Source organism: Nocardia shimofusensis NBRC 100134 (assembly GCF_001613125.1).
GTDB classification, from domain to species: Bacteria; Actinomycetota; Actinomycetes; order Mycobacteriales; family Mycobacteriaceae; genus Nocardia; species Nocardia shimofusensis.
Genome location: NZ_BDBT01000019.1, coordinates 1 through 115,343, shown reverse-complemented (window position 1 = coordinate 115,343; position 115,343 = coordinate 1). Strand labels below are relative to the sequence as shown.

Below are 115,343 nucleotides of genomic sequence, written 5' to 3'. Positions count from 1 at the left end.
GGTGCAGGAGGCCGCCGAACAGTTCAACGCGGCCACCGACGCCCTCGCTGAGGTGGATCGTCGGATCGCCGCACTGGAAGCCGAGGGCGCGGGCGCTGACAGGCCGCCGAGCGCTGAGGTCGCGAGCGAACTGGACCGGCTCGGCCGGGAACGCGCGGCCGAGGTGTTGCGGCAGAAGCCGTGGCGGGTGATGCGCGACGACATCGCCGCTCGGTTGGGTATCGACCCGAGCCGGTTGGGGCCCGACGAGTTGGCGGCCACGCTCGACGAGGTGGCGAATCGCCGGGTCCCCGCCGACGAGGTCGAGTTGCGTGCGCGGAATCTGGAACTGCTCGCCGAGGCCGCGGAGCGGTTCAATCGGGCGGAGAACGAGATCGGTCGTCTGCAGGATCGGATGGCGGAGCTGGCGGGGGCGAATCGGGATGTGTTCGCCGAGGTCGGCGCGCGGCGGATCACCGACCGGGTGGGGCTTGTCACCGGTGAGAATCCGCGGATTGTGGTGGTGGGTCCGCGGGGGCGGTGGGATGCGCCGTTCGCTGATCATGATGCGGCGTTGGCGGAGGCGTTGCGGGGTAGTGGTGCGTTGGCGCAGGCGATGGTGCGGCCGGAGACGACGATCGAGTACCGCCAGATCGTCTCCGACCGGGAAGGGCGTTGGGAGTCCGTCGATCTGCGCGCGCCGGTGCGGGAATTCGTGAACTCCCCGCCGATCGCGGGCAGGCCGGGGATTCACCTCACTCGGTGGCGTGATGGAGAGGGGCAGTGGCACAACGTCGATCCGTCGCGGCCGGAGTGGGATACCGGTCGTGACGAGAGTGGGGTGCCGAAGAAGTTCAGTCCGCGTGATCTGCCGGAGGGGGTGAGTGGCTGGGCGGTGAATCCGTTCCAGGCGGCGGTGGTCGATCCGTTCGTCGATCCTTCGGGGGGTACGCCGCCGGGTGCGATCAACGAGGGATTCCTGCCCGCGATTCCGGGTGGGATGCCGCCGTCGGATATTCCGAGCTACTCGTTGCCGTTCGCGGATGCGTTCTATCACGCGATGCGGATCATTTTGGAGTCGGCGAAGTTGTCCGGGTTCACCTGGTTCGCCGACAGTGCGCATCCGGGTCGGATTCGTCCTGGTTTCAAGGGGCATCCGTGGTTCCGCGCGCCGCGGGCTGATGTGCAGCCGATGGTTCGGGAGTGGAATGCCGCGGACCGGATCCCCGACGACGGGAATCTGACTCCGGAATTCCGTGCTCGTCAGGAGGTGGCGCGGGCGGAGTGGGCGCGGGTGCAGGAGTGGGCCGACGGGGAGTACGAACGGTTCCGCAACGACACCGCGGGCAACGACATCGTGAGCATCTTCGACAACCTCACCGAGGTGGCTCGGACCGAGCGCGATGCGCGGGCGCGGGAACTGATCGACCGACTGCGGGTGCTCGCGGCGCAAGACGCCCCCGACACCGAGGCGACCATCTCGGAGTTGACCGGCACGCTGCCCGACGAACAGCCCGGCGACGCGGCGCGGCTGGTCGCCGACCTGATGGAGGTCGTCGGCAGGCCGCTGGACGCCGGAGCCTACGAGCAATTGGTCGACGTGGTCGCCGAGCAGTTGGGCACCGGCCGACCGGAGTTCACCTGGGAGGAACTCCAGCAGATCAAGAACCATCTCATGCACGCCGAGCACCTGATCCGTGATCCGGAGGACGGCGCCCTGGTGCGGCGGCGCCTGGACGCACTCGCGGACGTGGCCGAAGCGTGGAACCGGCTCGTGAACGGCGACCACCTGCCGCAAGATCTGCTGCTGCTGCGCGATGCCCTCGCCGAGTCGAACTTCCTGCGTGACAACCCGATCGCCACCTGGCGCGACGCCAACCAGCACGCCATCAGACTCGGTTACGACTGGAACGCCGCCCGTCCCCCGCTCACCGACTGGCGCGCGGGCATCCCCTACGCCCCGCGACCCGTCGGCCCCCAAGCTCCACCGACACCCGCGCTACCGCCCCAGGATCGCTCTCAGCACCTGCCGGCCGGCGAACCCGCGGGCACCACGCGTCCGAACAGCGGCACGGATGCGGACACCCAGCCGCTCCCGGACGGCACGGCGACTCGTGCCGACCTCGACCGAACTCGGCCGGATACGGATGCGACGCTCTCCGACAGCCCGCGCACCCGTGCGGATGTGACCCGGGTCGAGCAGACGCGGCCGGATGTGACGGAGGCTGAGCGGACCCGGCCGGATGAGCCCACGGCGAACGATGATCCCGACGATGGATCAGCTTCCGCCGCACCGCCGTCCGGTCCGCCGTCGAAGCCGCCGGCCGCACCGTCCGCCGCGGGCGACCCGGGCGACCCGGGACTGCCGGAGCAGCCGGGCAACACCGGCGACATCGCGACGGCCGAGGCGCCGGAACCGCCCGGTGCGGCGTCCAGGCCCGACCGCCCGGCGAACCCGGAGTCGCAGTTCCGCGAAGCCGTCATGAACCGCATCGCGGCCGATATCGAGGCCGCGGCACGGGAGCGGGACGCCGCCCGCGCCGCCGGGGACGAGCGCGCCGCGGCCGATGCGGCGGAGCGGATGGCTCAGCTCGAAGACGCTCTGCTGCTCGCGAACGCGCGCCACGCGCTGCTCGAAGCCGGAGCTCAGCTCATCGGTCCCCGGGTGGGCGTGCTCGCCGGTGAACCTCCCCGGTACCTGGTCGCGGGATGGGGCGGCGCCGACACCGGCCGCGCCGTGACCGAAGCCCTCGCCGCCGAACCCGCGCTGGCAGAGCTGCTGCGTCAGCCGGGAGCGCAGATCCGCGAACTCCGCCTCACCATCGACGAGAACGGCACCATCACCGCCCACTTGGTGGATCCGCCCACAAGTGCTGTCCCCGGCCTCGCCGAGCCTGGCCTCGCCGAGCCTGCGCTCGTTGAGCCGGGCCCCGCCGACGTCCCGGCCGTGCGCGCCGACTCCGGCGAGCCGACTGCCCCCACACCCGAGGCGCTCTCGCCGCCGCCCGACACCGACCGGCCGCGCACGGACGATTCCGCCGAGGAGCCCCGTCCTGTCGGCGGAACTCGCGACAGCGTGGAGTCCGGGCCCGCCGAGCGGCGTTCAGCGGGCGAGGAGCCTCGTCCCACCGATGAGCGCCGCGATGCCGGCGACGACGCCCCGCCGGAGAGTCCGGACGATGTCGACGACTCGTCCGAGCAGGAGCACTCCCGCGATTCCGCGCGCGAGGACGCGCTGCGCGCGCACGCCGAGGCCGTGGCCCGGCGTGATGCGCTGACGGAGCGGATTCGCGCCCTCGGGGAGCGGCTGCGGATCAGGGAGCCGGACGCGCTGGATCTGCACAGGATCCAGGCCACTGTCCGCGAGATGGCGGAATGGCGACTCGCCGGCGACCAAGCCGACGCGTTCGCGGAGCTGGTGGACCTGCTGCCGAGCTACCTCGAGGCGAACGCCGATGTGGCCGACCTCGCCGCCCGCGTCGGTCTGCTCGAGGAATACGACCGTCTGCTTGCCGAGCACAAGGAACTGGTGCGCGAGCGCGAATTCGTCCGCCGCAAGGCCGACGAGCGCGCGACGGAACTGCTGGGCGCCGACGACCCGCCGTGGACCGACCGGGACGCCGAGAGCCGCGACGACGCCATCCGCGCCTTCTACGCCGAAGCCGGCACCGACCTGGTCGACCTGCCGGCCGCTCTCGACGAGGCCGGCCGCCAGGAACGCAGACTGGCCGACGACGACGATGTGCGCAGGCGCCTGGCGGACCTGGAGAAGCTCATCACGACGACCGGCGAGTTCGACGAGCTCGCCGACAAGGTGCGGCAGCGGGAACAGCTTCTCGCCGAACTGGAGAACGCGGGCATCGCCGCGCATCGCCCGCCGACGGCCGAGGTCGCCGAGCGGCTCGACGAGCTGGCGCGCGAGCGGGCGGCCGAACTGCGCAATATCAAACCGCGCCGGACGATGCGCGACGATCTCGCGGTGCGCTTGGGGGTGGTCGACGAGTCCGGTGTCCCCGACGAGACGGCGCTCACCCGCGACCTCGACCGCACCCTCGACGATCTCGGGGACCGGGTCGCCGACGACTTGCGTTCCGGCGCACTGCCGGTGGACGAGCTGCCGGCGCGGCTGCGGGCCGTCGACGCACTGGCCGACGCGGCCTCCGACGTGGCCGCGGCGCACAACCGGATCGGCCGCCTGCAGGACGAGATGGCGGGTCTGGCCGGCGCGTGGCGCACGCAGATCGAGGCCGAGGGCGGACGGATGGTCACCGAGCGGGTCGGCATCATCGAGGGGGAGCGTCCCCGCATCGTCGTGTTCGGTCCGCGGCCGGACCCGGACGCGCCGCGCGCGGACCATGATCGGGCGTTCGACGAGGCGGTGCACACCGACGCGTCGGTCGCGCAGGCGATCGTCCGGCCGGAGACCACCGTCGAGTACCGGCGTCTGCTCGCCGACCGGCAGGGCGTCGTGCGCAGCGAACCGATGCCCCCGCCGCAGGTGGAACGGATGTCCACGGGCGGCTTCGGCGGGCGCCGCCTGGACATGACGCGCTGGCGCGACGCCGAGGGCGTCTGGCATCCCGTCGACCCGACTCGCCCGGATTGGACCACCGGTCGCGACAGCGGCGAGCTGCCGAAGAAGTTCACGCCGAAGGATCCGCCGGACGGCGTCAGCGGCTGGGCGATGGAGGACGTCGTCAACGACATGACGCTGCCGACCGACGACGTGCCGCCCGGGCAGTTGCCGGAGAGCCTGCTGCCGGTCAACGCGCCGCAGGCGCCCACGCAGTACAACACCTCCGGCGTTCCGGACGGCGTGACGGTGTTCGGCCAGCACTGGGGCGCGGACTCCTACAACGTGGTGCGCCTGATCCTGATGGCCGCGCAGGTGCCGAAGCATCCGGCGGTGAAAGCGTGGATCCAGCGGCACCCGGAGATCGGTCGCTGGGTGCAGGCCAGGCCGTGGTTGCGGCACCTGCCGCCGTTCGGCACCGTGTTCCGCGACTACCAGTGGTTCGCGCCGCCGGAACGCAATGTGCAGCCGATGTTCCGCAGCTGGGACCCGGCCGACCATGCCCCGCCCGCCGAACGGGTGGACATCCCGCTGGGGCTGGGGGAGGAGTGGGAGCGCGAGATCGCCGAGTGGCAACGGGTGCAGGACTGGGCCGATGCGGAGTACGAGCGTTTCCTGGCCGACGATTCCGACGTCGATGCTGTCCTCGAGGGGCTCGACGCGCATCGTCGAGCGCAGCAGGAGGCCGCGGCCCGCGACATGGTCGAGGCCGTGCGGGCGCAGTTGGTCGACCGGCATCGCGGCATCGATCCGGCCGGCGACGTGGATGCCCAGCTCGCCCGGGTGGGGGCCGACATCGACAGGGTCGCCGACGGGTTGGCGGACCGGTTCGCCACCGACGATCCGGAGGCGGTGCGCGACACCGTGGCCGACATCCGGGAACTGCTGTTGAACCCCGACCAGGCCGGCGGATTCGCGACCGCGCTGCGGCCGGGCGAGTCGATCGAGGACGGCCTCGCCCGCCTGCTCGCCGAGTACATGCGCGACGACGTGCCGGTCTTCACCCGCGAGCAGATCCAGCAGATCAAGGATCACCTGATGCGCGACGAGCATCGGGTGCGCGACCACACCGACCCGCACGGCGGGTATGTGCGCAGGCCGATGGACCGCCTCGCCGACGTCGCCGAGGCGTGGAACCGGCTCATGGCGGGCGAGCCGCTGCGGCAGGACTTCGTGCTCCTGCGCGACGCCCTCGCCGAATCCGATTACCTGCGCAGGCATCCCAACGCCGGCTGGCGGAACGCGAACACCCACGCCATCGGCCTCGGCCACCACTGGGACGCCGACCGTCCGCCGCTCACCGGCTGGCGCGCCGGAATCCCCTACGCGCCCGCGCCGCTGCCCGTCGACCCAGGATGGACGCCGCCGCGTCGGCCGGGGAACGACCTCCCCGGCCCCGACGGTCCCGATCACGGTCCCGAGGACGGGGCGACCGGCGGGCGCCCCGTCCTGCCCCCGCCCTCGCAACCGCCCGCGGCGCCACCCGCGTCGGCGACCCCGCCGACCGGCGAAGCGGCGCAACCGGAAACCGCCGGGGACCGGAGACCGCCGCGGGACCGCCGGGTCTGGCCGCCGGAGCAGACGGCGGGCGATCGACCGGTTCCGCCGGACCGCCGCGTGTGGCCGCCGGAAGACCCCGCCGAACATCAGGCTCCGGCCGCCCGGCCCGACACGGACAGCCTCCCGGAGTCGGGAACGCCGGAAGGCCGGGTGGGCGAGACAGGTTCGCGTGCGCGCCCCGAGGAACCGAGCCGGGCCGGGGCCGACGACCGGGCATCCCGCGACGCCGACTCGCCGGACACTCGCACGCCGCGGGCGGCCGACGGCCGGGTGACGCAACCCGCGCCACCAAGTGGGGATGCCGAAGCCGGTGAGCGGCCGGCACTTCGATCCGAGCCGCTCGAACCAGGCCGTGACGGCGACGATTCCGCTGACCCGCCGGGCACCCCAGCACGGCGTGACTCGCGGGAGGAACCGGAGTCGGCCGACGGGACGGTGCCGCGTGCGGGCGGCGCCGACGAGGCGAAGGCGTCCGTCCCGCGTCGTCGGGCCGATGGCGAGGCTGAACCGCCCGAGAGCAGCCGCCAGGAAGCCGGCGAACCCGTTGATTCGCGCGGGCAGCGGTCGCAGCCCCGGGCCGGTGCCGAACCGGAGCCCGAGCAGGGCGCTCACCGGCACCCGGATGGCGAGCCCGGCGAGGCGACATCGAGCAACGAGGCGACATCGAGCAACGAGGCGACATCGAGCAACGAGGCGACATCGAGCAACGAGGCGACATCGAGCAACGAGGGGGAATCGAGGAACGGGCGGGCGCGGGCACGGTCGCGTCACGGTGACGACGACGGGCACGAGCCGCCCCGCGCCGGTGACGATTCCGACGCGCCGAGGCCGCCCACATTGCCCGGATCGTCGTTGCGGTCGCATATCCCGCATCCGCCCAAGGACTACGACTTCGAGTTGCCCGCGACGAAGGTCGTTCCGCCTCTGGAAGCGGCGCCCTGGCCGATGCCGGAGCGGTCGACGGAGCCCGGGCCGCCGGACACGCCGCCCGATACTCCGCCGGGCGGTTCGGACTGCCCGCCGCAACAGCCTCCCCCGCCGGGGGGATCGACGCCGCCGCCGGCTCCCTCGTGCCCGCCGGAGGGCACCGAGCCTCCTGGTCAGCAGTTACCGCCGGGAACGTGCCCGCCCGAGGGCTCCCCACCGCCGGGGCACCAGTACCCGCCCGGCAGCGCCTGGCCCCCGGGCGGCCGGCCCGGGCCGGTGCCGCCGGGGGCATGGCCGCCCGGGGCGCCGGGCACCTGGCCGCCGGGTGGCCGGCCAGGTCAGGTGCCGCCCGGTGGTCGGGCACCGGGAGCACCCGTGCCGCCCGCGGGTGCATATCCGCCCGGTTCGTGGTCACCGCCGGATTCGTGGCTGCCGCCGGGAACGCCGCAACCGCCGAACGGCGCGCCGAGCCCCGGCACGCCGAATGGCGGGGGCTACGGAACCGGGTCGCCCGGTGGGCGGCCGCTGGGCTCCTTGCCGCCGGGTGTTCCGCCGGGCGGGTGGACGCCGGCTCCGGATTCGCCGCCATCGGGTGGCCGCCACGCCGATCGGCTGCCTCCGCCCGGCGAACCGAATCCGTCCGTGCCGCCGTCGAGTTCGACGTCGATGATGCCGCCGGGTGTTCCGGGCATGCCGGGTGCCGGCGGGGCACCGCCGACCCGGGCGGGCGGGCGCCGGGCGAACGGGAACGGGCATCGGCCCTCCGAGGAGAGCGCACCGACCACCCTGTTGGTTCGTCCGCACTCCGGATTCGGTGTGTCGGCCGAGTTCGACCCGGCGACCGGTGCGCTGCAGGCGACCTCGATCCGTTCCGGCGTCGAGTCGGGTGTGTACGGCGATCTGGCCGGTGTGCCGGTCGTGTTCTTCCGGCACGATTCCCGGCTCGCGGTGCGGATCGGCGGGCAACTGATCGAGCTGGACGAGCCGGTGACGGTCGATCGGCTGGTGGGTCCGCAACGCCTGACCACCCTCACCATCAGCGCCGGGCCTACCGTGCTGTGCAGCTTGACCTACCGCACGTTGCCCGCCGAACTGGACATCGGCCTGTTCCTCCGGGATGTCTGCGCCGATCCCGGCCGCCGCGCGCGGGTGTTCGCCTGATGCGGGCGAGCCGACCGTGCGATCCGATCGCGGCCGCTGTGCCAGGATGGGGCGCGAGCACGGCCGCGGCCCCGGAACGCACCTTGCCTCGGAGTGCAGAGATGCCTCGGGGTAGCCGGTATGACTCGGCGGCACAATGCCTTCCGCGCGCAGCGGCGGTGCGGCACGAAGACGAGGAGAGGGCTGCGACGTGACCACCCCTGACGATCGGAACCCCGACGACACCGCGCCGCGGGACGACCGGCCGGACCCGGCGGCCGCCGCGTCGCACCCGGCCGGTCTGCCGGACGTTCCCGACACTCGGCCCGACGCCATCGAGACCGCCACCGCCGCTCACGCCGATTCCGGCGACCCCGCCGACACGCAGGACGCCGACGACGACCCCGATATCGGGTTCACCCTGTCCGAGGACCCGGGGGAGCTGGCCGAGCGTGCGAAACAGCTGTGCCACCGCATCGCGCGCGGCCTCGCGGCGCAGGGCCCGAAGGGCTGGGCGCGGCTGGACGCGATGTTCACGCTGACCACCAGCACCGAGATGGTGCAGGTGTTCTTCTCGGACGAGGAGGACCGCGCCCTGCGGGTGCAGCCGAGCCAGGAAGTGCTGGCCTGGGTCCGCGACCACCGGCACCTGTCCGCCGAACTCGGCGACGGCCCGTGGTGGCGGATGCTGCTGATCCTGCGCAACAACGGCGCGATCGAGGTCGATTTCGACTACGGCGACGAACCGTTCCCGGACGACCAGCTGTTCCCGCCGGAGGTTTACGCCGCCGATCTCGAGACCTATCCGCGGGCGACGCTGCCGGTCTGGCTGGCCGCCTACATCCGGCACGGCGGCCGTCAGTCGCGCCCGGCGCAGCTCGCGGCCGTGCAGGCCCGTGCCGACCGGGCGCAGGGTGTGCGAGCGGTGCGCAGCGACACCGACTTTCCGGCGCTCCCGGTGATGTGGGGCCGCTGGGCGGTGATGGCGGCGGCGTTCGTCGCCGCCGGATCGCAGTGGGGCCCACGGATTCTGCCGGCGCTGGGCTTCTTCGAGGGCGCGCGGCGCAGCGGCGCGACGCTGTACATGCTGCCGGGCGGGCGCGCCGTCCTGTCGGGCGGCGTCTGGAACGCACCCGAACTCGACGGCGCCTACAACCGGGGCGCGGACACGCCCAGGGTGTACGCGGGCGCGCCGGAATGGGTCGCCAACCCCGTGCTGAACCCGCGCGCGGGCAACGGCCTGCTGTCGTTCTGCTACTGGTGGGAAGGGGGCAGCTGGCATCGCGGGGAATCCCCGGGCGCCGAGGCGCTCGCCGACGCGGTACCCGGCATCTGGACCACCGACACGGTGACCGAGGTCGTCTGCGGACTGCTCGCCGCCGATCCCTCCGAGCAGCAGCGCGCGGCGGTGGACACGCTCGTCTCGGCCGCCGAGATCGGGGTGGTCACCAGGGAAACCCTCGTCGCCGCTTTCGGCGACAACGGTGATTTCGATGTGGACAGCGCCTTCTATCAGCTGACGATGGCGGGCGTCGCGGTCACCGTGCCCGAGCCGATGCCACAGGAGGACGCTGTCGCGAAGGTGCGCCGTTTCGTCATCGATCGTGGCATGGACGCGGCGGGCTACCCGGTCGACGAACTGCGCGCCGACCGGATCAGCGTCGGCTGGATGGTCTACGCGCCGACCCGCCCCGGCGAGATGGCGGTGGGCCGCGCGATCTTCTACATCGCCGACGACGGTGTGCTGGAACAGTCCTCGTCGTCGGTGGCGCCCTCGGTGTTCGTCACCGAATTCGAGCGCCGCTTCCAGCAGCGGCACGGAGCGGTGGGGACGTGATTTCGCAGCCTCCCCGTGATATGCGCAAAGTGTCCTGGCAGAGCATGATTCACGATTCGGCTACTGACCGCTCACGCGATCCGTGGGATGATCGGCGGGAGTGACCTGCCGGTCGCAGGCAAGGATCACCAGGGGCTCGGGAAAACAAGTGGCACGATGGCCGCGCTGATCGAGGCAGGAGTTGACGGATGGGCCAACCACCCGAGACGGGGCCGTGGAAGGGAATCGCCGACCAGGCGGCGGGCGGGAAGGCGCTGCAAGTCGACCACGGTGTGGCCGCGGAACTGTCCAACGCCGCCACCGATCTGCTCCTCACCGTCGAGATGGTCGATGGTTACGCGTACTTGGTCGCCGGAGGCGGAGGCTACACACCCGACATGTTCGGCGGTCTGCCCTCCGGCAGCGCTCTCGGCTCCAAGTTCTTCAAGGCGGGGGACTCGCTGGTGAGCACACTGCGAGATCACAAAGCGATCCTCAGGGAGGTGATCAACACCTTCATCACGGCGGACAAGAAATACAAGGCGAACGAGGAGTCGACCGAGGCCGCGTTCGACCGCCTCAAGCGGGAGAACACCGCCAACGATCGGCGCCAGATCGCCGGGGTGCCGCGCGACGGTGCGACGCCGGCCCCTGCCTGGGCGGGCGGGGCGAATGCGATGCCGCTTGTGGCAACCGGACCTCCCGACCTGCCCAAGAGACTGCAATCGCTGGCCGATGCCGAGGAAGGTCGCGACACCTCGCCGGTCGAGCCCGAGCCGGCCACCGAGCTGAGCCCCGTGCAGTACTACAATTTGCGTACCAACGTCGGCTCGAACCACAGCAAGGTCGCGGACCTCGGCGGGCTGTGGAAGTGGATGGCAGATCAACTGCGGGCCGATTCGGTCGTCTTCGCCAATCTCGTGACCGCCAAGGTCAACGGCGGGATGTGGAGTTCCGACGCCGCCAGGACCGCCAACGGCGCGATTCGCGCCTACGCGGGCAATTTCGGAAACCTCGCGGAGAGCATGTCCCTGCTCGGCGAAAACCTCATCCAGTTCTCCGGCGCTATGAAGGGTTTGGCGAGCTCGCTGCCCGCCGAATCGCCGTATGTCATGACCCTCGAATACCAGCGGGATTCGATGCTGCCGCGCGCGATCGCGGCCTACAACGCTTGGTATAAGCCCGGTGTGTCACAGGCGAGTTCGGCGGTGCCGCTCCTGCCGCCGGCGATCCCCCCGGTGAACACTCGGACCGACCCCCGCACGACGCCGACCAGCGGAGGGCCCTCGGCAGGAGGACCGGGTGGCGGCGCCAAGCCGCCGAACGCCAACGGACTGACCGGTGCGCAATTGCAGCAGCAGAAAGACCTGCAGCAGCAGATGGATCGGGCGGCGCGAGAGCAGGAGCAACGCCTGAAGGAGCTCGCCGCCCAGCAAGCCGCCGAACAACGAGCGGCCGAGCAGCGGGCGGCTCAGCAAGCCGCCCAGCAGGCGGCGCAACAGGCCGCCCAGCAAGCTCAGCAAGCGTTGCAGCAGGGATTGCAGCAGGGATTGCAGGGCGCGCAGCAGGCGGTAGAGCAGGCTCTGCAAGGCGCGCAGCAGAATCTGACGCCCGCGGGGATGGCCGGTGTGCCCGGCTCGCTGTCGGACCTGCAGAAGGAACTGCAGAAGAAGGCCGGGGGCGGCGGTGGTGGCGCCGGTAAGGGCGCGGGCGGCGGTGGCGCGGGCGGCGGACTCGGCGGCGGCTCTCTCAAAGACCTGGCCGCGACATCCAAGCTGTTCCCCCGCGCCTCGATTGCCGAAACCGGCATCGTCGCGGGCCGGACCGGGGTGACGGCGGCAAGCCAGGGAACGCCGGGCGCGCCGGGCGCGACGGGTGCGGCGGGCCAGGGTGCCGGACAAGGCCAGAACAGGGAGCACAAGCGGGCCGATTACCTCGACTCGGTCGAACACCTCGAGGAGGCGCTCGGTGAGGCGCCTATCGTCGCGAAACCCATTGTCGAGAAATGACACCGACCTGGACGTTCACCGATTTCGAGTTCTTCGTCATGTGCCGGGCGCAAGAACACGAGCATGTTCCGCCGCCGTTCGTCTTCCGGAGCGGGATCGCCACGAGTACGGAATTCGACGAGGTGGCGCGGAAGACGCTGGATGAACTGCGTACGCGCTGGGACCCGCAGTGGGACGGAATGGTCGACACGCTCGTCCACCACGACATCCGGCTGATCATCGATGCGTGGGACGAGGGCGACGCCGATCGTCAGGAAGGCATCGTGCGCGTTCTGGCGACCCGCCGCGGTGATCGCGGGTATGTGATCCGCCAGCGGCCGGGAAGAACGTTCTGGCACGGTGGTGGTTTCACTGTTGCCGAATGCCCCGCACTCGAGCTGGCTTCGGCGGCAGTCGACCTGATGCCCGAGGTGAAGCCGGGCAGTCGGCGCGAGGTGGTCCTGTCGACCGACAAGGGCGACGACGGGCTGGACTATTCCTATGGCAGGTCGGCCGTGCGTGATTCGTTCGCCGACTCGATGGACCAGAGCAGCGAGGAATTCCTGAAGACGCCGACCGAGCGTGTCGGCAGTATCTCGGTGATCCAAGGGCGTTCTCTGTTCGGTCCGCGTGGCATCACCAAGCACAGATTGGGTTGGCGGGATCTGGTCGACGACGGGCGTTATGTGATCGACGATCGCACGCCGCCGGTCGCGATGCCCGCGAGCAGTCGCCGGCTCACGGAGATGATCAATACCCGGATCGCCGCGGTGGTGCGTGCGATCAAGGACGAGCGGGTGTGAGAGGGGCGCCATGAGTGAGCAACAGCAGGGCCCGGCCGAGTGGAGCGCCTCCTCGCGTGACGGCGCGATCACGGTGCGTACCACCGACCAAGGTCTGCCGCGCGGCATCTCGATCGAGGCGGCGGAATTGCGCCGCGATCCGGGGGAGTTGGCGGCGGAGGTCTTCAGGTTGTGCAGGCAGGCGGCCAACCGGGCGGGGATGGCACGCCGGGAGCAGCTTTCGGAGGCGGGAATGCCCGCCGAGATGCTGGCGTTGCTCGGATTGCCGACCCAGGAAGAGGTGGCTGGTCAAGAGCTGGCCGAGGAGGAAGAATACGAGATGGAGCAGCGCAGCTGGCTGCGGGAGGTGTAGCGGTCGGGCGCGCGCTGCAACGGCGGGAGAGGGGATTTCGTGTACGAGACGATGGACGAGCTCGAGGCGAGCGTGCGTAAACGGCTGTACCGAATGCGCGATCTCGTCGACGAGATGTCGGACGTGCGGGCCACCGCGACGTCGGAGGACGGCGCGATCACCGTCGAGGTGGACGGCAACGGAGCGTTGCTGAATCTTTCTTTTCAGCAGGCGATTTCGACACTTTCGCCAGACGATTTCGAACAGTGCCTCGTGTCGACCGCGACCGCGGCGGCGGCCGCGGCCTTCGCGCGGCGGGCCGAACTGGTCACCGCATTCAACGAGGAAGTCGTCGGGTAGACATCTGTCGTTCACGGATCTAGGTCAGAGTCTTCCGAGGACACGGAAGTTCGAGAAGATCGGACACGCCCGAAAAGGCTTCCGGGAGCGGAAGCGTCGCTGGTATGTTCGACTGGGGAAGTGTTCAATTCCGTTATGGGAGCGGGGAATACGATGAGCGAGCTCGTAGCTGAAGCCGATGCCCTCCGCGGATACGCGGCGGCCGCCGCCGCGATGGCGTCCGGCGTCGCGACCGCGGGCACGGTCGACCAAGCCGCCACGATGGCGGCGGTGGCTCCGGTGTTCGGCCTGATCGGCCAGGATTTCCTGTTCGCGTTCGCCCATGCGCAGGCGAATCATCTGTCCGGGGTGATGGAGCTGGCAGCCGTCCACGCCGCGACGGCGGTCACCGCCCAGCAGAGTGCGCTCGCCTACGAGGCATCCGAGGCGACCTCGCGGGCCGGATTCGATTCGGTCACGCACGATCTCGCATGAATCCGCCGGTGGATCCCACGGTCCTGGACCTGATGCGGGGCAGCGCGCTCGCCCCGTTCATCGACCGGCCCGTGAACGACATCCTGCGGGACATGGGCCTGCCTCCGCTGCCGGACCCGTCCGCGCTTCCGCCGCTGCCCGAGCTGCCTCCGCTGCCGGTGATCGACATCGCCGCGCTGGCGCGTCCGCTCACGGATATGGCGAGTAGTTTCGGCACCGGCGCGCTGGATGCAGCGGCGGGCTCCGGCCCGAATCCGACGCAGATGCTCACCGGGATCGGCACCGCGTTGCAGACCGCGACGACATTGGGCACCACGGCATTGCAGGCCGTGATGGCGGTATGGCAGGGCATGGGCGCCACGGCCGCCGCCGCGAAGGCGGGCCAGGCGCAGCAGGACGGAGCCGAACTCGCCACTCAGAGTGCCCAGGAGAAGGTGGTGCTCACCGGCGCCGCGACCTCGGTCGCGGTGGGGGCCGGGCTCATGTCGGCGGTCATCGCCAAATACGTAGCGTCGATGGTGGCGGCCGCGCCGCTGCTGGGCTCGCCCGGCGGACAGTTGTTCATGGTCGCCGCGACCACCGAGGCCGTCACCGAGGCATTGGCGGTGGTGGCGAAGACGAGGACCGAACTCACCGCCGAGTCCGCGAGCATGACCGCCGCGGGCCAGAAGGTGCCGATCACCAACGCGCCGAAGGGCGTCGACTCGATGCAGCAGGCGATGCAGATGCTGCAGATGCTGACGCCGCTGATGACGATGGCGGGCCAGGGTGCGCAGAGCCTGACCCAATTGGCGGCGGCGAACACCGGACTGCTCGCCCCGAAGACGACCGCGGACGCCGCGTCCCTGGACGGTGAGAAACTCGACGAGGCGAAGTCGCTCGGCGGTGCGGGCGGCAGTGGCGGAGGATTCGGCGGCGGTCTCGGCGGCATCGCACCCGCCGCGACGCCGTTGAGTCCCTACACCGGGACCAAGGCCGCCGGTCTGCCCTCGGGTGGGGCCGGTTTCGGCGCCGAACCCGCTTCGACAGGTTCCGCGTCGCCCGCGCGCTCGTCGGTGCCCGTCTCCGGCGGCAGTCCTGGCGGCATGATGCCGATGGGTGGTGCCGGGGCCGCCGCGGGCGCACGGGGCGCCGGGGACGGCGGTGACGTCCCGGGATTCCTGGTGAACGCCCAGCACGGCGACGATGTCGTCGGCGACATCGAGGGGGTCTCGCTGCCGGTGGTCGGCGCGGCCGAGCAGACGTCGGCGGAGGCACCGCCCGACATAGATCTCACGCTCTGATCAGGAGGTTCGGCATGGTGAGCGGCGGAGTTGATTTCGCGGGAGTGCAGTTCGACCCGGTGGCCGCGCAGGAGGCGGCGAACAGGCTGGACGGCCTGGCCGATCGGCTCGAACGCGGGCTGCGCGACAACGAGCCCGCCCTGGCCGTCGAGCCCGCCGGTCTCGACGCGGTGTCGCAACGTGCGGCGCAGACGATGAACGAAGTCGCCGCGAACTACGCGGACAACGCCGCCGCCGGCGTGCTCGAACTGCGCAGGCTGGCCGCGGTATTGCGCGGTCAGGTCCAGGGATTCGGCCGCGTGGAAGGCGACAACGCGGCGGGCTTCGGCGGTGCCGGCTGAGTTCCGCGCGGACCAGGTACGGAGTACGACGATGATCGAACCACCGCAGCCCGGATTCACCGGCGTCGTCTGGGAGGCTGTCGAGCCGGACCGGATGGCGCGCGAACTCACCACCGGACCGGGTGCGGTTCCGCTGGCGGAGGCGGGCGCGGCATGGGGGAGGCTCGCCGAGAGCTTCGGCACCGCGGTGGTCGAATACGAGCTGATCGTGGCGAGCCTGCGCGGGGCGTGGCAGTCCACCACCAGCCGGGACGTTCTCGACCGGGTGAGCAGACTGCGGGACTGGCTGATGGAGGCCGCGGGCGCGGCCGCCGACCACGCCGTCAAGGCGCAGACCCAGGCGGCGGCGTACGAGGTGGCGCGGCTGGCGATGCCGGACGGCGGTGAACTCGCCGCGCTGGCGGAGGCCGAACGACTGCTCGAGGCGATGACCGCGGGGCTCGGCGCGCCCATCCAGGCGGTCGCGGCGCGCACCGACGCCGACGCCGACGTCGCCAAGGCGGCGGCTTCCCGGGTGATGCGCGCCTATGAGGCGGCGACCGAACCGCTGGCGATGCCCTGGGAACAGCGGGAACCGCCCGCGCTCGTCTCACCGGTCGCGCTCGAGGCCGAACAGGCCGGGCAATCCGCGGCCGCCGCCGTCGCCGGTGCGGCCGCGCCCGGCACGGTGGGGATGATCCGGCCCGCCGGGTTCGGCCTGGGTGCGATCCCGCGGGCGAAGACCGCGTACCAGGCGCCGGTTCTCGCCCAGTCGCCGGTGGCCGAGGCGGTCACGCAGGCCACGCCCGCGGCCCAGCCGGTGCCCGCCACCGGCGGTTCCTCGGTGCCCTTGCTGCCGGGTGCGGTGGGCGCCGCCGGGGCCGCGCAGGAGCAGGAATACGAGGCGCAGACCGGGGCGGCAGCGGTCGGCGACGCGCTCGGGGCCGACCTGGGCATCGTCGCCGCGCCCGCCGTCCTCGGAGCCCCCGAAGCCGGTGCGGCACCGTCGGATCGAGGTACCGGGACGGGCGGTGCCGCATGACGACGCTGACCAACGACGGCGTCCTCGCCCTTGCCGAGCGGCTCGGCATCCAGACCATGCCGCTGGTACTGGCGATCGCCCCGCAGCAGCAGACCTACCAGGAGTGGGCGGACGCCCAGCGCGAGGTCGTCACCGAGCTGACCGGCTCCGGCCTGATCGACGGGTACGGGGAGGTCGAACCGGATCTGGCGCAGGCCATGCACACCCTCGCCCAGCCGGATCGTGAGCTGGTCGCCAGGATCTACCGCGAGGACGGCGTACCGATCCGGCTCTGTCTGGCCCGCCGCGCCGACCAGCACGCGCTGGCCGAGCGGATCGGCGATCGCATCGAGGTCGGTACGGTCTGGTCCGACGAATCCGGCTCGGCACTGACCACGCGGTTGCTGCGCGCGCTCGGTCCCGGTGAGCCCGCGGACGTGGCCGCGTTCAGCGCGCCCGCCGCCGACCTGGCCGACCGGCTGTCGGCAGCGCGCACCTCCGCGGATTTCGCCGACGCCGTCTACGCCCTCGGCGTCGCCGAACGCGACGCCACCCGCTACGGGCTCGCTTTCGAGTCCTGCCGTGCCTACGCCGAGATCGTCGCCTACGCGCACGTCGACGGTGTGACCACGCGACCGCCCTGCGCGGCCGTGGTGTACGAGACGGGGCGCGGCCGCATCGTGGTCGCGCCTGGCGCTGCCCCGGACCTCCAGGTCTGGTCCACCGTCACACCGGGCACCGATCACCGTGTCGCACAGGCGATCTCCGGATTGATCGAAATTCTGCCCGGGGGGAGGTGGCTACCGCAGTAATCATCTCCGACCGGGTGATGGAGTACACCATCACCCTCCAGCACACCAGATATTCGGAAGGAAACAATCATGGCTCTCTTGGAAGCCAACAACGACCTCGCCAAGCAGGCGCAGCAGGAGATGGTCGATGCGGTCGACGGGGTTCAGCGGGCCCTTGCCGCGATCGACTCGGCAGTCGATGCCGCGAAGGCGGGCTGGAAGGGTGAAGCCGCCGGCGGGTTCCAGACCGCCGCGGCCGAGTGGAACAAGAAGAACGACGACCTCAACCGCGTCCTGACCGCCATCGAGCAGCAGGTCGGTGTCGGTACCGCGCAATTCACGGCGATGGACACCAGCAACAACGACGACTTCGGCGGCCTTCGCCTCGCCTGACACATTCGCCCGCATTCACCACAGATAGCGAAGGACACAGCACATGTCGGACGGCATGCTTTACGACGAGGCGGCGATCACCGCCCTGTACAACGACTTGCACGACAACTACAACAAACTGACGCAAGAGGCCGAGAACATGAGCCAGGCCGCCAAGAAGATGAACGAGGCATGGCAGGGCTCCGGTCTCGAAGGCTTCAACAGAGAAGTCGGCAAGTGGGAGCCCGAGTACCAGGATGCGCTCGCGCTGCTGAACAAGATCGCCGCGGCGGTCGACAGCGCGATGCAGAACGCGTTCCACACCGACAAGACGATCGGCGACGGCTTCGGCGCGTGACGATCCGCTGAGACGGCCGGTCGGAGTTCGACTTCGACCGGCCGTTTCGCGCGCTCGGTGTCGGTGGGGGAGCGACCGGAGCGGGTGTGCTTCGTAGCGGCGCGAATCAGCGGGCGGCGACGAGCGATTCGCCGATGTATCGCATCTCGTCCGGGGTGGTGACCATGGTGACCGTGGTGCTCGCGGTCGAGGTCCGCACCGTGATCGAATTGGGAGCGACCGGATCCTGGATCAGGACGACATCGGCGTCCAGTTCGTCGGCGGGGGTTCCGGGCGCCCGCACGTGCACGATCGTCGCGCCACCCGTCTGCGCCATCGGCGCGATGCCGTCGAAGACGATCACGGTGGTCGTGGCGAAAGGGCCGGGCGTCGCGACCGGGGGAGCGGGCTGCTGACCGGTGCCCGCGAGCCGGGATGCCAGCGAGAGTGCGTGCGGATCACCGACATTGACAACCATGGTGTGCCAGGCGTCGGGCCGGTCGGTGTGCACGACCGCGCGCGCGCCGAGTGCGATCGCGCGCAGGATCACCTGCTGGGCCAGGTCGAGTTTCCCGATCACCTCGAGGTGGCGGGTGCCCTCACCGATCAACGGCACGGCGATGCCCTGCCCGAGTCCGTCGGCGCCGATCAGCTGCCCACAGCCCGCGGTGGGCAGCGCGATGCCTGTCAGTGCGTCGAGCGGGCCCTGATAGTCACCGACAGCGTCATGGGCGCTCAGCTGGGCGGGCAGGCAGTCGAGCAGCGCACGGAACTGATGTCCCGGTAATGGTCGCAGCCCCTCGACGGGCGGCTGTTCGGGCTCGGCGGCGGTGTCGAAGCGCACCAGGGCGCCCAAGGTGATCGGCGGTGATTCTACGGTTCGCTCGTCGACTCGGTGCGTCCCGGGCCGCAGCCGGACGGTGACCGTGGTGGTGAGGCTCGGTGTCGCCCAGATGTCGGCGAAGCCACGAGAGCCGATCAGGTCCGGGCCGATCTCGTAGCTGGTCGAGTAGACGCCGTCGTGCACGAGCGAGTGCTGGGTCTCGACGAAGTCCTCCAACGCGACGTTGCGGGTGAGCATGCGCATCGCCGCGTTCATCTCGCCCGCGGCGAGCACCGACGTGGAGATGTCAAGCGCGGCCAGCCGATTGGCTACCCGGCGGGTCGCGATGATGGCGGTGCGCAGTGTGCCCTCGGCGCCGCCGCCGCGGTTGTCGACTGCTCGGGCGTTGGCCAGCGGGTCCAATCGCAGCACCAGCCAGACGGTGCGGTGCGCGATGGCCGGCAGCGGACCGATGATGCTGTCGTAGAGTCGCGCGACGACACCATTGCTCGCGGTGCGTGCGCCGGTGCTGATGACGTCGATCGAGGCCAGCTTGATGTCGAACTGGCTCAGGCACTTACCGATCTCGGTCAGCGGTAGTACCTGCGCGGTGCTCAGCGAGCCGCGGCGCAACAGGGTCAGCGCGTCCGGTGGCGGGTCGATCCGCATCATGGTGATCAGCAGGCCGCGGTCCCAGCGCATCCCGTAGCTGCCGCCCTCGGTCAGCGGGACGTCGACGGCCTCGCCGCCGGACGGCAGGCGGTCGGGACGGATCCGTCGCCTGCGGTAGGCGATGGTGCGCGCGATCATTCCGACGACGTTGCGAGGGTGGCGGCGGCGGACCGGCGCCGCGCCGGCCAGCAGTACGACCGCGACCACGATCGCGATCACATAGGCCGGCGCCCCGAACGCCGTCGCCAGCCACGCCGCCGCCGCGGCGAACAATGCCAGCGGCACTGTGTAATGCAGCGGAATATGCCGAAACAACCAGAATTCCGGATCGTGTAATGCGGTGTTCACCGAGTTTCGCGTTTCCGTTCGCTCGGCACCGCCCCGCGCGGATTCGGATTCGTTCACTGCCTCGTCCACGATGATCGGCCTCGTTCACGATGATCGGACCCGGTCACGCCGGTCGATACGTTCAGGGTCACCTGCTCCGGCGGTCTCTTTCACGCTCACCTTACCGTGCGGATTTCGGCCGCGCCCGGGAGCAGCGGCATCCCTTCGCACGGGCCGGACGCGATGTGTGAATTGACACCGGCAGGGGGGCCGATACTGTAAACAACTGCCGGACAACCGCCCTCGCCGAGCATTCGATGGAGACCACGTGCCTGCCCAGCTGACTACCAAGGCTCAGGTCAACGGATACCGTTTCCTCTTGCGCAGGCTCGACCACGCGCTCGTGCGTCGTGACGTGCGAATGCTGCACGATCCGATGCGCTCGCAGGCCCGCTCACTGATGGTCGGCGCGGTCCTGGGGCTGCTGGTGGTCGCGGGCGCGGCGATCATGGCCTTCCTGCGACCGCAGGGCGCCATCGGCGACTCGCTGATCGTGATGGGCAAGGACAGCGGCGCGCTCTATGTCGTGGTGCAGAGCGACTCCGGCGAGCGTCGGCTCCACCCGGTGCTCAATCTCGCCTCGGCCCGCTTGATCTCGGGCAGCAGCGAATCGCCGCACTCGGTCAAGGACAGCAAGCTCGCCGGCGAGGCGCGCGGACCGCTGCTCGGCATTCCCGGCGCGCCGTCCGCGCTGCCCGGCTCGGCGCAGGGGGATCGCTCCGACTGGAGCATCTGCGACACGGTCGAACTGTCGATCACCGGCAGCGCCGCCTCGGCCTCCGGCGTGGCGACCACGGTGATCGCGGGCAGGCCGCAGGTGAGTGAGCGTATCCGGGAACTGGATGAGGACGAGGCGGTGCTGGTGCGGCGCGGCACCCAGACCTACCTGCTCTACGACGGCAAACGCGCCGCCCTCGACCCGGCCGATTCGATTCTGGCCAGGGCGCTGGACCTGTCCGGTCACCGTTCGCGCCCGGTCGGCGCCGGGCTGCTGGACGCGGCCGCCGCCGTTCCGCCGTTGGCCGCACCGGAGATCCCGGAGTCGGGCAAGCCGGGGCCCGGCCGATTGTCGGAGGTGCCGGTCGGCGGTGTCATCTCGGTCGGCGGCGCCGGCGCGGGAGCGGGCGACCTGTATGTGGTGCTCGCGCAGGGGGTGCAGCGGGTCAGTGCCTTCACCGCCGAGGTGATCCGCACCGCGAATTCGCAGGGCATGAGTCAGATCAAGACCATGCCGCCGGACGTGCTCTCCGGCGTCCCCCAGGTGACCGTGCTGCCCGTGGACCATTTCCCGGCGACCGCGCCGCGACTGGTGTCCGCCGAGGACGCGCCGGTGACCTGCCTGGCCTGGGGCAAGACCGATCCCACCGAGGACTCCACCGCCGAAGGCAGCGCGGACCGTGCCACCGTGACGCTGCTGGCCGGCACGAGGACGCCGGTACCGGAGTCGGCGGGGCCGGTGACGCTGGCCACCTCCGACGGGACCGGAGACCGGGTGGACACCGCCTACCTGCGGCCCTCCTCCGGCGAATTCGTCCAGATGACCGGCATGGCCCCTGGTACCCCTCGGCGCGGCAGCCTGTTCTACATCGCCGACAACGGCATCCGCTACGGCATCCCGGACATGGACACCGCGGCGGTGCTCGGTCTCGACGCCGAGCCGCGCCTTGCGCCGTGGGCGATCGTCGGCCAACTGGTCCCCGGGCCGACGCTGTCCGTCGCGGACGCGCTGGTCCAGCACGACGTGCTGCCCACCGCCCGCTGATCTGATCCCGCGGGGATCAGACCAGCGGGAGATCGGGTCAGGACGGGTTGGTCACACCCAGGGAGGCCAGCACGCCGGTGAGTGCGGCGTGCATGTCGGCGGCTTCGATGCGCATCAGCACCGCCTCGTCGACCGTGCTCAGATCGAGCGAATCATCGTTGGCCAACCGGAATTCACGCTCCTCCTCGGCCGCCTCGATGACGTTGCGCACGAAGCGGCCGTTGCCGGCCAGGTCGATGCCCCGCCGTGGCTGACCGCTCTGGTCGACGCGCTCGGAGTTGTAGAGACCCTCACAGGCCTTCTCCAGCAACTCCAGGGCCTCGTCGGACAGCTCCGAATCCCGAGATCCGGCAATGAGTTTGCCTATCTTCCCGAGTTCGGAGGGCGTGTAGGAAGGGAACTGCAGGCGCTTGGCGAAACGGGAGGCCAAACCGTCGTTGGCGGCCAGCAGCCGGTCGATCTCGCCGTCGTAACCGGCGATGATGACCACCAGGCGGTCGCGGTCGTTCTCCATCCGCGCCAGCAGTGTGTCCACGGCTTCACGGCCGAAGGCGTCACCGCCGGACAGGCCGGTCTGGATCAGTGTGTACGCCTCGTCGATGAACAGCACGCCGTCCATCGCGGTGTCGATCAGCTTGTCGGTCTTGATCGCGGTGCTGCCCAGATGCTGGCCGACCAGGTCCATGCGCTTGGCCTCGACGACCTTGTCGGTCTTGAGCAGGCCGACACCGCAGTAGATCTTGGCGACGACACGGGCGATGGTCGTCTTGCCGGTGCCGGGCGGTCCGGTGAACGCGAGGTGATTACCGCGCGGCACGCTGGCCATGCCCTTCTCGGCACGGATCTTCGCCAACTGCGCGGTGGCCTGCAGTTTGGCCACCTGCGTTTTCACCGAGTCCAAACCGATCTGGCGGTCGAGTTCGGCGCGTGCCTCGGCCAGGATCCGCTTCGCGCGATCCTCGGCGTCGGCGCTCTGCATCTGTTCCGCCGACGGCGCGGACGCCGGGTCCCAACGATCGGTCCTGGCGTCGATGGACTCCTTCGTGGTGACCGTGAGGCGGTAGGTGCGGTCGCGCATCGCGGCGGTGTTGGCCGCGAAATCCGGTGCCTGCGAATAGACCTTCTCGAACAGGGACTGTGCCTTGTCCTCCTCGCCGGTCTCGCGCAGGCACAGGCCGCGGCAGAACATGGCGGTGGTGCGTGCGGCGGGAATCGGGCCCGCTTCGGCTTGCTCCATTCGGCGGATCGCCTCACCGAACAGGCCGAGCTGAGCGCACGCGGTGCCCACCATCACGTGCGCGCCCGAAGCCAGGTACGGATCGTCCCACTCGGCCGATCCCGCGAGCACGCTCATCACATCGGGCCAGCGCTGGGTGTTGAAGTGCAGTACACCGCGGATGTAGGCGCTGATCCTGTCGTCGGCCACCCGATCGGTGTCGGAGGTGAGCTTGCGGCGATGTACGGCGAGGTCGTCGAGCACCTTCTCGGCCTCGCCGTACTCCTTTTCGCCGATCAGGTGCGCCGCCTTGGCCAGGCAGATCTCGGTGTAACTGGACAGCGGGTAGTCGATGTACAAGCCGGACAGGAATCGGCCCGACAGCGCGCGCGGCGCAAGGCCGAGGCGGCGCTGTTCGCGGTACAGCGTTGTCGTGCTGGTCTTGTAGAGGTTGTGCAAGACCTCGGCGGTCACCTCGCCGGCGGCGGCGCGCCCCAACCAGGCGTCGCACATCGACGGATCCCATTCGGTCGCACGCTGAAACGCCAGTTTCGCGTACTCCAGGTCACGGGCCGATTCCTGGCCGTCGATGGTGAGCCCGAGTGAGAGCACCCCCGCGTCGAAGGCGCGTTGTGCCTGTCTGTTGCCGCTCATCGAAGCCGGTCCCTCTGGTATTCACCAGTGATACTGCCTGCGTTCATTTTTCAGCCAGCCTACCGATCGCGTGCGTTGAGTCTGTCCGATACATTAGGTTTCACTGCCGGTCCGCCGCAACGGACGCACCGTGTGGTGCCTGAACGGTGCCGCGCGATAGAGCGCGCGGGTTCGTCGCCGACGGTGCGGGTGGGTCGGGAATGTTCATTGTCGGGAAAGTTCAGTAGGGAACTGGGGTCGTTCAGCAATTGACCGAATCGCTGAGCAGTGGCGCGGTAGCCGCTGAACCCGAACTGTGCCGGGTCTCCGTGATCGGCGGCAATACACAGGTGGACGTCGGTCTGCCCGCGACCGTGCCGATCGCCTCGTTCATGCGGGATCTCGTGACGCTGATCGAATCCCGCAATCCGGATCCGGTGGACAGCGAGGACGGTGGCGCGCCGCTCGAGCCTGCGCACTGGACGCTGGCCAGGCTCGGCCGCGAGGCCATTCCGCCGAGCCGTAGCCTCACAGAAGCCGAGGTATACGACGGCGAACTGCTGGTGCTGCGGGCGGTGACGGCCAAGGAATCACCCGCGCTGTTCGATGACGTCATCGACGCGGTCTCGCGTCTGACGGCCGAGGATCATCACAGTTGGTCGCCAGGATCGGCGCGCTGGACCGGCCTGGCCGCGGGGGTGGCGACGGTGCTGCTGGCGCTGACGCTGTTCGCGATCGGCCGATCGCACGGCGGCGGACCGGCCGCGCCCTTCCTCGCGACCGGCGGTGGGCTCGCCGCCACGGCCGGCGCCGTCATCGCGGCGCGCAAGTACCTCGCCCAGTTGACCGCGCTGTGGTTGTCGCTGACCGCGCTGCTGCTGTTCTTCGGTGGCGCGGCGCTTTTCGTACCCGGTGAGCTCGGCAGTCCGCATCTGATGCTGGGCTGCGCCGTCACCCTGGTGATCGCCGTCGGGCTGTATCGCCTGACCGGGGTTGGCGCGACATTGTGTGCGGCGACGGTGACGCTCACGCTGTTCGGCGGCGTGGCCGCGCTCGTGCGGATGGTATGGGAGCCCTCGCTGCCCAAGATCGCCGTCGGCATGCTGGTCGGCGCGATCATCATGATCTCCATGATCCCCCGCCTCGCCGCCGTCGCGGCCAGGCTGCCGGTGCCGCCGGTGCCGACGGCGGGCGCGGCCATCGATCCGGCCGATCATGAACAACGCCCGACCATCGAGGGCATCGGTGCGATCGGTGCGACGGCGCTGCCGTCGGCGGCCGGACTGGGACAGCGAGCCCGGGCGGCCAACCAGTACCAGACGGGCATGGTCATCGGCAGCGCGGTCGCCGCGACCGTCGGCGCGCTCGGCACCGCCGACACCCTGGGCCAGGTGCGCTGGCAGGGCTTGACGCTGGCGGTGATCACCGCGATCATCCTCTGCCTGCGCGGACGCGCGTTCGCCGATCTCGTGCAGGCGGGCACGCTGATCGTCGCGGGAGCGTCGGTGATCGCCGGGCTGCTGACCGGACTGGCCTTCGGCGACTCCGGACGGCTGCTGCTCTCAGGCGGCTTGCTGCTGGCGCTGGCCGCTGCTGTCGTGGCCTTCGGCGTCATCGGTCCGCACCTCGAGATCACGCCGGTCACCAGGCGAATCGGCGAAATCTTCGAATACCTGCTGATCTGCGCCATCATCCCGCTGGCGCTGTGGCTGCTCGGTATCTACTCGATGGCGAGGAACCTGAACCTATGACCGGGCGGCTGGGGCTGCGCCGCGGTACCGGAATCATCAGCGCCGCCGTGGTTCTCGGTGCGGCGGTGTTCGGCTGGCCTGCCCCGGCGGCGGCGATCGGCCCGCCCGCGGTCGATGACGCGGCGCTGGGCCCGGCGTTGGCGATCAGCGGCAGACCCGCGCCGCTCGAGCCGACCGAACAGCGCTCGGTGTGCGCCGAACCGATGCTCACCGGCGCCCCGCCCGCGGAACCGCCGGTGGCCCAAGCGGTTCTGGACCTTCCGACGGCGTGGCAGTTCAGCCGCGGGGCGGGGCAGAAGGTGGCCGTCATCGATACCGGCGTGAACAGGCACCCGCGCCTGCCCGCGCTGCAGCCGGGCGGCGACTACGTCTCCGACACCGACGGCACGGTGGACTGCGACGGCCACGGCACTCTCGTCGCGGGCATCATCGCCGCCGTGCCGAGTCCCGACGACGCGTTCGCCGGTGTGGCTCCCGACGCCGAGATCCTCGCCATCCGCCAGCTCAGCCTGGCATACGAGCCCGAGAACCGCCGGTCCGGCGAGGAGTCCGGCGCCATCACCACCTCCGGCTACGGCAACGTGCTCACCTTGGCGGGGGCGGTCGTGCGCGCTGTCGACATGGGTGCCACCGTCATCAACATCTCCGAGGTGGCGTGTTCGAGCGCGGGCGGGTCGCCGCAGGACGGCGCCCTGGGCGCGGCGGTGAAATACGCCTTCGACCGCAACGTCGTCGTGGTCGCCGCCGCGGGCAACTTGCAGTCCGAGGGCGCCTGCAAGACGCAGAACGAACAACCCGGCTGGTCCGCCGTGCAGACGGTGGCCAGCCCCGCCTGGTTCGATCCGTACGTGCTCTCGGTCGCCTCCATCGACCCCAACGGCATGGTCTCCGAACTCTCGCTGCACGGGCCGTGGGTACGCGCGGCCGCCATCGGGCGCAGGATCGTCTCGCTCGACAGCAAGCCCGGCGGCACCGGCCTGGTCGACGGCGTGCAGACCAGCGAGGGCATCAGCCCGATCGAGGGCACCAGTTTCGCGGCGCCGTACGTGTCCGGCCTGGTCGCCCTGGTGCGGGCACGGTTCCCGGAACTGAGCGCCGCACAGGTCATCGACCGCGTCATCCACACTGCTCACGCGCCGGGCACCGGCCGCGACGACGAACTCGGCCACGGCCTGATAGACCCGGTCGCCGCACTGACCGCCGACCTGCCGGATCAGCCTGTCTACGCCGGGGCCGATACGCCGCGGGCATTGCCCGCGCCGTTCCATCCGCCAGGGCCTGACCAGTTGCCGCGCCGGGTGGCTGCCATCGGCTCCATCACCGCCCTGGCCGCTCTCGGTATCGGTGCCGCGCTGTCGATTCCGTTTCGCAATCGGCGCGAACTCGATCTCGACCATCTCGACCAGGAAAGCACTGAGGGGTAGCGAATGGTCACCGAAGGTTTCGTGCGCCGACCGCGCATCGCGCCGCCGCGCGCGCCGGGCGGCGAGGTGGCGTTGAACGCGCCGCCGGAGATTCCCCGGCCGCTGCCCGCGCCACTGCTGATGAAACTGATGCCGGTCGTGATGGTCGTCGCGGTCGTCGGCATGATCGCGATGATGGCCATGATGGGTCGCAACCTGCTGGCCAATCCGATGATGATGATGTTCCCGATGATGATGATCATGTCGATGGTCGGCATGATGATGGGCTACCGGGGCGGTACCTCGAAGTCGGCCGCCGAGCTCAACGAGGAACGCAAGGACTACTTCCGCTACCTGGATCAGATGCGCAAAGATGTGCGCCGCACCGGGAAGAAGCAGCTGGACTCGCTGCTGTGGAGTCATCCCGAACCGCGGGACCTGATCTCGGTGGTCGGCACCAGGCGGATGTGGGAGCGCAGGCCCAACGACCCGGATTTCGGACATGTCCGGGTGGGCGTGGGCAGCCATCGGCTCGCGACCAAACTCGCCCGTCCCGAGACCGGGCCGCTCGAGGATCTGGAGCCCGTGTCCACGGTGGCGTTGCGCCGGTTCGTGCGCACTCACTCGGTGGTGCATCGACTGCCGACCGCCGTGTCGTTGCGCGCGTTCCCGGCCATCAACGTCGGCGGCGACGCCGAGCAGGCGCGCACCCTGGTGCGTTCGATGTTGATGGAACTCACCGCCTTTCACGGACCCGACCACGTCGCGGTCGCGGTCGTCTGCGCGGACCCCGACGCGCCCACCTGGTCGTGGCTGAAATGGCTGCCGCACCTGCAGCATCCGACTGTCCGTGACGGAATCGGCTCGGCCCGCATGATGTACGGCTCGCTCGGCGAACTGGAAACCGCCCTCAACGAGGAGCTGCTCGAGCGTGGCCGTTTCATGCGCAATCCACAGCCGACACAGGGACGGCTGCACCTGGTGGTCGTCATCGACGACGGCTACGTCAACGGCAGCGAGCGCTTGATCAGCGAGTCCGGCCTGGACGCGGTGACCGTGCTCGACCTGAACGCGCCGGAGAACGGCCTCGCCGCGCGGCGAGGCCTGCAACTGGTCGTCGCCGACGGCGATGTGAGCGCCAAGAGCGCGGCGGGAGTGGAGAAATTCGCTGTCGCCGACGAGACCAGCGTCGCGGAGTCCGAGGCGTTCGGTCGTAGTGTGGCGCGATACCGGATCGCCACTGCCGCCCAGATCGTCAGCCTCGGCGACGAGACCCGCGCCGATCCCGGCCTGATGGCGCTGCTGAAGATCTCCGACGCCGCCCAGATCGAGCCCGCGCGGGTGTGGCGGCCGCGCACAGCGCGCGAGCGGCTGCGGGTGCCCATCGGCGTCACCCCGGACGGCACACCGGTCGAGATCGACATCAAGGAATCCGCCGAGAACGGCATGGGCCCGCACGGCCTCTGCATCGGCGCCACCGGGTCGGGCAAGTCGGAGTTCCTGCGCACCTTGGTGCTGTCGCTGGTCACCACGCATTCCCCGGACTATCTGAACCTGGTGCTGGTGGACTTCAAGGGCGGCGCCACCTTCCTCGGACTGGAGCCGCTGCCGCACGTCGCGGCCGTGATCACCAACCTCGAGGAAGAACTCTCGATGGTCGATCGCATGAAAGACGCTCTGGCAGGCGAGATGAATCGCCGCCAGGAGCTGCTGCGCTCGGCGGGAAATTTCGCCAACGTCACCGACTACGAGAAGGCTCGGGCCGCGGGCGCACCGCTCGACCCGCTGCCCGCGTTGTTCGTCGTGGTGGACGAGTTCTCCGAGCTCCTCTCGCAGAAACCGGATTTCGCGGACCTGTTCGTGATGATCGGCCGGCTCGGCCGCTCGTTGCACGTGCATCTCCTGCTCGCCTCGCAGCGACTGGAGGAGAACAAGCTGCGTGGCCTGGACTCACACCTGTCCTATCGCATCGGCCTGCGCACGTTCTCCGCCAATGAATCCCGCGCCGTCCTCGGCATCACCGATGCCTACCATCTGCCTGGTGTGCCGGGCTCCGGATACCTCAAGAGCGACGCCGACGACCCGTTGCGGTTCAACGCCACCTACGTGTCCGGATCGTACGTCTCGCCGAGTGGCGGCAACGAGGTGGACGGTCAGGTCGTCGGCGGTCAGAGCCCGACGGTGTTCACCGCCGCACCCGTCGAAATCACCGCCACGGAGCTGCCGGTCGCCGCCGAACGACCGGGACTGCCGGAACTGCCACCGCCGCCGCCCACGACACCGATGCGGGAAGAAGGCCTTCCGGACACGCTGCTCGAGGTGGTCGTCAAACGGCTCACCGGGCACGGCCGTCCGGCGCACGAGGTGTGGTTGCCGCCGCTGGACGAGTCGCCCAGCGTGGACATGCTGCTGCCGGAGCCGGATTGGCGTTCGCCGGTGAACCGACACGGTCAGCTGTGGATGCCGATCGGCATCATCGACAAGCCCTACGAACAGCGTCGCGACGTGCTCACCGTGCAACTGGCGGGGGCGGCGGGCAACGTGGCGATCGTCGGCGGCCCGCAGTCGGGCAAGTCGACGACGGTACGCACCATCGTCATGGCGGCCGCCGCCACGCACACCCCCGAGCAGGTGCAGTTCTACTGCCTGGACTTCGGCGGCGGCAGTCTGTCCGGCCTGTCCGGCATTCCGCACGTCGGCTCGGTGGCCGGTCGTCTGGACAGTGACCGGGTGCGCCGCACGGTCGCCGAGCTGACCACCCTGCTGCGCCAGCGCGAGGAGCGTTTCGCCGAACTCGGCATCGAGTCGATGACCGAGTTCCGGCGCCGCAAGTTCGCCTCGGTGGAGGCCAGGATGATCAACGGCACGCCTGCCGATCAGGCGCGGGATCCGCTGGCCGCCGACCAGTTCGGCGACGTCTTCCTGGTGATCGACGGCTGGGCCGCGATGCGCGAGGAGTTCGACGTGCTCGAATCGCAGGTCAACGCGATCGCGGCGCAGGGCCTGTCCTACGGCATCCACCTGATCTTGACCGCCTCGCGTTGGGGCGAGATTCGCCCGGCGATCAAGGATCAGATAGCCACCCGGCTCGAGCTTCGCCTCGGCGACCCGAGCGACTCCGAGATGGGCAGGCGCACCGCGGCATTGGTGCCGATGGGCAGGCCGGGCCGCGGCCTCACCCCCGAACAGCTGCACATGCTGATCGCGCTGCCGCGTCTGGACTCCGATTCGGACGCGACCACCATCGCAGACGGTGTCACGCAGGCCAAGCAGGAGCTGGTCCAGATGTACGGCAACCGCCGCGCACCCGAGGTGCGCATGCTGCCGCTGGAGATCAGCCGCGCAGACGTGCTGGCGATCGCGGCCGACCATGATGTGAAACCCGGTCCGACCAAGGTTGTGATCGGGCTCGGCGAGAACGAACTGGAACCGTGGGTCATGGACTTCGGGTCCGAGCCGCACTTCATGGCATTCGCCGATGTGGAAAGCGGCAAGACGACCCTGCTGCGCAATGTCGTCATGGGTGTGCTGGAGAACTCCACACCCGAGCAGGCCAAGATCATCCTCATCGACTACCGGCGCACCATGCTCGGTGTGGTGCCCGAGGAGTACCTGGCCGGATACTCCACGTCGTCGCAGACCTCGGGCAAGATGCTCACCGGGCTGGCCAAATACATGTCCCAGCGCATCCCCGGTTCCGACATCACCCCGCAGCAGTTGCGCGAACGCAGCTGGTGGACGGGGCCGGAAATCTACCTCGTCGTCGACGATTACGACATGGTCGCCACCGGCATGAACCCGCTGGTGCCGCTCGTGGAGTACCTGCCGCAAGCGCGGGACATCGGCCTGCACCTGATCGTGACGCGGCGTATCGGCGGTGCTTCGCGGGCGTTGTTCGACAACGTGCTCGGCACGATGAAGAACATGTCGGTGGACACGCTGATCATGAGCGGACCGCGCGACGAGGGCAAGCTCATCGGCGATGTACGGCCCAGCAAGCTGCCGCCCGGGCGCGGTGTGCTCGTCTCGCGCTCACGCGGTCAGGAGATGGTGCAGATCGCTCACCTGCCACCGCTGTGACGACGGGCGGACGAGATAACGAACTGCTTACGGCGAGCCGCCGCTGGGCTCGAAAACGCTTGACAGCACGGCACTGCGGTTTAGTGTGATGGCGTCCTGATCCGGTGTTGTGCGGCGATGAACGGCGAGGCAACGTGGCAGGTTCGAATTCATCTACGGTCGTAATGGCTCTTCCCGGCGCACCCTGGTGCGCCGACTCGGCGGACGGCGCCACGGAATCGGGGGCGCTACCCACCTCCGATCTGCTGGTCCGCGCGTGCCGCGGGCATCGAGTGGTCGGCGGGCCGGTGCTCTGGTTCGCCCGTGATCTCGCGGTACTCCACGAGAAGCGGCTGGTGGGACGTGGCGGTGCGACGGACACCGAGCCCGTCGCGCTGCTCGAGATCGAGCGGCGCAGAAGCGAACTGGTCATGGCGATCGACGACTGGGTCGCTCGGAATGTGCTGCAGCACCGCCTCGGCGCGACCCTGCACACCGAGACCGTCGGCGCGGTGATCGACCGCATCGCCGAGTCTTCGGTCCGTGCGCACCACGCGCTGATGACTCTCGCGGCGAACGACGATCTGCTGCACGGTGCGTGGCATCGGCTGGCCGAAATCGCCGACGCCTACGACGATCTGATCCGCGATGTGCTCGCGGGCCGCCGTCGACTGCCCGAGTGGTGAGCCGATCCTCGGTGCGGTTCGGTGCGGTTCGGTGCGGTGCGGTGCGGTGCGGTGCGGTGCGGTGCGGTGCGGTCTCGCCGTCAGTGATGGAATCGCCGGTGGTCGGCGCCGAAACCGTCGGCCACCGTCGCGGCCAGCTCCACGTAGGCGCGTTTGGCCTGCTTGCTCAGCCGGTGCAGGTCGATCTCGGCGCCCTCGGACAGATGCGCGTCGTAGGGAATGATGTGCACGGCGCGGCAGCGGGCGAGGAAGTACTCGCGCAACTGCTGGACGCCCACATTCGGTGATCCCTCGCGCGGCAGGTTGATCACCACGACGGCATTGCGGACCAGGTGGTCGTGGCCGTGCAGGGACAACCAGTCCAGAGTGGCCGCGGCACTGCGCGCGCCGTCGATGGCCGCCGAGGAGACCAGCACCAGCGAATGGGCCAGGTCGAGCACGCCGGTCATCGCCGAGTGCATCAGGCCGGTGCCGCAGTCGGTCAGGATGATGTTGTAGAAGCGCTGCAGGATGCGCGCGACCGCCCGGTATTCCTCGTCGTTGAACGACTCCGAGGCAGCTGGATCTCGTTCGCTGGCAAGCACTTCCAATCGGCTGGTGGCCTGCGAGGTGTGCCTGCGGACGTCGGAATAGCGTTCGATCGAGGGATCGAGCAGCAGATCGCGCACGGTCGATCGGGTCTGCAACGACACCCGTTGCGACAGGGTGCCGAAGTCGGGGTTGGCGTCCACCGCGATCACCCTGTCACCGCGCACCGAGGCGAAGATCGACCCGAGGCCCATCGTGGTGGTGGTCTTGCCGACCCCGCCCTTCAACGACAGCACGGCGATCCGGTAGTCGCCGCGGACCGGCTGACGGATCCGCGCGACCAGCTCCTGCAGCCGTCGTTCCTCTGCCGACATGCCCGGATTGATCGCGCCGCCGGACATGTGGTGCACGGCTTTCCGCCAGCCGCTGCCCGGCGACTTCTTCGCCCGCCGCAGCGGCACGTCGTCCAGGGACGGATGCGGTCCCGGCGCGGGCTGATGACCGTGCGGGGGCGCACCCCAGGAGCCGCCTGCCGCGGGCGGCGCACCCTGTACCTGGTGTCCCTGCGGACCCGTATTCCACGGTGCGGGGATGCCTTCCGGCCGGCCGGGCAGCTGCTGGGGTGGATACGGCGACGGCGCGGGCGGTTGCTCCGGCTGCGCGAAAACCTGGGGATCACGGCGTTCACCCGGCATCCGGGGGTCGCCGCCCGGCGCCTGGGACGGGGGCTGGGTGAAGGTGTGCGGGTCGCGGTATCCGACGGGACCGGACGACTCGCTCACCGGCGCGCGATGCGAAGACTGTTGCGGCGCACCGTGCTGCCAGGGCTGCTCGTCCGCCCCCGGACCCCTACCCGGCGCGGGAGCGCCGTTGTGGCCCGGACCTTCGGGCCCCGGCCACCCGCCGCGCGGACCCGGTGAACCATAGGGCTGCTCGCCCGTCGCCGGAGATTCCAGCCCGTACACCGGATTCGAGCCGGGACCGTAGGCGGGCTGACCGTCCATCGTCCCGTAGCCGGTGTAGGGCGTCTCGGCTGCCGGTACGTACGCGGAGGGTCCGCTCTCGGCCGGTGCGTGGGTACCCGGCGCCGCCGGACCGGCCGGATTCGTGGCGTACGGCGAGCGTTCGTCGCGAGGTGGTTCGGACCTGCCCGCGGCCGAGTCGTCGGCCGGCGACGCCGAGGCAGCCGGCGGCATCGGGGGTACCGGACTGTCGCCGACGGGCGCGTCACCGGCGGGGCCGCCGAGCCAGGCGGGCGCCTCGGTATCCCGGCTCGCGGGTGAACCACTCGGCTGCCCCGGCGTCGGCGGACCGGATGGCCCGTGCGCATCGCCGTCGGCGATCGGGTGATCGCCGGTCGCCATGCGATGACGCCCGGAATTCGGTCCCCCGGCTTCGGATTCCGCCGCAGGCGGATGCGGCGCGATCGGTGGTGTGGTGGGCGCTGCGGGCGGACCGGGGATCGACGGTGCGCCGGGCACAGGTGCGCTCGGAGCCGGTGACCGGTCGGCGTTCCGCGATCCCGGCGGCGGCACGGAAGCGTCGGCGTCGGCGGACGAGCGATGATCCGGTGACCGGTCGCCGACCTGGCCTGGCGTAGGCGGATCAGGCAGCGGCGGACGTGCGGAGGTGGCCGCTGCCGACGTCGCCCCGCCGGGCGCCCCGGACGACGGCGAGCGCAGGCTCTCCGAGGGGAGAGGCGCATCGGACTCGTGTGGCGGCGTCGGCGTCGGTGCGCCGATCGACGGGTTCGGCAGCGACGGGCGCAGAGCCTCGGGCGATGCGGGTACTTCGCCGGTGCCGCCCGGGATTGTCGGGGTCGGCGTGCCGATCGAGGGATTCGGGCCCGCCGGACGCAGAGCCTCCGACGGTGCGGGAACCTCGCCTGCGCCAGGCGGAGGCGTCGGGGTGGGCGTGCCGATCGAAGGATGGGGCGGTACCGGCCCCTGGGCCTGCGGTGCGGGCATGTCACCGGATGCACGCGCAGGGAAAGGAGGCGTCGGCGCGGACGTTCCGATCGAGGGATTCGGGACCGGCGGGCGGCGCAGCGCCTCCGACGGCGCGGGCATTTCGCCGGAGCCGCGTGGCGGTGTCGGCGTGGGGGTGCCGATCGAGGGGTTCGGCAACGGCGGCCGCGGCGCCTCGGACGCCGGGCGCGGATCGCCGGATACCTGCGCCGGGGACGTGGGGGTGGGCGTACCGATGGAGGGCGCGGGCAGTGTGGGTCGCTGTGCATGGGGCGGGACCGGCAGCTCGCCCGAGGGGGGCGGAGGCAGCGGCGGTACGCCGGCCGGGGGGTTCGGCAGGGGCGGCCGCTGGACATCCGGCGTCGGTGTGAATCCCGACGTGGCAGGCGCGGATCCCGGCGGCGGTGGCGAAGCCGGCGCGAAGGGCACGGACGCCGGGGGAGCCGACTCGGGGGCGCCGAGGGGGCGGAAGGCTGCCGACGGGGTGGTGGGCTGTCGGGTGGGCAGCCGGGCGCCGGTGTCTTGTTCGGGCGCGCGGAGCGGCAGCTGATTCTCCGGCGCGGAAGTCCAGGGCGGACGATGCTCGGCCGGGGACTGCGTGGGCGCGGCCGGCGGGGAAGCCACGGCCTCGGGGGCGGGCCGGGGTGTGGCCAACGGCTCGGGTGCCAGCGGAGTCTGCTCGGCGGGGGCGGGCGGCGTCGGCCAGGCCTCGCGGGGGCCGGGACCGGTTGGCCTACCGTCGGCGACATCGTCGGCACCGGGTGCGGCGGTGTCGGGGGCGCGATCGTCCTTGTCGCGGCCGCCGAAGAAACGGCGCTTCTTGCGCTTGGGGGCGGGCTCGTCGTCGATGAGTTCGTCGTGCGGGAGGTTCTGGACGGGCGGGGCGTCGTAGCTGTCGCCGACATCGCTCTCCGACAGCCACGGCGGCAGCATGGGCAGGCCATCGTCGACACGACTCACGACCGCGCTCCGCTCTGCATCGCACGGCCGTCGTCCACGCCGAGGACCCCCGCCATCGGTGTCGGTCGTGTCGTTCGAAACCGCCGGTGCCCGCCGAGCGTCGCGCGCTCCCTGCGCTGCCTCACGACGTCCCCCTGATACAACTTCTCGACCGATGCCTGGACCGGTTCAGTTTACGGGACCGCTTCGGCCCCGGGTGGCACAGGGAGCGTTGCCCTCTCGTGGTGCCGGAGGGGGCCTTTTGCCTGATCGTCCAGCGGTCGGTAAGCTGGAGCGGCGGTGCACCCATGCGCCGACTGTTCTGCGTGCCACCTGTTCGGTGTGTCGCCGGGTGACCCCCGACGACTACATCCAAGCAGAATCCCTGCGAACGGCAAGCACGCGGACACAAACCAGGCAAACAAACCAGGTTCGAGCGGCTCCGGCCGCCTCCGGGCCGGGAGCGCGGAGGACATGGCGAAGAAAGACGGGGCCATCGAGGTCGAGGGTCGGGTTGTCGAACCGCTGCCCAATGCGATGTTCCGGATCGAGCTCGAGAACGGGCACAAGGTTCTCGCGCACATCAGCGGGAAGATGCGGCAGCACTACATTCGCATCCTCCCCGAGGACCGGGTGGTCGTCGAGCTCTCGCCCTACGACCTGTCCCGCGGCCGGATCGTTTACCGCTACAAGTGAGGTCGAGCCCCGAATGTATCGGGGCGCGGCAGGGTGAGTCCGGGCCGGCGGCGCAGTGATGCGTTGCGCCCGGAATCCCGTATAGAGACTTCCCCAGCCGACGGCTGGGGAAAAACTGTGTTCACACCCCTGTGAACCCGCAACAGATTGGACAGACGTGAAGGTTCAGCCGAGCGTCAAGAAGATCTGCGAGAAGTGCAAGGTGATCCGCCGTAACGGGCGGGTCATGGTGATCTGCGACAACCTGCGCCACAAGCAGCGCCAGGGCTGATCGCGAACCACCGCCGGGCACCGATCGCCTGATCGGCTTGGCCAACAGAGAAGAACTCCCAGCTCCAGCTGCACGTTGTGGAAAATCCGGGCTCTTCCCCCGAGGAGGACGACCTGGGGCGTGTATGCCAACCACCGGTACGGAGGCCGGTGCCCCGATTCAACAGACGCGGGGACGGACAGGGAGCAGACCTCCGCCAACAATTAAGGAACTGCCACCATGGCACGTCTGATGGGCGTCGATCTCCCGCGCGAAAAGCGCATGGAGATCGCGCTGACCTACATTTTCGGCATCGGCCGTACCCGCTCCAAGGAGATCCTCGAGGCCACCGGCGTCAGCCCGGACCTGCGTTCGAAGGATCTGAGCGACGACGACCTGACCAAGCTCCGCGACTACATCGAGGCCTCGGAGTTCAAGGTCGAAGGCGATCTGCGCCGTGAGGTGCAGGCCGACATCCGTCGCAAGATCGAGATCGGCTGCTACCAGGGTCTGCGGCACCGCCGTGGTCTGCCGGTGCGCGGCCAGCGCACCAAGACCAACGCGCGTACGCGTAAGGGTCCGAAGAAGACCGTCGCCGGCAAGAAGAAGTAAGGGATCCCATGCCTCCGAAGAGTCGGGCTACGGGCCCGAAGAAGACCCAGAAGGCGCGTCGCAGGGACAAGAAGAACGTCCCGCACGGCCACGCGCACATCAAGAGCACGTTCAACAACACGATCGTGTCGATCACCGACCCCAGTGGCAACGTCATCTCCTGGGCGTCCTCGGGTCACGTCGGCTTCAAGGGTTCGCGCAAGTCGACCCCGTTCGCCGCTCAGCTGGCCGCCGAGAACGCGGCCCGCAAGGCGCAGGAGCACGGCGTCAAGAAGGTCGACGTGTTCGTCAAGGGCCCGGGTTCGGGCCGCGAGACCGCGATCCGTTCGCTGCAGGCCGCCGGCCTGGAAGTGGGCACGATCTCCGATGTCACCCCGCAGCCGCACAACGGCTGCCGTCCGCCCAAGCGGCGTCGCGTCTAGCGGGAAAGGAATAGCGAACAATGGCTCGTTACACAGGCCCTATCACCCGCAAAAGCCGTCGGCTCCGTGTTGACTTGGTCGGCGGTGACCAGGCGTTCGAACGTCGCCCGTACCCGCCCGGCCAGCACGGCCGCGCGCGGATCAAGGAGAGCGAGTACCTGCTCCAGCTGCAGGAGAAGCAGAAGGCTCGCTTCTCCTACGGCGTCATGGAGAAGCAGTTCCGCCGGTACTACGAAGAGGCCAACCGCCAGAAGGGCAAGACGGGTGACAACCTGCTGCGCCTGCTGGAGACCCGCCTCGACAACGTGGTCTACCGCGCCGGTCTGGCCCGTACCCGCCGTCAGGCCCGTCAGCTCGTCAGCCACGGCCACTTCCTGGTCAACGGCGTGAAGGTCGACGTGCCCAGCTACCGCGTCTCCCAGTACGACATCATCGATGTCAAGGAGAAGTCGCTGCCGACCCTGCCGTTCCAGGTGGCTCGCGAGACCGTCGGCGACCGGCCGGTTCCCGGCTGGCTGCAGGTGATCCCCGGCCGTCTGCGGATCCTGGTCCACCAGGAGCCCGAGCGCGCGCAGATCGATGTGCCGCTGCAGGAACAGCTGATCGTCGAGTACTACTCGAAGTAAATCAGCGCGCTGTGCCGCTGGTGTGTGGCCGTTCGACGACGAGCGGCCACACACAACCCCTGAAACGTGGCGTCAAATAGCGGGCGCCCTAGAAGGAGGAAGATCCTCATGCTGATTTCCCAGCGACCGACGCTGACCGAAGAGGTCGTCGCCGAGAACCGGTCGAAGTTCACCATCGAGCCCCTCGAGCCGGGCTTCGGCTACACCCTCGGCAACTCGCTGCGGCGTACCCTGCTGTCCTCGATCCCGGGGGCCGCGGTCACGAGCATCCGCATCGACGGTGTTCTGCACGAGTTCACCACCGTCCCGGGCGTGAAGGAAGATGTCACCGACATCATCCTGAACCTCAAGGGCCTGGTCGTGTCCTCGGAGGAGGACGAGCCGGTCACGATGTACGTGCGCAAGCAGGGCCCGGGCACCGTCACCGCCGGTGACATCGTGCCGCCTGCCGGAGTCGTCGTGCACAACCCGGACATGCACATCGCCACCCTGAACGACAAGGGCAAGCTCGAGATCGAGCTCGTCGTCGAGCGGGGCCGCGGCTACGTGCCCGCCGTGCAGAACAAGGCGTCCGGTGCGGAGATCGGCCGGATCCCGGTGGACTCGATCTACTCGCCGGTGCTCAAGGTGACCTACAAGGTCGAGGCGACCCGTGTCGAGCAGCGCACCGACTTCGACCGGCTCATCCTGGACGTGGAGACCAAGAACTCCATCAGCGCGCGGGACGCGCTCGCCTCGGCGGGCAAGACCCTGGTCGAACTGTTCGGCCTGGCTCGCGAGCTGAACGTCGAAGCCGAAGGCATCGAGATCGGCCCCTCCCCGGCCGAGGCGGATCACATCGCCTCGTTCGGTCTGCCGATCGAGGACCTGGACCTCACCGTCCGGTCCTACAACTGCCTCAAGCGCGAGGGTGTGCACACGGTGGGCGAGCTGGTGGCCCGCACCGAGTCGGACCTGCTGGACATCCGCAACTTCGGCCAGAAGTCCATCGACGAGGTGAAGGTCAAGCTGCACGCGCTGGGCCTCTCGCTCAAGGACAGCCCGGCGTCGTTCGACCCGTCCTCCGTGGTGGGTTACGACGCGAGCACCGGAACGTGGAGCGACAGCGGCACTTTCAGCGACAACGACGGCGGCGAGCAGGACTACGCCGAGACCGAACAGCTCTAGGCGGTTGGGGTAGGCACCCCGGCCTTGCCGAAACCACAGGAGAACAACAATGCCTAAGCCCAAGAAGGGTGCCCGCTTCGGCGGGTCGGCGTCGCACCAGAAGGCGATCTTCGCCAATCTGGCGACGGCGCTCTTCGAGCACGGCCGGATCACCACGACCGAGTCCAAGGCCAAGGCCGTGCGTCCCTATGCCGAGAAGCTCATCACCAAGGCGAAGGGCGGCACTCTCGCCGACCGTCGCGAGGTGCTGAAGGTGATCCGCAACAAGGACGTCGTGCACGCGCTCTTCGCCGAGATCGGGCCGTCGTTCGAGGGTCGTGAGGGTGGCTACACCCGCATCACCAAGACGCTGCCCCGCAAGGGTGACAACGCGCCGATGGCGATCATCGAGCTGGTCCGGGAGAAGACCGTGACCAACGAGGCCGATCGCGCCCGCCGCGTGGCCGCCTCCAAGAAGGTCGAGGAGGCTCCCGCCGAGGAGACCGCCGAGACCACCGAGGCTCCGGCCGAGGAGACCAAGGCTGACGAGGCTCCGGCCGAAGAGTCCGCCGAGGACAAGAAGGAAGCCTGAGCTGACTCGGGATTCCATGGATGAGCCCGCCGCCCTCCTGGGTGGCGGGCTCATTCGCGTGCGGCTCGACATCTCCTACGACGGCACCGATTTCACCGGCTGGGCCAGGCAGCCCGGGCTGCGCACCGTGCAGGGGGTGCTCGAGGAATCGTTGAGCAAGGTGTTGCGCGAGCCGATCCAGCTGACCGTCGCCGGGCGCACGGATGCGGGCGTGCACGCGGAGGGGCAGGTCGCGCATTTCGATAGCGCGGCCGAATTCGACGGGCCGAAGCTGGTGCACCGGCTGGCCCGGTTCCTGCCGAAAGACGTGCGGGTCAAGGACGCCTGTGTGGCGCCGCCCGAGTTCGACGCGAGGTTCTCGGCCGTCCGGCGGCACTACGTCTACCGGCTGACCACCGCGCCCTACGGTGCGGAACCGCTGGCGGCGCGCAGCGTGGTCCCGTGCAAACCGGGAGTGGACCTCGAGGCGATGCGCGCGGCCTCGCGAAGACTGCTGGGGTTGCACGATTTCGCGGCGTTCTGCCGCAGGCGCGAAGGCGCGACGACGGTGCGCGAACTGCAGCGCTACGACTGGGAGCGGCAGGGTGATCTGCTGATCGCACACGTCAGCGCGGACGCGTTCTGCTGGTCGATGGTGCGCAGCCTGGTCGGCGCGGTGCTCGCGGTGGGAGAGGGGAGACGCACGCCGGACTGGGTCGGTGGATTGCTGCGGGAAACCCAGCGCTCGAGCTCGGTCACCGTCGCCCCCGCGCACGGCCTGAGTCTCGTCGCCGTGGACTACCCGGCCGAGGCGGATCTGGCGGCCCGCAATGTCCAGACCAGGGAGATGCGAACCGTGCCCACCGCGGAAGGTTGCTGCGGAGACTGATCCGCGCCGTTCCCCGTTCCGAATCCTCGCTCGCGCCGCCACCCTGTGCTCGGCGCCCTCGGGCCGGATTTCGCGTGCCTCTGTGCCCGGTTCGGGTTCGCGATGTGCAGGGCTGGGAAGCACAAACGCGCGCCGCCGGCTTCGGCGACGCGCGATGTGTTGGATGGATAATCGTGTGGACCCGACGGCGTCAGGCGGTCAGCTGCCGGTGCCCGCCTCGATCGTCTTGTGCTCGGAGCCGCCGCTGATCTCGATGCGGCGCGGCTTGGCCCGTTCGGCGATGGGGATGGTCACCGAGAGCACGCCGTTGTTGTAGCTGGCGCTGATCCTGTCGGTGTCGACATTGTCTCCCAGCGACAGCTGGCGCATGTAGGTGCCCGCGAAGCGTTCGGAGGCGATCCACTGGACGCCTTCCTCGCTGGGGAGGCTGCGCTGAGCGCGCAGGGTCAGCGTGCCGTTGTCCACGCTGACGTCGACGGAACCCGGGTCGACACCGGGAAGGTCGGCGTTGAGTACATAGTGGTCGCCCGCCTTGAACAGATCCATCGGCATGAAGCGGGGCGCCCGTGCGGTCCCGGCACCTTCGCCGAGCAATTGGCGCGCGACGGTGTCGATGTCATGGAATGGATCGAATCGCAGCACAGCAATCACCTCCCATTTCGATCGCTGCGGCGCTCACCTCGGCTGACGAGCGCCGGAAGCTGTGCACCATCTAATTTAGCACTCGCGCATGGTGAGTGCCAGATCTGCGTGGTCGTCGCTGCCGGTTTTTCGATGGGCCGGTCAGCGCACGAACCGGGCGATGGCGTCGGTCGCTTCCTTGATCTTCGCCTCCGCCTCGGGGCCGCCTGTCCGGGCGGCATCGACCACGCAATGACTGATGTGGTCCTCGAGCAGGCCCATCGCCACGGCCTGCAGCGCCTTGGTCATCGCCGAGACCTGGGTGAGGATGTCGATGCAGTACTTCTCCTCCTCGACCATGCGCTGCAGGCCGCGGGACTGGCCCTCGATCCGGCGCAGTCGCTTGAGGTAGTCGTCCTTGCTCGTGATGTAGCCGTGCCCCGCATGGTCGTGGGCCGCGTGATCATGTGCGGCGTGGTCCTGCGTTGCGGGTTCTCGGTTGTCGGTCGTGTCGGGGATGGTCACCACTGCCTCCTTGCTCTGGGCCTGCCGATGAGGCGGTCCATACCCCCCGAGGGTACAGGGGTTTCCGCTGGTCAGGCCGTGGGCGAACTCGGTGTCGTCTCGGCCGGGACGACGACCGGCCGTTCCGCTCCGGAACGAGCCAGCGCGATGCCGCCGACCAGCAGCACGCCACCGGCCAGCTGCACCGGCGCGATCGCCTCGCCCAGCAGTATCCGGGCCAGCACGACCGCGAACAACACTTCGCTCAACAGCACCAGCGACATCAGCGTCGATCCGATTCGTGCGGCACCGGCCACTCCGCACAGGTAGGCCACCACCGTGCTGACCGCGATCAACAGTGCCAGCGCCACCCACACCGGCAGCGGGCGCTCGGCCATCACAGCCGTGCTCTCCCCGACCTGTAGCGGCAGCACCGTCACGAGGCCGAGGACCCATGCCGTCACCGCCGCCACGCTCAGCCCGGCCCCGAGCAGTGTCACCGGGCTCAGGTTGTCGGAAGTGCGCGCCGACAACAGGAAGAACGCCGCATTGCACAGCATCGACAACGCGGCCCAGCCCAGACCGGCCACGCTCAGCCCCGCACTGTGGAGGACATCGATCACCAGCGCGGCGCCGATGAGCGCGACCGCGGCGCCGATGAGCGTGCGAGCGCTCGGCCTGCGCCGCCGCACGGCCCAATCCCAGAAGATGACCACCACCGGCGCCAGGAACTGGATCATGAGCGCGACGCCCACCTGCAGATATTGCAGGGAGAGGAAGAAGGTGGCCTGGACACCCGCCACCGCGACGACGCCGAAGGCGATGATGGTGCGCAGATGCCGCGGACTTTCCCGCAGCTCGCGGGGATCGGCGAGCGCGGCGACCACCAGCACGATCGCGGCCGCGCCGGTCAAACGGACGGCGAGGATCGCGCCGGGCGACCACTGCGCCGCCAGCACCGACTTGGCCAGCGGACCGGAACTGGCGAACGCCAGACCGCTCGCCACGGTCAGCCACACCCCGGAACGTGCGCGCGACACCGCACCTCCTCGACGTTTCGAACTCGGCCGCCGGCTCGGACATCCCATCTCTGCCGTGGACAAGCATGCGCGACGAGATAGGTCGGTCGGGCGGTGGGGTGAGCCGACGGTGCGGGGCGGCGGGGTGGGCCCGTCGGTGGGGTGGGCGCGTTGGTGGGGCACCTTGCGGGCCGTCCCGGCCGCTCGGGAAGAATCAACGGCCATGAGCGAGCTTCCCCGTCCCGCCCTTGCCGTCATCGGCGGCACCGGGTTCTACGACTTCTTCGACGCCGAGACGCGCGAGATCGACATCGACACCCCCTACGGCAAGCCGAGCGCGCCCATCGCGGTCGGTGATGTGGCGGGCAGGCCGGTCGCGTTCGTGCCGCGCCACGGCAAGAAGCACGAGTACGCCCCGCACACGCTGCCGTATCTGGCCAATATGTGGGCGTTGCGTTCGCTGGGCGTACGGCGGGTCTTCGCGCCGTGCGCGGTCGGCAGCCTGCGTACGGACTGGGGTCCGGGCACGGTCGCGGTGCCGGATCAGATCGTGGACCGCACGTCGGGACGGGCACAGACCTACTTCGACGGCGGCGGCGTGCACGTCTCCTTCGCCGATCCCTACTGTCCGGAACTGCGCGTCGCCGCGATCGGCGCCGAAGTCGAGGAACTGCCGCTACGCGCGGGGGGCGCCATGGTCGTCGTGCAGGGGCCGCGCTTCTCCACTCGTGCGGAGAGTCGCTGGTTCGCCGAGCAGGGCTGGGATCTGGTCAACATGACCGGCCACCCGGAAGCGGTGCTCGCCCGTGAACTGGAGATGTGCTACTCGGCCATCGCTCTGGTTACCGATCTGGACGCCGGGCTGGAAAGCGGTGACGGCGTGCACGCGGTCGACGTGTTCGCCGAGTTCAAGCGCAATATCGAGCCGTTCAAGGAGGTGGTCCGCAAGGCGATCGCGGCGGTCGAGAGTACCGAGACCTGCGCGCACTGCAGTCCGCACGAGGGCGTCGTGCTGCCGTTCGACCTGCCATGACCGGGGCCGCGCACACACCGTTGCGGCTCGAGGTGATCGTGGCCAGCGTGCGACCGGAGCGGTTCGCGCCGGTCGTGGCCGACTGGTTCCTGGCGACCGCGCGTGAGCGCCCCGAGTTCGACACCGGCGTCATCGATCTGCTCGACACCCCGCTGCCCGCCGACCTGACCGAGACGCCGGACGTCCTGGACTTCCGGGCCCGGTTGGGCGCGGCCGACGCGTTCGTCGCGGTCACCTCCGAGTACAACCACGGCTATCCGGCCTCGTTGAAGACCGCGTTCGACTCGGCCAAACACGAATGGCGAGCCAAGCCCATCGGATTCGTGTCCTACGGCGGGATGTCGGGCGGGCTGCGCGCGGTCGAGCAACTGCGTCAGGTGGTCGCCGAACTGCACATGGTGTCGCTGCGCGAAAGCGTCGGATTCCACCGGGCCAAGCGGCAGTTCGACGCCGACGGCCGGACCCGCGACGGCGCCGCGATCGACGCCGCCGAGCGGATGCTCGGCCAATTGTCCTGGTGGGGAAGGGCTTTGCGCGCCGCGCGAGACGCCGAGCCCTATCCGGGCTAGCGTGCCGTGGCCGCCGGGGCGGTGTCAGTGCGCGGCGGCCATCGGGCGGCGCCCGCGGGGATTCCCGATGTAGGTGGCTTCCTTGGCGATCGACACCAGGGTCAGATCGACCTGGGTGGTGCCGGTGCGCACGATGACGCGGTTGCCGATGGCGCCCGGCTGGTGGATCGACAGATCCGGCCGGGTGGCGGGCCAGCCCATCGGATCACCGGTGACGTAGATGGTGGTGACACCGGCGTGCGGCGCCGGCGCGAGCACGCCGTCGACCACGGCCGCGGTGAACCCCGCGTCGGACTGGTGGGTCTCCACCGCGATCGCCAGCCGTTCCGGGTTGTTGATGGTCTGCACCAGCTGATCCCAGGCGTGCGGACGATCGGTGCGGATGAGGATGCGCTCCCCGACGGCCAGCGCCCGGAACACCAGCTGCTGGGCCAGATACAGCTCGCCGGCGACGTAGACCGTCGAGATGCCCTGCCCGATGATGCGCACCGCGACACCCTGGTTGTTCTCGTCCGAACCGATCAGCTGACCGCAGCCCGACGAGGGCAGGTGCAGCGCGCCGATGACATCGATCGGGTACTCGGTCATCGGCACCGCGTCGTCGACATCGGGCACCGCCAGCGGCAGATTGGCCAGCAACCCGTCGCGATGGCGGCCGTTCATCGAGATCATGCCGTCGAGCTTGCCGCCCTCGGGCAGCTCACGAGTGGTCAGCCGCCAGGAGGCGCCGATGTTCACCGACTCCGCGGAACTGCCCGGCCGCAGCCGCACCGTCATGGTGGTTCCGCGGGAGGGCGCGACCCACAGCTGGGCCAGCAGATCCGAGCCGAGGTGTTCCGGATCGACCGCGCTGCCGATATTGACCGCGTTGCCCAGTTCGGCGTAGCGCCAGGCATGGGTGAGTTCGCGTGGGTCGTAACCCGCGGTGATCTGCAGGACGGCCTTGCGGATCTCCGGCGCGGTGAGGATACGGGCGCTGCAGTCGGCGTCTTCGAGCGCGCGCATGATGCGCTGGGTCGCGATGGTCACCGCGCGGGAGGCGCCCTCGGTGCCGCCGCCCCGGCGGGCCGCGGCCCCGGCACCGGCGACCGCGTCGAAACCGATCGCCAGCCACACCGAGCGGTGGGCGGTCGCGGGCAACGGGCCGAGCAGCGACTCGTAGATCTTTCCCGCGGGTGTGCCCGCGCGGCTGCGGTGCCCGTGGCTGACGATGTCGATGCCGCTGAGCAGAATGTCGTGCTGGTTCAGGCATTTCGCCAGTTCCGGCAGCGGCAGCAGGTGCGAGGCGAGCACGGTGCTGCTCGAGATGCGGGTCAATCCGCCGCGCGGCGGCAGCACCTCGACAACCGTGACCACCCTGGTTCCGTCCCAGTACAGGCCGAGTGAGCGGTCGTCGGGACCGCGGTAGTCCACGGTGTCGCCGAGTTCGTAGTCGCGGCGGGTCTTGAAGCGCCACACCGTGATGATCCAGTCCAGCAGCGTGCGCTTGGCGATCGGGATCAGCGGGATCACCAGAGCGGCCAGCGCCACGACGAGCGCGGAGAGCGCGGGCAACCAGATCAGCGAGACGAGTCCGGCCGAGACAGCGATGACCTGTGCGGTGAGCAGATTCGGCATCGAGATGCGTCCGAGGAGCGGGCGCGGCCCCGCTCCGGTGGCTTCGGCCATCACGTCCCCCAAGTAACCGGCGTCGGCCGAATCCGCCCGGCCGAACTCAACAACAGTCCCCAGGAACTGTACTGTGTTGCGCGGACGTGAGCACTGTTCGGGGGAGGAACCATGCCTTCAAAGCCCACCACACGCTGGCAGGTGAGCGGCTATCGATTCCTGGTGCGCAGGATGGAACACGCGCTGGTTCGCCGCGACGTGCGAATGTTGCACGACCCGATGCGATCCCAGTCGCGCGCCTACGCCGTCGGCCTGGTGCTCGGCGTCGTGGTGCTGGCGGGATGCGGCATCCTCGCGTTGTTCCGGCCGCAGGACAAGATCGGCGACAACACCCTGCTCATCGGCAAGGAGAGCGGCGGCGTCTATGTCGTCATCGACGATGTCGTGCATCCCGCGCTGAACATCGCCTCGGCCCGGCTGGCCTCCGGCGAGAGCGGAAAAGCCGCGATCATCAAGGAATCCGAGCTGACCAAGAAGCCGCGCGGACAGCTGATCGGTATCCCCGGCGCGCCCGCCGCGCTGCACTACGACGCCGACGGCTCGGGCCGCACCTGGACGGTGTGCGACGTGCTCGCCATCGACGGCAGCAACGACCTGACGACCTCGGTGATCGCCGGTGATCTCGAGCTCGGCGACAAGGCCTCGACGATGGAATCGGACCGAGCGCTGCTGGTGACCGCGCAGGACGAGGACTACCTCGTCTACAACAACTCCCGGGCCCGCGTCGACATGAACGACCGCAAGGTCACCGACGCCCTCGGCATCACCGGAATGACGCCGCGCCCGGTCGGCGAGGGCCTGCTCAACGCGATTCCCGAAGTCCTGCCGATCATTCCGCCCAAGATCAACGATCCCGGCGCGAGCGTGAGCTACCAGATCGGCGACCACCGCGTCGGTGACGTGGTGCAGGTGTCGACCGAGCCGGACAAGAACTACGTCGTGCTCACCGACGGCCTGCAGGAAGTCTCCCCGCTGACCGCGGACATCATCCGCAACACCTACCGGTCCTCGGGCACCGATTCCACGATCGACCAGGCCGACCGGGTCGCCGTGGACCTGGTGAACACCCTGGCGGTCGCCACCTACCCGCAGCAGCAGATGAGCATCGTCGAGTTGAAGGACGAGCCGATCAGCTGCCTGTCGTGGACGCCGAACCCGGTCGCCGCCGAACACAACGAGGGCGGAAAGCAGGCCGAATTGTCGGTGGTCACCGGCCTCGCGCTGCCGATCCCCGACAGCGGCAAGCTGGTCCCGCTCGCCCAGGCCGACGGCAACGGGCCCAATGCCGACTCGACCTACATCCCGCCGGGCACCGGCGCGTTCGTGCAGTCCACCGGCATCGAACCGGACAGCACCCGTAAGGATTCGATGTTCTACGTCGCCGACACGGGTGTGCGGTACGGCATCAAGAACGCCGACGCCCAGAAGGCGCTCGGACTGGACACCGAGTCCGGGGTGAAGCCGGAGCCGGCCCCGTGGCCGATCGTGGGACTGCTCGCCAACGGCCCGACGCTGGGGCGCGAAGAGGCGATGGTCGCCCACGACGGCATCGCGCCGGACGCTTCGCCCGCCGAGAACACCGTCGGCAAGACCAACTGATCGCGTTGTCGCGCAACGGTATAAGGCGGGCGCTGCGTCCAGCGGCCGGCCGCGACTGATCGGCAGTCGTCACGCAGCTCTCCTCGCGAGGGCGGATCGGCTCCGGGCATCGGGCGTCACGCTGCCACCCGACGTGGCCGGTGTGCCGCGCTTGGAGGCAGTGGTGGAGGCGGCTCGATCGAGCAACCGACGACGGCTGACAGCGATGCGATCCCGACGGGGCCCGGGCCGACATACGGAAACCGCCACTGTGCGCGTGAAAAGAGACCCCGTACCGGCGGGGTCGAGAACGGCCGGGGCACCGACGAGGTCGTGTAACTCACCGCCGAAACAGAGGGCCGGCACGTGCGTGCCAGGCCAACTCGGCCGGCGCAAGTGGGGGTTCCGGCCGGAGCCTGCAGGCGGCAGCGCGTCGGCAGGCTCGGGAACGGCTCACATCTCGTCGCCGGTGACGCCGAATCGGCGGCGGATCGGGAACGAGGCCAGATAGCCCAGGATCGACGCGGTCGCGATCACGCCGGTGCCGATGAGCGCCACATCGCGTGCGGTGTTGTCCGGCGGCGCGGGCGGCGCGGGCACCGCCAGCTGCCTGCTCCTGGCCGGGGCGGGCTCTTTGGGTGGCAGGGCGTCCGGGACGGCGTTGGTCAGCGCGGCGACGGGATCGACCGAGCCGTAACCGATGTAGGGATTCCAGCCCTCGGCCGGCGCGTGCGCCGTCGCCTGGATGCGCTCGATCACCTCGAGTGCGCTCAGTTCGGGGAACCGCGCACGGACGAGCGCGGCGACACCGGCGACGACGGGCGTCGCGAAGCTGGTGCCGGTGATGTACCCCTGCTGACCACGCTGGTCGACCGTGCCGATCGCGGTGCCGGTGCCGCGGGGGTCCAGCGAGACCATGTTCTCCCCGGTAGCGGCCACCCCTACCCAGGGGCCGGGAATCGTGAAGCTCGACGGCGCGCCGTTGGCGTCGACCGAGCCGACGGCCAGCACGTAGTCGTCCCAGCGGGCCGGGCTGATGTTGTAGGTGACGTTGCTCCACGGGTCGGCGGTCGGGTCGAGCGGGTCGATGACCTGGTTCTCGCCCTTGCAGGAATCGTCCTTGTTGCCCGCGGCGACCACCACGACGACGTTCTTCTCCACCGCCGCGTAACGCAGCGCGGCGCCGACCTTGTTGTCCGCGTCCGGGCTCCCTGTGCCGCACCAGACCTCGGAGATATTGATGACCGAGACGTTCATGTCGGCGGCCCGCACGATCGCCGAGGCCATCGTGTGCAGATTGCCGTAGCTGTCGGGGAGATCTTCGGGCGCCTTCTCCGCCGAGCGCCCTTCCTTCTGATACATCTTGCTGGTCTGGCGGATCGTGATGATCTGCGCCTCGGGCGCGACGCCCGCGAACCCTTGGCCCGGGACCTGCGACGCGGCGATGATGCCCGCCACCAGGGTGCCGTGACCGTCGCAGTCCTCGGTGCCGTCACCCACATTCGCGACGAAATCGCCGCCCGCTTCCAAGTCGGGCAGGCGGGGATGACGAGCCACCCCGGTGTCGATCACCGCGATGCGCTGGCCCGCGCCCTTGGAGAACTGCCACGCGCGTTCGAGGTCCAGTGCCCGCTGGGCGTCCGGGATCGTCGGGCCTTCGCCGCCGGTCACGATGTCGGCGCAATGCGAGTTGGAGGGGCGTTCGGTCTTGTCCGGCGGCGCGGCCGGATCACCGGCCGGCTTCAGGCCCGGGTCCACCGCGGGCGGCCGATCAGCGAGCGCGACACCGCCGTTCGCGCCGACTCCGAAAGATGCGCTCATGCCCAGCGTCACCGCAGCGGCGGCGACGCGCCACCGCCCGCTCACAGCCCGCGGACGATGGAGTAGAGCGAGGCCACCCAGAACACCAGCGGCAGCACCGCGGCCACGAACGCGTACTCCAGCAGTTCCACGGCGCGGCGCATCGGCGGTGTCGCCGACTGGTTCGGGATGATGACGCCCAGGATCAGCGCCGACACCAGGATCAGCATCGCCACGCCGAACACGGCGAGCGGAAGCTCCATCGTCAGCGCCATGCCGGTCAGCATGATCAGCACGATCGCGGCGCCACCGGCGATCAGCACGACCGCCTGCTCGGCGCCCGCGTAGGTGCGGCTGCGGAACATCAGCACCGCCGCGCAGACCAGCGCGAGCGCGATGCCCTGCCAGTACGGGTCGTCGGCCTGGTGATCGGTCGCGGCGAGCGCGCCGGCGACGGTCACCAGTGTCGTCGCGGAGACCAGGCCGGCCAGATACCGCCTGGCGTGCTCGGACTTGGCCCGCAGCGCGTCCAGCGTGGGCAGGGCGCGGTGGTCGTCCGGATCGTCCTCGGTCGGATCGATCGGGGTGCCGGGGGAGGGGACCGGCGGCAGCGGCAGTTTCGCCAGCAACATGGACACCCGGGGCGAGAGGGACAGACCGAGCAGACCGAGCGCGGCGGCGACCGCGCCGATCGCGCGAACCGACTGATCGGTGAGCAGGCCGACCAGCGAGGCCGGGATGGCGTAGACCGCGAGGGTGGCGGCGCCGATGAACAGCGCGAGCCCGACCCCGGTCACCCGCCAGGCCAGGATGGCCGTCGCGGCGAGCAGGCTGGAGGCCAGCAGCAGATGCGCCCACCCGTAATGGTCTGGTACGTAGAGCATTCCGGCGGTGAATGCCGCAGGCAGCGCGCACCCCGCGAGCACGAGAGCGGTGGCGGTGTCGCCGTACATCCGGCTCAGCACCATGCCCGCCACCACCAGCAGGATCGTCACCGCCAGCGCCACCGAACCGCTCACCCACACCGGCAGCGCTTCCGGCGCGGCCAGCAGGCCCAGGCAGCCGACGAGCATGGTGAGCGCCGCCAGGATCGAGCCGGTCAGCCGCGCGGTGCGCGGCGTCCAGCCACGGAAGTGGTCGGCGTCGGCGATCGCGACGTTGTACATGATGTCGTCGAACAGCGGAGTCGGCGCGGTGTGCGAAGCGCTTTCGAGCATCAGCAGCTCGCCGTCGCGCACGCCGTGCTCGCCCAGGGACAGCGAATTGGAGAAGGGCGGATGCCCGATCCTGGCCAGCACCCATTCGGCGGGCTCGAACCGTTCGCCTTCGTTGTCGAAGTCGTTGCTGCGGCTGTGCTGGGCGACCATGTCCACGACGCTGGGAATCACCAGCGCCACCGGGACATCGACCGGGATGGCCATGTCGACCTGGGTGTGCTTGGCGAGGATCGTCACCCGGGCCAGGTCCGGCGCGCGTACGATGCCGCGTGATGCATCTTCGTCGATGTGGCCCATTCGCGCGTGCGTCAAGATTCCCCCAACCTGGTGCTCTACCTCGGAATTCCGCTGAGCCGCGTGTCGCCGGGTGGGTTTGCGAACCCTGACGTCCGGGCAGCAGAATGCAGGACGAACTGTACGACATGTCGGCCGGTGCCTCTACACTGAGCCCGGAGTTGCCGCATGCGAAGTAGGGGGATTTCGGCGATGAGCACTGTCCGGTTCCAGCGTCGTGCGCGCCGGGAGATGCCGCGCACTCCGGGTGGCGAGGTCACCCTGCAGCCGCCGCCCGAGATCCCCAGGGTGACACCGGGCAATCTGCTCATGAAGCTGATGCCGGTCGTCATGGTCGTCGCCATGCTGGGCATGGTCGGTCTGATGTTCACCATGGGCACCGGCATCGCGCAGAACCCGATGATGTTGATGTTCCCGGTCATGATGATGGTCTCGATGGTGACCATGTTCGCCGGGCAGGGCGGCGGCAAGGGCCAGAAGGCCGCCGAGGCCAACGAAGACCGCAAGGACTACCTGCGCTACCTCGATCAGGTCCGCAGGGACGTCGACGAGACCGCCCGTCAGCAGCGCGCCTCGGTCGAGTGGAGCCACCCCGAGCCGGGCCTGATCTGGATGCTCGCGGGCACCAGTCGCATGTGGGAGCGCCGCGCGGGCGACAAGGACTTCTGCCATGCCCGCATCGGCATCGGCCCGCAGCGGCTGGCGACCAGGCTGGTGGCCCCCGAAACCGGTCCGGTCGAGGAACTCGAGCCCATCGCGGCGGTGTCGCTGCGCCGGTTCGTGCGCGCGCACTCCACCGTGCCCGACCTGCCGACCGCGATCGCCGTGAAGGGCTTCGCCACCATCGCCCTCGACGGCGACCGCGCCCAGGCGCGCGACATGGTGCGCGCGATGTTGTTGCAGCTGTGCATGTTCCAGGGGCCCGACCAGGTGCTCGTGGCCGTCGTCGCCGGCCCGGACACCGCGCGCGAGTGGGAGTGGACCAAATGGCTGCCGCACACCCAGCATCCGGATTCCCAGGACGGCATCGGCAGCCAGCGCATGTTCTTCGGGTCCATCCGCGAGGCCACCGCCGGCCTGCATCCGCTGCTGGGCAACCGGGTCAGGTACTCGCGTAACCAGCCCGCCAACCCCGGCCTCGTCCAAGTCGTCATCGTGGTCGACGGCGGCCTGCTCGAATCCGAGGACGATCAGCTGCGCGAGTCCGGCTACGAGGGCGTCACCATCATCGACCTGTGCGGATACGCGCCCCGCCTGGCGGTGTCGCGCGGCATCAAGATGGTGGTCGAGAACGGCGAATGCGTCGGCCGCGGCGCCACCGGCAATCTCGAGCGTTTCGCCACCGTGGACCGCATCAGCGCGCATCAGGCCCAGCAGGCCGCGCGCCGGCTGGCGCCCTATCGCGCGGCGACCCAGCGCAGCAGCGACGTGGAGACCGACGACACCGAGGTCATCTCGTCGTGGGCGCAGCTGATGAGCCTCGGGGATATCGGCACGTTCAACCCGGAAAGCGCGTGGCGGCCCCGCTACGGCCGTGAACGGCTGCGGGTGCCCTTCGGCGTCGGTCCGGAGGGCATGCCCATCGAGCTCGACATCAAGGAAGCCGCCGAGAGCGGCATGGGCCCGCACGGTCTGTGCATCGGCGCCACCGGTTCCGGAAAGTCGGAGTTCCTGCGTACCCTGGTGCTGAGCCTGCTGGCCACCCATTCCCCGGACCAGTTGAACCTGGTCCTGGTCGACTTCAAGGGTGGCGCGACCTTCCTCGGCCTGGAGGGCGTGCCGCACGTCGCGGCCGTCATCACCAACCTCGAGGAAGAGGCCGATCTCGTCGACCGCATGAAGGATGCGTTGGCCGGTGAGATGAACCGCCGTCAGGAAGTGCTTCGCCAGGCGGGCAACTTCGCCAACGTCTCCGAATACGAGAAGGCCCGCGCCGCGGGCGCCGACCTCGATCCACTGCCCGCGCTGTTCGTGGTGCTCGACGAGTTCTCCGAACTGCTCACCCAGCACCCGGATTTCGCGGAGCTGTTCGTCATGATCGGCCGCCTCGGCCGCTCGCTGCACGTGCACCTGCTGCTGGCCTCCCAGCGCCTCGAGGAAGGCAAGCTCAAGGGCCTGGAGAGCCATCTGTCCTACCGCATCGGCCTGAAAACCTTCTCCGCCAACGAATCCCGTCAGGTGCTCGGCGTGCCGGACGCCTACAACCTGCCCAACATTCCCGGTGGCGGTTACCTCAAGTCCGATTCCGGCGAGATCCAGCGCTTCCAGGCGTCCTATGTCTCCGGTGCCTACGTCGGCGGGGGTTCGCAGCGCGAGGTCACCCAGGCCGGTGTGGCCGGCGGCGAGATCGACGTCAAGGCACGGCCGTTCACGGCGCATCACGTCGACTTCCGTGCGATCGACCGGGTGCCGCTGCCCGCCGCCTCCTCCGACGAACCCGAGGAGCATCACGGCGAGGACGGCGAGAAGTTGTCCAACCTGGACATGCTGGTCTCGCGTATCCGCGGCCACGGCAGGCCCGCCCACGAGATCTGGCTGCCGCCGCTGGACGAGGCCCTCAGCCTCGACCAGCTCATCCCGCGTTCGGTGCTCACCGGCGAGTACTCGGCGATCGCCACGCTGCGCGCGCCGATCGGCATCGTCGACCGCCCCTACGACCAGCGTCGTGACCCGATGGTGGTCGACCTTTCGGGCGCCCGCGGCAATGTGGCCGTCGTCGGCGGACCGCAGTCGGGCAAGTCCACCGCGCTGCGGACCCTGATCATGGCCATGTCGATGACCCACACCGCCGAACAGGTGCAGTTCTACTGCCTGGACTTCGGCGGCGGCACGCTGGCCAGCCTCGAGGGGCTGCCACATGTCGGCTCCGTGGCCGGTCGCCTCGACGCGGACAAGGTCCGCCGCACCGTCGCCGAGATGACCACCATCGTGCGCACCCGCGAGGCCAGATTCCGCCAGCTCGGCATCGAATCGATGGCCGAGTTCCGTCGGTTGCGGTCGATGGATCCGGGCAGCAGCCACGCCGCCGCGGGCGCGCACGAGGATCCCTTCGGCGACGTCTTCCTGGTCATCGACGGTTTCGGCTCGATCCGCCAGGATTTCGACCCGCTCGAGCAGACGATCATGAACCTCGCGGTGCAGGGCTTGTCCTACGGCGTGCACGTGGTGATCGCACTGGCCCGCTGGGCCGAGGCGCGTCCGGCCCTCAAGGACCAGATCGGCACCAGAATCGAACTGCGCCTCGGTGATCCGATGGACTCCGACCTCGGCCGCAAGTTCGCCGCCTTGGTCCCGCAGGGCCGTCCCGGCCGCGGTATGACCCCGGACTGCCTGCACATGCTCACCGGCCTGCCCCGTATCGACGGCAGTGCCGACCCGAACACTTTGGGCCAGGCCGTCGCCGACGCCGTCGCCACCATCGCCCGGCTCACCCCGGGCCGCCCGGCGCCGGCCGCCCGCATGCTGCCCGAGATGCTGCCGCGCGAACAGTTGTTGCACCTGGCAGGCAACTGGCCCTCGCAGGTGCCGCGTGGCACCAGAAACCTGCGTATCCCCATCGGCATCAACGAATCGGAACTCGCCCCGGTTTACCTGGACTTCAACGAGTCCCCGCACTTCATCATCATCGGTGACAGCGAGGCGGGGAAGACGACGCTGCTGCGCTCGATCATCGAGGGCATCGCCGCGTCGAACACCCCGAACGAGGCGCGCTTCATCATCGGCGACTACCGGCGCCATATGCTCGGCATGATCCCCGAGGGCTACCAGGCCGGATACGGCTCCACCGGACCGCAGTTCACCAAGAACATGAACGATCTGGCGGCCTATGTCGCCCAACGCGGACCCGGCCCGGACGTGACCCCCCAGGAAGTGCGTGATCGAGCCTGGCTGACCGGCCCCGAGCTGTACGTGATCATCGACGACTACGACATGGTCGCCACCTCGATGGGCAACCCGACAGCTCCGCTGGTCGAACACCTCCCGCACGCGCGCGATCTCGGCTTCCACCTGATCATCGCCCGCCGGTCCGGTGGCGCCAGCCGCGCGATGTACGAGTCGACGTTGGCGCGAATGAAGGACTTCGGCGCGGCGGGCCTGATCATGAGCTGCCCGAAGGACGAGGGCGTGTTGATGGGCAGCGTGCGCCCGAGCCAGCTTCCGCCGGGCCGCGGTACCTACGTGACCCGTAACAGCCAGGAGTTGATCCAGCTCGGCTGGATGCCGGCGGCCGAGTGATGACTCAGGTCGAACTGGTCCTCACCGACACCAGGATCTGGGCGCGCGGCCCGTCGACCCACTGGGACGGTGTGCCCTCGGTCGTGCTGGGGGGCAACGGAAGCCTGGTCGTCGGCGAGCCGCTCACCCCGCTCGGTCAGGTCAGCTCGGCGGTGCAGTTCGTCGCCGCCGAGCGGATCGCGTTGCTGCCGCGCGTACCCGAGCTCGCGGAGGCGCTCTCGGCGCTGTTCGCCACCGTCCTGGACAACCTCGGTCTCGGTAGTCCGTGCGAGCGATTCACCATCGTCTGCCCGACCGAGTGGGGTGGCCACCGCCGCGAAACGATCGCTACCGCGGCGCGCCGCTTCGCCGGCGACATCGTCTTCGAGCCGATCGCCGCACGGTCTGTCGCCACCGACGAGGCCACCCTGCGCGCCCGCCGCGTCGTGGTCCTGGAATTCGGCGCACTCACCACCACCGCTGCCACGGTCGTGCGCACCCACGACGGTGCACAGGTCGAATCCTGTGAATACGAACCGGATCTCGCTCTCGACGACCTCGGTGCCGACCCCGGCGCGGCAGAAGGACTGGCCGCGATGCTCGAGCGTCTGCTCGACGGCGGCCGCGCCGACCTCGTGCAGGTGTTCGGGGCTTCCGACCCCGCCAAACTCGATCTCATCGACCAGGTGGCGCACCAGGTCTGCGGCGCTGACGTGGAAGTGCGCCCCGTTTCCGGCGTCGACCTCCTGCACCGCCCCGAGCCCAGGTCCGGCTACATCCCCGACCCGGTGCGAGCCATGCCCGACACCGAATGGCTGCAGCCGCTGCGCCAACGCGCCGCCGCCCGAGCACCCGAGCGCAACACCGTCGTGTACGCGGCGGCCGCCGCCGCGGTCGTGGTCCTCGCCGCCGCCGCTGTCGGCGCGGTCGTCGCGTTCAGCGGCTCGGACGATTCCCAGGAGTCCGCCGCCGCCCCGACCACCTCGGCCCCGGCCACCTCGGCCCCGATCTCTGCCCGCTCGACGAGCGCCGCGCCGCGCACCTCAACCGCCCCGAGCGCACCGGCCGCCACGGAAACCCTCGGCCGCATCACCTTCCGGATCCCGGACGGCTGGCGCGTGACCTCCTCGAGCACCCAGAGCAGCCGCGTCGACCTCGCCCCCGAGGACGGCTCCCGCCTGCGGCTCACCATCATCCAGACCGCTGTCGCTCCCGATGCCGGCTACGCCAGGATCGCGGCGGACCTGGAAGCCCAGATGCGCGAGAAGCCTTCCCTCGGCGCCCTGCGCCGCGACGTGGTCTTCGCCGGCCGGTCGGGCCTGTCCTACATCGAGCGCCCCGAAGGCGGTTCGACCGTCCGGTGGCACGTCCTGCTCGAACACGCAACGCAGGTCAGCGTCGGCTGCCAGTATGTCGCCGACATCGATTGGGCCACGCTGGAACCGAGCTGTGAGGAACTGGCCGCCTCGATCGACGTGCAGCCTTGAGCTAGGGCAGCGCTACCTCGAAAAGCGCAAGACTTCTGAACGCCTAGGCCCCTAGACACCTCGGCCCCTGAACGAACTTCGGGCCCCCGCGCACGGCATGGGGCCCGAAGTGGCTGCGGCGGAGCTCAGTTGAAGAGGTTCGCCAGTGCCTTGTCGGTGCTCTGCAGCTCCGAGTTGCCGGAACTGACCAGCTGACCAGCACCGGTCAGCGTGGTGTTCAGCTGCTCGACGTGCTGCTGCCACTGGGTCTGGAAGGCGATGAACGCTTCGTTCGCCGCACCACCCTGGGTCTCCGCGAACTCCTTGACCTTCTGGTGGAAGGCGTTCAGTTCGTCGCGGATGCCCTCGGCGCGCTTGATGATGGTCTGCGCACCGTCGGAAACGCCCTCGAAATTCGCTGAGATGTTGCGATCCATAGCGGAACTCCTGTTCGTGAAGTTGAAGGTTGGGTCAGAGTGCCGGCAGGTCGAGGCTGGAGACCTGGGTCTGGACCTGGGAGGCGAAGTCCGTGTCGTGGTCGGAGACCTGACCGCTCACCTTCATCAGGTTCTGCGCGGTTTCCATCAGCTTGTCGTTCATCTTGTCGGCCTGGAAGTAGTACCGCTCCATGAACGCGTTGAAGGCGTCGCGCGCCGCACCCTGCCAGTTGGCGCCGTTGGTGACGTTGTCCTCGTCGGTCTTCAGCTGACGGATGGACGCCATCAGAGCGCTGTGCTGATCCAAGAACTCTTTCGCCTTGGCATTGATTGCACCGGTATCTGCAACGAAGTTGTTCGTCATCGCGGTTGCTCCTGCTTCTCGTCATGGTCAACATGCCAAGTGTCAGCTGACCGATTCATATGTTTGGACGTGTCCGGTGTCCGATCGGTTCCACCGGATCGGTGAGAATTTTCGATCCCCTGATTCCGCGAAACCCTTGGTCCCCGTCTCGGGCTGGCGATGGCCGGTTCTCGGCGGCGCTGCTGCTCGACCGGCGGACCGCCGCATTCGGCTGAGGCGCTCGGAGCCCGGCATCGCCACGCTGCAGGGTCGCCAGCACCACTGCTCCCCTCCTTCCCCCTGCGGCAAGTGGGCCGGCTGGAAATACCCTACCGAACGGGCACCCCACGGCGCCAGCATGTTCACCTACTCGGTGACGACCTTGCCGATCACCGGAACCATTTTCTCGACCAATGTGGCCGTCGACTGGTCGGTCCATACCTGGAAAGCCTGGACCGTTGTCAGATCGTCGATCACGACGATCCGCGCCCCGCTGTTGAGGATCGAGCTGGGCAGTCCGCGCAGGCCGCCGTTCCCGGCCTCCTTGTCGCTGCGCAATACGACGACGACCTCGGAGTCGACTTCGTTCGCGTAGGCGGCCAGCGACAACGGTCGCGGCGACTCCTCCTGCCCGACAGCCTTGTACGCGCTGCTGTAGGTGAAACCGATGTCCTGCAGGAATCGCGCCTGGGTACTGGGGGTCAGGACGGCGGACAACGAGGCGTCACCGAAATTGAACGCGGTCACCGACTTCCCGGCGAACTGCGGATATTCGCTGCGGACGGTCGCGAGCAGATCTGCGCTGCCCTCGGCCGCATCGGGTCTGGTGAGGAAGAAGGTGCCCGCTGCCACCACGACGGCGACCACCAGGGCGACGATCGCGGGCACCAGCAGGGCTCGGCCCTTGGATCGGGTGGCCCTGCCGTTGCGCAGTGTGTCGACGAGGTGCTGATCTGTCTGCTCGTAGGGAGAAACGGTCGGCGCGTACACGGCAGTGGCCGGGTGGATCGCGCTGGCGACCTGAGGTTCGGAGGAGAACTGCTGCAGCGGTATTCGCGGATCGCTGATCGGCGTACGCGTCGGTGGCCTTCCGTAGAGGGCTGCTTCGGCATCCTGGACGAACTCCCTGCAGGTGGAGTACCGGTCGGCGGGGTTCTTGGCCAGTACCTTCGCCATGACCGCGTCCAGCGCGACGGGCAGACCGTAGCGCACGGCGGAAGGCTTGGGCGGCGCCTCGTGCAGGTGGCCCATCATGACGACGGCCGGCACGGTCGACGGGTAGGGGTTCTGACCGGTGAGCATCCGGTAGAACGAACAACCCAGGCTGTAGATGTCGGACCGATGGTCCAGCCGCTCGCCGAGCAGCTGCTCCGGCGAGGCGTAGGCGACCGTCGCCATGAAGTTTCCTGTGGCGGTGAGATCCTGACCGTCCTCGGCGGATTTGGCAACACCGAAATCGGTGAGCAGAACCCGCTCCTCATCGTCGGCTTCGACGGCGGAGAGCAGGAAATTGGCGGGCTTGATGTCGCGGTGCAACAGGCCGCGGCGATGGGCGTAGTCCAGGCCCTTGCCGACCTCGGAGACGATGCGCAGGGCCCGTTGCGGCGTCATCACCGCCGGCCCCTTGGCCGTCTCCTCCGAGGCGTCCGTGCCGTCCACGTACTGCATCGCGATCCAGAGCTGACCGTCCTCTTCACCGCGGTTGTACACCGCCACGATGTTCGGATGGTCCAGGCCGGCGGCGAGATTGGCCTCGCGCTCGAATCGAGCACGGAACTCGTCGTCGGTGGACAGATCAGAGCTGAGCACCTTCAGTGCGTCACGGCGAGGCAGGATCGGGTTCTGCGCGAGGTACACCGTGCCCATGCCCCCGCTACCCAGAACCTGGATCACCCGGTAGCCGCCCACGATTGCGCCGGGCCGCAACGCCATTCGGTCCTCCCTCAGCCGTCGAACGCCCGGACCACGAGCCTCCACGAGAATCTAGCAAGCTTGCACCGGCCGCTCGACTTCCGTCGTACCGCCTCCGGCAGTCCGGCGTCGAGCGGCGCAGGCCGGTGGCGGAGCCGCCTCATTGTGCGGTCAGCAGCGCGTACTGCGCGGAGACCTTCTGGTGCAGGACTTGCAGCTGCGGCGCGAAGGCCTGCACGGTGTAGCGGTCGACCTGCAAGACGCAGAGGTGCCCGCGGACCCGCTCGGTGCCCTCGAAGATATGCAGGTCGGCGTAGCACTCGACATTGTCACCCAGCCCCGACGGGGGTTCGACGATCCGTTGCTCGGGCTTGGGCGCCGCCGAAGGCCGCCACAGCTGCCACAGCGCCACCGCGTTCTCGGCATCCCTGCTGCGGAAGACCACCGCGTCGCCGAAGGCGACCAGATCGACGTCGTGCTCGCGCAGCATGTCCAGATCGCCGGGGTCGGCCTGCAACAACGACAGAATCGCGCGGCCGGTGTAAAGACCGTCCGGATCTGCTCGGATCGGGGTGGCCGGATCGGTCGGAAGGGTGCGGCCGAGCAGTCCTTCCGGGTCGAGCGGGATACGGCGCAACTGGTCGGCCGGTGTCGGCTCGAACTCGTCGAGCAGCGGGATCTGCACATCGAGAATCTTCTCCACCTGCGCAGTCAGCGCGGGCAGGTCGGGTGGAGAGATCTCGTCATCGATCTTCACGAAGACCACGTACCGGTCGCGCACCGTCCATGAGCCGATCGAGGAGACCGTCGGCCGCCAGTGCGCCTTCGACGCGGGATACTTGCCGACTGTGACCGGCTCGTTACCCGGGTTGTAGGTGAAGTCGTCGTGTTCGAGTGCCGGACCGACCTCATCGGCTGTCGCCGCGTCGGGAAACATCAGCACCGCGATGTTCATGGTGCGACGCGGGTCGTCCGGACCGCCGCCCGTGGACCACGCGTTCACCCAGCCTGCGACAAGATCCTGTGCCACGTCGTCGAAGGTGTCGTTGATGACCAGGGTGCCCAGCGCGTCCTGATCGAGTACGACGTGCGGGCTGAGAAACCAGACATCCTCGGTATACGAGGGATCCGCCTCGAACGGCAAGGCCACGTAGTCTCCCAGACGCTGGGATTCCCGGACCCTGGCCTGGCGCTCGTTCTCGGCGTTGCCCAACTGTTCGGGCGCGGTCCGGAAATTGCCGACGTCCAAGGTCGACAGGTCGGTCTGCGCGCGGACCGGCGTGCCCTCGATGTCCGAGCCACATCCGGACCCCGTGATCGACAGTGCGGCGGCGGTCGCCATGGTGAGCGCCGTTCGTGCCAGTGTCTTCTTTCGCATGAGCTTTCCTTGCCGGTCAAGCGCCGTGGGCGAGCAGCTTGTACTGCGCGGCGGTCTTCTGATGCAGTTCTTGGGTGTTCGAGCCGTGCACACGGCTGACGAATCGTCCGTAGGTGAAGTAGCAGAAGGGCGGATACATGAGGTTGTCCGACTCGTCCTCGACTTCGTAGCACTGCGCGTCCGGCATATTCGGCGGGGCCTGGGCCGGCAGGTAACGCTCCGCTTCGATCCTGGTGAGTGCCGCCATAAGACGAATTGCGCCCCCGGCGTCGCGGGCGCGGTACAGGCGTGATCCTGCGCTGGCGACCAGATCGACCCCCGCATCGGTGAAGGCCGATGCGACCTGTGCGGGTCGGCTCTCCGGGTGCAGTGCGGCCCGCGCCGGACCGACCCACGACGGGTCGATGCCGCTTGCGAGCCGATCCTTGTCCTCGACAGGGAGCGTGTGGCCGAGCAGTCCGTCGGTATCGGCGGGCAGCGAGTTCAAGTCGGCGACAGCGGTCGGTCGGTAGTCGCGCAGCATCTCCAATTGCGTGGTCAACGCATGGCGGGTGAACTCGATCAGCGGGGCAGGATCGGCCGGTTCGCTCACCGGGTCGTCGATGTGTACGCCGATCAGCATGACGTCGTCGGCCAGCCAGGTGTCGAGGGACCGTTTACCCACCGCCCACTTCGAGCGTGCGTTCGAAAAGCCGTCGAGGGTGAGGGATTCGCCGGGAGAATCCGCGGCCTGGCGGTCGGCGATCCGGTTGCCGGCTGCCTGCGCCTGTGCTGCGGTCTCGAAGCGCAGGTTGTAGAGCGTGGCCTCACGCCCGAGCAGGAGTTGGGCTCGACGCTCGCCGCTACTCTGCCACCCGGCCACGAACCCTTCCGCGAGGTCGGCGAACCGCGCCTCCTCGGAGACGGAGAACAGCAGCGGCGGGGAATCGGGGGTGTTGCGCCGGTCGGCCTGGTACCGGAGTCGCTGGAACGAGAATCTCGGGTCGATGTCGACCACGAGGGGCGTGACATCCGCGATACGCACGGCTTCGAGATAGTGGCCGGCTCCCGGTGCGGCTTCGACCGTCCGGGGTCGGGTCGGAAAGTTGCCCGAATCCAGGGTCGTGAGATCGATTTCCGGCGTGCCGGTGTCGCCGGTTGTTCCGCAACCGGCCACAACGGCCAGGGCCACGAGGGTGAGAGCAAGGCAACGGAGAGATTTCATCGCGCACCTTCGCTGTTCGCCAGAATGGCATATTGGGCCGCCGCGCGTTGATACAGTGTGCCGTCCATGCGCCCGGTCAAGCCGGCCTTCGAGATCACTACTCCCACATAGCGATCGAAGACCACGGTGCAGAACAGGTCGAAATTTCGCGTCTCGTCGGCGACATCGAGTTTCAGGCATCGGGCGTCGCCGAGACCCGGTGGCGGAGGTAGTTCCTCGTCCTTGCGGCCGGCGGTCATCAATGCGTTCTGCAGTCGGAACGCTCCGGCGAGATCGCGCGCGCGATAGAGCATTCCGCCACGCCGCGCGACGAGATCGACGCCCGAGTCCTCGAATGCCTTTCGCATCCGTTCGGGATCGCGTTCGAAATGGAGTGCGGCGGCCGGCGCGTACACCCCGATGTCGGAGTCTCCGAAGAACGGGTCGCTGTAGTCGGAGGACTGCGGCAACGTCCGGCGCATGATGCTGTCAGGATCGAGCGGCAGGTCGAGAACGTCGTCCAGTGGCGTCGGCGTCGTCTGGTCGAGTCGTGCGGTCTGCGCCTGGAATGTCCTGCCGACGATCGATGCCAGCGCTCCGGCATCGGGCTCGGGTACCGCGGTGTTCACCATGATGACGTACGGTCCGTGTGCCAGGAATCCCACCGCGGTGATGTCGTCACCGGAAGACACCCCGGCCTGCGGATAGGCGGACACCGCGAGCGGGTGACGGCTCGGCTCGGCGTTCGTGATCCGGTCGAACTGTTCGGCCGCCTGCCGGCTCGCGTCGTCGGTGGGAAAGCGCAGGACCGAAATGATCAGTTTCTTCCGCTTGCGCAGATTACCGTTTATCCGCGACAGGTAGACGCCGAGCAACATGTTGTTGTCCACCGCCGCGGCCTCGTACTGCGCGGGGAAAGTCTGTTCACCGACTATGTCCGGACCCGAGAACAAAGCGAGCGGACCGGCGACCGAGATGTCGCTGTCGATCTCCGATGGGCTCACCAGATATTCGAGCATCCGGCGGGATTCGACCAATCGCAATTCGCCGATCGTCGAGATTTCGAAGTCGTGTCCGGTGGGCTGCGGCGAATAGGCGCCGGTGTTCAAGGCCGCGATATCGACCGGTAGCTGTCCAGGTTGGGGATTGCCGGGAATCTCCGCGGCGCATCCCGCCAGCACACTGGCCGTCACAACAGCCAGCACACTTGTTCCAAATCTCATGTGGTCCCCTCCTCTGTGGTGCCCGGATGGTTCGTGTCAGGCGACGAGCCGCTCGGTCCCCCCGAGAACCCGGACATCCGCCGGGGATGTTACGTCACAGGCACGAATGTTGTCCCGGCTCGGGCTCATTCGTGAGTCAAGAGCAGGTACTGGGCGGCGATGCGCTGGGTGAGATCCTGGGGTTGCGTGGCGGCGACAACTCCCACGTACCGGTCGTAGGTGAGGTAACACTGGGTGGTCCGGATGAGTCGTGGGCTGTTCGGGGTGCCTGCGGATTCCTGGACGCAACTGGTGCCCGGCGGCGCGCCGGCGGGGGTGTCGGTGGGGAACATGTCCGTGTGCTGGTCGACGAGGGCGCCGAGGAGGCGTTCGGCGGCGTCGGCGTCGGCGGTGCGGTAGACCAGGGAGTCGCCGCGGGCGACGAGGTCGACGCCTGCCTCTTCGAAGGCGCGGGCGGTCAGGTCGGGGCGGGAGTCCAGGTGCAGGAAGACCTGGGCCGGGTAGACGGCGGTGGGGTTGTCGTAGCTTTCCGGATCCGGGTAGGGCAGGGTGCGACCGAGCAGGCCGTCGATGTCGGCGGGGACTTCGGCGAGCCGGTCGGCGGGGGTGGCCTGGTAGGAGCCGAGGCGGCGTACCTGGTCGTCGAGGATCGTCCGGGTGAATTCGAGCAGTGGCGCGTGGTCGGGTGGAGTGGCCAGTGAGTCCGAGACGTAGGTCCACATGAGGTACTCCCCGTGGGTCGTCCAGGACTGCACTGCGTCGTAGGCGCTGAGGAAGGTGCGGTTGCTCGGATGGCCGGGCAGGTCCAGCGGTTGCTTGGGCGGATATTTCTGGTTGCTCTTCTCCGCGAGCAGGTTCATCGCGTGGTCGGCCTGTTGCGGGGTGGTGAAGCGCAGCAGGTGGAGGGTGGCGTCCAGGCCGAGCGCCGAGTGGGCGCGGCGGGAGCCGCCGGTGCGCCAGCCGGCGACCAGACCGGGAACCTGGGCGTTGAAGTCGTCGATCGTCGTGACGCCGCCGAGCACCGGCGGGTGCTGGGCGGAGTAGTGGCGGGTGCTCGTCGACCCGTTGGAGAACACCAGGCGCCTGTCCAGATCCATCATCAGGGCGACGTGTTCGGCCATCCGAACGGACTCCTGCAGGGAACCGGTAGCGGGAGTGCGTTCGACCTCGATGTCGCGGGGAGTAGTCGGATAGTTTCCCGGGTCCAGATCGAGAGCGGGCGTGGAGGTTTCGCTGTCACCGCCGCACGCTGTGACGGTGAGGTAGATCAGGGCCGCGGCCAGCGCGCGGGCTCGGCGGGCGGTGGTTTGCGGAGCCGGCACCATCAGCTCCTCGCCAGGATCGAGTACTGCGCGGCCGCACGCTGGTACAGGCCGGGGTCGAGACCGTGGTCCGGGGACTCGGACGATCCGACGACTGCGACATAGCGGTCGTGGAGCAGGACGCACACGGTGGTGAAATCGGTGACGGGGTCGCGTTCCGCGAGCACCCGGCAGCGGGCGTCGTCCAGGCCCGGCGGTGGGTCGATCTCCTCGTCGTCGCGGTCGAGGCGGGTCAGAGCCGTGTGCAGGCGGAAGGATGATTGCTGATCGCGGGTCCGGTACACGGTGGCGTGATTGCGCGCGACAAGGTCGACGCCTGCGTTCGCGAACACCTCGCTCATCGCCGCGCCGTCGCGTTCGAAATGCAGCTGGGCGGCCGGGGTCAGCGGTCCGGAGAATTCGTCGCTCGTCAGGTATTCGCCCTCGAGCCGGGGCAGGGTGCGCCGCATGATCCCGTCGGGGTCCAACGGCAGGTCGAGGATCTCGTCGACGGGTGTCGCGGTGGCTGATTCGAGCCGCTCGAGCTGCTGGTCGAGGAGCACGGCGGCCTGCTCGGCCAGTGCGTTGGCGTCAGGGGCGGGCATGGTCAACTTGGTGAGTACGACGAAAGCGCCACGGGCGAGGAACAGATAGCCCTTCTGATCGTCGGCAGTGCTGATCTCGATGCCGTCGTGTCCGGGCACGGCGATCTTCCGCAGCGCGGGGTCGAGGGTGTGCATCGCCGTGGCGAAATCGCTTGCCGCCGCGCCTGCCGCCGCGCCGGAAGGGAAGCGCAAGAGCGAATGAACGGCGTTTTTCAACGCCCGCACGCTGTCGTTCGACCGGGTCGTCATCACGCCCGAGATCAGGTGGTGGCGATCGACGACGGGCTTGAACTCGGCGGGATAGACGGCGTTGAAACCCTCGCCGTACAGGCCTTCGCCGGTATCGACGAGTCCCAGCCTGTCGAGGTGGGACAGCTCGGGATCGAAGGCGAAGGGCGGGACGAGGTAGCCGAGCATGCGCCGCGACTCGATCTCGAAGACCTGTTCCTTGTCATCGAATTCGGGCTCGTAAGCGGCCGGCTCGGTCGGGTACGGGCCGGTTTCGAGGGTCGTCGGGTCGACCGGGGCGATCAGGGCTGTCGCCTGGCCGTCCACAGTCTGACCGCAGCCTGTCAGCAGTGCGATCGACGCGGCGGCGAGCAGTGCTCGCCACCGCGTTCGGAAAAAGCCGTCGCTCGGCATCGGTTCATCCCCCCAGGAGTGCGATGATGCGCGTGCCGCGGAGTTTACCGACCGCGGCCGAGGCGTTTACAGGCTGTTCGCCAGCAGCGCGTACTGCGCGGCGATCTTCTGGCGGACATCGGGCTCCTTGTCGCTGACGACAATGCCGACGTAGCGCTTGTAGGGCACGTAGCAGCGATACTTGTATTCGCGTTCCAGGTCGCCGCTGTCGTTGAGCTGCAAGCATTTCGCGCCCGGCACGTCCTTGGGCGCATCGATCGGGTCGTAGTGGTCGCCTGCCGCGCCGATCAGTCCGTCGATCAGGGCGCGCCCGGCGTCCTCGTCGCGAACACGGAACACCGAGTCGGCGTCGACGACGGCAACCCGGTCCGCGCCGGTCTGCTCCACCAGACGCTGCGCCGCGGTCTGGTCGTCGGAATTGTGCACGGCGTCGTTGGCATCCACGATCGTGAAGTTCGAGGCGTCGGGCACCCGGTCGTCGCGATCCTCCACCACCACGCGGGCCAACAGGTCGTCCGGATCGACCTTCAGCGAGTCGAACTGCGCCATCGGGGTCGGCTGGAACGCGTCGAGCGCGGGCAGTTGCGCGTCGAGCGTCTTGTCGATCCACTTCACCAGGTCGCTGCTGTCGGCTGTCGGTCGCTGGACGAACAGCGAGACCACGAATTCGCGATGGGCGATGAACGCGCCGGCATTGGCGATGCCGGGCCGCCAGTGGATGTAGGCGTCGGGATGTTCGGTAGAGCCCAGGCGCTGATTGTCGGGGGAGACGCCGATGTCGGCGTCCTCGAGTTCACGGGCCGCCAGCTTGGCGACCGCCTCGTCGGGGAAGCGCAGCACCACATTGGTGACCGCGGTGGTGTCGGGTGCGGGCCTGGTCTGGCCGGGTGGATCGGCTTCGTCGGCGCCCGCGGCCGCGAATCCGGTGAGGAACCGGCGGGTGTCGAGCACGGGCTTGGACACCTGCGCCAGGAAGGCCAACGCCTCTTCGCTGTCGGCGAGCACCTTCGAGCCGCGCCCGTACTTCAGCGAGGGGTCGATCTGCACGGTCGGCACGACGGCCTCGGACATGCGCATGCCCTCCAACAATGCGCCGCGGCCGCCGGATTCCTGCTCGTAGCGGTGCTTGGTGACCTGATAGGGGCCGACCTCGAGAGTCCTGACGTCCGGCTCGGCGGGTAGCGCGGTGCCGGAGACCGCGCTGCACCCGGCCAGAGCTGCCACCGTCGCCACCGCGATCAGCGCTGTCGCGACCCCTGAAGTACGTGCCATGACGTGCCCCTCGTTCCTCCCGTTCCTGCAGAAGAAACTACCGGAATCAGGCCCTCCACAGCGATGGATGATTCCCGGGATTGCGGCGTCGGTCTCGGTCGTGCAATACCCTGGACCACATGGCGACGACCCGTGATCACCCGGCAGGCGGAGACCGATAGCGGTGCAGGATCGTCAGGTCGAGATCGTCGCCGGTGATCACGCGGTGGCCCGGGTCTGCGGCGCGGTGCTCGTGGTCGCTCACCGCGGTCGGGGACCGGTCGGTCCCGAGTCGCCCGCGGCGGTGGCTCTGAACGCGCTCGGTGATCTGGTCCGCGACGCCCAGCGGTTCCAGCCGTCCGGCCCCGGGCCGCTGGTCGCCAGGGAGGCCACCCGCTGGCTGATGAAGCACGCCGAACGGATAAGCCCCGGCGTTCCCATCGATTTCGGCATCCTCTCGCCCGCCGAACAGGGCGGGCTCGCGGTGTTCCTGCACGGTGGTGTCACTGCCGTGCTCGCCGATGCGGGCGCGGTCGAACGATTGCGCGGCAGCGACGCGGCGTTCACCGTCGATCGGGTCGTCACGGTGCCCGCTCGCGCGGCGGGCCTGTTTGTCGACGACGTGGGCGGCCGGGTGCCCGAATTGCCCGCGACACCGGGGATCGGCCGGTTGGTCGACGGTGTGGCGCAGGCATGCGGCGCGATTCTGTGGACCGGCGGTGGCTGGTCGGCGGCCGGCACCGGATCGCGACGAGAGATCGCCGACGCGCCGCCGGTGCCGACCGCGCGCATCGAACAGGAGCCGCGAGCTCAGGCGCCCACCGAACGCGACATCGCGCCCTCCGCCACACGCGAAGCGTCGGCCGTCTCAGCACGCGAAGCGTCGGCTGTTTCAGCACGCGAAGCGTCGGCTGTTTCAGCACGCGAAGCGTCGGCTGTCTCGGCGCGCGAGGCACCGGCGGTCTCCGCCGTCGACTCCGGTGACACCGCTACCCGGACCGCCGCACCGACGTCGATGATGGATTCCGTCGACGAACAGACCGCCGCGCGGCCGCGCATGGGCATGGGCACCAATCCCGCGCCCCGGCCGGACCCCGAGCTGCAGCGCAGGCTGGAAGCCACCGCGAAGGCGACCGCGCTGACGGTCAAGGTGCTCGGATTCAAGTGTGCGCGTGCCCATCCCAGCGATCCGCGGTCGGCCTTCTGCACGGTGTGCGGCATGCCGGTCGACCAGACGCAGGCGCTCATCGAGGTGGTGCGTCCGCCGCTGGGCATGCTCGTCCTCGACGACGGCATGACCTACATGCTGGCGGCCGACGCCGTGCTCGGCCGTGACCCGGAACATTCCGAGGCCGCGCAGCAGGGCCTGGTGCCGTTGAAGATCGACGACGCCTCCGGTGGCATGTCCCGTGCGCACGCCGAGATCCGTTTGGTGAATTGGGATGTGACGGTGGTGGACCGCGGCTCCACCAACGGCACCAGGACCCGGCTGCCCGGCTACCGCGATTGGGTCCGGCTCAATCCGTATCAGCCGATGACGCTGATCCCCGGCTCGGAGGTCATGCTCGGCAATCGGGTACTGCGCCTGGAACCGGTCGCTCCGCCGCCGTTCGGCGGCTGAATTCGGCAACCGGGAGTGCGGTCACCCGATCAGGAATAGCGCGACATGCAGGTGTTCTCGCCATAGAGCACCCCTGCGCGGAAGGCGTCCACTCGCGCGAAGCCGCTGGGCACCGTCTTGCCCTGCACGTCGCTGGCCGCCAGACCGTCGGTGAGCAGGCCGGAGACCGCCTCGTCCAGGTCACCTGCGGCCAGCGAGATGTTGCCCTCGGAGCGTTGCCTGTCGGGGTCGGCCAGTTCGCCGGTCACCACTCCGGCCAGGCAGGCCGCGCGCAGGCCGGTCTTGGCGCCGCTGAGCGACTGGCCGTGACTGTTCTGCACAGCCAGGGTGTAGCGGGCGATGAAGACGACGTAGCCGTTGTAATCCCCGGACACCTTCATCGGCAGCGGGTCGTCGGGATCGCTGTCGTCGGTGCCTCGTTCGGCGAGCAGCGGGATGTCGGTGGCGATGGTGTTGTCGGCCGGGCAGTAGGACACCGGCGCGGTGGTGACCCCGTCGGCGCAATCGATGGCGGCACCGGAGTAGTCGTAGGTGGGGCTGTCGTCCAGCGGCAGGATGGCGGCGAGTGCCTTGCTCAGCTCGATCAGGCTGTCCTTGTCGATCGGGTATTCGCCGTCGTGACCGCCCAGTGTCTGAGGCAGGTTGCCGCGGCGCTGGTTGATCTCGTCGATGTCGATGCTCTTGCAGGCCACCGGGCCGTCGGTGAAGCCGATCTGCACCGCGGTGACCCGCTCGAACGCCGAGCCGTGCACGCTGGCGGGGTCGTCGGGGTCGGTGTCGCGGATGGCGACCGTCGCGGCCAGCACCGAGTTCAGCCCGTCGGAGGTGTTGATGGTGAAGTGCGCCGACTTGCCTTCGGCGACATGACGGATGAACGCGCCCGCGAAGCAGTCGGCCTGCTGCTCCTTCACGATGACCGGATCCTTGGTGGCCACGATGCCGGACTGGTCCTGGATGGCGTGGCCGTACTCGTGGGCGAGCACCATGACCACGGCCATCTGACCGAAGGTCTCGGCCATGGTGGGCAGCAGCACCGAGCGATCCCAGCCGATCGACTTGTCCAACCGGCAGTAGGCCGCGTTCACCAGGCGGTAGGTCGACTCCTTGCAGAACTCCGGACCCTGCGAGCGCTGCTTGGCGCTCCACGAGATCAGCCGCTCGACCGGCTCGAATTCGCCCCCGAACGCCTTGCCGTACTCCACCCGCCAGTAGGTCTGGATGTCCTCGACGGCATTGAGCGCCAAGGTGTCGATCTCGCCGCCGTCGCCGTTGGTCGCGGTGAGGGTGGTGTCGGCGACGCCCTCGCGCGGTCCGCTCGGACCGCTGGTGGTCGGCAGGCCCGCCACTTTGAAAGGGTCGTCGTAGACCGAGACCGCTCGGCCGTCGACGTATCTGGTGCACCCGGCGAGCAGGGTGAGCGCGCACAGGACGACGGCGAGAACGCTCGTCGCTCGGAGTGTGGCCAAGGCTCCCCCTCGTCGGCCTGTTCAGCGGTTCGGATCAGGGGCCGGATCAGGGTGGGACGAGCTTCCGGGGCACTCCCGATGTCCGGTCGATGGCATAGTATCCGCTGCATGTCTTTACCGGGGGCGCAGACCATCACCGTGCGCCATGATGGAACGGAACGGACCTTCGATTCGAACCAGCCGATCACCCTGGGGCGTGCCCCGGAAGTGACGCTGTTCGTCGACAGTCCGTTGGTGTCGCGGGTGCACGCGACATTGACCTGGCAGGGGAGCGGCTGGGTCCTTACCGACAACGGAAGCACGAACGGCGTTTTCGTCGACGCCCGTCGCCTGAGTCAGCCGGTCACGATCGACCGGCCGACGCAGGTTCGGCTGGGTGACGCGATCAGCGGGCCGTTGCTGCACCTGCTTCCCAGCGCACCGGCACCGCGGCCGCAGCCGCCGTCCGTGCCGATGCCGCACCAGGGCAGATCGGCGCCACCGCCGCAACGGCCGAGTTATCAACGCCCGCCCACTCCGCCGTTCCAGCAGCAGCCGGGCCCCGGCTCGGGTCCGCAGCCGGTCGCCGGACAGTATCCGGGCGCGCGTCCGCAGGTTCCGGCCCAGCACGCGCCGCAGCAGGCGCAGCACGCTCCGCCCTCTCTTCAACAGGCGCAGCAGGCCCAGCAGCAGCAGCCCAACGTCAATATGACCACCAAGGCCGATACCTCGGCACTGCCGCCGCTGCGGGCGCGCAACTCCACCGCGGCGATCGCGCGAGCCGACCGGCTCCCGCCCGGCGGGCTCGCCATCGGGCGTACCACCGACAACCAGATCGTCGTCAACGATCCGCTGGCCTCGCGCAAGCACGCGCGCCTCGTCGCGGGCCCCGAGGGCCTCACCATCGAAGATCTCGGCTCCGCCAACGGCACCTTCGTCAACGGCACCCGCCAGCAGCGCTCGGTGCTGCGCGAGGGCGATGTCATCACCATCGGCAACATCGACTTCGCCGTCCAGCAGGGCACGCTGGTGCTGCGGCAGAAGCCGGTCACCGAGCAGGGCCTGCACGTGCACGGCGTCGGGTTCACCGTCGAGAACAACAAGCAGCTGCTCGTCGACGTGAACATGCAGGCGGGCCGCGGCACGCTGACAGCCCTGATCGGCCCGTCGGGTGCGGGCAAATCGACGCTGTCGAAACTGGTCGCGGGCAACACCCAGCCCTCGGGTGGCGTGGTCACCTTCGAGGGGCGCAACCTGCACGCCGAGTACGAGGCCCTGCGTTCGCGTATCGGCATGGTCCCGCAGGACGACGTGCTGCACCGGCAGCTGACCGTGCGTCAGGCGCTCGGTTACGCGGCCGAGCTGCGGCTGCCGCCGGACACCACCAAGGCCGACCGTCAGCAGGTCATCGACGGTGTGCTGAAAGAACTCTCGCTCACCGAGCACGCCGACACCCGGGTCGACAAGCTCTCCGGCGGTCAGCGCAAGCGCGCCTCGGTCGCGCTGGAACTGCTGACCGGCCCCTCGCTGTTGATCCTCGACGAGCCGACCTCCGGCCTCGACCCCGCGCTGGACCGTCAGGTCATGGTGATGCTGCGTGAGCTCGCCGACGCGGGCCGCGTCGTCATCGTGGTCACCCACTCGGTCGCCTGCCTGGACATGTGCGATCAGGTGCTGCTGCTCGCGCCCGGCGGCAAGACGGCTTTCTGCGGCCATCCCGCCGGCGTGGGCGCGGCCATGGGCACCAGCGACTGGGCCGAGATCTTCGCCGAGGTGGCCGCCAACCCCGACCAGGCGTTCGCGGCCTACCGTTCGCGGCAGGCCTTCGCGCCACCTCCGCCTCCGCCACCGCGCTACGGGCCGGCGGGCTCACCTCCCCAGACCAGTTCGGTCAAGCAGTTCTCGACGCTGGTGCGCAGGCAGTTGCGGCTCATCGCCTCCGACCGGGTGTACTCGCTGACGCTACTGCTGTTGCCGGTCGTGGTCGGTGCGGTCACCCTGACCGCACCGGGCAAGAACGGCTTCCAGCCGCCGCCGCTGGTGCAGACCTCGGAGGGCATCGGTCCGGCGATCAGTTCCGAGGCGCAGACACTGCTGTCGTTCCTGGTGATCGGCGCCTGCTTCATGGGCATCTCGTTGAGCGTGCGCGACCTGGTCGGCGAGCGGACCATCTTCGTGCGCGAGCGCGCGGTGGGATTGTCGCCCTCGTCGTATCTGATGGCCAAGATCCTGGTGTTCAGCCTGGCCGCGGTCTATCAGGTCGCGGTGATGCTCGCGATCGTGCTGGTCGGCAAGAACGGGCCGCGCGAGGGGGTGGTCATCCCGCCGGGCGCGGTCGAATTGTTCCTCGACATCACCTTGCTCGCGGTGTCCAGCGTGGTGCTCGGCCTGCTGATCTCCTCGCTGGTGAAATCCAACGAGCAGATGATGGCGGTGCTCATCCTGGCGATCATCGTGCAGCTGGTGATGATGGGCAGCTTCATCCCGGTGGCCGGACGCCCCGGCCTCGAGCAGCTGTCGTGGCTGTTCCCGGCGCGATGGGGTTTCGCGTCCGGGGCCTCGACGGTCGATCTGACGACGTTGTTCGTCAAAGCCGAGCCGGACACGCTGTGGCAGCACACCGTGCAGTGGTGGGCGATCGATATCGCGGCACTGGTCGTCATCACAGTGGTGCTCGCGGTGATCGTCCGGCGCAACCTCCGGCTGAAGAGGACGGCCGGATGAGCACTGTGCCGAACGGGCTCGGCGCGCCGTGGGCGGGCATCCCGCGCGCGCCGCGCACGCACCGTGCACACTTGAGCCTGTGACAGTGCGAGTAGGGGCAGTACATCTCGGCTGGGATGTGGTGTCCGTGGCGGCGGGCGGGGGCGGCACCCCGATCCGTCCGGTGAAGGTGGAGGGCACCTATACGCCACCCGCGTACCTGCTGGCCGACGCGTCGGGCAGGTTGCACACCGCCGGAGCCGAGCGGACCAGACCGGATCTGGGAATGGCCATCTCCGATGTGCGCGACATCCTCGGCTATCCGCAGATCGTGGTCGCGGGAGCGACCTGGCCCGCGGAGTTGGTATTCCACGCCAGGATGTACAACCCGCTGGCGGCCATCGGCGCCTTCCTGCGCGGCAAGCCCGAGGTGATCGCGTTACCTTTCCCGGACGGCTGGCCCGACGAGAAGATCGAGCTCTACGCCGACCTCGTCGAAAAGCTCGACGTCGTGGTGGAGCCGCTGCCGGAGAGCGTCGCGCTGTCGGGGTACGTGCGCGCCCTGGGGCTGGTCCGGCCGCCGGACGCCCGCGATCCACGCGGCATCGGCGCCACCGGGGTGTACTGCGACGGGCGGACCATGCTGGTGGTCGCGGTGCACGGCGACGACGAGCAGCCCACCGAATCGATCGAGGTGCCGGTCACCGCCGACGCCATGCGCGATGCCCGCTCTGCCGACAATGTGGTGATCGAGGTGATGGCCGCGGCCCGCTCGATCGGCGCGGACACCTCGACAGTGCTGCTCAGCGGCAATGCCTGCTTCAACGAGGCGCTGCGGCTGGCCTTCCAGAACCATCTGGGTCATCGGTTGCACGTCGCCGCGCATCCGATGCACGCGCTGGTGCTCGGCGCCACGCATCTATTGGTGACCGAGAGCGAGGACGTCGAATCGTCCGGCGCGACGCCCGGCCCGCAGTACCCGGCCGCGCCGCCCCGTCCGTCGCAGGCGCCCGGCACGCAGGCGATGACCTACGGACCGGGGTACCCGTCGGCGCCCGCGCCGAGCGAGGCCCCCACCACCCGGGTCACCCGTGCGGAGCCCCCGCGCGGCGAGGACGGCGGCCAGGACCGGGGCAGGCTCTTCCCGACGCTGAAGGACAATCTGTTCGGGGTGCCCGCCGTGCTCGGCGTGATGGCGCTGGCGGTGGTTGCCGCGCCCGGACAGCTGGGACCGGCGGCGGGGGCCGGGCCGGTGGCGCAGAGCGTCACGCAGGCGCAGCACTCCTGCGTGGACACCCCGCGGGCCGAGCGTGACCGGTCGCGGCAGGGCATCGCCACCGTGCGTGGCTCGGACACCGTGCCCGACTGCCGTCGTCCGAATATGGACACGCTGCGCTATGTGGTTCCGGGTCCGCCGGGCGCGACCGATCCCGGTCCACCGGTCCGGATCTAGCCTCCGGTTCGGAGCGGAGCGCGGGCGATTCTCCTCCGGCGATACCCGCCTGGTATCGTGGCTCGCTGGCGTGTGGGCCATATCGGGGCCCGGGTCTCCACCGGCCGCCGGGATCACCTCGACCACACGCTGGGCCGGCAACACCGACGACAGACAGGGATGCACTGTGCCTACGTACAGCCCCAAGGCGGGTGACGTGACCCGTCAGTGGCACGTCATCGACGCCACTGACGTAGTGCTCGGCCGTCTCGCCGTGCAGGCAGCGAATCTGCTGCGCGGCAAGAACAAGCCGACCTACGCCCCGCACGTCGATGGTGGCGATTTCGTCATCATCATCAACGCCGAGAAGGTTGCCATCAGCGGCAACAAGCGGCAGGACAAGCTCATCCACCACCACTCCGGACATCCGGGCGGCCTCAAGTCGCGCACTGTCGGTCAGGTGTTGGAGACCCGTCCCGAGCGTCTCGTGGAGAAGGCCGTCAAGGGCATGATCCCGAAGAACAAGCTGGGTAACGCCATCGCGGGCAAGCTGAAGGTCTACGCAGGCCCGAACCATCCGCATGCGGCTCAGCAGCCCGTTCCGTTCGAGATCAAGCAGGTGGCCCAGTGACCGCTCCCGAGGAATTCAACGACGACTTCGTGGCCGAGGACGCGGCCGCCGAGGACGTGGACGCGGCCGTCGAGGTCGTGGACGAGGACTACGGCTACGAGGCCGAAGGCGAGTCCGAGAGCTACGCCGCGCCGGTCGTCATCGACCGCCCGGTGCAGACCGTCGGCCGCCGCAAGGAAGCCGTCGTGCGCGTTCGCCTGGTGCCCGGCTCCGGCAACTTCGTGCTCAACGGCCGCACCATCGAGGACTACTTCCCGAACAAGGTGCACCAGCAGCTGGTCAAGTCGCCGCTGGTGACCGTCGAGCGGACCGAGTCCTTCGACATCTACGCCCGCCTCGTCGGCGGCGGCCCCTCGGGTCAGGCAGGCGCTCTGCGTCTGGCCATCGCGCGTGCCCTCATCGAGGTCACCCCGGACGACCGTCCGGCCCTCAAGCGCGCCGGCTTCCTGACTCGTGACCCGCGCGCCACCGAGCGTAAGAAGTACGGTCTGAAGAAGGCCCGTAAGGCGCCTCAGTACTCGAAGCGCTGATCTCCAGGTCCGCGGACCCGTGTCCGGTACCCCTTGTGGTACCGGACATCGGCACGGTCGCGGACCGACAGCAGTCCGAGAGCAGGCTGCCAGCATCGCTGGTCGCCTGCTCTCGTGCTGTATCGACATATGTTCACCGCGATAGGGGCTAGGTATGGGACGATTGTTCGGCACCGACGGCGTGCGCGGGCTGGCCAACGAATCGCTGAGTCCGGAGCTGGCGCTCCGTGTCTCGGGCGCGGCCGCGCAGGTGCTCGGACGCGGCAGGACGCGCGCGCTGGCGCTGGTCGGCCGGGACCCGAGGGCTTCCGGGGAGATGCTGGAGGCCGCGGTCACCGCGGGGCTCACCGCCGCGGGAATGAACGTGTTGTCGGTGGGCGTGCTGCCTACGCCGGCCGTCGCCTACCTCACCGGCCTGTACGACGCGTGCCTCGGCGTGATGATCTCCGCCTCACACAATCCGATGCCCGACAACGGCATCAAGATCTTCGCCGCGGGCGGGCACAAGCTCGACGACGCCGCCGAGGATCGCATCGAGGCCCTCGTCGCCGCCGATGAGCCGTTCCGCCCGACCGGAGCCGGGATCGGCCGGGTGCTCAATGCCTCCGGTGCCCGCGACCACGGTGTGATCATTCCCGACCGGTACAGCGTCGAAGGCACCCACGAGCGCTACGTCGAACACCTGGTCGAGGCCACCGGGCAGGATCTGAGCGGGTTGACCGTGGTGGTGGACTGCGCCAACGGCGCGGCCGCCGAGGTCGGCCCCGCCGCCTACCGGGAGGCGGGCGCCACCGTCATCGCGATCAACGCCGAACCCGACGGCCTCAATATCAACGAGGGCTGCGGCTCCACCCATCTGGACCAGGTGCGCACCGCGGTCGTGGAGCACGGCGCCGACCTCGGGCTGGCCCACGACGGCGATGCCGACCGCTGCCTGGCGGTCGCCGCCGACGGTTCCGTGGTCGACGGGGACGCGATCCTGGCGGTGCTGGCCATCGCCATGAAGGAAGCCGGTCAGCTGGCCGAAGACACCCTGGTCGCGACGGTCATGAGCAATCTCGGCCTGCACATCGCGATGCGCGATGCCGGAATCACCTTGCGTACCACCGCCGTCGGCGACCGGTACGTCCTCGAGGACCTGCGCGCGGGCGGTTACACGCTCGGTGGGGAGCAGTCCGGACACGTCGTCCTACCGAAGTTCGGCACCACCGGTGACGGTGTGTTGACAGGGCTGAAACTGATGGCGCGGATGGCGCAGACCGGGCGTTCGCTGGCGGATCTCGCCGGTGTGCTGACCACCGTTCCGCAGATTCTGCTGAACGTGCCGGTGAGCGACAAGGCTGCCGTCGCGAAGGCACGGGAGGTGCGCGAGGCAGTGCTCGAGGCCGAGCGTGAACTCGGCGACTCCGGTCGGGTCCTGTTGCGGCCCAGCGGGACCGAGCAACTGGTCCGGGTGATGGTGGAGGCGACCGACCAGGTGAAGGCCGAGCGGTTGGCTGAGGATCTCGCCAAGCTGGTCGCCTCGATCTGACATCGCCGGCGACGGCTCCGGTTGGGTTTCCACGCCCGCTGATCTCCGCGACCGTCGAGTTGCCCACAATCGCGGAGTTGTCCACAGGCTCGGTGTTCGCGCTGGTCGGCCCGGCCGCGCCGGTTACCGGCCGGTGCATGCTTCGACGCATGAGACCGGGATTGGCGCGGGTGCGCGACTCACAGTTCGGCGTGTTCACCGGCTGGCAGGTGCTGTGCGAGTACAGCAGGGCCGAGATGCGCGAAATCATCGACCGAGGGGCCTGGGTGCAGGTCTTCCGCGGGGTCTACCGCGAGGCGTCGACCCCGCCGACGGCTCGGCTACGGGTGGAGGCGGCTCGATGGTGTCTCGGCGTTCCCGGGCTCGTGGCCGCCTACGGTACGGCGGCGCGATTGCACGGACTGCCGGTGTTCGACGACTCGGTGACCCATGTGCTCGGCGCCCGGCCGATGAGGTCGCCGCGGTTGATCGTGCACGCCGACGCCGCCGATGCGCGTGAGCTCGAACTGGTCCAGGGCACGACCGCCACCGGGCTGGTGCGCACGGTGGCGGACGCGGCGCGCACGCTGAGCAGGCCCGAGGCGCTCGCCGTGGTGGAAGCCGCGTTGGACAGGGGGATCTCGCCCGCGGCGCTGTTCGTGCAACTGGAAACACAGCGGGGTCGCCGAGGCAGGGTACAGGCGGACGAACTGGTGGAGATCGCGTCCGCTGCGAGGGTGCCGGCGCGCTCCGGCGAGCCGACCGGCACGGCCGGTCCCGCACCGACATCCGTGCGGCCGGCGCGGCCGGCGCGGCCGGACCGGGCTGCTCGCCGGCCTACGCGTTGTCTCGCCGGTGGTGACGGCGTCCGGAACCGGATTCCGGACGAGGCGGACCGGGTAGCCGGGGCTGCCCGATGACGCGGAGATCAGTCCTCGTGCAACCGGCCCTCGCGCAGGTGCCAGCGACGGGTGGCGCGGACCGAATCGAGCATGCGGCGGTCGTGGGTGACCAGCAGCAGTGTGCCGGTGAACGATTCGACGGCCTGCTCGAGTTGTTCGATGGCGGGCAGGTCGAGGTGGTTGGTCGGCTCGTCCAGCACCAGCAGGTTCACGCCTCTGGCCTGCAACAGTGCCAGCGCCGCGCGAGTGCGTTCGCCGGGGGAGAGGGTGTCGCACGGCCGCATCACATGCGGGCCGCGCAGTCCGAATTTGGCCAGCAGTGTGCGGATCTCGGCATCGGGCTGGTCCGGCATCTGCGCGCCGAATGTGTCGGCCAGGTGTTCGGCGCCACGGAACAGGCCACGCGCCTGGTCGACCTCGCCGATCTGCACGCCGGAACCGAGCGTGGCCGTGCCGCTGTCGGGGGTGATCCGCCCCAGCAGGAGTCCGAGCAGCGTGGATTTGCCCGCACCGTTGGCACCGGTGAGCACGATGCGATCGGCCCACTCGATCTGGGTGCTCACCGGTCCCAGCCGGAAATCCCCGCGCGTGACCACGGCGTCGGTGAGCGTGGTGACCACCGAGCCGCTGCGTGGGGCCGGGGCGATCTGCATCCGCAGCTCCCACTCCTTGCGCGGCTCCTCGACCACGTCCAGGCGTTCGATCCGGCGTTGGGTCTGGCGGGCTTTGGCGGCCTGCTTCTCGGTCGACTCGGCGCGCATCTTGCGACCGGCCTTGTCGGAGTCCGCCTTCGCCTTGCGTCGCGCGTTGCGGACACCGTGTTCGAGCCAGTTGCGCTGCATCTGCGCCCTGGCCTCCAGCCCGGCCTTGGTGTCGGCGAACTCGTCGTAGGCCTGTCTGGCGTGGCGCCGGGCGATCTCGCGTTCGGCGAGATACGCCTCGTATCCGCCGTCGTAGAGGCCGACCTGCTGCTGGGCCAGATCCAGCTCCACGATCCGGTTCACCGTACGGGCCAGGAACTCCCGGTCGTGACTGATCACCACCAGCGGCACCCGCACGCCGGTCACGAAATCCTCCAGGCGCGCCAGGCCGTCGAGGTCCAGATCGTTGGTCGGCTCGTCGAGCAGCAGAATGTCATAGCGCGACAACAAGACCGACGCGAGCCCGGCGCGGGCCGCCTGGCCACCCGAGAGTCCGGTCATCGGCGTCGCCAGTCCCTGGGCGAGCGAGTCGCTCAAGCCGAGTTCGGCAGCCACCTCCTCGGCTCGCGGCTCCAGATCCGCGCCGCCCAGCGCCAGCCAGCGCTCCAACGCGGGCGAGTAGTCGTCGTCGCCGCCCTCGGCCAGGCGCTCGGCCGCGGCGTCCATCGCCAGCTGCGCCGCGCTGACCCCGGTGCGCCTGCCGAGGAAGTCCAGTACCGACTCGCCCGGCACGCGCTCGGGCTCCTGCGCGAGGTAGCCGACGGTCGCGTCCGGCGGGCTGGTGGTGATGGCCCCGGTCGCGCTGTCGCGATCGGCGAGCATCCGCAGCAGCGTCGACTTGCCCGCGCCGTTGACCCCGACCAGACCGATCACGTCGCCCGGGGCGAGGGTCAGGTCGAGATCCTCGAACAGGATTCGTTCACCGTGTCCGGCGGACAGGCCGCGCGCGTGCAGAGTGGTACTCACCCGGCCCAGTCTGCCGTGTCCACGCACGTCGTCCCGCTTCGGTGTCCGTCGGCCGGTCGCCCCGGTCGTCGGGGTTCGCCCCTCAGTTCGTCGGAGCGGAAATCAGGGTCGATATGGGGTGGTCGACCGATGCGCGATCCGTCCCGCGCGACGACAGTGGAAGACATACCGATTCAGAGGGAAGGATCTTCCGATGACCGCACCCACACGCCGTCTCACCCGCTCCGACGATCGCTGGATCGCGGGTGTCTGCGGCGGCATCGCCGACTATTTCGGCTGGAGCGCGAACGCGGTGCGCCTGGTGTTCGTGCTGTCCTGCCTGTTGCCCGGCCCTCAGTTCCTGCTGTATCTCGTGCTGTGGCTGGTGATTCCCCGGCGCTGATCCCGGCCGATCTCCCGGCGGCGTTCGTCGCCGGGGCGAGGCTGACGTGCGGGCGCGGAGATGACAGGATGGAGGAATCCAGCGCCCGTCTCGCCGGCGCGTCATCGCAGGGGCCGATGTTCGAGGAGGAGCCATGGTCACATCCGGTGAATTCGGGGGTCTGGAACTGCCCGGAATCGACACTTCCACCGCCCTCGACGATCTCGGCGCCGTCGAACTCGGCAATCCCACCCAGGACATCGACGGCGACGGTCTGCTCGACACCGAGACCACGCACGGTCTCGACGCCATGCAGGTGTGGACCGACTTCGACCACGACGGCCTCGCCGACCACGTCACGGTGGTCGAGAACGACGGCGACTACGCCTCATGGGAGTTCCACCGTCACCCGGACGGCACCTCGGAATGGGTTCGTACCGACCAGGGCACACTGGGCGAATGAACCCGGTTCGGCACCGTCAGTGCCGACCCGGGATCGTTTCGAGCCACGAATGGTCGGAACCGTACCTCGGCCCGCTGCGTCGAAAGAAGTAGTCGAAGGTAGTAGAGCGGTCGCTCTCGTGCGTGAGCGGCCGGTCGCACGGAGGAAGAGGGGGCACTGGCCGATGAGCACCAATACACTCGGCGTGAGCACCGGCGAGCTCGGACGGCTGGCCAACGAACTGCGGTCGTCGGGGGAGGTGGTCGCCGGCCATGTCGCGAAACTCGACGACAACCTCTTCGGGGCGGAGCACGCCGGAGCCAAATACTCTGCCCAGGGTAAGGACATCAGGGCCGGGTTGGAGGCGCTGCGCAAGCGTATCGAGGACTGGTCCATCGCCACCGGCGCGACCGCCGATGTGATCGGCGCGGGGGCCGTCGAGTACTCGACGGTCGACAAGGAACGCTCGAAGCAGATGGACGATCAGTGATCACGGGGGTGGAACGGTGACCGCTTCGGGGCCTGCCGACCAGAGCATTACGGGATTGCTCGACTACGGTTCCAAAACGCTGGTGTACTTCGAGACCTTCGAGCCTCTGTACATGCGCGCATTCCCTGACATGGTGGCGGTTGCGAGCTATCAGGAACTGCATGCTCGATATTACGAGCAGAATGGAATGAACGAAGCCGCACTGGTCGACGCTTTCGAAGCGGTGTCGGCGGCAGCGAATACGATGGCCGATGAGCACGGCACTCAGCAGACGATTTCGCAGAATATCTCCCAGGCGTGGCAGGGCGCCGCCGCGTCGACTGCCTTGGAGAAGATCAACACTCAGCTCACCTTGGCCTCCGCCGATGCGGAGGTGGCGAAGAGTATCGCTTCTGCTCTGGAACTGGCGCCGGACGCGCTCCGGGCGGCTGTCAAACTCAAATCCGATGCTGTCGCCGGTATTCTGGACAACGGTGAGGCCAGAGTGGACGGCAAGTCGAAAGACGACGTCGAGGCGATCATCGCGGGGGCCGAAGGAGTCGGCTTGTCCAACATGTTCGGGGACGACACGTTGGTGAATAAAATCCGTCGCATATTTCCTGATATGGACGAGGGGATTGTCGACGGATTCAACGCTGCCACGAACAGTCTTCTGGGCGGTCTCGTGATAGGTGGGACACCGTACGCGAACCTGATCGAAAAGCGCTGCAAGGACTGGCTGGACAGCACTTTCAAGCGTGAATATGCGGAGAAGGCAGATCTGTTGGCCGACGCATGTGACGGTACAGACCGGGGAGTCACCGACGCCTATAAGGCCATTACCGATGCGATGGGCAAGTTGGAGACGGCTTCGTATCCGCGTCCGAAGGGGACGTCCACACAGAACAATCCGACGGGGGATGACCCGGGAAGCAGCAACCCGTCGAGCGACACGCCGGCCGGCGATACGCCGTCCTCGACGGATACGCCGACGACTCCAGCGAGTACACCTTCGAGCAACCCGACGAGCACTGATACCGACGATGATGACGATTCGACCGATCCGGCCGGCACCTCGAACCCGTTGAGCGGCTTGACGAATCTGAGTCAGATCGCCGGCCAGCTCAGCCCGCTGTTGTCCTCGCTGACCGAGAGCGTGCAGAGCGCGCTGACCTCACTGACCACCACGATCGACACCGAGATCGACAAAGCGTTGGAGAATCTGAAGAACCTCACGAGCGCCGAGGACGATCCGGCCGAGGAAACCGGCGAGGACAAGGACGGCGACGGCAAGCCCGACGAGGAGTCCACGCCGCTGGCCGAGTTCGATCTCGCGGGCAAAGAGGTGACCTTCGAGCAGGGGGAGGACGGGCTGAAGATGGTCGTCACGAGCCCTGACGGGACCACCACCGAATACCGCATGACGATCGATGAGAACGGTGTGCCGCTCATCTCCGCGGTCGAGGGGGAAACCGGCGAGCCCGCAGGCGAAGACCAGGGCGAGGAGGAGACACCCGCGGAGGGGACTCCGGCCTCCGAGGAGCAGCCCGCAGGGCAGGGTTCGGTGCCCTCGGCTCCGGCGCCGATCGAGCAGGAGGAGGACGGCGAGTACACACCGCAACCCATTCCGGCACCCGAGTTCACCGAGGACGAGACCGAACCCGAGGCGCCAGTACCCGCACCCGCCGAGCCGTTGTCGGATCAGCCGCCGGTCGGCGACACCGGCGCATTGCTGGCCGAGGCAGGCCCGCTGTGATGAGGGTGCGCCGAGCCCACGGTGACGAAAACGCGCGCGGTGGCGATGACGCGCGCGGTGACAGAGGTGCCTGGGGAGTGACGCGGCGGCCACGCCGGAACGACCGCGGCCGGTGAAGGAGGACGACGATGGTGGACTACGGCGCCGAGATGGAGCGCATCATCGATCAGTGCAGGCGTGACGCGGCGGCGATCGAGAACGATCTGGCCGAGATCAACCGCCGGACCGCCGAGACGAGCGCGATACTGACCGAGCGTTCGCGCGCGGCGATGCGGGAGTTCTGGGAGGAGCACGGCGAGGTGATCGCCGCAGCGCAGGCCGAGGCGGAGGAGCAGGAGCGCAGAGAGGTCGAGGAACGGGCCGAGCGGGAACGCCAAGCGGCCGAGCTACGCGAATACCGCGAGGCGATGGCGCGGTCGGCGGCGGCGCGGCGCTCCGGCGATGTGGTGGTGCCGATCGACGACGAGGACCCGGAGGGCGAGTACTACCGGCGGGAGAGCTGGCTCGTCTGATGTCTGGCGTGACATGACCTCCGTCGGAGCGAGACGAAGCCCGGGCGGGATAGGCCGCCGTCGTTCGAGCGAGGGCGCCGCGTTCGACGGACGTCGGAATTCGGGTGTTCGGGCACCGGCGGAGCCGACGTCAGCGGACCAGCTGGCGCAAGGTGCCCAGGGACAAGGCGGGCTTGGCCTCTTTCTCCTCGACGGGAGCGTGCGGGTCGATGACGGTGGTCCGGGGGATGTCGGCCGCCGGATCGGCGAAGGGGGCGTATTTCTTGTCGCCGGTCAGGGTGTGCAGCAGGTAGCCGGTGAGCAGCGCCCGGGTGGTGCGGTGGGTCTTGGGCTCGTGCTTGCCCATACCGAGGGCGGACAGCGCGCGGCGGCCCTCGACGAGGCCGTTGTGGGTGGCGCCGTCGAGGCGGCGCAGGATCAGCGGGCCCGACCAGGCGGTGGCCAGAGGCAGGGCGTTGGAATTGACGCCCGCGATGTCGATGCCGGCCAGCAGCAGGGCTGGGGTTCGAATCCTGCCCGCCAGGGATTCCGCGGCGGGCGCGGTGGGAGCGGGGAAGAGCGGGACGACCGCGGCGACGTCGCGCTGGGCGGCGGCGAGCACGGCGGCGCCCGCGCCCATGCCGTGACCGGCCAGCGCGAGCTTGTCCGGGTGGACGGTGACCGTGCCGTCACCGAGGCGGACGCCGGTGCAGATGTCGAGAGTGGTGAGCAGGTCGGTGGCCAGGCCCAGGTGTGACGGGATCGGGCCGCGCTCGGTGTCGGGGGCGGCGGTCACGATGCCCCAGGAAGCGAGGTGCTCGAGGAGCTCGCGATAGCGGACGGCGCCGGTCAGCCAGCTGTGACCGAAGGCGACGGCGGGTAGCCCGCGCCCGCTCTCCGGGGTGTAGACCACACCCGGCTGGCCCGCGATTCCCAGGTTGCCGCGCAGCACGCGATGCGGGCCACGACGGGTCAGGGCGCTCAGAAGCTCTTTCACAGACACCGACACGACGTGAACGTTATCCGATAAGTACTCTGGGGAGCCATGTGCGGAATCGTTGGCTACGTCGGGTACCGGGACGCGCTCGGCGTCGTCGTTGACGCGTTGCGCCACATGGAGTACCGCGGATACGACTCCGCGGGCGTCGCGATCCTGGACGGCGCGGGCTCGCTGGCGGTCGAACGCAAAGCGGGCCGTTTGGCGAACCTGGAGGCCGAACTCGCCGAGTCCGGGCCGGGCGTGTTCGCGGGCAGCACCGGTATGGGGCACACCCGCTGGGCCACCCACGGCGCACCGACCGACCGCAACGCGCACCCGCACCAGGCCGCCGACGGCAAGGTCGCGGTGGTGCACAACGGCATCATCGAGAACTTCGCCCCGCTGCGCCGCGAACTCGAGGTCGCGGGGGTCGAACTGCTCAGCGATACCGACACCGAGGTCGCGGTCCACCTCGTCGCGCGGGCCTATGCCGAAGGCCCGACAGCGGGCGACTTCACCGCCAGCGCGCTGGCCGTACTGCGTCGGCTCGAAGGCGCGTTCACGCTGGTCTTCGCGCACGCCGACCACCCGGACATGATCGTCGCGGCGCGTCGCAACACCCCGCTCGTGGTGGGTGTCGGCCAGGGCGAGATGTTCATCGCCTCCGACGTCACCGCGTTCATCGAGCACACCCGGGAAGCGGTCGAGCTCGGCCAGGACCAGGCCGTGGTGATCACCGCCGACGGCTACACCGTCACCGACTTCGCCGGGCGTGCCGACGGTGTGCGGACCCGGCCGTACACGATCGACTGGGATATCGCCGCCGCGGAGAAGGGCGGCCACGACTACTTCATGCTCAAGGAGATCGAGGAGCAGCCCACCGCGGTCGCCGACACGCTGATCGGACATTTCACCACCGACGAGTCGGGCGGGCGCATCGTGCTCGACGAGCAGCGGCTGGCCGATCAGGAACTGCGCGAATTCGACAAGGTGTTCGTGGTGGCCTGCGGCAGCTCCTACCACGCGGGCCTGCTGGCGAAGTACGCGATCGAGCACTGGACCCGCCTTCCCGTCGAGGTCGAGCTCGCCAGCGAGTTCCGCTACCGGGACCCGGTGCTGGACCGTTCCACCCTGGTCGTTGCCATCTCGCAGTCCGGCGAGACCGCCGACACGTTGGAGGCGGTGCGCCACGCCAAGGAGCAGAAGGCCAGGGTGCTGGCGATCTGCAACACCAACGGCGCGCAGATCCCGCGCGAATCCGACGCGGTGCTCTACACCCGCACCGGTCCGGAGATCGGCGTGGCCTCCACCAAGGCATTCCTCGCGCAGGTCGCGGCCAACTACCTGGTCGGTCTGGCGCTGGCGCAGGCACGGGGCACCAAGTACCCCGACGAGGTCGCCCGTGAGTTCCAGGAACTCGAGGCGATGCCGAAGCTGGTGGCCAGGGTGCTCGAGACCGCCCCGCAGGTGCGCGCGATCGCCCGTGAACTCGCGCAGGTGCCGACCGTGCTGTTCCTCGGTCGCCACGTCGGTTACCCGGTGGCGTTGGAAGGCGCGCTGAAGCTCAAGGAACTGGCCTACATGCACGCCGAGGGCTTCGCCGCGGGCGAACTCAAGCACGGCCCGATCGCGCTGATCGAGGACGGGCTGCCGGTGATCGTGGTGATGCCTTCGCCGAAGGGCCGGGCGGTGCTGCATTCCAAGCTGCTCAGCAATATTCGCGAGATCCAGGCCCGTGGCGCGCGCACCATCGTGATCGCCGAGGAGGGCGACGACACGGTGCGTCCGTTCGCCGACGACCTCATCGAGATTCCGTCCGCGCCGACACTGTTCCAGCCGCTGCTCTCGACGGTGCCGCTGCAGATCTTCGCGGCCGAGATCGCGCAGGCGCGCGGCTACGACGTCGACAAGCCGCGCAACCTGGCGAAGTCCGTCACCGTCGAGTGACCGGGCCGCTCGCAAGCGCCGGATCTCGAGAGCAGCGAGTCGCGCGAGAAACCGTGCTCGCCGCCACGTTCGGTGCCCGCACTTCGGCACATCCCGGCCCTCGAACGAGTTCGCGGCAGGTCCGGGCAATCCTGCCGCGTGAATCGGGCACCGGCCTCGAGCGAAGCGATCGGGCGATTATTCGACCGTGACCGTTCCGCGCATGTCCGGGTGCAGACTGCACAGGTAGCGGTACTCGCCGGGAACGGTGAAGGTGTAGCTCCACTCGCCGGTGGTGAGGATGGGGCTGTTGATGCCCATCGCCTTGTCGCCGATGCCCTGGACCGAATGCGGCACGCTGTCGGCGAATGTCCAGGTCACGGTGTCGCCGACACGCACGGTGACGTTCCCCGGGGAGAACGCCATGTCGTCGACGTTCACGGTGACCGCCGCGGCGGCCGCGGGTGCGGACGGTTCGGCCCGGCCGCCCGTGGGGCCGGGGACGGAGGTCGCGGTGGTGGCCGGTGCGGGGTCGGTGTCATCGGAACCGCAGCCGGCGAGAATGGTCGAGGCGGTCAGGGCGAGCGCGGCGATCGCACGCGCGCGGCTGGAACGGTGCAGGATCGGCATGATGGACGAGCGTAGTGGGCGGCCGGGTAAGGTCCGGACGCACGGGCCGTGCGGGGGCGGCGGCGCGTCGGTGTACGGTCCGGCCGATCGTGGGAGGCGAGCGTAGATGTCCGTTCAGTCAGGTCCTTACCGCTTCCCCGCACGCGGCTACTTCGGTGTGGCCGAAGTCCGTGCCGCCGAAGCGGAACTGTTCACGCGGGCGCCCGAGGGGGTGCCGATGCAGCGGGCGGCGCACGGGCTGGCCCGGGTGGTGGCCGCCGAACTGCGGGAGCGTACCGGCGGGGTGGCCGGGCGGTCGGTGACCTTGATCGTCGGCGCGGGCGACAACGGTGGTGACGCGCTGTGGGCGGGGGCGAAACTGCGGGCACGTGGGGTCCGTGTGCGCGCGATCCTGCTCGAGCCCGAGCGAGCGCATGCGGCGGGGCTCGCCGCGTTGCGCCGGGCGGGTGGCCGGGTGGGCAGCGAGCTGGGGCACCCGGACCTGGTCGTCGACGGCATCGTCGGCATCGGAGGGAAAGGGGCGCTGCGCCCCGCGGCCGCGGAAGTGATCGCGCGGGTGGACGCGCCGATCGTGGCGGTCGACCTGCCCAGCGGCGTGGACCCGGACACGGGCGCGATCGCCGGGCCCGCGGTGCGCGCGGCGGTGACGGTGACCTTCGGCGCCTACAAGCCGGTGCACGCGCTGGCCGCGCCCTGGTGCGGCCGAATCGAATCGGTGGACATCGGATTACGCCTGCCACCGGCGCGGCTGGCGGCGCTCTCGCCCGCGGAGGTCGGTGCGCGGTGGCCGGTGCCCGCCGCCACCGACGACAAATACACCCAGGGCGTCACCGGAATCTGCGCGGGCAGCGCGACCTATCCCGGTGCGGCGGTGCTCTCGGTGGGCGGCGCGGTCGCGGCCACCTCCGGGATGGTGCGCTATGCCGGAAGCGCCTCGGCGCAGGTGCTCGCGCGCTTCCCCGAGACGATCGCCACCGGGGACATCGCTACGACCGGCCGGGTGCAGTCCTGGGTGTTCGGCCCCGGCGCGGGCGTCGACGCGGCCGCGCGTCGACGGCTCGTCGAGATCCTCGCCACCGAGGTGCCGGTCGTGATCGACGCCGACGGCCTGAGCCTGCTCGCGCGCGAACCCGAACTGCTGCGCGGTCGCACCGCGCCGACCGTATTGACCCCGCACGCAGGGGAATTCGCCCGGCTGACCGGACACGAACCCGGCCCCGACCGCGTCGCCGCGGTCCGAGACCTCGCCGAGCGCTGGGGAGTCACCGTGCTGCTCAAGGGCCGTGCCACCTTGGTGGCCCACCCCGGACAGCGTGTGCTGGTCAACGAGGCGGGGGGATCCTGGGCAGCGACGGCGGGCGCGGGCGACGTGCTCTCCGGCATCATCGGCGCGCTGCTGTCCGCCGGTCACGATCCTGCCGAAGCCGCCGCGTCGGCCGCGCGGGCCCACGCCCTCGCCGCGGCCCTGGCCGCTCATGATCACGGCCCGGCCGGTGCGCCCATCTCCGCCTCTCCACTGCTGGCCCACGTGCCCGCCGCGATCGCGAATCTGCGTGCGCTCGCCGAAGCCGCGTCCTCGTGCCCCGAGTGACCCTCGCTCGACCGGCGCGGATCGGATCGATCAGGCCCGCAACGAGAATCGCATGTGGTCCGCTGCGGGAACATCCCTGTGACCTGCCTGTTCGCGATACGACGAGACGGGGTGCCCATAACTTTCGGGGCAATGAGTGGCAGGATCGGGGGTTGTGAGTGCCCAGGTGGAAACTGTCGTCGATCTCGACGCGATCGCCCATAACGTCCGCGTTCTGCGCGACCATGCCGGTGCCGCGGCACTGATGGTCGTGGTGAAGGCGGACGCCTACAACCACGGCGCGGTGGAGGTGGCGCGCACGGCGCTGGCCGCGGGGGCACGCGAATTGGGTGTGACGACGATTCCGGAGGCGCTGCGGTTGCGCAACGCGGGTATCACCGCGCCGATCCTGTCCTGGCTGCACACCGAGGACACCGACTACGCCGCGGGAATCGCCGCCGACGTCGAGATCGGCGTGTCCAGCACCGCGCAGCTGCGGGCGGTCGCGGCGGCGGCCCGCACGGTGGGCCGAAGAGCCACGGTCACCCTCAAAGTCGACACCGGGCTCAATCGCAACGGCATCGCCGAAGCGGAACTGCCCGCGACACTGGCCGCGTTGAGCGAACTGGTCGAGGAAGAGGTGGTCCGGCTGCGCGGGATGTTCTCCCACCTCGCCCACGCCGACGAACCCAAGCACGCCTTCCTCGACGAACAGCGTGAGCGGTTCGTCGCGGCGATCGCCGGCGCCTCGGCGCGCGGTATGCGCCCGGAAGTGACCCATATCGCCAACTCGGCGGCGACCATGACGCGGCCGGATCTCCACTTCGACATGGTGCGTCCCGGCATCGCCGTCTACGGCTTGAGCCCGGTGCCCGAGCTCGGTGACCTCGGTCTGCGCCCGGCCATGACGTTCCAAGCCTCGGTCGCGCAGGTGAAGCGGGTCGGCGCGGGCGAGGGCGTGTCCTACGGGCACCAGTGGACCGCCCCGCACGACACCACCGTGGCGCTGGTGCCCGCCGGGTACGCCGACGGCGTGTTCCGGCTGCTGAGCGGACATTTCGACGTGTGGCTCGGCGGTGCTCGCCGTCCCAATGTGGGCCGGGTCTGCATGGATCAGTTCGTCGTCGATCTCGGGGAGAACCAGGCGGGGGTGAAAGAGGGCGACACCGCCGTGCTGTTCGGCGGGGGCGCGGGGGCGCCCAGTGCCCAGGAATGGGCGGACCGGCTCGGTACCATCCACTACGAAGTGGTCTGCGCGCCGCGTGGGCGGGTGAGCCGACGTCACATCGGAGCCGGTTCGTGAGGTGTGTCGGATCGCTTGCCGACCGGTCGGGTGCTGTGCTGGACTCGGAATCAGTCTGCTGAGGGGATGCATCCGATGAGGTCACGACGTTCCGTGGTCGGACGCGGAGGATTGGCCGCCGCCATCATGGTCGGCGCGCTCGCCGGGGCGCACGCACTGCGCCGGGCGAGTCAGTGGGCACTGCACTCGAAACTCCCCGACGACTATCGGGACGAGGACTTCACCCTGTTCGACAGCGATCCGGCCAGTTGGGTGCGGACCGCCGACGGCGTGCGGCTGGCGGTGCGCACCCACGGACGCGAGAATGCCGCGGCCACCGTGATATTCGTGCACGGCTTCTGCAACACCATGGATTCTTTCCACTTCCAGCGCCGTGACCTGCCGCAACGCTGGGGTCCGGACGTGCGGCTGGTCTTCTTCGACCAGCGCGGACACGGTCACTCCGGGGTGCCCGCCGCGGGCACCTGCACTGTCGGCCGGTTGGGCCGCGATCTGGGCGCGGTCATCGAGAAGGTCGCGCCGACCGGGCCGGTGGTGCTGGTGGGCCATTCGCTCGGCGGTATGACGGTGCTCGCCGCCGCCGCACGCTTCCCCGAACTGTTCGCCACCCGGATCAGCGCGGTCGCGTTGATCTCCACGACGGCGGCCGAGGTGACCTCGATGGGGGTGACCCAGCTGCTGCGCAATCCGGCGGTCGACGGCTTCCGGCTGTTCGCGCACCTCGCGCCCGCCCTCGTGCAGGCGGGGCGCACCACCGCGCGGCACGTGATCACCCCGCTGCTGCACGTCACCTCCTTCCACGGCCCGGTCAGCCCGGCGCTGTCCCGATTCACCACCCGTATGATCGACCGCACCTCGATCGACACGATCGTGAAGTTCCTCGATTCCATTCGCCTGCACGACGAATCCGCCGCGCTGCCCGCGCTGGCCACCACTCCCGTGTTGGTGCTCGGCGGCAGCAACGACTTGGTGATCCCGTTCGGCCACTCGCGCCTGCTGGCCGAGGCACTGCCGGACAGCGAGCTGGTTCGAGTCCGTGACGCCGCGCACATGCCGCACCTGCAACACCCCGACCAGGTGAACGACGCGCTCGACGACCTGCTGGTCCGCGCCGGGATCTTCGACGAGGACATGCGGCTGCGGCAGGGTAGCTGATCCGGCTCCGTGCCCGGCGGATGCCGTAGGCGGACTCGGGGACCGCCGAGGGCTGTGCGAAGGCCCCGGTACGCTCGACGCCGGTAGCGGCCCCGCAGCGGGCCGCCGGCATCGACGTCGAGAACCGGAACGGAGAGCAGCTGTGACGCAGCGGCACGAACGCAGCCTGCCGACCGTCGCCGATACCGAGGCGCTGGGCCGTGAACTGGCCGCCGGCCTGTCGGCGGGCGATCTGGTGGTACTCGACGGCCCGCTCGGCGCGGGCAAGACCGCACTCACCCGAGGCATCGCCGCGGGGCTCGGCGTACAGGGACGGGTCAGCTCGCCCACCTTCATCATCGCCCGGCTGCACCGCGCCGGTGAGCGCCCGGACGCCCCGCCGGTGCCGCTGGTGCACGTGGACGCCTACCGGCTCGGCGGCGACCTCGACGAGCTGGACGCGTTGGATCTGGACACCGAACTGCATCAGGCGGTCGTGGTCGTGGAGTGGGGCCGCGGCGTCGTCGAGCATCTCAGCGAACGGCATCTGCGGGTGGAACTGCGCAGGGAACCGGATTCGGAGGTGCGCACCGCGGTCTGGGAGTGGATCGGCTGACAGGTGGGCGGTGCCGAGGGCGCCCCCGGCTCGTCGGCCTTCGGCCACAGCCCGATGCTGCGCGAAGACGCGAGCTACCACCCGGTATCGTGGGGCAATCATGCTTGTACTCGCCGTCGACACCGCGACCCCCGCCGTCACCGCGGGACTGGTGGAACTGGGACAGGCCGCGGACGGTTCGGTCGACGCGGCCGGGTCACGCACACTGGCCTCGCGGATCACCGTCGACGCGCGCGCCCACGCCGAGGTACTCACCCCGCAGATCCTCCAATGTCTCGACGAGGCACAACGTTCCAGGACCGATATCGAGGCAGTCGTCGTCGGCGTCGGCCCCGGCCCGTTCACCGGGCTGCGGGTGGGCATGGCGACCGCGGCGGCGTTCGGTGACGCGCTCGGCCTGCCGGTGCACGGGGTGTGCAGCCTCGACGCGCTCGCCGCCGATGTGGCCGAAGCGGCCGATCTGCCCGCCGCCCGGGAACTGCTGGTGGTCACCGACGCGCGCCGCCGCGAGGTGTACTGGGCCCGCTACCGTGACGGAGTTCGCATCGCTGGGCCCGGGGTGATCAAGCCCGCCGACCTCGCCCACGATGGCGCCGGTGCGGTCGCGGGATCCGCATCGCACGTCGACTACTTCGATCTGCCGGTGATCCCGGTGGAGACGCCCTCACCGGCCGGACTGGTCCGCGTCGCCGCCGACCGGCTGCTCGCGGGTGCGGCGCCCGAGCCGCTGACGCCGTTGTATCTGCGCAGGCCCGACGCTGTCGAGAAGGCCTTCCGCACGCTCGACCGGACGGGAGCGTGACGGTGACCGAATCACCGGGCCGCGACGCCGAAACCAACGCTCCCGACATCAGTGTCGTGCCGATGACCGAGGCCGACATCGCACGCTGTGTGGAGCTCGAGCAGGTGCTCTTCCCCGAGGACGATCCCTGGCAGGCGGTGTCCTTCCACTCCGAACTCGCAGGCGCGCACAACCGCTACATCACCGCCCGCGACAGCGCGGGGCGGATGGTCGGTTACGCGGGCATCGCCTTGCTCGGCGACACCGAACATCCCGAAGCCGAAGTACACACCATCGGCGTCGATCCCGACTGTCATCGCGGCGGCATCGGCACCATGCTGCTCAACGCGCTGCTCGCCGAGGCGGGCAAACGCGGCGGCCCGGTGTTCCTGGAGGTGCGCACCGACAACGCGCCCGCCATCGCGCTCTACGCCAAGCACGGATTCCACATCATCGGCTTGCGCAAGAACTACTACCATCCCAGCGGCGCCGACGCCTACACCATGCGCAGGCCGGAACTCACCGCGCAGGGCCGGGAATGGCGCGCGAGCCAGATCGACGAGGTGTTGTCGTGATCGTCATGGGTATCGAATCCTCCTGCGACGAGACGGGTGTGGGCATCGTCCGGCGGCATCCGGACGGCAGTTGCGAACTCCTCGCCGACGAGGTCGCCTCCAGTGTCGACCAGCACGCGCGCTTCGGCGGCGTGGTGCCCGAAATCGCCTCTCGCGCTCATCTGGAGGCGATCGTGCCCGCGATGCGGCGCGCGCTGTCGGCGGCGGGCATCGTCGCGCCCGACGCGTTGGCCGTCACCATCGGCCCCGGCTTGGCCGGGGCCCTGCTGGTGGGCGTCGCGGCCGCGAAAGCCTATGCGGCGGCGTGGGATGTGCCGTTCTACGCGCTCAACCATCTCGGCGGCCACGTGGCCGTGGACACCCTCGAACACGGCCCGATGCCGCCGTGTGTGGCGTTGCTGGTCTCCGGCGGCCATACCCATCTGCTGCACGTGACCGATCTCGCCGAACCGATCGTGGAACTCGGCAGCACCGTCGACGACGCGGCGGGTGAGGCCTTCGACAAGGTCGCCCGGCTGCTCGGTCTCGGCTTCCCCGGCGGGCCCGCGCTCGACGCGGCCGCCCGCAGCGGCGATCCGCGCGCGATCGCCTTCCCGCGCGGCATGACCGGGCCGCGCGACGCTCGCCACGACTTCTCCTTCTCCGGGCTCAAGACCGCGGTCGCCCGCTATGTCGAAGCCGCGCAGCGCGAGGGCGTCGCGCCGGACCGGCTGCCGATCCCGGATATCGCCGCCTCCTTCCAGGAAGCGGTGGCCGACGTGCTCACCATGAAAGCAGTGCGCGCGGCGCAGGACGTCGGAGTCGACACGCTGGTGCTCGGCGGCGGCGCCACCGCCAATTCCCGGATCCGCTCGCTGGCCGAGGAACGTTGTGCCGCGGCGGGCATCACGCTGCGGGTGCCCAAGCCCCGGCTGTGCACCGACAACGGGGTGATGATCGCCGCGCTGGGCGCGCATGTGATCGCCGGCGGCGCGCAGCCTTCGCCGCTCACGGTCGCCAGCGATCCCGGTCTCCCGGTGTCGGTCAGCCAGATCTCCTGAGCCACGGTCCCTCGGCTCGGCCCGGACGGCTCGGCCCGGTGATCGGCCCGGACGGCTCGGCGGCGATGCGGGGTGTTACGCGATGCGCTGTTCGCCGGTGGTCGAATCATGCACGGCCGAACCGGATTCGGCGGGCGGGAAAGGCAGCCTGGTCCTGGCGGGGGACTGGGTCGGTGCGGACGGTGTCGGCGAGGTGATCGTGGGCGGCGTGGCGGGGCCTTGTCGATTCTGCTCCTGGGGAGTCGAATCCGGCTCGGGCGCCTGCTGGTCCAGCAGGTCGCCGAGCAGTTCGGGGAACGGGATCGGCGGGAGATTCGGATCGGGGCGCAGCGTCGGCGGGGTGCTGGGTGTGACGGAACCGGTGATGTCCGGCGCGACCGCGTCCGGGGTGGTCGTCTGCGGTGTCGTCGGGTTGTCGGGGACGACTCCCGGCACGGGGCCGACGGCGGTGGCGCCGCTCGGCGGCCGGGTGGCGTTCGGCTCGGCGACAGTCGGAGTGGTGGTCGTCGGGGTGGCGGGCAGACGGGCGCTGCTGGTGGTGCCCGCGGGGGAGACCTCGTTGCCTGCGGTCGGCGCGAGAGTCTTGATGCCGTAGCCGATGATCAGCCCGACCACCACGACCGCGCACGCCAGCACGCCTGCCACCTTGGTGAACGTGCTCGCCGAGGACTCCGTGCCGATCTGACCGATCGGAACCGCCGTCGGCTGCGCGGCGTCGGCGACGAGCGCTGCGCCTTTGGCGATCACGGCTTCCGGATCGTCCACGGTGATCACCGGGATGTCGAGCCTGCGTCCCAGGGTGTGCGCGAGCGACGGGATGTTGGCGCCGCCGCCGACGAGGGCCACCGCCTCCGGCGCGCGGGGGGAGCGGGCGAAGGCCGCGGCGACGTAGGCGGCGGTGTCGGCGAGCAGGCCGCCGATGAGGACCTCGAAATCGGCCCTGGTGAGCTTGAGCGGACGGCCCGCCACATGGTCGATCGTGACGGCGGGCGCCACCGACAGATGCTCTTTGGCGGCGCGGCCGCGATTGATCAGCATGGCTCGGTTCGGACGGGTGCCGCGGCGGGCGAAGTGCGCGTCGACCAGGTGGTGGTAGATCAGCTCGTCGATGGCGGTGCCGCTGATCGCGTGGGTGCGCTGGGAGTGCAGCACGGTGTCGTCGGCCTGCTCGGCGACGGTCACGCTCATGCCGGTGGCGCCGAGGTCGACCAGGGCGATGGTGTCGTAGCGATCGGTCAGGCCGGTGTGGCGCAGGTAGATCAGCGCCGCGTTCGCCTCGTGGACGAGTTCGAGTTCCCGCCGCTTGCCGATGGCCGAACGGATGACCTGGGCCTGCTCCCTGCTGCGGTAGGCGACCGCGACGCTGGTGGGCGGCGGCTGCGCGGGCGCGGACGGGTCGGCGTCGTGCTCGCCCGCGCGCCGCACGCCCGTCGAATGGGTGGGCCACGCGGCGTCGCGCCCGGGCGGGGTCACCGGAAGCTGGGTGGTCATCAGGTCGATCGAGGAGGCGACGAGATCACCGATGTCGGACTGGGCGGCGTCCGCCGAGACGACGCGGTAGTCGAAGCTCTGGGCGCCGTTGGCGGCGGTGGTGACCAACGCCGAGCAGACGACCTCGTTTCCGGCGGAGATGCCGAGGGACGTTCGCATGTTCACCTCCCTTCAACGGACGGGTGAGGGTCGCGGGACGAATGGAGCAGCTGGGGCGGTGGGACAGTGGGGCGCAACGCTTCGTGACGATGGTCCGGCCGTAGGCCGGGCCCTGAGGCCCGCACCGATGCGGGCTCAGCACGACTCGACGGCCGTGGCACGGTCGTCGCCAATACTGTCACAATCCGTTATCCGAACGTTACAGTTTCCACGAACCTATGGAAAGTCGGCGGAAGAATTGGCACCGCCCGGCCTTGAGCGCTGGCACTCTCATGTATAGAGTGCTAGTGACGCGGTTGCCCACCACGGCAACCGATGTCGAACGCAGTTGTGACTACTGAGCAGGGGTCCCGGCACCCGCGACGACGGGGCTATGCGCAGGGTCACCCACCGTGACCGAACCCGATGGTCCGGGACAACAGTCCCGGACGACGTATCCCCTGAAAGTGGAGGGCTCAACGTGGCGAGCGTGAACATCAAGCCGCTCGAGGACAAGATCCTCGTCCAGGCCAACGAGGCCGAGACGACGACGGCCTCCGGCCTGGTCATCCCGGACACGGCGAAGGAGAAGCCGCAGGAAGGCACCGTCGTCGCTGTCGGCCCCGGTCGCTGGGACGACGAGGGCGAAAAGCGCATCCCCCTGGATGTCCAGGAGGGCGACACCGTCATCTACAGCAAGTACGGCGGCACCGAGATCAAGTACCAGGGCGAGGAGTACCTGATCCTCTCCGCGCGCGACGTGCTGGCTGTCGTCAGCAAGTGATCGCGCTCGACGCGGTCCGATCAGGCCCGCGTCACCCGGACCCGTCCGGGATCGAGTCGTAGCGACGTGCCCCGGTTCCCCCGCAGCGGGGCCCGGGGCACCGTCGTTCCAGCCCCCATTCAAGGAAAAGGACTCATGGCAAAGCAGATCGAGTTCGACGAAAAGGCTCGCCGGGCTCTCGAACGCGGCGTCGACAAGCTCGCCGACGCGGTCAAGGTCACCCTCGGCCCGCGTGGTCGTCACGTGGTGCTCGCCAAGGCGTTCGGCGGACCGACCGTCACCAACGACGGTGTGACCATCGCGCGTGACATCGACCTCGAGGATCCCTTCGAGAACCTCGGCGCCCAGCTCGTCAAGAGCGTCGCCACCAAGACCAACGACGTCGCGGGCGACGGCACCACCACCGCCACCGTGCTGGCGCAGGCGCTGGTGCGCGGCGGCCTGAAGAACGTCGCCGCGGGCGCCAACCCCATCACCCTGGGCTCCGGCATCGCCAAGGCCACCGACGTGGTCTCCGAGGCACTGCTGGCCGCCGCTACCCCGGTCTCCGGCGAGCAGGCCATCGCCCAGGTCGCGACCGTGTCCTCGCGGGACGAGGAGATCGGCGAGATGGTCGGCAAGGCGCTGAACACCGTCGGCAAGGACGGCGTGGTCACGGTCGAGGAGTCCTCGACGATGCAGACCGAGCTGGTCGTCACCGAGGGCGTGCAGTTCGACAAGGGCTACCTCTCGCCCTACTTCGTCACCGACACCGACACCCAGCAGGCCGTGTACGAGGACGTCCTCATCCTGCTGCACCGCGAGAAGATCAGCTCGCTGCCCGACCTGCTGCCGCTGCTGGAGAAGATCGCCGAGGCCGGCAAGCCGGTGCTGATCGTCGCCGAGGACGTCGAGGGCGAGGCGCTGTCGACCCTGGTGGTCAACTCCATCCGCAAGACCCTCAAGGCCGTCGCCGTGAAGGCGCCGTTCTTCGGTGACCGTCGCAAGGCGTTCCTCGACGACCTGGCCGTGGTCACCGCGGGCACCGTGATCAACCCGGATCTGGGCATCACGCTGCGTGAGGCGGGCCTGGACGTGCTCGGGTCCGCGCGCCGGGTCGTCGTCACCAAGGACGAGACCACGATCATCGACGGTGCGGGCACCGCCGAGGACATCGCCGCTCGCTCCGCGCAGCTGCGCCGCGAGATCGAGGCGACCGATTCGGACTGGGATCGCGAGAAGCTCGAAGAGCGCCTGGCCAAGCTGGCGGGTGGCGTCGCGGTGATCAAGGTCGGCGCGGCCACCGAGACCGCGCTCAAGGAGCGCAAGTACCGGGTCGAGGACGCGGTGAGCGCGGCCAAGGCCGCCGTCGACGAGGGTATCGTGCCCGGCGGCGGCACCGCCCTGGTACAGGCCGCGACCAAGCTGATCGAGCTGCGCGACTCGCTGTCCGGCGACGAGGCGGTCGGCGTCGAGGTCGTACGTAAGGCGCTGCAGGCGCCGCTGTTCTGGATCGCCACCAATGCCGGTATGGACGGTGCGGTCGTGGTCGCCAAGGTCGCCGAGGGCAAGGAAGGCTTCAACGCCGCCACGCTGACCTACGGTGATCTGCTCACCGACGGTGTCGTCGACCCGGTCAAGGTGACCCGCTCGGCCGTGGTGAACGCCGCGTCCGTGGCGCGCATGGTGCTCACCACCGAGAGCGCCATCGTCGAGAAGCCCGCCGATGAGGCCGACGATCACGGTCACCACGGGCACGCGCACTGATCCACCGATCAGGTCGTGAACCCACGGCGCCCCCGGTCGTTTCGACCGGGGGCGCCGTCGTGTGCGCACGGCCGACCAGCCGGGGCGTTCTCCGCGTAGCCGCAGACACCGCGCGAGAACGCCCCTCGGCCTGCCTCCGGCGCGGTCGGCTTCGACGGCGCGCTCGTCGATCGAGTCGGGGAGAGCGCGCAGGGGAGACGGCGGCGGACAGCCGCGATCGAGGAAAAGGACATCGGGAACGAGTTCCGGGGAGGAAAGTCCCGGCGGATGAGGTGTCAGGGGAACGGAATTCGAGGACGATATCCGTCGAACGGCCTCAACCGGCGGTCGGAGAGTCCTCGGCGGCGACGGCCGCGAGAAGGCGAGCCCGTAATGCGGGCGGTGGGGCGGTGGCGGTCACCTCCGCCAGCGCGGCCAGGGCGTCCCGGGTGCGCAGTACTTCGGCGCGGAATCCCGCTCTGGAGGCGGGATCCTCGTCATCGAGCACTTCGTGCAAGGCGTGCTGGTCTGCGTCGTCGATCGATCCGAGCGCGACGGCGTGCGCGAGATCGATCCGAGCGTCGGTCAACTCACGTCACCCCCAAACTTTTCTTCAGTCGTGTCAAACCATCCCTGATCCGGGATTTCACGGTCGGCAGGCCGACCCCGAGGTGCGCGGCGACCTCGGCGTAGGTGCGCCCACCGTAGTAGGCCAGCGAGATGGCCTCGCGCTGGGTCTCGGTGAGGTCGGCGAGGCCGGCGAGCACAGCGCGCTGTTCGGCTCTGCGCTCGACTTCCTCCACCACCTGGTCGAACTCGTTGTCGCCCGCCCGCGCCCCGTAGGCGGATTCCCGCAGGGTGTGGGCCTGTTCGGCGCGGACGCGGTCGACCGCGCGCCGATGGGCGAGTGTCATCAACCAGGTCATGGCGGAGCCGCGAGTGGAATCGAAATTCGCTGCGGTGCGCCATATCTGGAGGTAGACCTCCTGGGTGGTCTCCTCCGCGTACCCGGGATCCTGGAGCACCCGGAGCACCAGACCGAACACGCGTGAGCTCGTCCGGTCGTACAGTTCTGCGAAAGCGGTCTGGTCGGCCTGGCCGCATCGGCGCAACAGCGCGGCTAGTTCGAGGCTTTCGGTTACACGTGCCGACACCGCAGACTCCACACCAGGTGGGGTGGCTCCTCTTCGGACCGAGTCGCCCTCTGCGGCCGACGGCCGCGTCGTCACAACGCTCCATTCTGTGTCATCGGTCACTACGTTAGCGCGCCGCTATCGCCGGCGCACCCGGTGGGTGCCGGAAACCGTCAGTGGCTCAGCAATTTTGCGGCTATGTTGTGGCAACTCGCGACACGCCGGGCGTGATACGAGCCGGCGGCCCGGGGGACGCCCATAGTTGTCGGAAACATGGCCCGGGTCTCGGGCATCTCGCCCTCGACCGTTTCGCGCCCGTCCATCTCGCACCTGACCGTCTCGGCTCGCCGAATGTGTCGGCTCGGGAGGTTCTCGATGGGACGAAAGCGGGGCCCGATCCGGCGTCGGGTCGGTTTCCGCAAGGCATTCGGCGCAGGTGCGGGCGCCGGATGGGTCGCGGTCTGCCGGATGGGGCGCGGTCTGTCAGACGGCCATGCGGCGACGATTGCGCCGGGCGTGCAGTTCGCGTTCGGTCTCGGACATGCCGCCCCAGATGCCGTACGGCTCACTCACCTTGAGCGCATGGCTGCGGCACTGCATCAACACCGGGCAGGCGCGGCAGATCTCCTTGGCGCGCATCTCGCGCGCGGTGCGAGCCCGGCCGCGTTCGCCATCGGGGTGGAAGAAGACCGCCGAGTCCACGCCACGGCAGGAACCGCGCATCTGCCAGTCCCAGACGTCGGCGTTCGGTCCGGGGAGGTGGGTCGGCATGGGCATGGTGAACTCCTTGTGATGCGAGCTCGTCAGCGTCGTCGAGCAGTTGTCTTCTGCACAGTCATCGGGTACGGCCCGATCGGCCGTGGCCGTGGGTCTCGCCCGCCGGGAGGTCGCTGCAATTTCGCGCGGCGCCCGTCGTGGCGATGAGCTACGTTAGGGCCAGCCGTGAATTTCCGTCAATAGTTCGACGCGCCGGCTTTCCAAATCGGAGAAGGTGAAAATTAACCTCCGCACTGTTTACATTCATGCTTCAGTCCGGTACTACTGGACGGTTGCCCGAGAGAACGCCAGTGTGCGATCGCAAAGTGATCTAGCGGGTAACCCCAGCTAGATCCTTGTTTTTGAGACTGTGCGCGCGTTGCTCGGCTCACGTTCGGTTCGGGGGTCGGTGTGCTGGGGACCGCCCAAACCAGGTTGGGCGGTATGTTTCAAGATGGCGCGAACGGGGCGCGCAGGTAAATTGCGGGAAACGGATGTGAATTCGCGACGGTGTTGGTCGCGCTACTCGTCCGGGAGATTTACCCGATAGAAACATGGCGCCGGAGTGGAAATGCTGATTGTTTGCCGAAGGGGCCACGCGGGCTCCGGGCACGGTTCGGCTCCGCGGTGCTCCGGGTTACGCTGCGGCCCGTGTTCGTACCAGTTCCGCTAGCGGATACTCGATTCGAAATCCTCGTCGACGCGGCGTTCGGGGCCCGGCCGGCTGTGGCCGCTGTCGGGTTGCCGGCCGTCTCGGACCCCTTCGCGACCTGGCTGCGCGCTGTCGCGCTCGGTGGTCAGGGGCGATACGCGGCGGCCAGGGCGGAACTGGCGCGGGTGCTGCGGCAACGCCCTGATCCGGTGTTGTCCTCCCTGGCCGCGAGCACGACGGGATCACTGCTGCGTCAGCTGGGTTGGCACGCCGCCGCTTCCGGCTGGGACGGCCGGGCCGCCGCGATGGTGCTGCCCGGGCTCCTCGCGGTGAGCCCCGAGTCCGGGGCCACGAGCCCGGACCGGGTGGACGCCGCGTGCGACGCGCTCACCGGTCTGGCCGCCGACGCGCTCGGCCTGGGCAGGCTGGATCTGGCGGCCCGGCTGCTGGAAAGGGTCCGGGCGTTGCTCGGCGACGACGAGACCGTCCGGGTGCGGGCTCGGATCCGCTTGTGTTGGGTCCGTGCCGAGACCGCGCTGGCGGGTGGCGACGCGGTCCGGGCGCTCTCGCACGCCGAAGCCGGCTCGCGGCTGGCCGAGACGACACTCTCGGCGCGGCATCGGATCAAGTCGGCACTGCTCGTCGCCGCGGCCACCGCGGCCGCGGGAGACCACGGCCGAGCCGCCGAACTCGCCGAGGCGGTCGGCGAGCGGGCGGCCGAGCACGGTCTGCTGCCGCTGCGGTGGGCGACCGCCATGCTCGGATCCGGCGTGGCGGCCACCCCCGAGGACCGGACTTGCGCGGCGGCCGAAGCGAATTCGTACGAGCAGATGATCTTGCATCTGGGTGGACGATTCCGACCGGCCGGGACGTGCTGAAAATCACTTCCGAGGCCGCGCCGGTTGTTGCGACAAGAGCCCACAGTGCTCGGGGCAGGGGGTGGTGTCGCTATTGTTGTTTCCGTTCCGCCGGTTCGGCGGAAGCACCGGTCGCTCGCAGACCGTGCCACTCGTAACGCCAGGAATATCTCTGACGATGACGCATACGGGCGAAGAGTTGGACCTCGCCGTCACTGCCGCTGCGCAGGGCGACAGGGCCGCTCTAGCTCAGGTACTGGGGCTGGTCCGTCCGCTCGTTGTCCGTTACTGCCGCGCGCGTATCGGCGCGGCGGAACGCGGTCAGCTCTCAGCGGACGATGTCGCGCAGGAGGTATGTCTGGCTGTGATGACAGCCTTGCCCAGGTATCAGGACCAGGGCAGGCCCTTCATGGCCTTCGTCTACGGAATCGCTTCGCACAAGGTCGCCGACGCCCATCGCAACGCCGCCCGTAACAAGGCGGAGGCAATGGCCGAAGTACCAGATGTCATATCCACCGACCACGGCCCGGAACAACGAGCTCTCGAATCGGAGACGAGCAGGCAGATGAATCGTCTGCTCGCGACTCTGCCCGAAAAGCATCGGGAGATCTTGGTCCTGCGCCTGGTCATGGGTTTGTCAGCGGAAGAAACCGCAGCCGCCGTGGGCAGTACGGCGGGGGCGATACGGGTTGCCCAGCACAGGGCGCTCGCAAAACTGAAGGCACAAGTGGCGAGGGCAGGTGAAATGTATGGCTAGGGATGGCGAGCGCGGTCGGGGCGACTGGAAGGCGCGGCGCGGATCGCGGAACAGCGGTCCCTACGCCGGGGATGCTGGTGATGCCGGACCGGTGGACATCGCTGCGGTACGCCGCGACGATGCGCTGATCGACGCCATCGTGAGCGGCGGTCCGGTACAGACCGACAGCGCGGAGGAATTCCAGCTCGCCGCGCTCCTCGCGGACTGGCGGACCGAGCTGATCGACCCGCCGATGCCGAGCGCACCCGATCTGGACGCGGTCGTCGCCGCGGTCAACCAGGAGATCGGCGCTCGTAAGGTCCGTGTCGGCGCCCAGGCGCGTGGGAAGCTACGACTGCTGTACCCCATCACGGGAGCGGCCGCCGCTCTCGCACTGATCATCGGCGGAACCACCGCGTTCTCCTACAGCGCGGAGCCGGGCGATCCGCTGTGGCGGGTCAAGGAGGTCGTGTTCAGCGAACAGGCCCAGACCACCGTCGTGCAGCGTGCCGACAACGAGCTCTCGCAGGCGGAACAGGCTCTCGAACAAGGCAACTACAGCCAGGCCGCCGCCCTGCTGGAACGCGCGCAGACCAATGTGGGCCAGGTCAGCGACAACAGCAAGAAGCAGGAGCTGGAACGCGCGTGGCAGGTGTTGCTGACCGACCTGCGCGAGAAGTCCCCTGAGCTGGCGACACAGCTGGAACAGACGGTGCAGCCGTCCACTGTGCCGCGGCCCGGTACCACCGTCACGGTGGATCCGACAACCGGCAACACTGTGACGATGCTGCCGCCGAACCAGGGCACCACGGATCCGGTGAACCCGACGCAGGCGGTCGAGCCCTCGGACACGCCGGATGCGACCCTCGATCCGACCGATCCGGCCGAACCGTCCACGCAGCCGCCGACCGAGCCGCCGGCCACGAACCCGGCGACGACACCGCTTCCGCCGACCACGGCGCCGAGCAACGGCGGCGGCCTGCCGTCGGACATCATCCCGACCCTCCCGTCGGCCGGCATCCCGCTGCCGACCGAGATCCCGACGCAGTTGTTGCCGCCCGGCATGCTGTCGCCGGGGCCGACGACCTGACGGATTCCGTCACGAACTCACGAGAACCGACCGCCTGCCAGGCGGTCGGTTCTCGCGTTCGTCCGGGGGTTTGCTTCGTGGGTGCTGCCGGGAGAGTCCCCGTGCGCCGGGCGGCGTGCGGACAGCCTCGGCGTGAGCGGACCCGTGCGAGCGCGCATCATCGTGCCGGGAGGAAGACCCGGCCGAACACCCCGCCGAAGGCGAGGTGGGGGGACTCAGCTGTCGAATCCGTCGAATCCGTCGCCGTGGAACGCCTCGTTCATCGACGCGTCCGCGTAGCCGCGACAGTAATCCCACGTGACGTAGGCCTCGGGGGTCGGATCATAGGCGGGCTCGTGCGGGCGCACCGTGCCGTCCACCAGCAATTGCAGCAGATTGGCGCGCAGCATGTCCCAGTCGTGGTAGTGATCTTGTCGGCAGTCCTCGCAGCTGACCACGAGCCCGCGGATGCCACGGTGGGCCAGTAACGCTTCGTAGACCGCGAGGTCGGCGAGATCCTCCTCGACCGCAAGGCGCTCGTGGGGATCCAGCGGTTCGCCCGGCTCGATGGCATCGAGCGCGGCGGACGGGTCGGAGGGGTCTCCGGCGAATGGATCCGGCGGCAAGCCAGGTGGTAGATGGTCACGCACACACCCACGGTACGCAGAACAGGGTGGTCTGCGCCAGCGCTGCCGCGCGCCAGTTTCGTGGGCAGGCTCGGTCCGGGGCCGGTTCGCTGTACAGATACCATGATGGGCAGGCGCTGGAGAAGTACCCGACACGCTGATCCCGCTGCCACCGTCCATTCCATCAGTTGTGCGCGACGCCGCTCCCCGGCGCCTGCCGCTGTTCGACGTCCAGGAGGGGTCGATCCGAATGAGTAATCCCGTACCGGGCGAACGAATCGCAGTCCGCCCCCCTACGGGTGGCGACGATCCGAACAAGATCGCCATGCTCGGGCTCACGTTCGACGACGTGCTGTTGCTGCCCGCCGCTTCGGACCTGATTCCCAGCTCTGTCGAGACCTCCAGCAACCTCACCAGAGAAATCCGGCTCCGGACACCGCTGGTGAGTTCGGCCATGGATACCGTCACCGAGGCCAGGATGGCCATCGCCATGGCGCGCGCGGGCGGCATGGGTGTGCTGCACCGCAATCTGTCCACGGCCGATCAGGCCGCACAGGTGGAGACCGTGAAGCGCTCCGAGGCCGGCATGGTGACCGATCCGGTGACCTGTCGCCCGAGCGACACCCTCGCCGACGTGGACGCCATGTGCGCGCGGTTCCGCATCTCCGGCCTGCCGGTGGTCGACGAGACCGGCGCGCTGGTGGGCATCATCACCAACCGCGACATGCGTTTCGAGGTCGACCAGAACCGCCGGGTCGCCGACGTGATGACCAAGGCCCCGCTGATCACCGCCCAGGAGGGCGTGACCGCGGAGGCCGCGCTGGGGCTGCTGCGCCGCCACAAGGTGGAGAAGCTGCCGATCGTCGACGGCAACGGCAGGCTGCGCGGCCTGATCACCGTCAAGGACTTCGTCAAGACCGATCAGTACCCGAACGCCACCAAGGACCGCGACGGCAGGCTGCTGGTCGGCGCCGCGGTCGGGGTCGGCGAGGACGCCTGGTCGCGGGCGATGACGCTGGCCGACGCCGGCGTGGATGTGCTGGTGGTGGACACCGCGCACGGTCACCAGTCGCAGGTGCTGCAGATGGTCGCCAAGGTCAAAGCCGAGGTCGGCGATCGCATCCAGGTCGTCGGCGGCAATATCGCCACCAGGCAGGGCGCCGCCGCGCTCGTCGAGGCGGGTGCGGACGCGATCAAGGTCGGCGTGGGCCCCGGCTCGATCTGCACCACCCGGGTCGTCGCCGGTGTCGGCGCGCCGCAGATCACCGCGATCCTGGAGGCCGTCTCGGTCTGCAAGCCCGCGGGCGTGCCGGTGATCGCCGACGGCGGCATCCAGTTCTCCGGCGATATCGCCAAGGCCATCGCGGCGGGCGCGTCGACGGTGATGCTCGGCTCGCTGCTGGCGGGCACCGCCGAATCACCGGGTGAGCTGATCCTGGTCGGCGGCAAGCAGTTCAAGAGCTACCGCGGCATGGGTTCGCTGGGCGCCATGCAGGGCCGCGGCCAGGCCAAGTCGTTCTCCAAGGACCGCTACTTCCAGGACGACGTGCTCGCCGAGGACAAACTGGTGCCCGAGGGCATCGAGGGGCGGGTGCCCTTCCGCGGTCCGGTCAGCCAGGTGATCCACCAACTCGTCGGCGGTCTGCGGGCCGCGATGGGCTACACCGGCTCGCAGTCGATCGCTCATCTGCAGGAAGCGCAGTTCGTGCAGATCACCGCGGCCGGGCTGAAGGAGAGTCATCCACACGACGTCACCATGACGGTGGAGGCCCCCAACTACACGGGCCGCCAGTAACGCTCGCACCGACGGCCGGAACCCGCCCGACACCGGGGTCCGGCCGTCACTGCTGTCCGCGATAGTCTCTCCACCGGCGCGAGACTGCGAGAACCATCACGCTCGCGACACCCCGCGTGTGGGGGAGTCGAAGCGAGCACGTTCGCGAGGATTCGGGGGCCGCGAACACGCCGTACTGCGACGGCACTCGGTCGGGCAGCGGCACTTCCGATACCGAAAGGACATTCACGTGCGCGACATGGTCGAGATCGGCATGGGCCGGACGGCCCGGCGTACCTACGAACTGGACGATGTGGACATCGTTCCTTCGCGGCGGACCCGCTCGTCGAAGCAGGTCTCGCTGGGCTGGCAACTCGACGCCTACCGGTTCGAGATTCCGCTGGTGACGCACCCGACCGACGCGCTGGTGTCCCCGAAAATGGCGGTGGAGCTGGGCAGACTGGGCGGGCTCGGCGTCATCAACGGTGAGGGCCTGTGGGCCAGGCACGCCGATGTCGAGGCCAAGATCGAGCAGCTGGTCGATCTGGCCGAGCAGGGCCGGTACGAGCACGCGGTGGCGTTCCTGCAGCAGTTGCACGCCGCGCCGCTGCAACCGGATCTGCTGGCCGCCGCGGTGGCCGAGGTGCGCGCCGCCGGGGTGACCGTCTCGGTGCGCGTGAGCCCGCAGAACGCCCGCCTGTTCACCCCCGGCCTGGTGCAGGCCGGTATCGACCTGCTGGTGGTGCACGGCACCATCATCTCCGCCGAGCACGTCGGCGACGGCGAGCCGCTGAACCTCAAGACCTTCATCGCCGAGCTGGATGTGCCGGTGGTGGCGGGCGGCGTGAGCGATCACCGCACCGCGCTGCACCTGATGCGTACCGGCGCGGCGGGCGTGATCGTCGGCTACGGCTCGTTCCCCGGCGCCACGACCACCGGCGAGGTGCTCGGCATCGGTGTGCCGATGGCCACCGCGATCGCCGACGCGGCGGCCGCGCGACGCGACTACCTGGACGAGACCGGCGGCCGCTACGTGCACGTCATCGCCGACGGCGACATCGCGACCTCGGGCCACCTGGCCAAGGCCATCGCGTGCGGCGCGGACGCGGCGATGCTCGGCGTGCCGCTGGCCGTGGCCGAGGAGGCACCCGGACGGGGCTGGTACTGGCCCTCGGCGGCCGCCCATCCCTCGGTGCCCCGCGGTTCGCTGCTGCAGGTCGAGGACCTGAGCCTGGACTTCGAGGGTGCGCCCGGCGAACAGCTGAGCAGGCCGAGCCTGGAGCGGGTGCTGTTCGGACCGTCCGACGATCCGTTCGGTTCGCTCAACCTGGTCGGCGGCCTGCGCCGTTCGATGGCCAAGGCGGGCTACTCCGATCTCAAGGAGTTCCAGAAGGTCGGCTTGAGCGTGCGTGCCTGACCTCGCACGCACCGGGGATGCCCGTGCGTTTCGGCGCCGGGCGCCTCACTAGACTGGGCCGGTGGCAGAATCCCAGAGACCGGTCCTCGTCATCGACTTCGGCGCGCAATACGCCCAGCTGATCGCCCGTCGGGTTCGTGAGGCGAGCGTCTACTCCGAGGTGGTCCCGCACACCGTCACGGTGGAGGAGATCACCGAGCGCAAGCCGCTGGCGGTGATCCTCTCGGGTGGTCCGTCGAGCGTGTACGCCGAGGGCGCGCCGCAGCTGGATCCGCGACTGTTCGATCTGGGCCTGCCGGTCTTCGGCATCTGCTACGGCTTCCAGGCGATGGCGCAGGCGCTCGGCGGCACCGTCACCCACACCGGCACCCGTGAGTACGGCCGCACCGAGCTCAATATCGACGGCGGCCTGCTGCACGGTGGTCTGCCCACGATCCAGCCGGTGTGGATGAGCCACGGCGACGCGGTCACCGACGCGCCCGACGGGTTCGAGGTCACCGGCACGACCGCGGGCGCTCCGGTCGCCGCCTTCGAGGACAGGGCCCGCAGGCTCGCCGGTGTGCAGTACCACCCCGAGGTGCTGCACTCCCCGCACGGCCAGCAGGTGCTCAGCCGGTTCCTGCACGAGCTGGCGGGCATCCCGGCTTCCTGGACGCCCGCCAGCATCGCCGAGAGCCTGATCGAGCAGGTCCGTGAGCAGATCGGCGACGGCCACGCCATCTGCGGCCTGTCCGGCGGCGTGGACAGCGCGGTCGCCGCGGCGCTCGTGCAGCGTGCCATCGGAGACCGGCTGACCTGTGTATTCGTCGACCACGGCCTGTTGCGGGCCGGAGAGCGCGAGCAGGTGCAGCAGGATTTCGTCGCCTCGACCGGCGCCAAGCTGGTGACCGTCGACGCGGTGGACAAGTTCCTGGGTGAACTGTCGGGCGTGACCGACCCCGAGCAGAAGCGCAAGATCATCGGCCGCGAGTTCATCCGCTCCTTCGAGGACGCGGTGCGTGAGGTCGTCACCGAGCAGGGCGAGGCGGACGGTGCGCTGCCGAAGGTGGAGTTCCTGGTGCAGGGCACGCTCTACCCGGATGTGGTGGAGTCCGGCGGTGGCTCGGGCACCGCGAACATCAAGTCGCACCACAATGTCGGCGGTCTGCCCGAGGATCTCGAGTTCGAACTGGTCGAGCCGCTGCGCCTGCTGTTCAAGGACGAGGTGCGCGCGGTCGGTCGCGAGCTGGGGCTGCCCGAGGAGATCGTGGCCCGTCAGCCGTTCCCCGGTCCGGGTCTGGCGATCCGCATCATCGGCGAGGTGAATGCCGACCGGCTGGAGACGCTGCGTCAGGCCGACGCCATCGCCCGCGAGGAGTTGACCGTGGCGGGGCTGGACGGGCAGATCTGGCAGTGCCCGGTGGTGCTGCTCGCCGATGTGCGCAGCGTCGGCGTGCAGGGCGACGGCCGCACCTACGGCCATCCCATCGTGTTGCGCCCGGTCTCGAGCGAGGACGCCATGACGGCGGACTGGACTCGGCTGCCCTACGAGGTGCTCGAACGCATCTCGACCCGGATCACCAACGAGGTGGCCGAGGTCAACCGGGTCGTGCTGGACGTGACCAGCAAGCCGCCGGGCACCATCGAGTGGGAGTGACGGCGCCCGGCGGCCTGCGGCTCTAACGCCTGCGCTGGGGTGTGATCACCAGCAGCAGGCCGATGACGATGGCGCCGATCACCAGGACCCAGCCGAGGGAGACGGCGCCACCGATGGTGGCGGCGCCGCCCGCCAGTCCCCAGACGCTGATGACCAGCGCCACGAATCCGGTGATCAGCAGTGAGACGGAGACTCGGCCGCGGCGCGCGCTCGCGGTGTCCTTGTGCTCGGTGTGCTCAGTCACGGTGCACCTCCACATTGCCCATATGGACGTCGATGTTCAGGTCGAGGACCGGGGCGCCCGGTGTGTTCGGGCCGGATATACCCGAAGGACACTGCATTTCGCCGATCGAGACGTCGCAGTCGGTACGCAGGGTCATGTCGGCGGGCACGAGGATACGCACCTCGCCCATCCGCACGTCGATGTCGACCGTACGGTCCTCGGTGAGCTGCACCGAGCGCAGGTCGAGCGTGGCATCACCCATCGTGAGCTGGTATCGCGACTCCAGGTCGGCGACCGATGCGGGGGCCCATTCGCGCGTGCCCATGGTGGTGCTGTCGATGTCGATCGGGCCGATCAGCGAAGCGAGCAGGACGAAGCCGGCCAGGGGAGCGGTCACCACGAGCAGGCCGTGGCCGCGCCGGAGGAACGCGCCCGCCACCAGACCCAGCCCGATCACGGCGAGCGCGACGGCGGCGATACGGCCCGGTGTCATCCACTCCACGCCCGCCGCGGCGAGCGCGCCCGCACCGGCGGCGGCCAGGATGGCCAGGCCGAGCACGACCGGGGTGAACCGGGAACGCGGTCGCTCCGGCTCGACGGTGGCGATCGGGCACGCCGGCGTGGGGTCCGGCAGATCCCAGGCCAGCGGAGCGACGCCCAGCGGATCCCAGGCCGGCGGGACCGGGGTGTCCAGGCCGGGCAGTCCGGTCGGCAGGGGGTCGCGGGTAGCGGTGGGCGATCCGCCGTCGCCGCTGGGCGATTTCCGGAGGTTCGGTCCGATGCCGTCCGCCGGGGCCGGGTCTGCCGTTTTCGGAGTGTCGCTCGCCTCTGCGGTGTCTTGCGTGGCGGCGGTGCCTTGCGTGGCGGGGTTGTCCGTGTCGGCGGGCTTCTCCGGATTCGGGCTCGTGGTGGGGGACGAATCGGATGCCGTGGCGGATGCCGAGGTGGACGGCTTCGGGTTTTCGGCTTCCGGGGCTTCAGGGGCCGCGGGGGTGGATGCGGCGGGATCGGAGACGGTCACGTCGGTCCTCGGGTCGGGCTCGTAGTACTCCGGCAGCTTCGTATAGGGCGTGTACATCGGCGGCGCCGGGGACTGCGCGGCCTGCGGGGGAGCCGACGACCCGAACGGCGAGTAGTACGCGCCGGGGGGCCGCGGCGGAGCGGCCGGGAACGCCGTCCCCGGATAGCCGGTCGCGGTCGTGGGGACGTCGTCGGCATCCCATGGACTGGTGCCCGGCGGCGGCTGCGGGAAGCGCATGAACAGCATCCACCAGCCCGCCAGCATCAGCGCGAGGCTGATCATCCCGGACCCGGCCATCTCGACCCCGATGGGTCCGACCGTGGTGACCGCGATGGCGAGCGCGACCATGAGCACGATCGTCTTGGTCTGCGACTGGCCGGTCTGCTCGCCGTACTGCTTGCGGCCGAACAGCGATTCGGCCGGTGAGAGCCGCTCACCCTCCTCGGCCAGCAGCAACCAGGCCAGCAGGTACAGCATGATGCCCGCGCCGCCGAACATGCTCGAGACCACGAACGCGACCCGGATCAGCACCGGGTCGACGTTGTAGCGTCGGCCGAAACCCGCGGCGACGCCCGCGATCGGGCCGTGCCGCGGAAGCCGCACCGGCCGCGTCCGCCATATCTGCTGGAGCTGATCCCCGAAGCTCGTTCTGGTCATGTTCTCCATGGTGAGCGCGGGTGCGGCCGATCGCATCGGGGGTAACCCTGAAAATCCACCGGACCCGCCGAGTCCGGCGGACCAGGGTCACCTCCGCCGATCACATGGTGAACGGGTCTCCCACGACTGCTCCTTCTGCGCTGACCTCCGTTGTGTCGACGGTGATCAGCGCGTACGGCTGGACGGTGAGCGGCCCTCCGCAGCCCGCCACGTGGATGTGGCGGTCCCGGCTGTAGACATAGCCGTCCGAACCCGGCGTGAGCGCGTGCTCGCCGGCCGGCACGTCGGTGACCTTGCCGGGCTCCAGCGTCAGGTCGACGCCAAGCCCCGCACCGAGACTCGGCCCGACACCGAGGTCGAGGTTCGGCACCAGGGACTCCACGCCCAGTGACAGTCCGACGCGCAGATCCGCGTTCATGTCGATTCCGGCGTGCAGGTCCAGCTCGGTGGTCAGATCGACCGCGCAGGCCACCAGGTAGCCCGCCTTCAGCAGGCCCGTCCCCTCGCTGACCCGCCCGTAGAAGGTGTTGTCGACGAAGACGTCGCGGTTGGTCGGCATCAGGTTGAGCGACGCGGCCGGGCGCACCTGGTGATCGCGGTGGCCGACGGTGAACTGCGCGCCGTCGGGTGCGGTGTAGGTGCGCTCGTGCGGCGGCAGTTGCGCCGCGTTCGCCGCGGGCGCCGCCGCGAGGACACAACCGGTGATCAGCGCGGCGACGAGCGCGCCCGTCTTTGCATACATGTGCTTCCCCCTCGATTCCACCCCGCCCCACGCGAGGTGCGCTCCCCGGTCTCATCCGGTTCGGTCGAAACGATCCTGCCCCGCTCAGCTGAAAGAAAGCTTGGAAAGTCTTTGCCGACAGCGGGTTTCGAGCGGGACGAGCGGTGTGCCCACCGCATGCCGCCCGCCCGGAGATGCGATGACCTGCGCGAACATCGGCCGGTAGGGGTGAAGATCAGGGGGAATCCCGATGCTCGGTGTCCGGTCGGCGTGCCAGTATCGAAGCTATGTACCCGACCGGTCCCATGTTCGAGGCCGCCCGCGGCGCAGCACCCGCCTGGGGGGATCCGGCGGTGCCCGCGCGCGGTTACGGGCCCACGCCGGTGCTCGATGTGGGCAGTCCGCCGGTGCGCCTGGTCCGGCGCTCGGGGGGACGGATCGTCGGTGGGGTGGCCGGTGGTCTGTCCGACCATCTCGGGCTGGACGTGTTCACCATTCGGATGGTGTTCGTCCTGCTGTCGGCGCTGGCCGGTGCGGGGATCGTCGCCTACGGCATGCTGTGGGTCTTCACCCCCGGCGGTTACGACTCCGACGAGCCCTCCGCCACCGAGCGCAGGCAGGCGATCGGCCTGGCGATGCTCGGGATCGGCCTGGCCATCGCGATCTCCTGGCTGATGAACGCGACCGTGGCCGCGAAGGTGATCGCGCCGGTCGTGGTCGTCGCGGTCGGTGCGGCGCTGGTGTGGCGTGAGTACGACACCGACGGACCGCGCTCGCTGTTCGGTCTGCCCGCCCGCCCGACGGTGATCACCTGGGCGCGCATCGTCGCCGGTACGACCCTGGTGGTGCTCGGTCTCGGTGTGCTGGTGCTGGCCCGCATCGATCTGAGCTCGCTCGGGTCGGCGCTGATCGCGGTGGTGGTCACGCTGGTCGGCGGCGGGCTGTTGACCGTGCCGCTGTGGCTGCGGATGGCCAGGGCGCTCGACACCGAGCGCGCCGCCAGGATTCGCAACGAAGAACGCGAGGAGATCGCCTCGCACCTGCACGATTCGGTGCTGCAGACGCTGGCGCTCATCCAGCGACAGGCCGAGAACCCGCACGAGGTGGTGCGGCTGGCGCGTAGCCAGGAACGGGAGTTGCGGCGCTGGCTGTTCGAGGACAGCGGGCCCGCGCACTCCAGTCTCGCCGCGGCTCTGCGCACCATCGCGGGCGAGGTGGAGGATCAGCACGGGGTGAAGGTCACGCCGGTCACCGTCGGCGACGTCACGATGGATGTCGCCGACTCGGGGTCCGGCCTGCCCAAGGAGCACTTCACGGCTCTGCTCGGCGCGGCCAGGGAGGCGATGGTCAATGCCGCCAAGCACGCCGGTGTGCCGACGGTCGACTTGTTCGCCGAAGTGGAGCCGCATCAGGTGAGCGTGTTCGTGCGGGATCGCGGCGCCGGTTTCGACCCGGCGGCGGTGTCCGCGGATCGGCAGGGACTGGCCAAGTCGGTCCGGGGGCGGATCGAGCGCAGGGGCGGCCGGGTGGAGATCCTGTCCACGCCGGGACGCGGCACCGAGGTTCGCATCTTCATGCCTCGCAGTGACACCGGTGCAGTCGGGCCCGACTCCGAGGCCGACGCCGACGCACGTGACGCCGCCGCGTCCGAGCCGGAGGTCTCCGACCCCTTGCCGCCGACAGACCCCCCGCCTGCGTCCGATCCGGCCCCGGCGTCTTCGCCGGGGTCGGGCGACTCCTCGTCCGTCGCCGGCCCCGTACCGCCGCGCGGCCGCGCGTCTGCGCACGAGTTCGCCTCGGGGTTCGGGTTCGCCTCGGGGGCCGGGAACTAGCAGATGTGGTACCGATGGTGTGCGGCCGGAGCGTGTCCGGGCCGGCGGACAGGTGAGGAGACGAACAGGTGACCGTGCGGGTCTTTCTCGTCGACGATCACGCGGTGTTCCGATCGGGGGTGCGGGCGGAACTGAGCCGGGAGGCCGATCTCGAGGTGGTCGGTGAGGCGGGCGGGGTGGCCGAGGCGATCGCCGGTATCGAGGGCACCCGCCCCGATGTGGTGCTGCTGGACGTGCACATGCCCGACGGCGGCGGGGTGGCGGTGCTCTCGGGAATCGAGGACGGTCCGGTGTGCCTGGCGTTGAGCGTGTCCGATGCCGCCGAGGACGTGATCGCGGTGATCCGCGCGGGTGCGCGCGGCTACGTCACCAAGACGATCTCCGGGGCGGAGCTGGCCGACGGCATCCGCCGGGTGGCCGGTGGCGATGCCGTGTTCAGCCCGCGGCTGGCCGGTTTCGTGCTGGACTCCTTCACAGGTCGTTCGCCGGTGCCCGAGCCGCCGCTCGACCCGGAACTGGATTCGCTGACGCCCAGGGAACTCGAGGTACTGCGCCTGCTGGCACGCGGCTACACCTACCGCGAGATCGCCGAGACGCTGTTCATCTCGGTGAAGACCGTCGAGACGCACGCCTCCAATGTGTTGCGTAAGACCCAGCAGTCCAATCGCAACGCGCTGACCCGTTGGGCGCACCGCCGCCGTATCGACTGAGGCGTACTCGCGGGCGGGATCCTCACATGGCGATGACGATGACGCCGATGATGATGATCAGCCCGATGAGCAGGCCGATGGTGACCGCGAGCGCGGCATTGGCCTGCTTGGGCGCGGCTGCCCGCCCGCGCTGGGCCTGCGGTGCGGTCGCGCCGCGATGCGGGCGCGGCAGCGGCGCCGAATGCGGGCTGCGCAGGCCGATGGAGCCGTTGCGGGTGGCCCAGGACGGAATGGTGCCGTCCTCGGTGCGCACCGGCGCGCCGAGGATGTAGGAGGCGGTGCCGGGTCCGAACGCGGCCGCGAGGATCTCGTCGCGCGCCTGCGCCATCGTCGGCCTGCGCTGCGGGGCCGGTTCCAGCATGTGCAGCAGCGCGGCGGTGAGCTCGCCGGTGCGCTGCGGCGGGATGATCTGGGCCATCGCGGCCCGATGCACCAGGACATCGCTGTCGTCGTCCATGCCGAACGGCGGCTGCCCCTCGATGGCGGTGTAGAGGGTGGCGCCGAGGGAGAACACATCGCTGGCGGTGGTGGGCTGCGCGCCGCGGGCCACCTCGGGCGGCAGGTAGGCGGGGGTGCCGGTGATGATGCCGTCCGGTTCGTCGGCGGCGTCGCCCGCGCCTCGCGAGATGCCGAAGTCGCTGAGCTTGGCGTAGCCGACGCGAGGACCGCGGTCGGCGACGAGGATGTTGCCCGGCTTGATGTCGCGGTGCACGATGCCCACCGCGTGCGCCGCGGCCAGCGCGTCGGCGACCTGCGCGCCGATCTGGGCGACTTCGAGCACCGGCAGCGTGTCGACCATACCGAGGGCCCGCGCCACGCTGCGCGAGGGTAAGTGTTCCATCACCAGCCAGGGTTCGCCTGCTTCGAGCACCACGTCGTAGACGGCGATGGCGTGCTCGTGGGAGAGCTTGGCCGCGACCCGGCCCTCGTGCACGATCTGTTCGCGGATGCGGGCGGCTTCGGCCTCCGGCAGGCCCGCGGTGGAAAGCACCTGCTTGATCGCGACTTCCCGGTCGAGCAGCCGGTCGTGGGCCAGCCACACCGCGCCCATGCCGCCACCACCCAGTTTGGCACGGAGGCGGTAGCGGCCTGCGACCAGATAGTCGGGGCCGACGATGGGACGGGCACGATCGATCATGGTGTGCAGGGTAGCCGAATTCGGTGGTAGGCGGCCTGATTCGCCTCGGCCCTCACCGCCCGCGCAGGAGTGCGGACAGGGGCGCCGCGGTGATCTTCCGGGGTGGTCTTCTGTTCTCAGGCATTCGAACGTATATTCGATGCAGATCGATAGCTGAAACGATGCTGGCGCTCGAAGTTCATCGCTCGGCTTCGCCGCGGGGCCATCGGGAAAGTGGGTGCTGGTGATGGGTGCGGACACACTGTATGAGGTCGAGAGACAGCGGCGGGAGACCGAGAGGCAACGGAAACTGGCCGAGTTGCGGCGCCGGATGGCGGCCGTGCCGAGCCGGGGTGAATCGTCGGCGGGCAGGCGGCCCGCGGCGCGGGATCAGCGCGAGACGCTACCGGTGCCGCCCGCCCTGGCCGATCTGCTGCCCGGCGGCGGGCTCGGCGCCGGGACGGTGGTGTCCTACACCGGGGCCCGATCGCTGCTGGCGGGCATGCTGGCCGCGGCGACCGCGCACGGCAAGCACGCCGCCGTCGCCGGGCTGCCAGGTTTCGGCCTGCTCGCCGCCGCGGAAATGGGTGCCGAACTGGGCAGATTGGCCGTGATCCCGGAGCCGGGACCGGACCCGGTCGAGATCGCCGCGGTCCTGCTCGACGGCATCGACCTGATCGTGCTCGGCCTGCGCGGAGCGAGCGTGCCGCCTTCCCGGGCCAGGGTGATCGCCGCCCGCGCCCGGGCCAAGGGCGCCACCCTGGTGGTCACCGACGGCCACTGGCCCGACGCCACCGTGCGGATGGACGCCAGGATCGCCGGATACGCCGGGCTCGGCGCGGGACACGGCAGGCTGCGCTCGTTCTGCCTCGACGTGGCGGCCGCGCATCGGGCGGGACCGCCGCGCTGCGGTCGAATCGAGTTGCGCCCCAACGGCGGTCGCGTGGATTGGTGCACCGTGGGCGGGGAGCAAACGTCCGGCGACCTCTCCGTCGCGCGCGGAGCGGTGTCGTGAGCCGCGCTACCTCGGCGTGACCGCGTCGGCGGCTCGGACTCGGGCGAATCGGGTGCTGGCGGTGTGGTGCCAGGACTGGCCCGCGGTCGCCGCGGCGGCCGCGGCCGGGGTGCCCGCGTCGCGACCGGTGGCGGTGCTGGCGGCGGGCCGGGTGTCGGCGTGCTCGGCGACCGCGCGGGCCGAGGGGGTACGGCGCGGCGCACGGCGGCGGGAGGCGCAGGTGTGCTGCCCGGATCTGTATCTGGCGCAGGCCGACCCGGATCGGGACGCGCGATTGTTCGATCCGGTGGTCGCGGCGGTCGAGGCGACGGCGCCCGGCGTCGAGGTGCTGCGGCCCGGACTGCTCGTGCTCGGCGCGCGCGGGGCCG

General features: G+C 69.5%; 94 protein-coding genes (1 of these 94 running past the window's edge). 63 read left to right on the top strand and 31 right to left on the bottom strand.

Going from position 1 to position 115,343, the window contains the following annotated elements:
• The 13 genes from NS3_RS29550 to NS3_RS18980 all read left to right on the top strand — a co-directional run.
• Positions 1–8,200, top strand: the 3' end of a protein-coding gene (locus tag NS3_RS29550) for a hypothetical protein (RefSeq protein ID WP_067861523.1). 9,818 nt of this gene lie to the left of the window's left edge; only the last 8,200 of its 18,018 coding nucleotides appear in the window; its start codon lies off the left edge, out of view; the stop codon is at positions 8,198–8,200.
• Positions 8,201–8,390: 190 nt separating this feature from the next.
• Positions 8,391–10,016, top strand: coding sequence for a hypothetical protein (locus tag NS3_RS19035; RefSeq protein WP_245649692.1), 1,626 nt, complete (start codon positions 8,391–8,393; stop codon positions 10,014–10,016).
• A gap of 188 nt (positions 10,017–10,204) precedes the next feature.
• Positions 10,205–12,004: a hypothetical protein gene (locus NS3_RS19030; RefSeq protein WP_067861521.1), complete on the top strand. Its 1,800-nt coding sequence runs from the start codon at positions 10,205–10,207 to the stop codon at positions 12,002–12,004.
• Entirely contained in the window at positions 12,001–12,786 is a 786-nt protein-coding gene (locus tag NS3_RS19025) for an ESX secretion-associated protein EspG (protein WP_067861520.1), read from the top strand. Before NS3_RS19030 ends, NS3_RS19025 begins: the two co-directional genes overlap by 4 nt.
• Positions 12,787–12,796: 10 nt before the next feature.
• On the top strand, positions 12,797–13,138 hold the full coding sequence (locus tag NS3_RS19020; protein ID WP_067861517.1) for a hypothetical protein: 342 nt from the start codon (positions 12,797–12,799) through the stop codon (positions 13,136–13,138).
• 51 nt (positions 13,139–13,189) lie between these two features.
• Positions 13,190–13,477, top strand: coding sequence for a YbaB/EbfC family nucleoid-associated protein (locus NS3_RS19015; protein ID WP_307610353.1), 288 nt, complete (start codon positions 13,190–13,192; stop codon positions 13,475–13,477).
• A 153-nt stretch (positions 13,478–13,630) separates the two neighbouring features.
• Positions 13,631–13,951 carry a hypothetical protein gene (locus NS3_RS19010; RefSeq protein WP_067861513.1) on the top strand — a complete coding sequence of 107 codons (321 nt, stop codon included), beginning with the start codon at positions 13,631–13,633 and terminating at the stop codon, positions 13,949–13,951.
• Between the two features lie 8 nt (positions 13,952–13,959).
• Positions 13,960–15,234, top strand: coding sequence for a hypothetical protein (locus NS3_RS19005; RefSeq protein ID WP_245649691.1), 1,275 nt, complete (start codon positions 13,960–13,962; stop codon positions 15,232–15,234).
• Between the two features lie 14 nt (positions 15,235–15,248).
• A complete protein-coding gene (locus NS3_RS19000) occupies positions 15,249–15,575 on the top strand; it encodes a PE domain-containing protein (RefSeq protein ID WP_067861509.1) in 327 nt (108 codons plus the stop codon).
• A 31-nt stretch (positions 15,576–15,606) separates the two neighbouring features.
• A complete protein-coding gene (locus tag NS3_RS18995; RefSeq protein ID WP_067861507.1) occupies positions 15,607–16,596 on the top strand; it encodes a PPE domain-containing protein in 990 nt (329 codons plus the stop codon).
• A complete protein-coding gene (locus NS3_RS18990) occupies positions 16,593–17,387 on the top strand; it encodes an ESX secretion-associated protein EspG (RefSeq protein ID WP_067861506.1) in 795 nt (264 codons plus the stop codon). The genes NS3_RS18995 and NS3_RS18990 overlap by 4 nt, the downstream gene beginning before the upstream one ends.
• Positions 17,388–17,465: 78 nt before the next feature.
• On the top strand, positions 17,466–17,759 hold the full coding sequence (locus tag NS3_RS18985; protein ID WP_169811660.1) for a WXG100 family type VII secretion target: 294 nt from the start codon (positions 17,466–17,468) through the stop codon (positions 17,757–17,759).
• Between the two features lie 43 nt (positions 17,760–17,802).
• Positions 17,803–18,096, top strand: coding sequence for a WXG100 family type VII secretion target (locus NS3_RS18980; protein WP_067861502.1), 294 nt, complete (start codon positions 17,803–17,805; stop codon positions 18,094–18,096).
• 106 nt (positions 18,097–18,202) lie between these two features.
• Here the strand turns inward: NS3_RS18980 and eccE (NS3_RS18975) are convergent, their stop codons facing one another.
• Positions 18,203–19,918, bottom strand: a complete 1,716-nt coding sequence (eccE, locus tag NS3_RS18975) for a type VII secretion protein EccE (RefSeq protein ID WP_245649690.1) — start codon at positions 19,916–19,918, stop codon at positions 18,203–18,205.
• A 307-nt stretch (positions 19,919–20,225) separates the two neighbouring features.
• Here eccE (NS3_RS18975) and eccB (NS3_RS18970) point away from each other — a divergent pair, with 307 nt between their 5' ends.
• Positions 20,226–21,719 carry a type VII secretion protein EccB gene (gene eccB / locus NS3_RS18970; protein WP_067861500.1) on the top strand — a complete coding sequence of 498 codons (1,494 nt, stop codon included), beginning with the start codon at positions 20,226–20,228 and terminating at the stop codon, positions 21,717–21,719.
• Positions 21,720–21,756: 37 nt separating this feature from the next.
• On the opposite strand, the gene eccA is transcribed toward eccB (NS3_RS18970), so the two are convergent.
• On the bottom strand, positions 21,757–23,589 hold the full coding sequence (gene eccA, locus NS3_RS18965; RefSeq protein ID WP_067861498.1) for a type VII secretion AAA-ATPase EccA: 1,833 nt from the start codon (positions 23,587–23,589) through the stop codon (positions 21,757–21,759).
• A 248-nt stretch (positions 23,590–23,837) separates the two neighbouring features.
• Here eccA and eccD (NS3_RS18960) point away from each other — a divergent pair, with 248 nt between their 5' ends.
• From eccD (NS3_RS18960) to NS3_RS18945, 4 genes are all read left to right on the top strand, one after another.
• The gene (gene eccD / locus NS3_RS18960) at positions 23,838–25,319 is read left to right on the top strand and encodes a type VII secretion integral membrane protein EccD (protein ID WP_067861496.1); all 1,482 of its coding nucleotides are present in this window, start codon (positions 23,838–23,840) and stop codon (positions 25,317–25,319) included.
• On the top strand, positions 25,316–26,743 hold the full coding sequence (gene mycP, locus NS3_RS18955; RefSeq protein ID WP_067861494.1) for a type VII secretion-associated serine protease mycosin: 1,428 nt from the start codon (positions 25,316–25,318) through the stop codon (positions 26,741–26,743). The genes eccD (NS3_RS18960) and mycP (NS3_RS18955) overlap by 4 nt, the downstream gene beginning before the upstream one ends.
• Positions 26,744–26,746: 3 nt before the next feature.
• The gene (eccCa, locus tag NS3_RS18950; protein WP_067861492.1) at positions 26,747–30,802 is read left to right on the top strand and encodes a type VII secretion protein EccCa; all 4,056 of its coding nucleotides are present in this window, start codon (positions 26,747–26,749) and stop codon (positions 30,800–30,802) included.
• Positions 30,803–30,966: 164 nt separating this feature from the next.
• A complete protein-coding gene (locus NS3_RS18945; protein ID WP_067861490.1) occupies positions 30,967–31,467 on the top strand; it encodes a DUF4254 domain-containing protein in 501 nt (166 codons plus the stop codon).
• An 80-nt stretch (positions 31,468–31,547) separates the two neighbouring features.
• On the opposite strand, the gene NS3_RS30120 is transcribed toward NS3_RS18945, so the two are convergent.
• The gene (locus NS3_RS30120) at positions 31,548–34,922 is read right to left on the bottom strand and encodes a MinD/ParA family ATP-binding protein (protein WP_245649689.1); all 3,375 of its coding nucleotides are present in this window, start codon (positions 34,920–34,922) and stop codon (positions 31,548–31,550) included.
• A gap of 453 nt (positions 34,923–35,375) precedes the next feature.
• Here NS3_RS30120 and infA point away from each other — a divergent pair, with 453 nt between their 5' ends.
• The 8 genes from infA to truA all read left to right on the top strand — a co-directional run bounded on the left by infA (position 35,376) and on the right by truA (position 40,113).
• Positions 35,376–35,597: a translation initiation factor IF-1 gene (infA, locus tag NS3_RS18935; RefSeq protein ID WP_003418601.1), complete on the top strand. Its 222-nt coding sequence runs from the start codon at positions 35,376–35,378 to the stop codon at positions 35,595–35,597.
• A gap of 157 nt (positions 35,598–35,754) precedes the next feature.
• Positions 35,755–35,868, top strand: a complete 114-nt coding sequence (rpmJ, locus tag NS3_RS28545) for a 50S ribosomal protein L36 (protein WP_025347279.1) — start codon at positions 35,755–35,757, stop codon at positions 35,866–35,868.
• 219 nt (positions 35,869–36,087) lie between these two features.
• Positions 36,088–36,459: a 30S ribosomal protein S13 gene (gene rpsM / locus NS3_RS18930; protein ID WP_040794577.1), complete on the top strand. Its 372-nt coding sequence runs from the start codon at positions 36,088–36,090 to the stop codon at positions 36,457–36,459.
• Between the two features lie 8 nt (positions 36,460–36,467).
• The gene (gene rpsK / locus NS3_RS18925) at positions 36,468–36,881 is read left to right on the top strand and encodes a 30S ribosomal protein S11 (RefSeq protein WP_067861488.1); all 414 of its coding nucleotides are present in this window, start codon (positions 36,468–36,470) and stop codon (positions 36,879–36,881) included.
• A 20-nt stretch (positions 36,882–36,901) separates the two neighbouring features.
• Positions 36,902–37,507, top strand: coding sequence for a 30S ribosomal protein S4 (gene rpsD / locus NS3_RS18920; RefSeq protein WP_067861486.1), 606 nt, complete (start codon positions 36,902–36,904; stop codon positions 37,505–37,507).
• A 108-nt stretch (positions 37,508–37,615) separates the two neighbouring features.
• Entirely contained in the window at positions 37,616–38,674 is a 1,059-nt protein-coding gene (locus tag NS3_RS18915; protein ID WP_040794580.1) for a DNA-directed RNA polymerase subunit alpha, read from the top strand.
• Between the two features lie 49 nt (positions 38,675–38,723).
• Positions 38,724–39,245: a 50S ribosomal protein L17 gene (gene rplQ, locus NS3_RS18910; protein ID WP_067861484.1), complete on the top strand. Its 522-nt coding sequence runs from the start codon at positions 38,724–38,726 to the stop codon at positions 39,243–39,245.
• Between the two features lie 16 nt (positions 39,246–39,261).
• Positions 39,262–40,113 carry a tRNA pseudouridine(38-40) synthase TruA gene (gene truA / locus NS3_RS18905; RefSeq protein WP_157101421.1) on the top strand — a complete coding sequence of 284 codons (852 nt, stop codon included), beginning with the start codon at positions 39,262–39,264 and terminating at the stop codon, positions 40,111–40,113.
• A 198-nt stretch (positions 40,114–40,311) separates the two neighbouring features.
• Here truA and NS3_RS18900 read toward each other — a convergent pair whose 3' ends face one another.
• From NS3_RS18900 to NS3_RS29185, 3 genes are all read right to left on the bottom strand, one after another.
• Positions 40,312–40,755 carry an Hsp20/alpha crystallin family protein gene (locus tag NS3_RS18900; RefSeq protein ID WP_067861482.1) on the bottom strand — a complete coding sequence of 148 codons (444 nt, stop codon included), beginning with the start codon at positions 40,753–40,755 and terminating at the stop codon, positions 40,312–40,314.
• Positions 40,756–40,896: 141 nt separating this feature from the next.
• Positions 40,897–41,163: a metal-sensitive transcriptional regulator gene (locus NS3_RS18895; RefSeq protein ID WP_067861540.1), complete on the bottom strand. Its 267-nt coding sequence runs from the start codon at positions 41,161–41,163 to the stop codon at positions 40,897–40,899.
• A gap of 167 nt (positions 41,164–41,330) precedes the next feature.
• The gene (locus NS3_RS29185; RefSeq protein WP_067861480.1) at positions 41,331–42,278 is read right to left on the bottom strand and encodes an EamA family transporter; all 948 of its coding nucleotides are present in this window, start codon (positions 42,276–42,278) and stop codon (positions 41,331–41,333) included.
• Positions 42,279–42,480: 202 nt separating this feature from the next.
• Here NS3_RS29185 and NS3_RS18885 point away from each other — a divergent pair, with 202 nt between their 5' ends.
• Positions 42,481–43,290, top strand: coding sequence for an S-methyl-5'-thioadenosine phosphorylase (locus tag NS3_RS18885; RefSeq protein WP_067861478.1), 810 nt, complete (start codon positions 42,481–42,483; stop codon positions 43,288–43,290).
• On the top strand, positions 43,287–43,859 hold the full coding sequence (locus tag NS3_RS18880) for an NADPH-dependent FMN reductase (protein WP_067861476.1): 573 nt from the start codon (positions 43,287–43,289) through the stop codon (positions 43,857–43,859). Before NS3_RS18885 ends, NS3_RS18880 begins: the two co-directional genes overlap by 4 nt.
• Before the next feature lie 24 nt (positions 43,860–43,883).
• Here the strand turns inward: NS3_RS18880 and eccE (NS3_RS18875) are convergent, their stop codons facing one another.
• Positions 43,884–45,527, bottom strand: a complete 1,644-nt coding sequence (eccE, locus tag NS3_RS18875) for a type VII secretion protein EccE (RefSeq protein ID WP_067861474.1) — start codon at positions 45,525–45,527, stop codon at positions 43,884–43,886.
• A 111-nt stretch (positions 45,528–45,638) separates the two neighbouring features.
• Here eccE (NS3_RS18875) and eccB (NS3_RS18870) point away from each other — a divergent pair, with 111 nt between their 5' ends.
• Positions 45,639–47,126: a type VII secretion protein EccB gene (eccB, locus tag NS3_RS18870; protein ID WP_067861467.1), complete on the top strand. Its 1,488-nt coding sequence runs from the start codon at positions 45,639–45,641 to the stop codon at positions 47,124–47,126.
• Positions 47,127–47,558: 432 nt separating this feature from the next.
• Here eccB (NS3_RS18870) and mycP (NS3_RS18865) read toward each other — a convergent pair whose 3' ends face one another.
• Both mycP (NS3_RS18865) and eccD (NS3_RS18860) read right to left on the bottom strand, forming a co-directional pair.
• Complete coding sequence (gene mycP, locus NS3_RS18865; protein WP_067861538.1) at positions 47,559–48,926, bottom strand: type VII secretion-associated serine protease mycosin; 1,368 nt, start codon at positions 48,924–48,926, stop codon at positions 47,559–47,561.
• A gap of 41 nt (positions 48,927–48,967) precedes the next feature.
• Complete coding sequence (gene eccD, locus NS3_RS18860) at positions 48,968–50,434, bottom strand: type VII secretion integral membrane protein EccD (RefSeq protein ID WP_067861465.1); 1,467 nt, start codon at positions 50,432–50,434, stop codon at positions 48,968–48,970.
• Between the two features lie 174 nt (positions 50,435–50,608).
• Between eccD (NS3_RS18860) and eccCa (NS3_RS18855) the strand changes: the two genes are divergently transcribed.
• Both eccCa (NS3_RS18855) and NS3_RS18850 read left to right on the top strand, forming a co-directional pair.
• The gene (gene eccCa, locus NS3_RS18855; RefSeq protein ID WP_067861463.1) at positions 50,609–54,652 is read left to right on the top strand and encodes a type VII secretion protein EccCa; all 4,044 of its coding nucleotides are present in this window, start codon (positions 50,609–50,611) and stop codon (positions 54,650–54,652) included.
• The gene (locus tag NS3_RS18850; protein WP_067861461.1) at positions 54,652–56,118 is read left to right on the top strand and encodes a type VII secretion-associated protein; all 1,467 of its coding nucleotides are present in this window, start codon (positions 54,652–54,654) and stop codon (positions 56,116–56,118) included. Before eccCa (NS3_RS18855) ends, NS3_RS18850 begins: the two co-directional genes overlap by 1 nt.
• Positions 56,119–56,243: 125 nt before the next feature.
• Here NS3_RS18850 and NS3_RS18845 read toward each other — a convergent pair whose 3' ends face one another.
• The 9 genes from NS3_RS18845 to NS3_RS18805 form a co-directional block, all read right to left on the bottom strand.
• Positions 56,244–56,534: a WXG100 family type VII secretion target gene (locus NS3_RS18845; protein WP_067861459.1), complete on the bottom strand. Its 291-nt coding sequence runs from the start codon at positions 56,532–56,534 to the stop codon at positions 56,244–56,246.
• A 34-nt stretch (positions 56,535–56,568) separates the two neighbouring features.
• Positions 56,569–56,898 (bottom strand): WXG100 family type VII secretion target, encoded by a 330-nt coding sequence (locus tag NS3_RS18840; RefSeq protein WP_067861457.1) that lies wholly within the window; start codon positions 56,896–56,898, stop codon positions 56,569–56,571.
• Between the two features lie 345 nt (positions 56,899–57,243).
• Complete coding sequence (locus tag NS3_RS18835; RefSeq protein WP_067861456.1) at positions 57,244–58,809, bottom strand: serine/threonine-protein kinase; 1,566 nt, start codon at positions 58,807–58,809, stop codon at positions 57,244–57,246.
• A gap of 139 nt (positions 58,810–58,948) precedes the next feature.
• Complete coding sequence (locus tag NS3_RS18830; RefSeq protein ID WP_067861454.1) at positions 58,949–60,166, bottom strand: DUF7373 family lipoprotein; 1,218 nt, start codon at positions 60,164–60,166, stop codon at positions 58,949–58,951.
• 16 nt (positions 60,167–60,182) lie between these two features.
• On the bottom strand, positions 60,183–61,370 hold the full coding sequence (locus NS3_RS18825) for a DUF7373 family lipoprotein (protein ID WP_157101419.1): 1,188 nt from the start codon (positions 61,368–61,370) through the stop codon (positions 60,183–60,185).
• Positions 61,367–62,572, bottom strand: a complete 1,206-nt coding sequence (locus NS3_RS18820; protein ID WP_067861450.1) for a DUF7373 family lipoprotein — start codon at positions 62,570–62,572, stop codon at positions 61,367–61,369. Before NS3_RS18820 ends, NS3_RS18825 begins: the two co-directional genes overlap by 4 nt.
• Positions 62,573–62,697: 125 nt before the next feature.
• The gene (locus NS3_RS18815) at positions 62,698–63,894 is read right to left on the bottom strand and encodes a DUF7373 family lipoprotein (RefSeq protein ID WP_157101418.1); all 1,197 of its coding nucleotides are present in this window, start codon (positions 63,892–63,894) and stop codon (positions 62,698–62,700) included.
• A gap of 2 nt (positions 63,895–63,896) precedes the next feature.
• Positions 63,897–65,120, bottom strand: coding sequence for a DUF7373 family lipoprotein (locus tag NS3_RS18810; protein WP_067861445.1), 1,224 nt, complete (start codon positions 65,118–65,120; stop codon positions 63,897–63,899).
• A gap of 66 nt (positions 65,121–65,186) precedes the next feature.
• On the bottom strand, positions 65,187–66,392 hold the full coding sequence (locus NS3_RS18805; RefSeq protein WP_067861435.1) for a DUF7373 family lipoprotein: 1,206 nt from the start codon (positions 66,390–66,392) through the stop codon (positions 65,187–65,189).
• A 163-nt stretch (positions 66,393–66,555) separates the two neighbouring features.
• On the opposite strand from NS3_RS18805, the gene NS3_RS18800 reads away from it, so the two are divergent.
• A complete protein-coding gene (locus tag NS3_RS18800; protein WP_067861434.1) occupies positions 66,556–67,992 on the top strand; it encodes an FHA domain-containing protein in 1,437 nt (478 codons plus the stop codon).
• Positions 67,993–68,021: 29 nt separating this feature from the next.
• Here NS3_RS18800 and NS3_RS18795 read toward each other — a convergent pair whose 3' ends face one another.
• Positions 68,022–69,458: a neutral zinc metallopeptidase gene (locus NS3_RS18795; protein ID WP_067861433.1), complete on the bottom strand. Its 1,437-nt coding sequence runs from the start codon at positions 69,456–69,458 to the stop codon at positions 68,022–68,024.
• 108 nt (positions 69,459–69,566) lie between these two features.
• Here NS3_RS18795 and NS3_RS18790 point away from each other — a divergent pair, with 108 nt between their 5' ends.
• The 6 genes from NS3_RS18790 (at position 69,567) to NS3_RS18765 (ending at position 77,163) form a co-directional block, all read left to right on the top strand.
• Complete coding sequence (locus NS3_RS18790) at positions 69,567–72,161, top strand: FHA domain-containing protein (protein WP_067861432.1); 2,595 nt, start codon at positions 69,567–69,569, stop codon at positions 72,159–72,161.
• Positions 72,162–72,240: 79 nt separating this feature from the next.
• Positions 72,241–73,593 (top strand): hypothetical protein, encoded by a 1,353-nt coding sequence (locus NS3_RS18785; protein ID WP_245649688.1) that lies wholly within the window; start codon positions 72,241–72,243, stop codon positions 73,591–73,593.
• Between the two features lie 166 nt (positions 73,594–73,759).
• Complete coding sequence (rplM, locus tag NS3_RS18780) at positions 73,760–74,203, top strand: 50S ribosomal protein L13 (RefSeq protein ID WP_067861429.1); 444 nt, start codon at positions 73,760–73,762, stop codon at positions 74,201–74,203.
• Positions 74,200–74,733 carry a 30S ribosomal protein S9 gene (gene rpsI, locus NS3_RS18775; protein WP_084495729.1) on the top strand — a complete coding sequence of 178 codons (534 nt, stop codon included), beginning with the start codon at positions 74,200–74,202 and terminating at the stop codon, positions 74,731–74,733. Before rplM ends, rpsI begins: the two co-directional genes overlap by 4 nt.
• A 154-nt stretch (positions 74,734–74,887) precedes the next feature.
• The gene (gene glmM, locus NS3_RS18770; protein ID WP_067861427.1) at positions 74,888–76,264 is read left to right on the top strand and encodes a phosphoglucosamine mutase; all 1,377 of its coding nucleotides are present in this window, start codon (positions 74,888–74,890) and stop codon (positions 76,262–76,264) included.
• A 149-nt stretch (positions 76,265–76,413) separates the two neighbouring features.
• Positions 76,414–77,163: a hypothetical protein gene (locus NS3_RS18765; protein ID WP_157101417.1), complete on the top strand. Its 750-nt coding sequence runs from the start codon at positions 76,414–76,416 to the stop codon at positions 77,161–77,163.
• Positions 77,164–77,171: 8 nt separating this feature from the next.
• On the opposite strand, the gene NS3_RS18760 is transcribed toward NS3_RS18765, so the two are convergent.
• Complete coding sequence (locus NS3_RS18760) at positions 77,172–78,812, bottom strand: ABC-F family ATP-binding cassette domain-containing protein (RefSeq protein ID WP_067861421.1); 1,641 nt, start codon at positions 78,810–78,812, stop codon at positions 77,172–77,174.
• A 193-nt stretch (positions 78,813–79,005) separates the two neighbouring features.
• Between NS3_RS18760 and NS3_RS18755 the strand changes: the two genes are divergently transcribed.
• From NS3_RS18755 to NS3_RS18735, 5 genes are all read left to right on the top strand, one after another.
• The gene (locus NS3_RS18755; RefSeq protein WP_067861419.1) at positions 79,006–79,194 is read left to right on the top strand and encodes a PspC domain-containing protein; all 189 of its coding nucleotides are present in this window, start codon (positions 79,006–79,008) and stop codon (positions 79,192–79,194) included.
• Between the two features lie 133 nt (positions 79,195–79,327).
• Positions 79,328–79,636, top strand: coding sequence for a DUF6802 family protein (locus NS3_RS18750; RefSeq protein WP_067861417.1), 309 nt, complete (start codon positions 79,328–79,330; stop codon positions 79,634–79,636).
• Positions 79,637–79,799: 163 nt separating this feature from the next.
• Complete coding sequence (locus NS3_RS18745) at positions 79,800–80,105, top strand: hypothetical protein (RefSeq protein ID WP_067861415.1); 306 nt, start codon at positions 79,800–79,802, stop codon at positions 80,103–80,105.
• A gap of 16 nt (positions 80,106–80,121) precedes the next feature.
• Positions 80,122–81,840 carry a prolipoprotein diacylglyceryl transferase gene (locus tag NS3_RS18740; protein WP_157101416.1) on the top strand — a complete coding sequence of 573 codons (1,719 nt, stop codon included), beginning with the start codon at positions 80,122–80,124 and terminating at the stop codon, positions 81,838–81,840.
• 128 nt (positions 81,841–81,968) lie between these two features.
• Positions 81,969–82,352, top strand: a complete 384-nt coding sequence (locus NS3_RS18735) for a hypothetical protein (protein WP_067861412.1) — start codon at positions 81,969–81,971, stop codon at positions 82,350–82,352.
• Positions 82,353–82,482: 130 nt separating this feature from the next.
• On the opposite strand, the gene NS3_RS18730 is transcribed toward NS3_RS18735, so the two are convergent.
• Positions 82,483–83,340, bottom strand: a complete 858-nt coding sequence (locus NS3_RS18730) for a dienelactone hydrolase family protein (RefSeq protein WP_067861411.1) — start codon at positions 83,338–83,340, stop codon at positions 82,483–82,485.
• Positions 83,341–83,376: 36 nt separating this feature from the next.
• On the opposite strand from NS3_RS18730, the gene glmS reads away from it, so the two are divergent.
• The gene (glmS, locus tag NS3_RS18725; protein ID WP_067861409.1) at positions 83,377–85,257 is read left to right on the top strand and encodes a glutamine--fructose-6-phosphate transaminase (isomerizing); all 1,881 of its coding nucleotides are present in this window, start codon (positions 83,377–83,379) and stop codon (positions 85,255–85,257) included.
• 177 nt (positions 85,258–85,434) lie between these two features.
• Here the strand turns inward: glmS and NS3_RS18720 are convergent, their stop codons facing one another.
• Positions 85,435–85,866 carry a cupredoxin domain-containing protein gene (locus tag NS3_RS18720; RefSeq protein ID WP_067861407.1) on the bottom strand — a complete coding sequence of 144 codons (432 nt, stop codon included), beginning with the start codon at positions 85,864–85,866 and terminating at the stop codon, positions 85,435–85,437.
• A gap of 106 nt (positions 85,867–85,972) precedes the next feature.
• Here NS3_RS18720 and NS3_RS18715 point away from each other — a divergent pair, with 106 nt between their 5' ends.
• The 7 genes from NS3_RS18715 (at position 85,973) to tsaD (ending at position 92,885) form a co-directional block, all read left to right on the top strand.
• Complete coding sequence (locus NS3_RS18715; protein ID WP_067861405.1) at positions 85,973–87,457, top strand: NAD(P)H-hydrate dehydratase; 1,485 nt, start codon at positions 85,973–85,975, stop codon at positions 87,455–87,457.
• 154 nt (positions 87,458–87,611) lie between these two features.
• Positions 87,612–88,739 carry an alanine racemase gene (alr, locus tag NS3_RS18710; protein WP_245649687.1) on the top strand — a complete coding sequence of 376 codons (1,128 nt, stop codon included), beginning with the start codon at positions 87,612–87,614 and terminating at the stop codon, positions 88,737–88,739.
• Between the two features lie 75 nt (positions 88,740–88,814).
• Positions 88,815–89,894 carry an alpha/beta fold hydrolase gene (locus NS3_RS18705; RefSeq protein ID WP_067861534.1) on the top strand — a complete coding sequence of 360 codons (1,080 nt, stop codon included), beginning with the start codon at positions 88,815–88,817 and terminating at the stop codon, positions 89,892–89,894.
• Between the two features lie 142 nt (positions 89,895–90,036).
• Positions 90,037–90,489, top strand: coding sequence for a tRNA (adenosine(37)-N6)-threonylcarbamoyltransferase complex ATPase subunit type 1 TsaE (tsaE, locus tag NS3_RS18700; RefSeq protein WP_067861403.1), 453 nt, complete (start codon positions 90,037–90,039; stop codon positions 90,487–90,489).
• 100 nt (positions 90,490–90,589) lie between these two features.
• Positions 90,590–91,291: a tRNA (adenosine(37)-N6)-threonylcarbamoyltransferase complex dimerization subunit type 1 TsaB gene (gene tsaB / locus NS3_RS18695; RefSeq protein WP_067861401.1), complete on the top strand. Its 702-nt coding sequence runs from the start codon at positions 90,590–90,592 to the stop codon at positions 91,289–91,291.
• A 62-nt stretch (positions 91,292–91,353) separates the two neighbouring features.
• Positions 91,354–91,845, top strand: coding sequence for a ribosomal protein S18-alanine N-acetyltransferase (gene rimI, locus NS3_RS18690; protein ID WP_067861532.1), 492 nt, complete (start codon positions 91,354–91,356; stop codon positions 91,843–91,845).
• Positions 91,842–92,885: a tRNA (adenosine(37)-N6)-threonylcarbamoyltransferase complex transferase subunit TsaD gene (gene tsaD, locus NS3_RS18685; RefSeq protein WP_067861398.1), complete on the top strand. Its 1,044-nt coding sequence runs from the start codon at positions 91,842–91,844 to the stop codon at positions 92,883–92,885. The genes rimI and tsaD overlap by 4 nt, the downstream gene beginning before the upstream one ends.
• 75 nt (positions 92,886–92,960) lie before the next feature.
• Here tsaD and NS3_RS18680 read toward each other — a convergent pair whose 3' ends face one another.
• Complete coding sequence (locus tag NS3_RS18680) at positions 92,961–94,535, bottom strand: DUF7159 family protein (protein WP_067861530.1); 1,575 nt, start codon at positions 94,533–94,535, stop codon at positions 92,961–92,963.
• 460 nt (positions 94,536–94,995) lie between these two features.
• Here NS3_RS18680 and groES point away from each other — a divergent pair, with 460 nt between their 5' ends.
• Together groES and groL are read left to right on the top strand one after the other, a co-directional pair.
• Entirely contained in the window at positions 94,996–95,298 is a 303-nt protein-coding gene (gene groES, locus NS3_RS18675) for a co-chaperone GroES (protein ID WP_040704586.1), read from the top strand.
• A gap of 135 nt (positions 95,299–95,433) precedes the next feature.
• The gene (gene groL, locus NS3_RS18670; RefSeq protein WP_067861397.1) at positions 95,434–97,044 is read left to right on the top strand and encodes a chaperonin GroEL; all 1,611 of its coding nucleotides are present in this window, start codon (positions 95,434–95,436) and stop codon (positions 97,042–97,044) included.
• Between the two features lie 316 nt (positions 97,045–97,360).
• On the opposite strand, the gene NS3_RS18665 is transcribed toward groL, so the two are convergent.
• The 3 genes from NS3_RS18665 to NS3_RS18655 all read right to left on the bottom strand — a co-directional run bounded on the left by NS3_RS18665 (position 97,361) and on the right by NS3_RS18655 (position 98,933).
• Entirely contained in the window at positions 97,361–97,612 is a 252-nt protein-coding gene (locus NS3_RS18665) for an RskA family anti-sigma factor (RefSeq protein ID WP_067861396.1), read from the bottom strand.
• Between the two features lies 1 nt (position 97,613).
• Positions 97,614–98,189 carry a sigma-70 family RNA polymerase sigma factor gene (locus tag NS3_RS18660; RefSeq protein WP_067861389.1) on the bottom strand — a complete coding sequence of 192 codons (576 nt, stop codon included), beginning with the start codon at positions 98,187–98,189 and terminating at the stop codon, positions 97,614–97,616.
• Positions 98,190–98,639: 450 nt separating this feature from the next.
• Entirely contained in the window at positions 98,640–98,933 is a 294-nt protein-coding gene (locus NS3_RS18655) for a WhiB family transcriptional regulator (RefSeq protein WP_040794630.1), read from the bottom strand.
• A gap of 630 nt (positions 98,934–99,563) precedes the next feature.
• On the opposite strand from NS3_RS18655, the gene NS3_RS18650 reads away from it, so the two are divergent.
• The 3 genes from NS3_RS18650 (at position 99,564) to NS3_RS18640 (ending at position 102,247) form a co-directional block, all read left to right on the top strand.
• Positions 99,564–100,442 (top strand): serine/threonine-protein kinase, encoded by an 879-nt coding sequence (locus NS3_RS18650; RefSeq protein WP_067861385.1) that lies wholly within the window; start codon positions 99,564–99,566, stop codon positions 100,440–100,442.
• 157 nt (positions 100,443–100,599) lie between these two features.
• A complete protein-coding gene (locus NS3_RS18645; RefSeq protein WP_067861384.1) occupies positions 100,600–101,178 on the top strand; it encodes a sigma-70 family RNA polymerase sigma factor in 579 nt (192 codons plus the stop codon).
• Positions 101,171–102,247: an anti-sigma-D factor RsdA gene (locus NS3_RS18640; protein WP_169811659.1), complete on the top strand. Its 1,077-nt coding sequence runs from the start codon at positions 101,171–101,173 to the stop codon at positions 102,245–102,247. Before NS3_RS18645 ends, NS3_RS18640 begins: the two co-directional genes overlap by 8 nt.
• 215 nt (positions 102,248–102,462) lie before the next feature.
• Here the strand turns inward: NS3_RS18640 and NS3_RS18635 are convergent, their stop codons facing one another.
• Complete coding sequence (locus NS3_RS18635; RefSeq protein WP_011207424.1) at positions 102,463–102,876, bottom strand: DUF5319 domain-containing protein; 414 nt, start codon at positions 102,874–102,876, stop codon at positions 102,463–102,465.
• Positions 102,877–103,102: 226 nt separating this feature from the next.
• Here NS3_RS18635 and guaB point away from each other — a divergent pair, with 226 nt between their 5' ends.
• The 3 genes from guaB to guaA all read left to right on the top strand — a co-directional run bounded on the left by guaB (position 103,103) and on the right by guaA (position 107,679).
• Positions 103,103–104,647, top strand: coding sequence for an IMP dehydrogenase (gene guaB / locus NS3_RS18630; RefSeq protein ID WP_281205917.1), 1,545 nt, complete (start codon positions 103,103–103,105; stop codon positions 104,645–104,647).
• Between the two features lie 229 nt (positions 104,648–104,876).
• A complete protein-coding gene (locus NS3_RS18625) occupies positions 104,877–106,043 on the top strand; it encodes a GuaB3 family IMP dehydrogenase-related protein (protein WP_067861381.1) in 1,167 nt (388 codons plus the stop codon).
• 61 nt (positions 106,044–106,104) lie between these two features.
• Positions 106,105–107,679 carry a glutamine-hydrolyzing GMP synthase gene (gene guaA, locus NS3_RS18620; RefSeq protein WP_067861376.1) on the top strand — a complete coding sequence of 525 codons (1,575 nt, stop codon included), beginning with the start codon at positions 106,105–106,107 and terminating at the stop codon, positions 107,677–107,679.
• Between the two features lie 22 nt (positions 107,680–107,701).
• On the opposite strand, the gene NS3_RS18615 is transcribed toward guaA, so the two are convergent.
• The 3 genes from NS3_RS18615 to NS3_RS18605 form a co-directional block, all read right to left on the bottom strand.
• A complete protein-coding gene (locus NS3_RS18615) occupies positions 107,702–107,923 on the bottom strand; it encodes a hypothetical protein (RefSeq protein WP_067861372.1) in 222 nt (73 codons plus the stop codon).
• Positions 107,916–109,580: a PspC domain-containing protein gene (locus NS3_RS18610; RefSeq protein ID WP_084495732.1), complete on the bottom strand. Its 1,665-nt coding sequence runs from the start codon at positions 109,578–109,580 to the stop codon at positions 107,916–107,918. Before NS3_RS18610 ends, NS3_RS18615 begins: the two co-directional genes overlap by 8 nt.
• Before the next feature lie 100 nt (positions 109,581–109,680).
• Complete coding sequence (locus NS3_RS18605; RefSeq protein ID WP_067861371.1) at positions 109,681–110,322, bottom strand: MspA family porin; 642 nt, start codon at positions 110,320–110,322, stop codon at positions 109,681–109,683.
• Positions 110,323–110,588: 266 nt separating this feature from the next.
• On the opposite strand from NS3_RS18605, the gene NS3_RS18600 reads away from it, so the two are divergent.
• Together NS3_RS18600 and NS3_RS18595 are read left to right on the top strand one after the other, a co-directional pair.
• The gene (locus tag NS3_RS18600) at positions 110,589–112,133 is read left to right on the top strand and encodes an ATP-binding protein (RefSeq protein WP_174550491.1); all 1,545 of its coding nucleotides are present in this window, start codon (positions 110,589–110,591) and stop codon (positions 112,131–112,133) included.
• A 74-nt stretch (positions 112,134–112,207) separates the two neighbouring features.
• Positions 112,208–112,843 carry a response regulator gene (locus NS3_RS18595; RefSeq protein ID WP_157101422.1) on the top strand — a complete coding sequence of 212 codons (636 nt, stop codon included), beginning with the start codon at positions 112,208–112,210 and terminating at the stop codon, positions 112,841–112,843.
• A 22-nt stretch (positions 112,844–112,865) separates the two neighbouring features.
• Here the strand turns inward: NS3_RS18595 and NS3_RS18590 are convergent, their stop codons facing one another.
• Complete coding sequence (locus tag NS3_RS18590; RefSeq protein WP_067861369.1) at positions 112,866–113,981, bottom strand: serine/threonine-protein kinase; 1,116 nt, start codon at positions 113,979–113,981, stop codon at positions 112,866–112,868.
• A gap of 226 nt (positions 113,982–114,207) precedes the next feature.
• On the opposite strand from NS3_RS18590, the gene imuA' reads away from it, so the two are divergent.
• Both imuA' and NS3_RS18580 read left to right on the top strand, forming a co-directional pair.
• Complete coding sequence (gene imuA' / locus NS3_RS18585; RefSeq protein ID WP_157101415.1) at positions 114,208–114,975, top strand: DnaE2-dependent mutagenesis accessory factor ImuA'; 768 nt, start codon at positions 114,208–114,210, stop codon at positions 114,973–114,975.
• Positions 114,976–114,991: 16 nt separating this feature from the next.
• On the top strand, positions 114,992–115,343 hold a 352-nt coding region (locus tag NS3_RS18580), incomplete at its 3' end, for a Y-family DNA polymerase (protein ID WP_444980680.1).

Excerpts from the sequence above, each read along its gene's own strand:
- NS3_RS19030 (WP_067861521.1), top strand. The coding sequence starts at position 10,205 with ATGGGCCAACCACCCGAGACGGGGCCGTGGAAGGGAATCGCCGACCAG.
- NS3_RS19025 (WP_067861520.1), top strand. The coding sequence starts at position 12,001 with ATGACACCGACCTGGACGTTCACCGATTTCGAGTTCTTCGTCATGTGC.
- NS3_RS19020 (WP_067861517.1), top strand. The coding sequence starts at position 12,797 with ATGAGTGAGCAACAGCAGGGCCCGGCCGAGTGGAGCGCCTCCTCGCGT.
- NS3_RS19015 (WP_307610353.1), top strand. The coding sequence starts at position 13,190 with ATGGACGAGCTCGAGGCGAGCGTGCGTAAACGGCTGTACCGAATGCGC.
- NS3_RS19010 (WP_067861513.1), top strand. The coding sequence starts at position 13,631 with ATGAGCGAGCTCGTAGCTGAAGCCGATGCCCTCCGCGGATACGCGGCG.
- NS3_RS19000 (WP_067861509.1), top strand. The coding sequence starts at position 15,249 with ATGGTGAGCGGCGGAGTTGATTTCGCGGGAGTGCAGTTCGACCCGGTG.
- NS3_RS18995 (WP_067861507.1), top strand. The coding sequence starts at position 15,607 with ATGATCGAACCACCGCAGCCCGGATTCACCGGCGTCGTCTGGGAGGCT.
- NS3_RS18990 (WP_067861506.1), top strand. The coding sequence starts at position 16,593 with ATGACGACGCTGACCAACGACGGCGTCCTCGCCCTTGCCGAGCGGCTC.
- NS3_RS18980 (WP_067861502.1), top strand. The coding sequence starts at position 17,803 with ATGTCGGACGGCATGCTTTACGACGAGGCGGCGATCACCGCCCTGTAC.
- eccA (WP_067861498.1), bottom strand. The coding sequence starts at position 23,589 with ATGAGCGGCAACAGACAGGCACAACGCGCCTTCGACGCGGGGGTGCTC.
- mycP (WP_067861494.1), top strand. The coding sequence starts at position 25,316 with ATGACCGGGCGGCTGGGGCTGCGCCGCGGTACCGGAATCATCAGCGCC.
- eccCa (WP_067861492.1), top strand. The coding sequence starts at position 26,747 with ATGGTCACCGAAGGTTTCGTGCGCCGACCGCGCATCGCGCCGCCGCGC.
- NS3_RS18945 (WP_067861490.1), top strand. The coding sequence starts at position 30,967 with ATGGCTCTTCCCGGCGCACCCTGGTGCGCCGACTCGGCGGACGGCGCC.
- infA (WP_003418601.1), top strand. The coding sequence starts at position 35,376 with ATGGCGAAGAAAGACGGGGCCATCGAGGTCGAGGGTCGGGTTGTCGAA.
- rpsM (WP_040794577.1), top strand. The coding sequence starts at position 36,088 with ATGGCACGTCTGATGGGCGTCGATCTCCCGCGCGAAAAGCGCATGGAG.
- rpsK (WP_067861488.1), top strand. The coding sequence starts at position 36,468 with ATGCCTCCGAAGAGTCGGGCTACGGGCCCGAAGAAGACCCAGAAGGCG.
- rpsD (WP_067861486.1), top strand. The coding sequence starts at position 36,902 with ATGGCTCGTTACACAGGCCCTATCACCCGCAAAAGCCGTCGGCTCCGT.
- NS3_RS18915 (WP_040794580.1), top strand. The coding sequence starts at position 37,616 with ATGCTGATTTCCCAGCGACCGACGCTGACCGAAGAGGTCGTCGCCGAG.
- rplQ (WP_067861484.1), top strand. The coding sequence starts at position 38,724 with ATGCCTAAGCCCAAGAAGGGTGCCCGCTTCGGCGGGTCGGCGTCGCAC.
- truA (WP_157101421.1), top strand. The coding sequence starts at position 39,262 with ATGGATGAGCCCGCCGCCCTCCTGGGTGGCGGGCTCATTCGCGTGCGG.
- NS3_RS18885 (WP_067861478.1), top strand. The coding sequence starts at position 42,481 with ATGAGCGAGCTTCCCCGTCCCGCCCTTGCCGTCATCGGCGGCACCGGG.
- NS3_RS18880 (WP_067861476.1), top strand. The coding sequence starts at position 43,287 with ATGACCGGGGCCGCGCACACACCGTTGCGGCTCGAGGTGATCGTGGCC.
- eccE (WP_067861474.1), bottom strand. The coding sequence starts at position 45,527 with ATGGCCGAAGCCACCGGAGCGGGGCCGCGCCCGCTCCTCGGACGCATC.
- eccB (WP_067861467.1), top strand. The coding sequence starts at position 45,639 with ATGCCTTCAAAGCCCACCACACGCTGGCAGGTGAGCGGCTATCGATTC.
- mycP (WP_067861538.1), bottom strand. The coding sequence starts at position 48,926 with ATGAGCGCATCTTTCGGAGTCGGCGCGAACGGCGGTGTCGCGCTCGCT.
- eccCa (WP_067861463.1), top strand. The coding sequence starts at position 50,609 with ATGAGCACTGTCCGGTTCCAGCGTCGTGCGCGCCGGGAGATGCCGCGC.
- NS3_RS18850 (WP_067861461.1), top strand. The coding sequence starts at position 54,652 with ATGACTCAGGTCGAACTGGTCCTCACCGACACCAGGATCTGGGCGCGC.
- NS3_RS18845 (WP_067861459.1), bottom strand. The coding sequence starts at position 56,534 with ATGGATCGCAACATCTCAGCGAATTTCGAGGGCGTTTCCGACGGTGCG.
- NS3_RS18840 (WP_067861457.1), bottom strand. The coding sequence starts at position 56,898 with ATGACGAACAACTTCGTTGCAGATACCGGTGCAATCAATGCCAAGGCG.
- NS3_RS18835 (WP_067861456.1), bottom strand. The coding sequence starts at position 58,809 with ATGGCGTTGCGGCCCGGCGCAATCGTGGGCGGCTACCGGGTGATCCAG.
- NS3_RS18830 (WP_067861454.1), bottom strand. The coding sequence starts at position 60,166 with ATGCGAAAGAAGACACTGGCACGAACGGCGCTCACCATGGCGACCGCC.
- NS3_RS18825 (WP_157101419.1), bottom strand. The coding sequence starts at position 61,370 with ATGAAATCTCTCCGTTGCCTTGCTCTCACCCTCGTGGCCCTGGCCGTT.
- NS3_RS18820 (WP_067861450.1), bottom strand. The coding sequence starts at position 62,572 with ATGAGATTTGGAACAAGTGTGCTGGCTGTTGTGACGGCCAGTGTGCTG.
- NS3_RS18810 (WP_067861445.1), bottom strand. The coding sequence starts at position 65,120 with ATGCCGAGCGACGGCTTTTTCCGAACGCGGTGGCGAGCACTGCTCGCC.
- NS3_RS18805 (WP_067861435.1), bottom strand. The coding sequence starts at position 66,392 with ATGGCACGTACTTCAGGGGTCGCGACAGCGCTGATCGCGGTGGCGACG.
- NS3_RS18790 (WP_067861432.1), top strand. The coding sequence starts at position 69,567 with ATGTCTTTACCGGGGGCGCAGACCATCACCGTGCGCCATGATGGAACG.
- glmM (WP_067861427.1), top strand. The coding sequence starts at position 74,888 with ATGGGACGATTGTTCGGCACCGACGGCGTGCGCGGGCTGGCCAACGAA.
- NS3_RS18765 (WP_157101417.1), top strand. The coding sequence starts at position 76,414 with ATGAGACCGGGATTGGCGCGGGTGCGCGACTCACAGTTCGGCGTGTTC.
- NS3_RS18755 (WP_067861419.1), top strand. The coding sequence starts at position 79,006 with ATGACCGCACCCACACGCCGTCTCACCCGCTCCGACGATCGCTGGATC.
- NS3_RS18750 (WP_067861417.1), top strand. The coding sequence starts at position 79,328 with ATGGTCACATCCGGTGAATTCGGGGGTCTGGAACTGCCCGGAATCGAC.
- NS3_RS18745 (WP_067861415.1), top strand. The coding sequence starts at position 79,800 with ATGAGCACCAATACACTCGGCGTGAGCACCGGCGAGCTCGGACGGCTG.
- NS3_RS18735 (WP_067861412.1), top strand. The coding sequence starts at position 81,969 with ATGGTGGACTACGGCGCCGAGATGGAGCGCATCATCGATCAGTGCAGG.
- glmS (WP_067861409.1), top strand. The coding sequence starts at position 83,377 with ATGTGCGGAATCGTTGGCTACGTCGGGTACCGGGACGCGCTCGGCGTC.
- NS3_RS18720 (WP_067861407.1), bottom strand. The coding sequence starts at position 85,866 with ATGCCGATCCTGCACCGTTCCAGCCGCGCGCGTGCGATCGCCGCGCTC.
- NS3_RS18715 (WP_067861405.1), top strand. The coding sequence starts at position 85,973 with ATGTCCGTTCAGTCAGGTCCTTACCGCTTCCCCGCACGCGGCTACTTC.
- NS3_RS18705 (WP_067861534.1), top strand. The coding sequence starts at position 88,815 with ATGAGGTCACGACGTTCCGTGGTCGGACGCGGAGGATTGGCCGCCGCC.
- tsaB (WP_067861401.1), top strand. The coding sequence starts at position 90,590 with ATGCTTGTACTCGCCGTCGACACCGCGACCCCCGCCGTCACCGCGGGA.
- rimI (WP_067861532.1), top strand. The coding sequence starts at position 91,354 with ATGACCGAGGCCGACATCGCACGCTGTGTGGAGCTCGAGCAGGTGCTC.
- NS3_RS18680 (WP_067861530.1), bottom strand. The coding sequence starts at position 94,535 with ATGCGAACGTCCCTCGGCATCTCCGCCGGAAACGAGGTCGTCTGCTCG.
- groL (WP_067861397.1), top strand. The coding sequence starts at position 95,434 with ATGGCAAAGCAGATCGAGTTCGACGAAAAGGCTCGCCGGGCTCTCGAA.
- NS3_RS18655 (WP_040794630.1), bottom strand. The coding sequence starts at position 98,933 with ATGCCCATGCCGACCCACCTCCCCGGACCGAACGCCGACGTCTGGGAC.
- NS3_RS18645 (WP_067861384.1), top strand. The coding sequence starts at position 100,600 with ATGACGCATACGGGCGAAGAGTTGGACCTCGCCGTCACTGCCGCTGCG.
- NS3_RS18640 (WP_169811659.1), top strand. The coding sequence starts at position 101,171 with ATGGCTAGGGATGGCGAGCGCGGTCGGGGCGACTGGAAGGCGCGGCGC.
- guaB (WP_281205917.1), top strand. The coding sequence starts at position 103,103 with ATGAGTAATCCCGTACCGGGCGAACGAATCGCAGTCCGCCCCCCTACG.
- NS3_RS18610 (WP_084495732.1), bottom strand. The coding sequence starts at position 109,580 with ATGACCAGAACGAGCTTCGGGGATCAGCTCCAGCAGATATGGCGGACG.
- NS3_RS18605 (WP_067861371.1), bottom strand. The coding sequence starts at position 110,322 with ATGTATGCAAAGACGGGCGCGCTCGTCGCCGCGCTGATCACCGGTTGT.
- NS3_RS18600 (WP_174550491.1), top strand. The coding sequence starts at position 110,589 with ATGTACCCGACCGGTCCCATGTTCGAGGCCGCCCGCGGCGCAGCACCC.
- NS3_RS18590 (WP_067861369.1), bottom strand. The coding sequence starts at position 113,981 with ATGATCGATCGTGCCCGTCCCATCGTCGGCCCCGACTATCTGGTCGCA.
- imuA' (WP_157101415.1), top strand. The coding sequence starts at position 114,208 with ATGGGTGCGGACACACTGTATGAGGTCGAGAGACAGCGGCGGGAGACC.